Source organism: Mycobacterium sp. IS-1556, from assembly GCF_001499985.1.
GTDB lineage: Bacteria > Actinomycetota > Actinomycetes > Mycobacteriales > Mycobacteriaceae > Mycobacterium.
Map to the genome: position 1 here is coordinate 1 of NZ_LQIM01000012.1, position 115,343 is coordinate 115,343.

Sequence of the window (115,343 nt, forward strand, 5' to 3'; positions counted from 1 at the left end):
CGTTGGCGCGTCGGTGGAACTCCGAGCATCTGGGGCTGCTGGTGCTGGTACCGCTGCTGGTGTTGGCGCCGGTCGTGGCGGCGGGGCGGGCGCCACGTATGGCGGTGAATAGTGAACGGGCGCCACGTATGGCGGTGAATAGTGAACGGGCGCAACGTATTGGGGAACCTGCTGAGGCGGCGGTGCCCACGACGGTGCCAACAGCCGGTCGAGTTCGGCCAGATCGGTCGAAGCGCGCGCCAACTGCGCTGAGATGGCCGCGAAGTCGGCGGACAGCCGGGCTATCACGGCGCGATGCGGTTCGGTCATGGCGTCATCGTCACAGCCGCGACCGCCTCGCGGATGAGTAGGACTACTCGTCTAGGCCGTGTTCTATCGCGTAACGGGCCAATTCGACGCGGTTGGCGACCTGCAGCTTGCGGAATGTGGCCTGAACATGGTTCTCGACGGTGCGGTGGCTGAGCGACAGCCGGGCGGCAATCTGTTTGGCGGTCAAGCCTTTGGCCACGTAGCGCAGAATCTCGGTCTCGCGCTCGGTCAGGCTCGGCGTCTCCGGGCCCGGTGTCTGCGCGATGCGCCGGTACTCCCCCAGCACCAACCCCGCAAGGCCCGGGGTGAAGACGGCCCGGCCCTCGGCGGTGGCCCGTACCGCGGCGCCGAGTTCCTGCTTCGAAGCGCTCTTCACCAGATAGCCGGTAGCACCGGCCTTCACCGCCTCGAGCACGTCGTCTCGCTCGTCGGACGCCGACAGCACCAGGATCCTCGACGACGGCGAAACGGCGAGCACCTCGGCGGTCGCCTGGGCGCCGTCACCGTCGGCGAGCCGCATGTCCATCACCACGACGTCGGGCTGGACCGCAAGGGCGCGGCGGCGTGCCGAGCCCACGCCGTCGGCGGTGGCGACCACGGTGAAGCCGTCCTCGTCGAGGTCGCGGGCCACCGCGTCGCGCCAGATGGGATGGTCGTCGACGACCATCACCGTCGGGGTACCGTCAGTTCCCATTCCGTCCCGCTTTCCGGCCCGGTCGTCAGCTTTGCGCTGCCACCCAGCCAGTTCATCCTTCCCACAATCGATTTCGCCACTCCGATCCGACCCTCGCGCACCGCCTCGTCGAGCCGGCCGTCGGCGATCCCGGTGCCGTTGTCGCGGATGCTCACCGTGACCGTATCGCCGAGGTCCTCGAGCAGCACGTAGGCGTGGGCGTCGGGCCCGGCGTGGGCCGCCACGTTGTCGAGCGCGTTGGCGGCCGCGGCGTACAACTCCGTGGCGACGCCCGCTTCGAGGAGCACCGGTTCGGCGGGCAGGCTCACCGAGACACGGTCCGACGCGCGTTGGCGCAGTAGCGCGCCGACGTCGGTCGTCGCACCGAGCCGCGGTTCGCTCTCCCCGGAGCTGACCAGCCGGCGCAACGCGCGCTCCTGCTCTCCCGCGAGCTCTGCGAGTTCAGCTGTCGCACCGCCGATTTCGCGGCCGCGGCGGGACACCAGCGCGAGCACCTGGATCGCGCCGTCGTGCACCTGGCGGGACAACCGCTCCCGCTCCTGGTGCGCTGCCGCCAGCCGCGCCGCCTGCTCCAGCTCGGCGTGTGCCCGGCGCGCGGTCTGCGCGGCCATCCCGACCGCGAGGCCGACGGCAAGCTCGATGACGATCGTCGCGTTGCGGCCGAGGTCGTAGTTGATGAAGCCCTTGACGACGGTGCTGGCGATCATCACCACCACCCCGGTCAACATCCCGGCGATCGGGCCGGCGACGATCGCCGCCGAGATGGTGGCGTTGGTCGCCCACAGCGTCGTCGGCCAGGACTGGTTGTCGAACGCCCACTGGGGCGACGCGACCACTTCGGTCGACAGGATCAGCCCGACCACGACGGCGATTTCGGCCAGCACCCACAGCGGACGTCGCCCGAATCCCTGCAGATAGGCGACCGCGCAGACGGAGCTCCACGCGAGCAAGGAGGCGAACAGAATCCACGCCACACCCGGCCGGTCCAGATCGCCGTTGACCGACACTTGAAACCCGAGCGCATACAGGCAACTCAACACCCGGAACACCTGCGCCGCACGCCACAGCGGCGCGGCCGGGTCCGGGGCGCTTTCCACCACGACACCGCCTCCGCAACGCTGCGTTCGAATTTCCATTTCACTGACGGCCGGGACTTCCGGATATCTACGATACGTCTTCTGGTAATGCTCAAGAGGATTGATTATGGATGCGCCAACTCGTAGTGCCGCGAAATGTCTCCTAGCCGCTTGCGCCGCCGCCTCGAGCTTTTGCTTTTTCGCCGTTCCCGCTGGAGCCGAGCCAACCGACTTTGCGGTCCCCGGCCCGACCACCGACGAGTCCAACGTCCTTCCCGTGGCGGACGTGCTCGAAGGCATGTGGAAGGAGTACGTACCTCCTAATGCCATGTCACCCGACCCGATCGGGTCGGCTGACCGATTCGTTGAGCAATTCGTGCCCACCACCACGCAGATCCGCGACTTCTTTGTGTTCCTCGAGCAATTCCGGCCACTGGCGACTGCAAGCTGATCGATACCGAAATGCAACGGCGATTCCATTCCGTTGTGCCAAACTGCGGCAATGGATAACACCGCACCGCCCAGCTTGCTGCGGCACCTCTGGAAAACCACCCTGCTCTCCGGCATCCTCGCCGTTGCACTCGGCGTTCTCGTCTGGCTGTGGCCGGGTAAGACCATCGTCATTGCGGCGATTTTCTTCGGGGCGTACCTGCTGGTCGCCGGCATCGCACAGGTGATCTTCGCGTTCAGCCTGCATGTCTCGGCGGGCGGCCGGGTGCTGCTGTTCATCTCGGGTGCCGCGGCCCTGATCCTTGCCGTGCTGTGCTTCCGCAGTTTGCAGGAATCGATCCTGCTGCTGGCGATCTGGATCGGCGTCGGCTTCATCTTCCGCGGTGTGGCGACGGCGGTATCGGCGATCAGCGACCCGACCTTGCCCGGCCGTGTGTGGGAGATCATCGTCGGCGTGATCAGCCTCATCGCGGGCGTGGTGATGCTGGCGGCGCCGTTCGAGTCGCTCGCGATCCTCACCGTGGTGGCCGGGATCTCGCTGATCGTGATCGGCGTCTTCGAGATCGTGTCGGCCTTCGGTATCCGCAAGGCCTCGAAGAACCTCGACACGCCGGGCGGATCCACCGCCTCACCTGCGGCGGAAGCGCCGGTGAGCTAACCCACACTGACGTCTACTACACCCTGTCGTAGGCTGTATTAACAGCCACGAAAGAGGGTGAGATGGACGCGCTCGATGTGTCGCGGTGGCAGTTCGGCATCACCACCGTGTACCACTTCATCTTCGTGCCGCTGACCATCGGACTGGCACCGCTGATCGCGGGCATGCAGACGGCCTGGCTGATCACCGGAAACACCGCGTGGTACCGGCTGACCCGCTTCTTCGGCAAGCTGTTTCTGATCAACTTCGCCCTAGGCGTGGCCACCGGCATCGTGCAGGAATTCCAGTTCGGCATGAACTGGTCGGAGTACTCGCGGTTCGTCGGCGACGTTTTCGGCGCGCCGTTGGCGATGGAAGGGTTGGCCGCCTTCTTCTTCGAGTCGACGTTCCTCGGGCTGTGGATCTTCGGGTGGACCCGCCTCCCCCGGCTCGTCCATCTCGCCTGTATCTGGGTGGTCGCGTTCGCGGTGAACCTGTCGGCCTTCTTCATCATCGCCGCGAACTCGTGGATGCAACATCCCGTCGGAGCCCGCTTCAACCCGGAGACCGGTCGCGCGGAACTGACCAGCATCGTCGCGCTGTTCACCAACAACACCGCGGTTGCGGCGTTCGCGCACGCGGTGTTCGGGGCGTTCCTGACCGCAGGCACATTCGTCGCGGGCGTATGCGTGTGGTGGATGATGCGCGCACGGCGGGAGAACCAGTCCGAGGCGCACACGATGTTCCGTCCCGCCGCGATCATGGGCTGCCTGGTCGTGCTGGTGTCGACGGCCGGCCTCGTTCTCACCGGCGACGTCCAAGGCAAGTTGATGTTCGAACAGCAGCCGATGAAGATGGCCTCCGCGGAATCGTTGTGCCACAGCGCAACCGATCCCGACTTCTCCGTGCTCACCGTCGGCACGCACAACAACTGCGACAGCGTCGTTCATCTCATCGAGGTCCCGTACGTACTGCCGTTCCTGGCAGAAGGTCAATTCGAAGGGGTCCGCCTCGAGGGCGTCAAGGAGCTTCAAGAGCAGTACGTGGAGAAGTTCGGCCCCGGCGACTACCGGCCCAATCTGTTCGTGACGTACTGGTCGTTCCGCGCCATGATCGGCTTGCTCTCCGTCCCGGTGCTGTTCGCACTGACGGTGCTCTGGCTCACGCGCAGCGGGCGAATCCCGCAGGCGCGCTGGATGTCCCGATTCGCGTTGCTGTCGCTGCCTGCCCCCTTCCTGGCCAACAGCGCCGGTTGGGTGTTCACCGAGATGGGCCGTCAACCCTGGGTGGTGGTGCCGAATCCGACCGGAGACCCGATGATCCGGCTCACCGTCGCCGACGGGGTGTCCGGGCATCCGGTCGGCATGGTCGTGTTGTCGTTGGCCGCTTTCACCTTGGTGTACGCGGTCCTCGCCGTGATCTGGTTCTGGTTGATCCGCCGCTACACCGTCGAAGGACCGCAGGAGCACGATTCCGAACCCGCTGCGCCGCTGCCGCCGGCTGACGACGAGGTGGCACCGCTGTCGTTTGCGTATTGAGAGGGTGTGATTGGCAATGGCGGCAATGGCGCTGCAGGACTGGTGGTTCGTGGTGATGGCGGGCCTGTTCCTCGGTTTCTTCGTCCTCGAGGGGTTCGACTTCGGCGTCGGCATGTTGATGGGACTGTTCGGCCGCGCGGCCCGCGACAACCCCGAAAAGCACCGCCGGGCGGCGCTGAACACCATCGGCCCGGTCTGGGACGGCAACGAGGTCTGGCTGATCACCGCCGGCGGTGCGATGTTCGCCGCGTTCCCCGACTGGTACGCGACGATGTTCTCGGGGCTGTACCTGCCCCTGCTCGCGATCCTGGTCTCGATGATCCTGCGGGTGGTGGCCATCGAATGGCGCGGCAAGATCGACGACGCGGACTGGCGCAGATGGGCCGACGTCGGGATCGCCGTCGGATCCTGGGTGCCCGCTGTGCTGTGGGGCGTCGCGTTCGCGGCACTGGTGCACGGGCTTCCGGTGGACGCCGACAAGCGAATGCACGCCGGGATCCTCGATCTGCTCAACGGCTACACGTTGCTCGGCGGCCTTGCCACAGCCGGCCTGTTCCTGTGGCACGGCGCGGTGTTCGTGGCGCTGAAAACCGATGGGGCGGTGAAGAATGACGCGCTGCGGTTCGCGAACGCGCTGGCGTTGCCCGTGACCGCGGTGCTGGCCTCGTTCGGATTGTGGACTCAACTCGCGCACGGCAAGAGCTGGACCTGGATCGTGTTGCTAGTCGCCGGATGCGCGCAGCTGGCCGCCATCGGCCGGGTCTGGCGCCGCGCCGGAGAGGGGTGGGCGTTCGCGTGCACGACGGTCGTCGTCGCGGCGCTGGTGGTGTTGTTCTTCGGCACGCTGTACCCGAACCTGGTGCCGTCGTCAATCGATCCGGCCTTCAGCCTCACAGTCGACAATGCGTCCTCGAGCCCGTACACGTTGACGATCATGAGCTGGGCGGCGCTGGTGTTCGCGCCACTGGTGCTGCTGTATCAGGGGTGGACGTACTGGGTGTTCCGGCAGCGCATCTCCGCCGAGGACATTCCGGCGCCCGTGGGATTGACCCGGCGGATGCCGTGAACCTGTGGCGGGCTTCCGAGGCGATGCGGCGTTACCTGGTCGCGTCGGTGATGTGCGGAGTGACCATCACCGTAGCGACGATCGCCGCGGCCGTGGTGCTGGCCGACATCGTCGCCGGCGTGATCACCGAACCCGCAACACGCGACATCCGGCACTGGGCCGGCCCGCTCGCATTTCTGCTCGGGCTGTGGGGAATCCGCACCTTCGCGCACTGGCTTCAGGGCCGGCTGGCCTCGACTGGCGCGACGCGCGTCATCGCCGATCTGGCGGGCCAGGTGCTTCGCGCGGTCACCGCGCTGCCGCCGCGGCGCCTCGCGGTCGAACGCGACACCGCGGCCGCGCTGGTCACGCGGGGCCTGGACGGTCTGCGGCCGTTCCTCACCGCGTATCTGCCCGCGGTATTCCTGGCGGGAATCCTCACCCCCGCAGCGGTGCTGGTGATCGCGGCCGTCGACTGGCGCTCGGCGCTCATCGTGCTGGTCGCGTTGCCGCTCGTCCCGGTGTTCATGGTGTTGATCGGGCTGCTGACCAAGGACCGCTCCGAGGCGGCGCTCGCGGCGATGACCACACTGCAGTCACGGCTGCTCGACCTGGTGGCCGGCATCCCCACGTTGCGGGCGTTGGGACGGCTCGACGGATCTGTCGACCGCATCACCGAACTCGCTGCCGCACATCGCCGTTCGACGATGGCCACGCTGCGGATCGCGTTTCTGTCCGCGCTCGTGCTCGAACTTCTGGCCACCTTGGGCGTCGCACTGGTCGCCGTCGGTATCGGACTGCGCCTGGTGTTCGGCGAGATGACGTTGACCGCGGGGCTGACCGCGCTGTTGCTCGCGCCCGAGGTGTTCTGGCCGCTGCGTCGGGTGGGCGTGGAGTTCCACGCCGCTCAGGACGGTAAGACCGCCGCCGACGCCGCATTTCGACTTCTCGACGCCCTGCCGGCCCGGTCGGCGGGAACCGCCACCGTCAGGGCGGCCGGCGCCACCATCCACATCGGGGCGCTCGACGCGGATGTGGAACCGGGTCGGGTGACGGTGCTGACCGGCCCCAACGGCGCCGGCAAGTCGACTCTGCTGCACACGATCCTCGGGCTGCATCCGGGACAGGTTTCGGTCGACGGGATCGACGTCGGCGACCTCGACCAGCGGGCATGGTGGGACCAGATCGCCTGGTTGCCACATCGTCCGGTGCTGGTGCCGGGCAGCATACGGGAGAACCTCGAGCTGTTCGGTCGGCTGCCGGACATCGAAGGTGCCTGTCGCGCAGCAGGTTTCGACGCGGTGCTGGCGATTCTCCCCGACGGGCTGGACACGGTGCTGGGTCGCGACGGCTCGGGGCTGTCGCTCGGCCAGCGGCAACGGTTGGGGTTGGCCCGGACGCTGGGCTCGGCCGCGCCGGTGCTGCTGCTCGACGAACCGACCTCACACCTCGATGCGGCGATGGAGGCGCGTGTCCTCGAAGCGATCGTCGCGAGGGCGCGGGCCGGTGCCACCGTGCTGGTCGTCGGCCATCGCGATCCGGTGCGCGCAATCGGCGATCGGGTGCTGACGCTGGGAGACCTTGTCGATGCGTGAGCTATTGCGACCTCGGTTGGGGCGACTGGTGCTCGCCGTGCTGCTCGGTGTGCTGTCACTGGGCAGTGCCCTGGCGCTGGCCGCGATTTCGGCGTGGCTGATCACAAGGGCGTGGCAGATGCCACCGGTGCTGGACCTCACCGTCGCGGTGGTGGCGGTCCGCGCGCTCGGCATCTCCCGCGGGGTGCTGGGCTACTGCCAGCGGCTGGCGGCCCACGACACCGCGCTGCGCTCGGCGGCGGACACCCGCGAAACGCTGTACCGGCGGCTGGCCGAAGCGCCCGCGGACACGGTGTCCCGAATGCCGAGCGGCGAGCTGGTGGCCCGGATCGGCGCGTCCGTCGACGATCTCGCCGACGTGGTGGTTCGCGCGGTGCTGCCGATTGCCGTGGCTGCGGTGCTGGGTCTGGCCGCCGTCGTTGGCATCGGCATCGTGTCGATCGCCGCGGCGGCCGTCCTGGCATGCTGCCTCGTGGTGGCGGGCATCGTCGCGCCGTCGTTGGCAGCCCGTGCCGCCGCGGACACCGAAGCCGTCGCCGCCCAACATCATTCGGGCCGCGACGTGGCGGTGATGCTCGCGCTCGAGTATGCGCCGGAGCTTCGCGTCAGCGGCCGCCTCGACGCGATCCTCGCCGATTCCGATCACCGACAACGCGACTGGGGCCGAGCCACAGACCGCGCGGCCGCCCCCGCCGCGATGGCCGCCACTGCGTCGACCGCGGCGATCGGCGTCAGCGTGCTCGGCGCCGTGATTGCAGCGATCGCGATCGCCGACTCTGTTGCACCGACGACTCTGGCGATCCTGATGCTGTTGCCGCTGTCGGCGTTCGAGGCGACCACCGCACTGCCCGCGGCTGCCGTGCAGCTCACCAGGTCGCGAATCGCGGCTCGTCGCCTCGCCGAATTGACCACAACGACCGATTCAGCACGGACCAGGCCGCCGGCTCCACATGTACCGCTGGCGGCCGGTGATCGTCTCGCGGTCATCGGACCCAGCGGGTCGGGCAAGACCACGCTGCTGCTGTCGATGGCCGAAACCCACTCGAACACAGTATTTTTCGCCGAAGACGCGCATCTGTTCGCCACCACCGTGCGGGACAACATGCTGGTGGCCCGCGGCGATGCGACCGACGATGAGATCCGAATCGCGCTGCGGCGCGTCGGACTTGGCGAGTGGCTCGACGAGTTGCCTGACGGGTTGTCCACAGTCCTCGTCGGCGGGTCGGCCGCCGTATCCGCGGGACAACGCAGGAGACTACTGCTGGCGCGTGCCCTTCTCACCACGGCCGCCACGGTGCTGCTCGACGAACCGACCGAACACCTCGACGCCGCCGATGCCGGCCAGATTCTGACCGAACTGCTCACGCCCGGCGGGCTTTTCCCCGCCGACCGCACGGTGGTCGTCGCGACCCACCATCTGCCCGACCACCTTGACTGTCCTACCCTCATTTTCGCTGACCGCGGAGTAACCTCATCGGCATGAGCGAACCGGACAAGCCCGAGACGCCACCACACAACCCTGAACTCACGTCGCCACAGAATCCTGAGCAAGGGTCGCCACAGAACCCTGAGCAGACGTCGTCACAAAACCCTGAGCACACGTCGTCACAGAATCCGCCGCAAGAGCCCCCTCCGAATTTCCCGCAGGCACCGCCCCCTCCGCCGCAGTACGGGGCTTATCCCGGCACCTATCCCCCTCCGCCGCAGGGCTACCCCGGTTACCCCCCGCCGGCGACCGCCCCGAAGAACGGCCTCGGCATCGCGTCGCTGGTGATCGCGATCGTCGCGCTGTTGTCCGTCTTCGGTGGCATCGTGCTGGGCGTCGTCGCGGTGATTCTCGGTTTCCTCGGCTGGGGCAGGGCCAAACGCGGCGAAGCCACCAACGGTGGTATGGCGGTGGCCGGCATCGTCCTCGGGTTCTTGAGCATCATCGAAGCCATCGTGCTGATCTGGTTGGCCGTCTGGGGATTCAACCAGGTGGGCGGCACCGATTACATCGACTGCATCTCACGCGCCGGCAACGATCAGGAAGCCGTGCAACAGTGCGCCGAGGAGTTCCAGCAACGTGTCGAGGACGAATTCTCGGTCACGTTGACGCCCACGCCGTAGCCCCTCTAGCGCGCCGGGAAGTACTTGACGATGCCCTCCTGCACCACGGTGGCGATCGGCTGACCGGTGCGGTTGAAGTAGTGGCCGGTGCCCAGCCCACGGGAGTCGGCGGCCACCGGTGAGGACGTCGAGTACAGCACCCACTCGTCGAAGCGCACCGGCCGGTGGAACCACACCGAGTGATTGGTGGTGACCGCGAAGATCCGGTCGTAGCCCCACGACAGGCCGTGGGTGGTGATGATCGAATCGAGCACGGTGGTGTCCGACGAGTAGACCAGCGCGGCGGCGTGCAATACGGGGTCGTCGGGCATCTGCCCGAGCGCCTTCATCCACACGCGGTTGTGCGGCAGCTTCTCACCTTTGCGGCGCATCACCCAACTCGGATCGTTGGTATAGCGCCAGTCGATCGGCCGCAACGCGTTGACGAAATGTGGGACGACGTCTTCGTATCCGAGCAGCAGATCATCCACCGGCGGAACCGATTGCGGGTCAGGCAGCTCAGGCGGTGCGATGCCGTGCTCCAGGCTGCGGCCGCCGGACAGGAACGACACCATGGCGGTGGTCAGCAGCTGACCGTCCTGCATCACGTCGACCCGCCGGTTGGCGAACCGACGCTCGTCACGTAGCCGTACGACGCGGAACTCGAGATCCTTGTCCGGGTCGCCACCGGCGATGAAGTGAGCCGAGAGTGCGCTCGGCGGCGTCGGATGCTTCAGGCTACGGCTGGCCGCCACGAACGCCTGGGCGATCATCTGACCACCGAAGGTGCGCACGGGGTTCTTGCTGGGATGCGAGCCGATGTAGATGTCGTCGTCGGATTGCCGGAGGTGGAGTATCGCGAGCAGCTCGTCGAAATCCGCGGAGCCTGACACGCGCTTCCTCCTCAACGTCTAGACGTCGTCCTCCCCGATCCGGTGCACGTGGATCAGATTCGTGGAGCCTACTGTGCCGGGCGGGATGCCCGCGATGACGACCACCAGGTCGCCACGCTTGTACCGGCCGAGCTCCAGCAGCGACTTGTCGACCTGCCGGATCATTCCGTCAGTGGTCTGGATGTGCGGGACGATGAACGTCTCGGTGCCCCAACTCAGTGCCAGCTGGCTGCGGACCTCCGGCAGCGACGTGAACGCCAGCAGCGGCAGCGGCGTGTGCAGCCGCGCGAGCCTGCGCACGGTGTCACCCGACTGGGTGTAGGCGACCAGCGCCTTGGCGTCGAGGCGCTCACCGATATCGCGGGCTGCATAGGAGATGACGCCGCGCTTCGTCCTCGGAACGTGAGTCAGCGGCGGAGCGGCCACCGAGTTCTCCTCGACGGCGTGGATGATGCGCGCCATGGTTCTCACGGTTTCGAGTGGGTACTTGCCGACTGACGTCTCACCGGAGAGCATCACCGCGTCGGTGCCGTCGAGAACCGCATTGGCGACGTCGGACGCCTCGGCCCGGGTAGGCCGGGAGTTCTCGATCATCGACTCCAGCATCTGTGTTGCAACGATGACGGGTTTCGCGTTCTCCCTTGCCATTTGGATCGCACGCTTCTGTACGAGCGGGACCTCTTCGAGCGGCAGCTCGACGCCGAGGTCGCCGCGGGCGACCATGATGGCGTCGAACGCCAGCACGACAGCCTCGAGGTTGTCGATGGCTTCGGGCTTCTCGAGCTTGGCGATGACGGGCACTCGTCGACCGACACGGTCCATCACCTCGTGGACGAGTTCGATGTCGGCCGGCGAGCGGACGAACGACAGCGCGACGAAGTCCACACCGAGGCGTAGCGCGAATTCGAGATCGTCGACGTCCTTCTCCGAAAGCGCAGGGGCGGACACGTTCATGCCGGGCAGCGACATGCCCTTGTTGTTGCTGACCGGACCGCCCTCGGTGACGGTGCAGATGACGTCGTTGTCGTCGATGCGTTCCACGACCAGGCCGACGTTGCCGTCGTCGACGAGGACCCGGTCGCCGGCCGTGGCGTCTTCGACCAGGCGCTTGTAGGTGGTCGACACCCGGTCGGGGGTGCCTTCGATGTCGTCGACGGTGATGCGCACCGTCTCCCCGGTGGCCCAGAACGTCGGCCCGTCCTTGAACCGGCCCAGCCGGATCTTGGGACCCTGCAGATCGGCGAGGATGCCGACGGCGCGTCCGGTTGCGTCGGACGCGGCCCGGACCCGCTTGTAGTTCGCCTCGTGATCGGGATAGTCGCCGTGGCTGAAGTTGAGCCGCGCGACGTCCATTCCGGCCTCGACAAGCGCACGAACAGCGTCCTCGTTGGCTGTGGCCGGACCGAGGGTGCAGACGATCTTCCCGCGCCTATTCACGACTCCCGAGCATAGTCGTTATCGATTCAGTCGAGGGCAGCCCGAAGCGCTTGCGGAGTCACCGGCGAAGCTGGCGGGTCACCCGTCGAGAACGGTCGGAACCAGCGGGAATCCGGGCAGGTTGCGCACCACCGTCCAGGCCACGATCGAGACGATGATCACGACGGTGGCCGGTGTATTCATCAACGGTTTGTCTTGGCGCCATCGGATCAGAAGCCATCCCAACAACAGCGGAAGCCCCACGAGCAGATAGACGTTGTCGGCCACCGCGGCGGCAAGGTCGCCGTGCAGCAGGTCGTGCGCCATCCGCAAGCCACCGCAGCCTGGGCAGTAGAGCCCGGTAAGCGCGTTGAAGGGACACGACGGAAAGGGGAAGCTCGGGCGGTGCGGATCGGCGATGCCGATGTAAGCCAACGCGCCTGTCAGCAGGGCGCCCGTTCCGAGCGCACCGTACAGCCGTTTGCGGCTCGTGGCGGAGCTAGGTGCCATCGCGCAGAGGGCGCCCCTGAGGATCGCGGACCCGGTCGGTCAGCAGCAGGATGGCGTCGATGATGCCCCAGATGACGGCACCGATGCCGCAGGTGAGCAGGCCGACCACCAACTGCGCGATGCCGAGTCCGGTGTAGCCGAGGTAGATACGGCCGATACCCACCACACCGAAAAGGCCGATCAGCTGCAAAAGGCCCGCAATGGTCTTGGATTTGTCGGAGTACGGCTCACCCGTCAGCGGATGGCGGCCATACGGGGCCGTCGGATCGCCATACACGGGCGGATAGCCCCCTGGCGGCGGGCCGTACTGGCCGGGTGGAGGCGGATAATCGGGCTGCTGCGGGGGCGGTGGGGGCGTGCTGCCATGCTCACTGCCACCGAACTGCGGCTCAGTCATGGCCCCCAGCATGCCAGACGAACCAGCGGCCGGTCAGTAGGAAACCTCGCCAATCTCGATAGGAAGTGCCATTGGCGCGGCAGTGACCGCAATGACAGCTACGGGACACTGCGTAGTGGGCACGTGCACGCCTTCAAAGATGCTGCCGCTCTTATATTTTGACGATTTCGTCTGATCGTCGTCGTCACCTAGAAGGGTGGAGGTTCGCAGTCGCGGGCGAGGGCTTCGGCGAGTAGCTGCTGTTGGCGTTGTTCTTCGGCGATCAGTTCGCTGCGTTGGCGGCGTTCGGCGTCGATGCGGTCGCGACGATCCTGCTCGCGAGTTTGCCTGCGCCGCGGCATCATCGCCAACCGGTCGGCGCCGTCGTCAGGCTCACTACGTGGTGGTATCTCGAGTTGCCCCGTCGACTGCCCGAGCGCCGGAAACATGGCCGCCCCATGGGGTTCGGTGCGCCAGAGATGACCCGTCGGCGCGATCAACTCGATCGAGCCGTCGGGCAATTGCCGGTCGGACCACCCGCCTGTCCCGCACAAGAACGTCTTGACCAGATGGTGGGTGCGGCAGTAATGCTTGGTGTTCGACGGATGAGTCGGGCCGTACGGCCAAGGCACCGTATGGTCAACATCACAGCGCTGCACTGGCTTGTCACAACCCGGCCAGCGGCAGGTGAGATCCCGCCACCGCAGGAAATCGGTCAACCCAGCGCTGGGCCGATACCCGTTGTCGGCGACCGCATCAGCGCGCGGCAGCACCACCGGCTTCAACTGCGCGTTCTTGGCGATGCCTCGTACCGATTCGGCCGGCAGCACCCCGAACCCGGGCAGATAGCCCGGCTTGTCGCTGGTCCCATCGAGGGTGCCGTGTTCGGCGAGCAGGTGCACCACCGCCGCGGTAGCCGCTGCGTGTTGCTCAGCCGCCGGGCAATCGTCTAATCCACACTCACAAGCCAGCCTGGACTCCAAGCGCGACAGCGGCCCGCAGGCATCGGCGCGGCGCTGCTCTTTGGTGCGCGGATCCTTGTCGCAGACCGTGGCCGCAAGCGCATCCAACCGCTGATCCAACGCAGCCCCGACTTCGGCGTGCAGTGAACCCGTTACCGCGGCCACTCCGGCGGTGTCGGTCGGGGTTATCTCGACGTAGCGGTGCTCGTCGACCTCCGGCGGCACCCGGACGGCGGCCGGATCATATTCGGCGACAAACGAATCGATGCGATCGCGCAACTTGTTCTTCGACAGTTTCATCCACTTTTCGACCCGCCCGGCCAGTGCTTCGTCCAAGCCGGCGATGATGTCGTCTTCGACGTTCTCGGTGCGCGCAACGACCGTGGCCACCAGCCGGTAGTCGATCACTCCCCGGCAGAACCGTCGAAGAATCTGCGGCAGCCGCTTCCGCAACGTCACCGCGACCCCGACCTGACCGACCGCGCGGGCATGGCTGATGTTCTGCACCGCCGAGATCTCGGCCGCCACTGCGGTCATGGAGTCGACGGCGCACAAGTCGGCCAACTCGAAACCCGGATTCCGCCGCTCAAACAACTCGCCGACCGACGCCAACCGCCGCCCCATCGCCGCGGACTCCTCACGAGTCTCCTCCCCCATGAAGGTGAGCAGCTCCGAATCGGATACGGTTTCGAACATATGTTCGATATTACTCGGAGCGTCTGACAGATGTCTCGGAATTGCCGGGAAAACCCGACCGGATCAGCGGTTGCGGCGACTACGCAGCCAGCGACGCATCCGCCCGCCGGATCTCTCCGTCGGCGCGGCGGTTGACTCCTCAGGCTTGGGCTCAGGCCCCTCGTCAGACTCAACCTCACCGGCCAGTTCTTCGGCCTCAGCCTCACCCTCGACCGCGACGTCGTGCGCCTCGCCGGCGTCGGCCAACGCGTCGCTGGCCTCCTCCCCCTCAACGGCACCGACACCACCAACGTCAGCGCCCTCACTGGCCTCCGCCTCGACAATGTCTTCCGCCGGGGCGTCGGCCACATCCGTAGTCAAGGCGTCAGCCTCAGCGGCGGCCTCCGGCTCCTCGTCAGCCTCAACCTCATCGACCAGTTCTTCGGCCTCAGCCTCAGCCTCCACCGCGACGTCGTGCGCCTCCGAAGCATCTGCCAACGCGTCGCTGGCTTCCTCCCCTTCAACGGCACCGACACCGCCTACGTCAGCGCCCTCACTGGCCTCCGCTTCCGGCCCTTCGGCCACATCTGCGGTCAAGGCGTCAGCCTCAGCGACGGCCTCCGGCTCCTCGTCAGCCTCAACCTCATCGACCAGTTCTTCGGCCTCAGCCTGACCCTCGGCCGCAACGTCGTGCGCCTCCGACGCGTCCGTCAGAGCGTCGCTGGCTTCCTCCCCCTCAACGGCACCGACACCACCAACGTCAGCGCCCTCACTGGCCTCCGCCTCCGGCCCTTCGGCCACATCTGCGGTCAAGGCGTCAGCCTCAACGACCGCCTCCGGCTCCTCGTCAGCCTCAACCTCATCGACGAGTTCTTCAGCATCAGCCTCCACCGCGACGTCGTGGTGCGCCTCGTCGGCGTCGGTCAGAGCGTCGCTGGCTTCCTCCCCTTCAACGGCACCGACACCACCAACGTCGGCGCCCGCACCAGCCTCGGCGCCAGCGTCGGGCTCCTCTGCAGCCTCAACCTCATCGACCAGTTCTTCGGCCTCAGCCTCACCCTCGACCGCAACGTCGTGCGCCTCCGAAGCATCGGCCAACGCGTCGCTGGCTTCCTCCCCTTCAACGGCACCGACACCGCCTACGTCAGCGCCCTCACCGTCCTCCGCCTCCGGCCCTTCGGCCACATCTGCAGTCAAGGCTTCAGTCTCAGCGACGGCTTGCGCGTCCCCGCCCTCGTCCGCTTTGCCAACAAGCGCCTCGTCGGCGCCCGCCTCGGCAACCGGCACTGTCTTCCGCCGTCGCTTCGGCCACATTCTCGGCCAAGGTTTCGGCCTCTTCGCGACAACCGCTTCGTGCGCGCCCTCGTCGGCCTCGGGCTCCCCTTCAGCCTCAACCTCGTCGACCAGTTCTTCGGCCTCAGCCTCGCCCTCGACCGCAGCTCCGTGCGCCTCCGAAGCATCGGCAAGCGCGTCGCTGGCCTCCTCCCCTTCAACGGCACCGACACCACCTACATCAGCGCCCTCGCCGGCCTCGGCGAACTCCTCCGCCTCGAGAATGTCCTCGGCCGGGGCGTCGGCCACATCGGCAGTCAAGGCTTCAGCTTCGAGGACAGCCTCCGCGGTCTCCGAGTCGTCACCTTCAACGGCGAATTCCTCGGCGTCTTCGAGGTCGTCGGCGGGCACACCGGCGACATCCGCGCCGAGTTCCTCTGCCGAGATGTCCTTGATCGAACCCTTCTCGTCGTCGTCTTTATCGGCGGCCGCGGCCTTGGCAGCTGCCACCACACCCGATGTCGCGGCGACGGCGGCCAGATCCTCGGTGACTTCCCCGACCGGCGACCAGCCCTCGCGGGCTTTTCCTTTGAGCGTCGCCGGGTCCTCCCGGCCTTTCGGAGCGGCCATGATGTACACGACGGCACCGATGAACACGAACGTCGCCGTGAACGAGTTGATTCGGACGCCCTCGATCATCGTGGCGTCGTCGACGCGCAGCAACTCGATCCAGAACCGGCCCACGCAGTATCCGGCTACGTACAACGCGAACAGGCGGCCGTGACCGAACTTGAATCGCCGGTCGACGTAGATGAGAACCGCGAAAACCAGCAGGTTCCAGAGCAATTCGTACAGAAACGTGGGATGGACGAGGTGGACCACTTCGCCCGTCGAGACACCGTTGAGGTTGTCCACCATGCCCGCTGAGTCTCTGCGCTCGTAAATCTTCAGCGCCCAGGGCAGGGTCGTCTCGCTGCCCCACAACTCCTGGTTGAAATAGTTGCCGATTCGGCCGATCCCCTGCGCCAGAATGATTCCCGGCGCGATCGCATCGCCGAACGCGGGCAGCGGAATTCCCCGCCGACGGCAGGCGATCCAGGCGCCCACACCGCCGAGGGCGACCGCACCCCAGATTCCGAGACCACCGTCCCAGATTCGAAACACCCCGGCCAGGCCGGCGCCGTTGTCGCCGAAGTAGCGCCACCAGTCGGTGATCACGTGGTAGAGCCGGCCACCGATCAACCCGAACGGCACCGCCCACAAGGCGATGTCGTAGATGACTCCGCGCTCGCCGCCCCGGGCTTCCCACCGCCGGTCACCGATGATCAACGCCGCCACGATGCCGACGATGATGCACAACGCATATGCTCGAATAGGCAGTGGGCCGATCTGCCAGACGCCCTGTGCCGGGCTTGGAATTGCGGCCAGGAATGTCGTCGTCACGCAGGAATCCTCTGCCTGACACCGTCCGCGAGCTCGGCGGTCAGCGTTCCCAACGCGTCGAGACCGTTCTGCAGCGCCGACACCAACGCCGACCCCACGATCACCCCGTCTGCATAGGCGCCGATCTCGGCGGCCTGCGGTCCCGACCGGACCCCCAGGCCGACGCCCACCGGGATATCGGAGACCGCCTTCACCCGGCGCACCAATTCAGGTGCGGCCGTAGAGACTGCATCCCGCGCACCGGTCACCCCCATCGTCGATGCGGCATAGACGAACCCGCGCGACGCGCGAACCGTCATCGCCAGCCGTTCGGGCGTTGACGACGGCGCCACCAAGAAGATCCGGTCCAGGCCGCGTGCCTCCGACGCCTCCAGCCACTCGGCGGCTTCGTCCGGAATCAGGTCCGGGGTGATCATCCCGAGCCCACCGGCCGATGCCAGATCTCTGGCGAAAGCGTCGATCCCCCAGTGCAGGACCGGGTTCCAGTACGTCATCAGCACCGCCCGCCCTCCGGCGTTGCTGATCGCCTCCACCGCCGCCAGTGAGTCACGCACGCGCACCCCGCCGTGCAATGCGGCTTCGGTGGCCGCCGCGATCGTCGGACCATCCATCCCGGGGTCCGAGTATGGGACGCCGACCTCGACGAGGTCGCACCCATTTTCGACCAGCGTCGTCATCGCCGAGATCGAAGTCGGCAGATCCGGAAATCCGGTCGGCAGGTAGCCGATCAGCGCGCTGCGCCCCTCGCTACGGCAGGCGTCGAACAACGAAGCGAGCCGACTCACCGCGCACCGTCCAGCAAGCCGAACCACTTCGCCGCGGTCTCGACGTCCTTGTCGCCGCGCCCGGACAGGTTCACCAACACGATCGAACCGGGACCGAGTTCCCGGCCCAATTGAATTGCGCCAGCGAGCCCGTGCGCGGACTCGATCGCGGGGATGATGCCCTCCATGCGGCAGAGCAACGAGAACGCGTCCATCGCCTCGGTGTCGGTGATCGGCCGATACTCTGCGCGCCCGATGTCCTTGAGGAAAGCGTGCTCAGGTCCGACCCCCGGGTAATCCAAACCCGCTGAGATGGAATGCGATTCGATGGTCTGCCCATCTTCGTCCTGCAGAAGGTATGAGAACGAACCCTGGAACGCACCCGGTGAGCCACCTGTGAAAGTCGCTGCGTGACGGCCGGTTTCGACGCCGTCACCGGCGGCTTCGTAGCCCACCAGCCGCACGTGGGGGTCGTCGATGAACGCATGGAAGATCCCAATCGCATTCGACCCGCCGCCGACACAGGCGGTCACCGCGTCGGGCAGCCGACCCGCCTGCGCCTGGATCTGCGCGCGGGCCTCCAGCCCGATCACCCTCTGGAAGTCGCGCACCATCGTCGGGAACGGGTGAGGTCCGGCAGCCGTGCCGAAGCAGTAGTAGGTGTAGTCGGCGTTGGTGACCCAGTCACGGAACGCCTCGTTGATCGCGTCCTTCAAGGTCTTCGAGCCCGCCTCTACCGACACCACCGTCGCACCGAGCAACCGCATCCGCGCCACGTTCAGCGCCTGGCGAGCGGTGTCGACGGCGCCCATGTAGATGATGCATTCGAGGCCGAGCAGCGCACACGCGGTCGCGGTCGCCACACCGTGCTGGCCCGCGCCCGTCTCGGCGATGACCCGTGTCTTGCCCATCTGCCTGGCCAGCAATGCCTGACCGAGCACGTTGTTGATCTTGTGAGATCCCGTGTGGTTGAGGTCTTCTCGCTTCAGGAAGATACGAGCGCCACCGGCATGCTCCGACAGCCGTTCGGCTTCGTACAACGGTGAGGGACGGCCGCTGTAATGGCGCTGCAGCCGGTCCAATTCGTCGAGAAAGGTCTGATCGCCGCGTGCCTTTTCGTAGGCCGCGGTGACCTCCTCGATCACCGCCATCAGCGCCTCGGCAACGAATCTGCCGCCGTAGACCCCGAAGTGGCCACGCTCATCCGGATCGTGGGCGGTCGGCTCTGCTATGGCCGCGCTGGAACGAGGCAGCTCAGGCCCGGCGAGATCGGCCACTTCTCAACGCGCTGGTTTCGGGCACGACGGGTGGGTGCCTGCGGTGACCAGATCGGCGACGACGCTGCGCGGATCACCGCTGGTGACCAGCCCCTCGCCGACGAGTACAGCGTCAGCGCCCGCACCGGCGTAGGCCAGCAGATCGGCGGTGCCGCGAATCCCCGACTCCGCGATACGGATGACGTCGGTCGGCAGTCCCGGCGCAATGCGCGCGAAGCAATCCCGGTCGACGTTCAGCGTCTTGAGATCGCGGGCGTTCACACCGATCACGGTGGCGCCGGCCGACAGTGCGCGGTCGGCCTCCTCCTCGGTGTGGACCTCGACCAACGCGGTCATCCCCAGCGACTCGGTCCGCTCGAGCAGCGATTCGAGCACCGGTTGCTCCAGCGCCGCGACGATCAGCAGCAGCATGTCGGCACCGTGCGCCCTGGCTTCGTGGATCTGGTACGGCCGGATGATGAAATCCTTGCGCAGCACCGGTATTGACACCGCGGCGCGCACCGCGTCGAGATCCTCGAGCGAGCCGTTGAACCGACGCTGTTCGGTCAGCACGCTGATGATGCGCGCCCCGCCGCTCTCGTAGGCGCCGGCCAGTTCCGCGGGATCCGAGATCGGCGCCAGCGCGCCACGCGACGGGCTGGCCCGCTTCACTTCGGCGATCACCGCGATGCCCGGCGCGCGCAGTGCGGCCATCACGTCCAGCGGCGGTGCTGCATCCTTGGCCTTGGCCTTGATTTCGGCGAGCGGGATGGCGGCTTCACGGGCGGCGACGTCGGCGCGGACTCCCTCGATGATCGAGTCGAGCACGGTTGCCGAACTCATGAGTGCCGCTTCCCTTCCCCCGACAACGCCGAACGATCTTCAACCACGAAGGGTAGCCGCCACCGCACCACCGGTGATCACCGGCCCTTGTTGTCCGGATCGGCGGGGTCGCGGGTCGGATCGGAGCCCTCGTCGAGGGCGTCCCAGATCGCGCGTTCGGACATCTCCTCAGCGGATTCCTCGGGCTGTTCGACGCGTCGCGCGTACCGGGCCGCACCGGAGCGCTCGCTGCTGGCAGACCGCATCAACAGCACCGCGCACGCGAGCGCCAGCACCGCCGCGACCACCGTGACCACCGCCCCGGCGTAGTGGCGCTGCGTGTCGACCAGGTCTGCAACGGGTGCCTCCGCGATGTGCGAGGCCCGCACGGCGACGTCGGCGATCACCCACAGGCTGACCGCGAGGTAGGCGGCTCCGGCGCTGGCCGCCGCGACCAGCACGGCCAGCACCCGCAGCGGCCACCCGCGCACCGCCAATGCGGCGATCGCGGCGGCCAGCAGCAGCACCGCAAGCGGCACCAGCGCCGTCGACCACGTGCCGCCGGACAGCGCGACGGTTCTCGGCTGGCCGAGACCGTCGAACGACGTCACCTCCACCCAGGTCAACCGCGACGCCACCCACAGGCCCGCAGCGGCGAGCACCAGGCCGAGCTGGGCGGCCCTGATCACGGCTCGGTCAGGGTTTCGGCGGCGGCGATCGCGTTGAGCACCGCACGGGCCTTGTTGGCCGCCTCGGTGTACTCGTAGGGGCCGTTGGAGTCCGCGACGACGCCGCCGCCCGCCTGCACGTACGCGGTGCCGTTGCGCATCAGCGCGGTGCGGATGGCGATCGCGAAATCGGCGTTGCCCGCGAAGTCCAGATAGCCGAGCACGCCGCCGTAGAGTCCACGACGGGTCTTCTCGACCTCCTCGATCAGCTGCATCGCTCGCACCTTCGGCGCGCCCGACAACGTGCCCGCGGGGAAACAGGCGGTCACCGCGTCCAGCGCGGTCTTGTCCTCGGCCAGGTCGCCGTGCACCGTCGACACGATGTGCATCACGTGGCTGTACCGCTCGATGTGGCTGTAGTCCTCGACCCGCACCGTCCCGGGCCGGCAAACCCGGCCCAGATCGTTGCGCCCGAGATCGACGAGCATCAGATGCTCGGCCCGCTCTTTCTCGTCGTGCAGCAGCTCCTTCTCCAGCAGCAGGTCTTCCTCATCGGTCTGGCCGCGCCAGCGGGTGCCCGCGATCGGATGCGTCGACGCACGCCCGTCCTTGACCGTCACCAGCGCTTCGGGGCTGGAGCCGACAACCGAGAAGTCCAGTCCCCCAGCCGCATTGGGCACATTGAGCAGATACATGTACGGGCTCGGATTGGACACCCGCAGCATTCGGTACACGTCAAGCGGATCGGCGTCGGTGTCCATCTCGAAACGCTGCGACGGCACCACCTGAAAGGCCTCCCCGGCCTCGATGTCGCGCACCAGCTTGTCGACGATGGCGCCGTACTCCTCCAGCGTGCGCTGGGCGCAATGCAATGGCTCGGGTCTGGTGAACGTCGCCACCGACGACGGGAGGTGCTCGCCGAGCGCCGCGGTCATCACGTCGAGCCGGGCCACGGCGTCGTCGTACGCCCAGTCGACTCGTTCGTCGGTGCCGTTCCAGTTCACGGCGTTGGCGATCAGGGTGATGGTGCCCTCGTGGTGGTCGACGGCGGCGACGTCGGTGGCCAGCAGCAGCAGCATGTCCGGCAGGCCGAGGTCGTCGACGGTCAGCGACGGGAGCTTCTCCAGCCGCCGGACCATGTCGTAGGCGAAGAACCCGACCAGCCCGCTCGACAACGGCGGCAGGCCGGGCAGCGGCTCGGTTCTCAGCAGCTCCAGCGTCGCGCGCAGGGCCTGCAGCGGCTCACCGCCCTGCGGCGCATCCTTCGGCGTGGTGCCCAACCAGACGGCCTCGCCGTCGCGCACCGTCAACGCCGACGGCGCTCCCGCGCCGATGAACGACCAGCGCGACCACGAGCGACCGTTCTCGGCCGACTCCAGCAGAAACGTCCCGGGCCGATTGGCGGCCAGCTTGCGATACGCCGACAGCGGGGTCTCGCTGTCGGCGAGCACCTTGCGGGTCACCGGCACCACGCGGTGCTCGGCGGCCAGTGCCCGGAAGTCCTCGCGCGAAGTCGTCACAGCGAGGCTGGCGGTGGTCTGCACGGGTCAAGTGTCCCAGACGCGCGCCAGTGCGGAGGACGACGCAGGCGTCAGTGGGCTGGTCAGTACCACCGGCGACTGCGCCATGAACCGCGGCTTGGTGCCCCGGTGCTCGTCGGCGGCATGCACGGTGAACGGGTGCAGCACGTACATGTCGCCCGGCTCACCCGTCGCGTGAATCACGGGCCGAGCCGCGCTCGCCGCGTCGACGATGCGGCCCATCTCGGCGAGCTCGACCGGCTCAGGGCCGAGCACATGCGCCACGTCCCGATGCGAGCCCACTCTGATCCGCGTCGGCGCGTCGTCCGGACCCACGTCGGAGAGCAGCGTGAGCACCAGGACAGTGTGCGGGCGTCCTGTGACCGTCCATGTGCCGTCGGGTCGTGGCGTGTTGGCGTCGATGTGCCAACCGCGGTCGTCGGCGGGTGGGGAGACAGGAAACCGGACCGGGATGTTGCCGAGCGATCCGCGCGGCGACCATCCGCCGGCACCGCAGATGCGATCCAGCGCCGCGGCGAGTGTCGGGCTTCGTGCCAACTCGCCGAACGGACCCGCGCCGGTCATGTCGCCGGCCCAGTAGACCGGCTCGGCCCAGTTGTCGGGCTCGTCGGGCGACAGTCCAAGCTGTTGCCACAGCGCGCCCCGCGCCGCGTCGGCGACACCGCGGGGGGCTGCTCGTTCGAGCTTCACAAAGCCGTCGCAGAGAAACGCGCCGAGATCCACCATCGGCCCGAGGCTCTCATGGAAACACGCTCCCGCACCAACGATTTTCATGCGGCGTAGCCTGGCCCCCATGAAAACGGGTGACCGAGTTGCCGAGTTCGAACTGCAGGACCAGACGGGCACGCTGCGAAGCCTCACGGAGTTGCTCGCCGACGGGCCGATCGTGCTGTTCTTCTACCCCGCCGCGATGACGCCGGGTTGCACCAAGGAGGCGTGTCACTTCCGCGATCTCGCGGCGGAATTCGCCGCGGTCGGGGCGAGCCGGGTCGGCATCAGCACCGACGCAGTCGACAAGCAGGCGAAGTTCGCCGACAAGGAGCGGTTCGACTATCCGCTGCTGTCCGACGCCGACGGCGCCGTCGCGACGCAGTTCGGGGTCAAGCGAGGCCTGTTGGGCAGGTTCATGCCGGTGAAGCGGACCACCTTCGTCATCGACACCGACCGCACCGTGCTGGCCGTGATCGCCTCGGAGATCAGCATGGACAGCCACGCCGACAAGGCCCTCGACGTGTTGCGGCAACGACAGTCGGCGTGACCCCGGTTCTGGAGCTTGCCGATGTGACGTTCCGTCGCGAGGGTAAGCAGATCATCGACGGTATCTCGCTGACCGTGAATGCCGGCGAGCACTGGGCGTTGCTGGGTCCCAACGGCGCAGGCAAGAGCACGCTGCTGGGGTTCTGCGCCGCAGTGCAATTCCCGACGACCGGCACCGTGCGGATCCTCGGGCGGCAGATGGGCCGCGTCGACCTCGCGCAACTGCGGCATTCCATCGGCCACGTGAATCCCCGCCACCGGCTGCAGTATTCCCTCACAGTCCGCGAGGTAGTGCTGACCGGTATCACCGCGACGATCGACCTGCCGATGCGGTGGACCCCCACTGACGAGGAGCGCGACCGCGCCGACGCGATGCTGACGGCGGTGGGCCTGTCGCACAAGGCCGACGCCGTATGGCCGACGCTTTCGCAGGGCGAGCGGGGCAGGACTCTGATTGCGCGGGCACTGATTTCGGATCCTCGGCTGCTGTTGCTCGACGAGCCCAGCACCGGACTCGACGTCGCCGCGCGCGAACAACTGCTCGAGACAATGGATTCGCTCGACGACACCCACCCCGAGGTGGCGTCGATCCTGGTGACCCACCACCTCGAGGAACTGCCCACCACGACGACGCATGCGCTGCTCATCGCCGAGGGCCGCACCGTGGCCAGCGGTCCGGCCCGCCAGACGGTGACCACCGACAACGTCACCGAGGCATTCGCGCATCCGGTGACGGTCACCTACCACGACGGCCGGTGGGGCGCCCGCGCCAAGGCCACTCGGATCATCGACGTCTAAGACGTCAGGTGTTCGGCGAACCAGTCGCCGGCAAGGGCGGCCACGCGCTCCAGCGCCCCCGGCTCCTCGAACAGGTGTGTGGCGCCCGGAATCACGACGATGCGGTGCGGGCCGGCCAGTTCGCGACTGGCCTGCTCATTGGCCGCCATGATCCTGGTGTCGCGCTCACCGACGAGCATCAGTGTCGGCGCCGTCACATCGCGCAGCGCGTCGCCGGCCAGATCTGGGCGGCCGCCCCGGGACACGACCGCACGCACCGATTCGTCGCCCGCCGCGGCGATGATCGCGGCCGCGGCACCGGTGCTCGCGCCGAACAGCCCTACCGGCAGGCCCCGCACCGCGTCGTGCGCGCGCATGCGGTCGAGAGCCGACAGCACCCGGTCGGCGAGCAGACCGACGTCGAACCGGAGTTCGCCGGTGCGCAAATCGGTCTGCTCTTCCTCCTCGGTCAGCAGGTCGATCAGCAGCGTGGCGAACCCCTTGTCCCGCAGCACCTGTGCAACCAACCGGTTGCGCGGACTGAACCGCGAACTCCCGGTCCCGTGCGCAAACACGACGAGTCCGGCGGCGTTCGCGGGCACTTCGAGGTCGCCGAGCAACTCGGCCATACCTGGGGATTGACACCCGACGGTGCCCACCAAACATCGCCTACTGTGCAGCCAAGACGGTCGAGCTTTCCTGCGGGCTACCACCGAGTCCGGATTTCTGCGACTTGGCGGTGCTGGCCGAGACACTGGGCTATTCGCGAGTGTGGATCTTCGACTTCGCGCCGTTGTGGGAGGACCCGTTCGTCCACCTGACGCTGGCCGCACGGCGGACGTCACGTGTCGGCCTGGGTACCGCGGTGTTGATTCCGACCGAACGATCCGAGATGGCGACGGCGTCCGCGAGCTGAAGGCGCTCGCTGCTGCCTGCAGCTAAGGCGCTGCGGGCCCGATGAAGTCGACACCTGCGCGAATCGCGGGGCGGTGCCGCAGAATCCGGTAATGCGCCAACCGGCCCAGGCCTTTGGTGGTCATCAATCTCGCGCCCGGCCATGACTCGACGACCCGCTCACTCGTCTCGTAGGGCGTGTCCGGGTCGTCGGGATCATGGATGACCAACAATGGCGGATAACCCGTGCGGGCACCGACGACGGTCATGTTGGTCTCGTACAGCGCCATCTCGATGCGGCGTTCCAGCCGCCGGTGCAGGCCGGCACGGATGCGCGGGCCGAAGCCGTGACGCTTGGCGAAAAAATCCAGATAGAGCGGGAATTCGCCCATCGGCGCGAAATAGACCAGCCGCTCGACTTTCGCGCCGTAAGCGATCGCGAACGTGGTTGCGTTCGCGCCGAGCGAATGGGCGACGACAGCGCGTGCCGCGCCGTGTTCGCGGATCATCGCCTCGACCGCTTTCGCGCACTCGATGGCCGTCGTGCGACCGGGTTTGAGCGCCCCCGCGTCGGACTCGTTGTGGCTGGGCAGGTCGAACGCGATCACCCGATGACCGGAATCGACGAGCGGTTTGATGAACATGCCCAGGTGTGGGCGCCGCCCGCCCCAGCCGTGCACGAGATACACCGGCGGGCCCTCACCCCACGATTCCCCCACGACCCGATGGCCGTCCCAAAACGCTTCCAGTGGCTCGCCCAGCGCGACGCCGGGCGGCATTTTCAGGTTCGACTCCATGACCGGCGGCGTGCACCACAGCTCGACCGCCCACCGTGACCCGATACCGGGGGCGAAGCGCTCCAGCCACCAGAACGCTCGACGCACCCGCGGGTCGACGGGCGGCTCGATTCCCGACCCCTCGATCTCGACGGGGACCGCCCGATCTACTTCGGTCACTCCGCCCCCAGCAGCAGGTCGGCGTCGAAGCAGGAGTGCTCGCCGGTGTGGCAGGCCGCGCCGACCTGGTCCACCTCCAGCAGCACGGTGTCGCCGTCGCAGTCCAGCCGCACCGAGTGCACGTACTGGGTGTGTCCCGACGTTTCGCCTTTCACCCAATGCTGTTGGCGCGACCGCGAATAGTAGGTCGCCCGACGTGTTTCCAGCGTGCGGGCCAACGCGATGTCGTCCATCCACGCCACCATCAGGACCTGTCCGGTGTCCCGCTCCTGCACGACCGCGGTGATCAATCCGTTGGCGTCGCGTTTGAGCCGCGAAGCGATGTCGGCGTCGAGAGTCATGGCCGTCCGTTCCTCGTGCGAGCGCTCATCACCGCACCACGATCCCTTCCGCGGCCATCGCCGCCTTCACCTGGCCGATGGTGAGCTCGCGGAAGTGGAACACGCTGGCGGCCAGCACGGCATCCGCTCCGGCGACGACGGCGGGCGCGAAATGTTCGGGCGCACCGGCGCCTCCGCTGGCGATCACCGGGACGTTGACGGCCCCGCGCACCGCCTCGATCATCGGCAGATCGAAACCCGCCTTGGTGCCGTCGAAGTCCATGGAGTTCAGCAGGATCTCGCCGACACCGAGTTCGGCTCCGCGGGTGGCCCACTCGACGGCGTCGATTCCGGTGCCACGCCGCCCGCCGTGTGTGGTGACCTCCCACCCCGACGGTGTCGGCTCCTGATCCTGCGGCACGGTGCGGGCGTCGACCGACAGCACGATGCACTGGGATCCGAATTGGCGCGCCAACTCGGCGAGCAGTTCGGGTCGGGCGATCGCCGCGGTGTTGACGGCGACTTTGTCCGCACCCGCGCGCAGCAGCACGTCGACATCGGCGACCGAGCGCACCCCGCCGCCGACCGTCAGCGGGATGAACACCTGCTCGGCGGTCCGCTTCACGACCTCCAGCATGGTGGCTCGCCCCGAGGAGGACGCGGTGACATCGAGGAACGTCAGTTCGTCGGCACCCTCAGCGTCGTAGGCCGCCGCCAACTCCACCGGATCGCCTGCGTCGCGGAGGTTTTCGAAGTTGACGCCCTTGACCACCCGGCCGTCGTCGACGTCCAGGCACGGGATGATCCGTACAGCCAGGTCCTTCGCGTCCATCAGAAGTCCCCGGGATCGCCGACCGCGCGCAGCAGATCCAGCAGCTGGCCGTGCACGCCGGGCACGCCGGCGAGCACCGATGGCGAGTTCACGGTCCAGTCGGCGCCGGCGAGGTCGGTCACGACTCCACCGGCTGCGCGGATCAACGCCACACCCGCGGCGTGGTCCCACACGTGGCCACCGAAACTGATTGCCCCGCCGAGAATTCCAGCCGCCGTGTAAGCGAGGTCGATGCCCGTGGCACCGTGCATGCGCATCCGCGAGCATTTGCGGCTCAGGCTCTCGATGACCGCCAGTCGGTAGCGCCCGGGCACCCTGCCGCGGGAGTCGACGTTGAACGTGCTGACCCCGACGACCGAGTCCGACAGGTCCGCGGGTTTCAAGGCGGATTGCTCGACACCGTTGCTGCGCAACGGTCCACCGACGACCCCGGTGAACCGCTCACCGGTGAACGGCACCCACGTCAATCCGGCGACCGGTTCCCCGTCGCGCAACAGGCCGAGCAGTATCGCGGCCATCGGCGAGCCCGCGGCATAATTGAATGTGCCGTCGATCGGGTCGAGCACCCACACCAGCGGCGAATTCAGGTCCGCGCCGCCGAACTCCTCACCGTGTACCTCGATTCCGGTGCGGCTGGTGAGTGCCTCGACCACCTGGCGTTCGATCGCGAGGTCCACCTCGGTGGCGAAGTCGTTGCCCTTCTTCTGCACGGCCGAATCGGCGCGGTGCCCCTCGATGAACGGTTTGGCGGCGTCTTCGAGGATCTGCGCGGCCTCGGCGACCAATGCGTCGAGATCGGCCACGTTCAGCGCCATCTACCGCTCCACCGCGGCCAACGCTTCCGGCAGCGTGAATCGACCGGCGTACAACGCTTTTCCGACGATCGCGCCCTCGACACCGCGGTCGGTCAGCGTGGCGATCGCCCGCAGGTCGTCGAGGCTCGACACCCCGCCGGACGCGATCACCGGTGCGTTCGTACGTTCGCTCACCTTCGAGAGCAGTTCGAGGTTCGGCCCGTTGAGGGTGCCGTCCTTGGTGACGTCGGTGACGACGAAACGCGAACAGCCTTCCCGGTCAAGCCGTTCCAGCACCTCCCACAGGTCGCCTCCGTCTGTCTCCCAGCCGCGGCCGCGGAGTCGGAATCCGCCGCCAGGCATGGAGGGGTCGATCTTCACGTCCAGCCCGACCGCCACCTTCTCGCCGTGCTCGGCGATCGCCCTGGCGCACCACTCGGGGTTCTCCAGCGCCGCGGTGCCGAGGTTCACCCGGGCGCAGCCGGTCGCCAGCGCCGCCGACAGCGAGTCGTCATCGCGGATTCCGCCGGACAACTCGACGGCCACGTCCAATTTGCCGACCACCTCGGCGAGCAGCTCGCGGTTGCTGCCCCGGCCGAACGCGGCGTCGAGGTCGACGAGGTGGATCCACTCCGCGCCGTCGCGCTGCCAGGTCAGCGCCGCCTCCAGCGCCGAGCCGTACTCGGTCTCGCTGCCGGCCCGGCCTTGCACCAGACGCACAGCGCGGCCTTCGACCACGTCGACGGCGGGAAGAAGAATCAATCGCTCCGGCACGTCGGTCAACCTAATGCCTTCACCCAGTTGGCGAGCAACGCGGCACCCGCGTCGCCACTCTTCTCCGGGTGGAACTGCGTCGCCGACAGCGGCCCGTCCTCGACCGCGGCCAGGAACGGCACATGGTGGGTCGCCCACGTCAGCTTCGCCGCCGGGTCGCCCTCCCACTGCTGGGCGGCATACGAATGCACGAAGTAGAACCGCGTGTCCGGGTCCATTCCGGCGAACAGCGTGCTGCCTTGGGGCGTGTCGACGACATTCCAGCCCATGTGCGGGATCACCGGCGCATCGAGTCGCACCACGGCGCCCGGCCACTGACCGCAACCGGTGGTCTCCACACCGAATTCCACGCCGCGGGCGAACAGAATCTGCATGCCGACGCAGACGCCGAGCACGGGACGGCCCGCGGCCACCCGGTCGGCGATCAGCTTCGGCCCGTCGATCTTGCGCAGACCCGCCATGCACGCCTCGAACGCGCCGACCCCGGGGACCACGAGGCCGTCGGCGTTCATCGCGGCATCGGCATCGTCGGTCACGGTGACGTCGGCGCCGACTCGCTCCAGCGCGCGTTGGGCCGACCGCAGGTTCCCCGAGCCGTAGTCCAGGATGACGACTTTCGGCGAAATCCCCGTCACAGCGTGCCTTTCGTCGACGGCACGCCGCTGACCCGCGGGTCGTACTCGACGGCCTGTCGCAGTGCGCGGGCGACGGCCTTGTACTGAGCTTCGGTGATGTGGTGCGGGTCGCGACCGTAGAGGGTGCGCACGTGCAGGGCGATGCGCGCGTTCATCGCCAGCGACTCGAACACGTGCCGGTTGACGACGGTGTGGTACGGCGCCTGTGAGCCGGCGATCGTGAAGCGCAGCATGTGATCCGGTTCGCCGCTGTGCACGCAGTACGGCCGGCCCGACACGTCGACCGCGGCGTGCGCGAGCGTCTCGTCCATCGGGATCCACGCGTCGCCGAACCGGCGGATGCCCTTCTTGTCGCCCAGCGCCTGCCCCAACGCCTGCCCCAGCACGATCGCGGTGTCCTCGATCGTGTGGTGGCCCTCGATCTCGATGTCACCCTTGGCGCGCACCGTCAGGTCGAAGCTCGCGTGACTGCCCAGCGCGGTGAGCATGTGGTCGAAGAACGGCACACCGGTGTCGACGTGCACCCGGCCGGTGCCGTCGAGGTCGAGTTCGACGACGATGTCGGACTCCTTGGTCTTGCGTTCGATTTTCGAGCGACGCTGTGCGGGTTGGGGTTGAGTCACGATGCTCCTACAGGGGTCAGTTCTGTCGCGGCCAGGTGAGCGCTGGCGGCCAGCAGCGCGTCGTTCTCTTCGGCCAAACCGGTGGTGGCGCGCAGATAACCGGGGATACCGACGTCGCGGATCAGGATGCCCGCCTCGAGGTAGCGCCGCCACGTGGCGGGCGCATCGGCGAATTCGCCGAACAGCACGAAGTTGGCGTCGCTGTCGATCACCCGAAACCCCATGTCCGACAACTCCGCTGAGACGCGGTTACGTTCGGCGATGAGGGTGGCGACGCTGCCGAGCGTGTCATCGGCATGGCGCAGCGCGGCACGCGCGGCGGCCTGGGTCACCGACGACAGGTGGTATGGCAACCGGACCAGTAGCATCGCCTCGACCACCGCGGGCGCGGCGATCAGATAACCCAGCCGGCCGCCGGCGAATGCGAACGCCTTGCTCATCGTGCGGGTGACGACGAGCTTGGTCGGGTACTGCTCGATCAGGTGCACCGCGCTTGGCTGCGACGAGAACTCGCCATACGCCTCGTCGACGATGAGGATGCCGCTGCGCATGGCGTCGAGCAGCCGACGTAGCTCGTCGAGCGGAACGCTCTGTCCCGACGGGTTGTTCGGGCTTGCGACGAACACGATGTCGGGGCTGCGCTCGGTGACGGCCGCGACGGCGACGTCGATGTCGATGCCGAAGTCGTCGGCCCGGTTGGCCACCAGCCATGCGGTCTGGGTGCCGTCGGCGATGATCGGGTGCATCGAGTAGGAGGGCACGAACCCGATCGCGCTGCGGCCGGGCCCGCCGAAGGCCTGCAGGAGTTGCTGCAGTATTTCATTGGAACCGTTTGCCGCCCAGACATTTTCGACACCAATACGGGTTCGGGTCTGCGCCGACAGGTAGGTCGCCAGGTCGGTGCGCAGCGCCACCGCGTCGCGGTCCGGGTAGCGGTGCAGGTCGCCGGCGACCGCAGCGACCGACGCCGTCACGTCGTCGATGAGCGCCTGCGTCGGCGGGTGCGGGTTCTCGTTTGTGTTCAGCCGCACCGGGACGTCCAATTGCGGTGCACCGTAAGGCGATTTGCCGCGCAAGTCCGCACGCAACGGAAGATCGTCGAGCGTCACACCGGCACCGGGCAAGTCAGTGGGCGTCACCGTTCGAACCTCCGCCGCACCGCTTCGCCGTGGGCGGGCAGGTTCTCGGCCTCGGCCAGTGTGATCACGTAGCCGGACACGTCTTTGAGCGCGGCCTCGTCGTAGTCGACGACGTGGATACCGCGTAGGAACGTCTGCACCGACAACCCGCTCGAGTGCCGGGCACAGCCGGCGGTCGGCAGCACGTGGTTGGATCCCGCGCAGTAGTCGCCGAGGCTGACCGGCGCGTACGGGCCCACGAAAATCGCGCCCGCCGAGCGGATCTGACCGGCGACTTCGCGCGCATCGACGGTTTGGATCTCGAGATGTTCGGCGGCGTAGGCGTTGACCGTGCGAATGCCCGCCTCGAGGTCGTCGACGAGCACCGTCGCCGACTGTTTTCCGCTCAGCGCCGCGCTCACCCGCTCGCGGTGCACCGTGCTCTGCAGCTGTTTGGCGAGCTCACGGTCGGTCGCGTCGGCCAACTCGACGCTCGGCGTGACCAACACGCTGGCGGCCATCTCGTCGTGTTCGGCCTGGCTGATCAGGTCGGCCGCGACATGGACGGGGTCGGCGGTGTGGTCGGCCAGGATCGCGATCTCGGTCGGGCCCGCCTCGGCGTCGATGCCCACCTGCGACCGGCAGATCCGCTTCGCGGCGGTCACGTAGATGTTGCCCGGCCCGGTGATCATGTCGACAGGCGCGAGCTCGGCGCCGTCGGTGTCGGTGCCGCCGTACGCCAGCAGCGCGACGGACTGCGCCCCGCCGACCGCCCACACCTCGTCGACGCCCAGTAGCGCTGCGGCGGCAAGGATCGTCGGGTGAGGCAGCCCGCCGAAGTCGGCCTGCGGCGGGCTGGCGATCACCAGCGAGTCCACTCCCGCGGTCTGGGCGGGCACCACGTTCATCACCACGCTCGACGGGTAGACCGCGTTACCGCCCGGCACGTACAGCCCGACCCGCTCTACCGGTACCCAGCGCTCGGTGACCGTCGCTCCGGGCGCCAGCGTCGTCGTGCTGTCGCGGCGGCGCTGGTCGGCGTGCACGGCGCGGGCCCGCTCGATCGCGACCTCCAACGCGGCACGGACGTCGGCGCCCAGGGCCGTCAGCGCGGCGGCGAGACGATCGGGGGGCACACGGACCTGCGCAGGGCGCACCCCGTCGAACGTTTCGGTGTATTTCAGCGCCGCGTGCGCGCCGCGCGCGGCGACCGCGTCGACGATCGGGCGCACCCGGGGAACCACCGCGTCCACGTCGACCCCGCCGCGTGGCAGAGCGGCCCGCAACCGCGCGGCGGACAGCGGCGCGCCGCGCAAGTCGATGCGGGCGATCGGCCCCGGCGATAGATTCACGCTGTCCATTCTCCCAGAGCAGACCAAATCGGTTATGGAGGCGCCATGAAAGCTTCTGTGTCAAGGAAAGAGCACCCCAACAACGCGCCCGGGGTGCCCATGCTCTTCCCACCCTGGTTCGAGAACTTCCAGGTCAAGTACTTGAACCGGATGATCAGGCCGTTCTCCCGGTTCACGCCGGGGTTGTCGACGATCAAGCACCGCGGCCGCACGTCCGGAAAGCCGTACGAGACCATCGTCACGGCATACCGCAAGGACAATCTCGTCGCTATCGCGCTGGCACACGGGAAAACGAATTGGGTGAAGAACGTGCTGGCCGCGGGCGAAGCGGAGCTGAGGATGGGGCGCCGCGACCTGCATCTCGTCAATCCCAGGATCATCCCCGCGGGTGGCAGCGCCGAGGGGCTGCCCAGGATGGCTCGGTTGCAGCTCGGCCGGGCGGCGTTCTTCGTCGCGCATGTCGCCTAATTCTTGAGCGACCTTTCTACTATTCTCGTGGGGTGCCTCGCCCGGACCGCAGCCGAACCGCGCTGATCGACGGCGCGGCCCTGCTGTTCCGCAGGCAGGGCTACGCGGCGACCGGGGTCAACCAGATTCTCGAGGTCGCCGACGTCAAGCCGGGGTCGCTGTATCACCACTTTCCGGAGGGCAAGCAGCAGTTGGCGGCTGCGGTGGTCCAGCGGGTCGGCGCCGAGGTCGAAGAACAACTCCGCGCACTGCTCGACGCGGATGTTCCGGTGCCGGATCTCATCGACGGCTGGATCGATCAGATGGCCGCGGGGCTGACCTGCGACCAGCGCGACGGATGTCCCATCGAGCCGATCGCCACCGAATCGGTCAACGCCAGCGCGCGCGTCCGCGAAGCGTCGGCCACGGTGTTCGCCGGCTGGCGCGCGGCCGTCGCGGACCGGCTGCGCGCCGACGGATGGCCACCCCCCGACGCCGAGCGCACCGCGCTGGCCCTGATCGCGCTCATCGAGGGCGCGTTGATTATCGCCCGGGTCGCGGGTGACGCGGCCCCGCTCGACGCCGCCAAAGCCGCGGCCCGAACCTTGCTGAAGCGATAGCTACTTGCAGAGCGCGGTGATGGCTTTGTTCTCGGCGTCGGCGTCGGCCAGCCGCTTCGCTTGCGCCGGATCGTCGTTTGGCACGCCCGCGGTGGCGTGGGCGCCGATGTCCATCAGGTTGTTCGCGAACTGGCGAACCTTCTCGGCGAGCTCCGGCGGGGTGGCGGGGGCGAGCCGCTGCAACAGGTACTGACCGCCGTCGTACAGCGAGATTCGCGCATTGGCGGCGACCGCCTGGGCGCCGGTGACGTCCTGCGACCCACCTTCGGGTCGCAGGTTCGTGTTGAGTGAAACGCCTTTTCGGACGATGTCCGCCGCCCCGCACACCGTGGCCTTGGCGTCGGCGATCTGGGCGGCGTCGTATTCCTCGGAGCGGTTCGTCGTGTACAGCGTCCACCCTGCGACGGCCAAGGCAGCGACGGCGATGACCAGGCTGACGACGGTCAGCAAAACGAGACGGCGCGACGAATCCTCATCCACGCGAACGATGGTAGTGGTCGCTACAGGTCGAGCCCGATATCGAGCACCCGCACCGAGTGGGTGAGCGCTCCGACCGCCAGGTAGTCGACACCGGTGCCCGCGTACTCGGCCGCGCTGTCGAGGGAGAGCCCACCCGACGATTCCAACTTCGTCCCCGGCGACCGGGAGTCGCGGCGCTGCACCGCGATCTGCGTCTGCCACACGGGGAAGTTGTCCAGCAGCACGAGCGACCCGGGCCCCAGGTTTTCGGCCAGTACTTCGTCGAGTTGCTCGAGTGAGTCCACCTCGACTTCGCAGTCGATGTCCGGCGCGGCGGCACGCACCGCGCGCAGCGCCGCCACCACCGAACCGGCGGCCGCGACGTGGTTGTCCTTGATCAGCGCCGCGTCGCCCAGTCCCATCCGGTGGTTGACGCCGCCGCCGACGCGCACCGCGTACTTCTGCAGCGCCCGCAGGCCCGGCAACGTCTTGCGGGTGTCGCGAATCTTCGTCTCTGTCCCGGAAACCGCCTCCACCCACGCCGCGGTCGTTGTCGCGATACCCGAGAGGTGACAGACCAGGTTCAGAGTCGTGCGCTCGGCCGTCAGCAGTCCCTGTGTGGGCGCCTCGACGGTCAGCACGGCACCGCCCGGTTCGAGCCGGGCACCGTCGTCGACGCGATGCTTGATCAGGTAACCGTCGGGGCCGAGCACCTCGTCGAGGGCCAGCAGCGCGATGTCCACGCCGGCGATCACCCCGGCCTCGCGGGCCACCATCGACGCCGTTGTCCGCGCGTCCGGTGGCACCGTGGCGAGCGTGGTGACGTCCGGTCCGTAGCGCAGATCCTCTTCCAGACCGCGCGCGATCACCCTGCGAGCCTCTGCGAGCTCGTCGGCGGTCAGCTCCATCAGCAGCACGCCCCGGCCTCGACGAGGTTGCGCGACAACGCGGGATCGGTGCCGGGGTAGTCGCGCCGGTGGTGGCAGCCGCGGGTTTCGGTGCGGGCAAGCGCGGCAGCGGCGACCGCTCCCGCAGCAGTCGTCAACGCCACGTCCTCGAAGTCGGCGCGTGAGCCGAGCACCCGCGGTGGTGCGGCGTCCAGTTCCGCGGCCAGGGCGAGCAGGCCGTCGCCGTCGCGCACCACGCCGGCGTTCCTGGTCATCGCTCGCTGCAGAACGGCCCGCGGAAGGGCTCGCCGCACGGTCGGCTCCGGTGGCCGTGCCGTCACCGGTCCGGCGGCCAAAGCGTATGCCGCCGCGGCCTTTCCGGCCCGGCCACCGACGACGAGCCCTTCGAGCAGGCTGTTGGACGCCAACCGGTTCGCGCCGTGCACCCCCGTGCACGCCACCTCGCCCGCGGCGAACAGGCCCGCGATGTCGGTACGTCCGTGCACGTCGGTGACGACGCCGCCGCAGCTGTAGTGCGCACCCGGCAGCACCGGAATCGCCTCGACGGAGGGATCGATGCCCGCCGCTGCGCATGCCGCGGTCACCGTCGGGAACCGCTTCGCGAAATCCTCGATCCGGCGGGCGTCGAGGAACACACACGGCGCGCCGGTCTCCTCGATACGGGCGTGGATCGCCGCGGCGACGACATCCCGCGGCGCCAGGTCGCCCATCGGATGGACACCGTCGGTGACCGAACGGCCCTGTGAGTCAACGAGTATCGCGCCCTCACCGCGGACGGCCTCGGTGATCAGCGGCCGCCTGCCGGCGTTGTGACCGTCGAACAACATGGTCGGGTGGAACTGGATGAACTCGATGTCGCTGACCGGCAGTCCGGCCCACATCGCCAGCGCGACACCGTCTCCCGTCGACCCGTCAGGGTTCGTGGTGGCCGAGTAGAGATGGCCCAGTCCCCCGGTCGCGAGAATCACCGACGGCGCGTGCACCACCCCGAGACCGTCCTCGTTGAGCACCTGCACCCCGGTGACGGCTCCGGCCTCGTGCAGTATCTCGACCGCGACGTGATTGTGGCGGATGTCCAATGTGGCGGCCGCGATGTTGAGCGCTCGCTGCACCTCCGCGCCGGTTGCGTCGCCGCCGGCGTGGATGATCCGGCGCCGCGAATGGCCGCCCTCGCGGGTCAGCGCCCAGGACCCCGGCGCCGCCTCGTCGAAGCTCGCCCCGTCGGCCACCAGGTCGAGGACCGCGCGATACCCGTCGGCCACGATCGAGCGCACCGCATCGGGATCACACAGCCCCGCGCCGGCGGCCAGCGTGTCGGCCACGTGCGCCTCGATCGAGTCACCGTCCTCCCGCAGGCTGTCCGGCAGCACCACGGCGATCCCGCCCTGAGCGTAGAAGGTTGCGGTGTCACCGGTCTTGCTGAGGACCATCACTTTTCGACCGCGGCGGTGCGCTGCGAGCGCGGCGACCAGGCCCGCCACACCGGTACCGATCACCACGACATCGGCCCGCTGCTGCCATTGACCGGCCCACCGTCCCGAACCGCAGGCGAGGGGGCGCGTCATTCTCCGCCGCCGGGCTGACCGATCGCGATCATGCGCTGCACGCTGGCGCGGGCCAGGCGTGCGGTCTCGGGGTCGACGTCGACCTCGTCCCTGCCCTCAACCAGACACCGCAGCAGCGCGGCGGGGGTGATCATCTTCATGAACTTGCACGAGGCACGGTCGTTGACCGCCATGAAGTCGACACCCGGTGCGGCGCGGCGTAATTGATGCAGCATGCCGACCTCGGTGGCCACCAGCACCTGTCGCGCCCCGGTCTCGCGCGCGGCGTCGAGCATCCCGCCGGTGGACAGGATCTTGACCCGGTCCTCGGGGAACGCGCCCTCGCCGGCGAGGTACAACGCCGATGTGGCGCAACCGCATTCAGGATGAACGAACAGTTCGGCGTCGGGGTGGGTACGGGCCTGGTCGGCCAGCTCGTCGCCGTTGATACCGGCGTGCACGTGGCATTCGCCCGCCCACACGTGCAGGTTCTTGCGGCCGGTGACGCGCCGGACGTGCGCGCCGAGGAACTGGTCCGGGCAGAACAACACCTCGCGGTCCTCGGGGATGGACGCCACCACCTCGACGGCGTTCGACGAGGTGCAGCAGATGTCGGTCTCGGCCTTCACCGCCGCGGTGGTGTTCACGTAGGAGACCACGACGGCTCCGGGATGCTCGGCCTTCCACGCCCGCAGTTCGTCGGCGGTGATGGAGTCGGCGAGAGAGCAGCCGGCCCGCTGGTCCGGGATCAACACGGTTTTGTCCGGGGACAGGATCTTGGCCGTCTCGGCCATGAAGTGCACGCCGCAGAACACGATGGTGTCCTCGGGCACGTCGGCCGCGATTCGCGACAGCGCCAGCGAGTCACCGACGTGATCGGCGACGTCCTGGATTGCCGGCAACTGGTAGTTGTGCGCCAACAGCGTCGCGCCACGCAGGTCGGCGAGGCGGCGCACCTCGGCGGCCCACTCCTCATCGCCGTCGACGCCGGAAAAGCCGGTCGGACCATCGACGATCCGGCTCGACAGATGGTCTGCGGGCATCCGGTCGAGAACCGTCATGGCCGCCTCCTTCGTCAGAATCGAGTTTTCGACTTACAATCGAAAACATGGATCATATTAGCACCGCGCATGAGGTGCTCGCCGCCGTGTTCCAGGTTCGGGACGCCGCCAACGGCAAACCCGCACTTCACGTGCTGTTGTGGCAGCGGGCACTCGACCCGCAGCGCGGGCGGTGGTCGCTGCCCGGCGGACGACTCGGCGCCGACGAGGATCTGACCAGCTCCGTGCGCCGACAGCTGGCCGAGAAGGTGGACCTTCGTGAGCTTGCTCACCTCGAACAGCTCGCGATCTTCTCCGATCCGAAGCGGGTCCCCGGGGTTCGGACGATCGCGTCGACGTTTCTGGGACTGGTGCCCTCCCCCGCGACCCCGGAGCTGCCGCCGGACACCCGTTGGCATCCGGTGAGCGACCTGCCGCCGATGGCGTTCGACCACGGCACCATGGTCGAGCACGCCCGCACCAGGCTTGTCGCCAAGCTCTCTTACACCAATATCGGATTTGCGTTGGCGCCAACGGAATTCGCGCTGTCGGCATTGAGAGACATCTACAGTGCCGCGCTCGGCCACCACGTCGACGCGACAAACCTGCAACGCGTGCTCGAACGCCGAAACGTCATCACTCGCACGGGCACCACCGCGCGGTCCGGCCGCAGCGGGGGCCGCCCGGCGGCGTTGTACCGGTTCACCGAGGCGCGCTACCGGGTGACCGACGAATTCGCCGCACTGCGTCCGCCCGGGTGAGTCGACTGGATTCTTAACGCTCTCTTAAGCAAGAATGGCCGAATGTCTCTGGGCAATGCCGCGCCGGCATCGGGTGCCGAGTGGATCGGGTACGTACCCCACGAGGACCTGTCCCGCGGCGCGCGCCCGCAGCTGCCCGCCGACGACCCGTTCTACGAACCACCCAGCGGTTTCCAGCACGCCGAACCGGGCACCATCCTGCGCAGCCGTGACGTCGAGCTGGCCTTTCTCGGGCTCGTCCCGCAGAAGTTCACCGCCACGCAGCTGCTCTACCGCACTACCGACATGAACGGAGCCCCGGAAGCCACCGTCACCACGGTGATCGTGCCGACCGAGCGCACCAACCGCGACGTGGTCCCGGTCATCTCCTACCAGTGCGCGATCGACGCGGTGACCTCGCGCTGCTTCCCGTCCTACGCGCTTCGCCGCAAGGCGGTCGCCCCCGGTGCGCTCGCACAGTTCGAGTTCCTCCTGATCGCCGCTGCGCTCGCCGAGGGCTGGGCGGTCTCGGTGCCCGACCACGAGGGGCCGCTCGGTTCGTGGGGCACCCCGTGCGAGCCCGGCTACCGCATCCTCGACGGCCTGCGCGCGGCCGTCAGCTGCGAGCGCCTCGGACTGGACGAATCCGCACCGATCGGGCTCTGGGGGTATTCCGGCGGCGGTCTGGCCTCGGCTTGGGCCGCCGAGATGCACAACCAGTACGCGCCCGAACTCAACATCGTCGGGGCGGTGCTCGGCTCCCCCGTCGCCGACCTCGGCAGTGCCTACCGCCGGCTCAACGGCAGTTTGTACTCGGGGCTGCCCGCCATGGTGGTTGCGGCCTTGACCCACGTCTATCCCGAACTGGACCGCGTGATCCAGGAACACGCGACCGAAGCGGGCAAGGCCATGCTGCTGCGGATCGAGAACATGACGACCGCGCATGCGGTGTTCCGGTTCGCCGGGATGGACATGGGCAAGCTCGTCGACCGGCCGCTCAACGAGATCCTCGATATGCCCGAGGTCAAACACATCTTCGACAGCATCAAGCTGGGCACCGCGGTGCCGACCCCGCCCGTGCTGATGGTGCAAGCCGTCCACGACAAGATCGTCTCCGTCGACGACATCGACGAGCTCAGCGAGATCTACCGCTCCGGCGGCGCGTCGGTCACCTACCACCGCGACCTGTTCAGCGAACACATACTGCTGCATCCGATGTCGGCGCCGATGGCGCTGCGCTGGCTGATCGACCGGTTCGACGGCAAGCCGGTGTCCGAGCATCTGGTCCGCACGACCTGGCCGACGCTGCTGAACCCGATGACCTACGTCGGAATGACGCGGCTGGTCAAGATAGCGGTCAAGGTGATGACGGGCCGGAAGGTGGAGCGCTCTCCGCTGTGACCGGCGGGACGAACGCCGGCACCTCGACCGGCGGCCAGGCGCCCAGATCGTCGCGCGCCGTGGAGACCGCGGTCAACGCGTAGACGAGTGCGGCGGCCGCGGCGGGGAACAGGATCGTCAACGCCGCCTGTATCGGGGTGTGCCCGAAGAACACCGGCGGCGCCTCGACGACGTAGTGCACGCGGTGTTCGGGTGTCACCGGCGCGGCGGCCACGTCGATCGTCCCGTATCGCAGGTGCACCAGCAGCGCGCCCAGGCCGGCGGCCGTTCCCGCGGCCAGCATGCAGCCGGTCGCCAGGGCCGCCAGCGTCACCGGCCCGCGGTGCGCCCGCCACTGCCACACCAGCACCGCGGCGACGACGGCCACGACGCAGAGCATGCCGACGAGCAGGAATGCCGCGACGAAAAAGTGGTCAGCCTCGTTGCCCAGGTAGGCGCGGATGCGATCGCCGCCGCGCGTCAGCGCCACCACGCCGTGGATCGGCGGCGCCAGCCACGACCACAGCGCCCCGATCAGTGCGCCGGCCACCGCCAGCGCCGCCATTACGGTCAGTGCCGCGCGGACGCGCGAAATACGCGGGGCGGCAACATCGTTCATCGTTGTTCCAGATCCTTCGAGTCGGTAAGGCCGTGGCGGGAGCAGTTGGCGGACCAGCCGTCGGGCCGCACCTGGACGATCATCCGCCGACCGCACTCGGCGCAGAACCGGGGCGGTTCCAGGCCCATGCTGGCGGCGGTGGGCACAGCGGTGCCGTCCGGTTCGCCGGTGTAGACGTTGAACGGCATGGGTTTACAGACTGGCTCAGAGAGTGGCGTTGAGCGCCTTGATCGGCATCTGCAGATCGTCGAGCAGTTCGAGGTCCGCCTCGGCCGGTCGCCCGAGCGTGGTCAGGTAGTTGCCGACGATCACCGCGTTGATCCCGCCGAGGATGCCCTTCTTGGCGCCGAGGTCGCCCAGGGTGATCTCCCGCCCGCCCGCGAAGCGCAGCATCGTGCGCGGCAGCGCCAGCCGGAACGCGGCCACGGCCCTGAGCGCATCGGCCGCGGGCAGGACCTCCAGGTCGCCGAACGGGGTGCCGGGCCGCGGATTGAGGAAGTTCAGCGGCACCTCGTGCGGGTCGAGTTCGGCGAGGTTGGCGGCGAACTCCGCGCGTTGCTCCAGCGTCTCGCCCATGCCGAGGATGCCGCCGCAGCACACCTCCATACCGGCCTCGCGGACCATCCGCAGGGTGTCCCAGCGCTCCTCCCACGTGTGGGTGGTGACGACGTTGGTGAAGAACGACCGTGCGGTCTCGAGGTTGTGGTTGTAGCGGTGCACGCCCATGTTCGAGAGTCGCTCGACCTGTTCTTGGGTCAGCATGCCGAGCGAGCAGGCGATCTGGATGTCGACCTCGTTGCGGATCGCCTCGATCCCGGCGGCCACCTGGGACAGCAGTCGCTCGTCGGGTCCGCGTACGGCGGCGACGATGCAGAACTCGGTGGCGCCGGTCTTCGCGGTCTGCTTGGCGGCCTCCACCAGGCTCGGCACGTCCAGCCAGGCGCTGCGCACCGGAGACGTGAAAAGCCCTGACTGTGAACAGAAGTGACAGTCCTCGGGGCAGCCGCCGGTCTTGAGGCTGATGATGCCCTCGACCTCGACGTCGGGTCCACACCACTTCATCCGGACGTCGTGTGCGAGTTCCAGCAGGTCGTCGAGGCGGTCATCCGGCAACTGCAGCACCTGCAGCGTCTGATCCTGGTCGAGACCTTCGCCGCGTTCGAGCACCTGCTCGCGGGCCACCGCCAGAATGTCGCTCACCTAGTCGTCCTCTCGCCTTGAACACGTCGGCGGTGCCGACAATTGAACACGTCGGCGGTGCCGACAATTGAACGGTGTTCAGGTTAGGGTATCGGCGTGCAGCTTCACAAACGCGACGTGGTGGACGCGGCGACCGCTCTGCTGGACAGTTACGGGCTCGCCGATCTGACCATGCGACGGCTGGCGCGCGAGCTCGACGTCTCTCCCGGCGCGCTGTACTGGCATTTCGCCAACAAGCAGGAATTGCTGGGAGCGGTCGCCGACCGCATCTTGGACGGTGTGCCGTCCGCGACGGGAATCGTCGACGTGTGCAATCGGCTCAGGGATGCGCTGTTGTCGCACACCGACGGCGCCGAGTTGGTGTCGGCCAGCTTCGCCGCCGGACAGTCCGCGGCGATGGCGCGCGTCGTGGCACGTCTGACCGAGGCAGCGGTCGACGCCGGCGTCGATCGGGAGCACGCCGAGTTGGCCGCCCGCACCGTCGTCTACTACGTGTTGGGGTTCACCGTCGACGAGCAGTCCCGCCTGCAGTGGGACGCCGCAGGGGCCGAGTTGCCCGACGCGCAGTCGGCGCTGACCGACGACGCGACCGCCCGGTTCGGCTTCGGTGTCGCGTTACTCCTCAACGGCATTCGCGTCGCCGAGGTTGTCCCGAGTGGGACGCTTGCGCGCCTCGATGAGCGTCCGTGAGGAGTGCGCGACAAAGGGACCGTCGTGCTCGATCTGCCGATGGAGTTCGCGGAGCCGGTCGCGGTACCGCTCGACGGTGAAGTCCGGCACCATCCAGATCACCTTGCGCAGGAAGTACACGACCGCCCCGATATCGAAGAACTCCATCCGGAGCCGCTCCGTCCGGAGGTCGACAACCTGCAGACCCGCGGCCGCCGCTTCGGCGGCTTCGACATCGGGATGACGTTTCTTCGCCGCGTCCGGTTGGGGGCCGAGGAAGTACTCGATGAGTTCGAACGCGCTCGCGGGACCGACGTGCTGCGCGAAATAGGTGCCTGCGGGCACCAGCACACGAGCGATCTCCGTCCACCACACGGTGGCTGGATGTCGACTCGTCACCAGATCGAACGAGTCGGAGGCGAACGGCAGCGGCGGCTCGTCGCGCGTCGCCACGACCACCACGCCATGCGGATGAAGCAGCCTGGTCGCTCTGGCGACATTCGGCGGCCATGACTCGGTGGCGGCCATGGTCCGCGGCAGGACGGCCGCCTCGGCGATCAGCTCGCCGCCGCCGGTCTGGATGTCGAGCGCAGCGTTCGACTTGGCCAGCCGACGACTCATCAGGCGCTGATATCCCCACGACGGCCGTTGTTCGGTCGCCCGTCCGTCGAGCCAGGAGAAATCCCAGCCGGACACCGGCGCCGCCGCGGCTTCGGCGACAAGCTCCTCGAACGTCACGCGATCGCATGCTCCTGCTTCGTATCGCCGTCCCAGCGGCGCAACCCGACGATGGAGCCCTTGATCTCGGCGGGCTTTCCCGCGATCCGCACCGCCCGGCCCATCTGCGCCGGCGCCACCCGGCGCGCCAAGGTCATGTGTGGCGTCCAGCCGTCCGGCGCAGCGTTGGCCATCGGTTCGGGATGCATGTGCGGCAGACAGAGTTTGTGCACCTCCGCATGAACCTCCAGCAGCGCAACCGTCGGTACCACGAGGCGCGCGAGCACGGCCTTGGCGCGGCCGAAGAACAGCGGTGCGCCGATCCGGCACGGCATCGGGAACCGATCCGTCACCGATGAAAGCAATCCGTCCACCTCGGCGCCGATCCGCTGCGCAACGGTCAACGTGACGTGCGGGCGACTCGCCGGCGCCTGACTCGGAATACCGTTCTCCCGCAGCTCGTCCCAGATGCGACGGATCGCCGCCTCGGTGTCCGGATCGAAGATCAGCTCCACGGAATGCACCATTGGCTACACCAGGCTTGCGATCCAGTCGGGGTCGAACGCCGACGCGCTCATCGCCGCGAACTCCGCGGCCGTCATAGTCCCCGCACCTGCGGGCAACACGGCGCGCACCGGCGCCAATCCGGCCAACGCGTCGCGGTTGCCTTGCTCGGCCACACCCGGATCCGACGGCCATGAACCGATCACCAGGCCGGCGCACGAAAGCCCCTGCGCGTCAAGCGCTTCCAGCGTCAAGGCGGTGTGGTTGAGCGTGCCCAGGCCCGCATGGACGACGACCAGCACCGGCGCGGCCAGCTCGACGGCTAGGTCGCGCAGCGTCACTTCCTCGCCGATCTCGACGAGCAGCCCGCCGGCACCCTCGACCAACGTCAGCGGCGCGTTCACCGACCGCACCGACGCCACCAGTTCGGCGCGCGCGGGTAACGCGAGTCCCGCGCGATCGGCGGCGGCTCGCGGCGCCAGCGGTTCCGGATAGCGCCACCCACCGCGCAGGTCTGAGACACCCGACAACCGGCCGACGTCGGCGAGATCGTCATCGCGCGGACTTCCCGTTTGCACCGGCTTGCACACCGTGACGTCGATGCCGGCCAGCCGCGCACAGCAGGCCAGCGCAGCGGTGGCGATCGTTTTACCGACGCCGGTGTCGGTGCCGGTGACGACGAGCACGCTCACCGGCGCGCGGTCGTCAGCACGTTGCCGAGAACCTCACTCGCCACGCACATTTCGTCGTCGGTCAGCGATGCCCGAGCGGTCAGCCGCAGCCTCGACGTGCCCGGTGGCACGGTCGGCGGCCGGAAGCACCCGACCCGTACACCACGCTCCAGGCAGGCGACCGCCGCGCCGAACGCCACCTCCGGCTCACCGAGGATCACCGAGACGACGGCCGACTCCGGCCGCTCGGGCACCGAGCAGATCGAGGCCAGCTCGGCGGCATGGTCCAACACGGCCTGTGCGCGCCATGGCTCGGCGATCAGCACGTCCAACGCCGCCCACGCCGCTCCGACCGCGGCGGGCGCCAGGCCGGTGTCGAAGATGAACGGCCGTGCCGCGTCGATCAAATGGTCGCGCACGGCGCCCGGACCCAGCACCACGCCGCCCTGGCTGCCCAGCGCCTTGGACAGGGTCGTGGTCATCACGATGTCGGGCGCGCCGGCCAGACCCAGTTCGTGCAGCAGGCCGCGGCCGCCGGTGCCCCGCACGCCGAGACCGTGCGCCTCGTCGACGAGCAGCAGCGCGCCGTGCCGTCGGCAAACGTCGTGCAGCGCGCGCAGCGGGGCCATGTCGCCGTCGGCGGAGAACACCGAATCCGTCAGCACGACGGCGCGCTCCTCATCCCGGCCGGCCAGCGCCGCCTCCACCGCCGCGACGTCGCGGTGCGGGGTGACCGCGACGCGGCTCCGCGACAGCCGGCACGCGTCGACCAGTGAGGCGTGGGTGAGCGCGTCCGACACCAGCAGCGAGCCGGGGCCCGACAGCGCCACCACCGCGCCCAGGTTCGCGGTGTAGCCCGACGAGAACACCAGCGCCGACTCGGCGCCGACGAAGTCCGCCAACGCCAGCTCGAACCCCTCGTGAAGTTCGGTGTTGCCGGTGACCAGCCGACTTCCCGTCGACCCTGCACCCCAGGTGCGCAGTGCGTCGACACCGCCGGAAATGACTGCGGGGTGTTGCGACAGGCCCAGGTAGTCGTTGGACGCTAGGTCGAGTTCTGCGCCGACGGGTGGGCGGGCACGCAGGAACCGGCGCAGACCCGCCGTACGCCGCTGCTGTTCGACGTCGTCGAGCCACGCCAACGGCGAAAGACCTGCGCGCGTCACACCCGCCCTCCTCTTGACTTGAACGGTGTTCAGGTTAAGGGACCGACGCGTGACGGCACAATTTCGCGGCTCGTCTGTGCGTCATAGACCCGCGAGCGCTCAATCTCGTACGGTTTTCGGCCCAGAATCCGTACCAGAATGAGCCCTCGCGCACGTCCGCCATGCGATCAACCCGTCAAGGCCCGAGCGACCGCGACCATGCCTGAGCTGATCTGGCCGATCTCGTCGGGTGTGCAGATATACGGCGGCATCGCGTAGACGAGATTGCGGAACGGCCGCAGCCAGATGCCGTGCTCGAGCGCCGCGGGCGTGGCCACCGCCAGGTCCACCGGCCGCTCCATCTCGATCACCCCGATCGCGCCGAGCACCCGCACGTCGGCCACACCCGGCAGCGTCGCGGCGGCCGACAGCCCATCATGCAGACCTTGCGAGATGCCCCGCACCGACGACCGCCAGTCCTGCCCGAGCAGCACCTCGACCGAGGCCACACCGACCGCGCACGCCAGCGCGTTGGCCATGAACGTCGGCCCGTGCATCAGCGCGCCGGGCTCGTGGGTGCTGATGGTGTTCGCGATCTCGCGCGAGCACAGGGTCGCGGCCAGCGTGATATAGCCGCCGGTGAGCGCCTTGCCGACACACATGATGTCCGGGCTGACGGCTGCGTGGTCGGCGGCGAAGAGTTCGCCCGTGCGGCCGAAACCGGTCGCGATCTCGTCGAAGATCAGCAGCACCTCGTGGCGGGAGCAGATGTCCCGCAGATCGGCGAGATACCGCGGGTCGTGGAACCGCATCCCGCCCGCGCCCTGCACCACCGGCTCGACGATCACCGCGGCCAGTTCGTCGGCGTGATCGGCCAGCTGGCTCTCGAACACCGAAACGTAGGCGGCGTCGTAGTCGCGCGGCACCGGCGGCGCGAACACCTGGCGGGCCAGCACTGAGTTTTCGCCGGCCCACAGCTCGTGCATCCCGCCGTCCGGGTCGCACACGCTCATCGGGGTGAACGTGTCGCCGTGGTAGCCGCCGCGCCACGTCATCAGCCGGTGCTTGGCGCCCCGGCCCAGGCTGCGCCAGTACTGCAGCGCCATCTTGACGGCCACTTCCACCGAGACCGAGCCCGAATCGCTGAAGAACACGGTGTCCAGCCCCTCGGGGGTGATCTCGACGAGCAACTGCGCGAGCCGCGCGGCCGGTTCGTGCGTCAACCCGCCGAACATGACGTGATTCATGGTTTCGACTTGACTCGTGATCGCCGCGTCGAGCACCGGATGACCGTGCCCGTGTATAGCGGTCCACCACGACGCCATCGCGTCGAGAACCTGCAGCTCGCGACCGTCGTGGTGCAGTGTCAGCCATGCCCCGCGAGCACCCACCGCGACCACCGGAGCCAGCGCTCCGGCGCCGATCGTGCTGTAGGGATGCCAGACGTGGGCGGCGTCGACCGCGCTGATCTCGGCGGGCGTCATGGCTGGCACCTTCGGTAGATTATCCGTCGACCATGATGACCCTCGCCCCTCCCCGGCCGGCGCCCGTCGCTTACCCGGGCCCCTCGTCGCGTGCCGGGAAAACTTCGAGCGGTGCCCGCGCATCGTCGTCATACCGGCACGATCTCGACGGGCTGCGCGGCATCGCGATCGCGCTCGTCGCGGTCTTCCATGTGTGGTTCGGTCGCGTTTCCGGCGGGGTCGATGTGTTCCTTGCGCTGTCGGGCTTCTTCTTCGGGGGGCGACTGCTGCGCACCGCGATGACGCCGGGCGCCTCGCTGTGGCCCGTTCCGGAGGTGACCCGGCTGGTCCGCCGGCTGTTGCCCGCGCTGGTGGTGGTGCTGGCGGCTTCGGCGGTGCTGACCATCCTGATCCAGCCGCAGACCCGCTGGGAGACGTTCGCAGATCAGAGCCTGGCCAGCCTCGGCTACTTCCAGAACTGGGAGCTGGCGAACTCCGCATCGAATTACCTGCGAGCAGGTGAGGCGGTCAGCCCGCTGCAACACATCTGGTCGATGTCGGTGCAGGGCCAGTTCTACATCGCATTCCTCGCGGTGATCTTCTTGTCCGCCTTGCTGTTTCGGCGGGTCTTTCGTCGGCACATGCGGCCGGCATTCCTGACGTTGCTCGGCGTGCTGACCGTGGCGTCGTTCGTCTACGCGATCTTCGCGCACAACGCCGACCAGGCCACCGCGTACTACAACAGCTTCGCCAGAGCCTGGGAGCTACTGCTCGGCGCCCTGGTCGGCGCGCTCGTATCGCACCTGCGCTGGCCGATGTGGCTACGGACGACGGCCGCGGTCATCGCGCTGGCGGCGATCCTGGCGTGCGGCGCATTGATCGACGGCGTCAAGGAGTTCCCCGGCCCGTGGACGCTGGTTCCGGTCGGCGCCACCATGCTGTTCATCCTGTCCGCAGCGAACCGGGTGGCCGACCCGCACACCGCGGGGCGGATGCCGCTGCCCAACCGCCTGCTGGCGACGGCGCCGTTCGTGTCGCTGGGCGCGATGGCGTACTCGCTATACCTCTGGCACTGGCCGCTGCTGATCTTCTGGCTGTCCTACAGCGGACACAGCCGCGCGACCTTCGTCGAGGGCGCGGTGGTGCTGCTGGTTTCCGGAGCGTTGGCGTGGCTCACCACCAAGTACGTCGAGAACCCGCTGCGATACCGGTCCACGGGGGCTTCATCCGCTGTCGCGCAATCGAGGAGTCGGCGCCGCAGGCCGACGGTGGTGCTGGGCTCCGTGGTCGCGTTGTTGGGTGTGGCGCTGACCGTGACGTCGTTCGGCTGGCGCGAGCATGTACTCATCCAGCGCACGAATGGCGAAGAGCTCCTTGGCCTTTCATCGCAGGATTATCCGGGCGCCGCGGCGTTACTGGCGAAGGCGAAGGTGCCGAAACTGCCGATGCGCCCGACGGTGCTCGAGGCCAAGAACGACCTGCCGCAGACTACCGAAGACGGGTGCATCAGCGACTTCGACAACGTCGACGTGATCAACTGCGCATACGGCGATAAGAACGCCAGGCGCACCATCGCACTGGCGGGCGGTTCGCACGCCGAGCACTGGATCACCGCGCTGGACCTCCTGGGCAAGAGACACCACTTCAAGGTGGTCACCTACCTGAAGATGGGGTGCCCGCTGACGACGGAGAAGGTTCCGCTGGTGATGGGCGACAACCGCCCGTACCCGAAGTGCCATGAGTGGAACGAGCGCGTGATGGCCAAGCTGGTCGCCGACCGGCCGGACTACGTCTTCACCACCTCGACACGGCCGTGGAACATCAGAGCCGGCGATGTGATGCCCGGCACGTATATCGGCATCTGGCAGGAGTTGTCCGACAACAACATTCCGATCCTCGCCATGCGCGACACGCCATGGCTGGTTCGCAACGGGGAGCCGTTCTTCGCCGCCGACTGTCTTGCCGACGGCGGCGACGCCATCTCCTGCGGAACGAAACGTTCCGACGTACTGTCGGAATACAATCCCACACTCGATTTCGTCGAACGGTTCCCGTTGCTCAAGCCACTCGACATGAGTAACGCGGTGTGCCGCAAGGACATCTGCCGGGCGGTGGAGGGAAACGTGTTGCTATACCACGACGCTCACCACATCTCGAAGACGTATATGCGCACGATGGCCCCGGAGCTGGGCCGCCAGATCGCCGCCATCACCGGTTGGTGGGCCGGCTGATGACCTCCGGCGAGCCGGCGTCGCGCCGGCGAGGAAGACGAGGGGGCTCGGTGCCTACCGTCTGGCCGGGAACCTCCTATCCCCTCGGCGCCACCTACGACGGCGCGGGCACCAATTTCTCGCTGTTCTCCGAGGTCGCCGACCGGGTGGAGCTGTGCCTCATCGGTAAGGACGGCCGTGAGGAGCGGGTCAACCTCGAGGAGGTCGACGGCTACGTCTGGCACTGCTATCTGCCGACGGTCACGCCGGGCCAGCGCTACGGCTTTCGCGTGCACGGCCCGTGGCACCCGGCGGCCGGACACCGGTGCGATTCGAGCAAGCTGCTGCTCGACCCGTACGGCAAGTCATTCCACGGCGACTTCGATTTCTCCCAGGCGTTGTTCTCCTACGACCTGACCGCCGACGATCTCGCCACGGGCGGCACGCCGCCACGCATCGATTCGCTGGGCCACACCATGACCAGCGTCGTCATCAATCCGTACTTCGACTGGGCGTCCGACCGCCCGCCGCGTACGCCGTACCACGAGACGGTCATCTACGAGGCCCACGTCAAGGGAATGACACAGCGGCACCCGGGCATTCCCGAGGAGCTGCGGGGCACCTACGCGGGGCTCGGTCACCCGGCGATCATCGACCACCTCAAGTCGTTGAACGTGACGGCGATCGAGTTGATGCCCGTGCACCAGTTTCTGCACGATCACCGGCTGGTCGACCTCGGACTGCGAAACTACTGGGGCTACAACACTTTCGGCTTCTTCGCGCCGCACTACGAATACGCGGCCACCAAGAACGCGGGCGGCGCGGTCGCCGAGTTCAAGACCATGGTCAGGTCATTCCACGAGGCCGGCATCGAGGTCATCCTCGACGTGGTCTACAACCACACCGCCGAGGGCAACCACCTCGGCCCGACGCTGAATTTCCGCGGCATCGACAACGCCGCCTACTACCGACTGCTGGACGGCGACCTTCGCCTGTACAAGGACTTCACCGGCACCGGCAACAGCCTCAACGCCCGCCACCCGCACACCCTGCAACTCATCATGGACTCGCTGCGCTACTGGGTGACCGAGATGCACGTCGACGGGTTCCGCTTCGACCTGGCCGCCACGCTGGCCCGCGAGTTCTACGACGTCGACCGCTTGAGCGCGTTCTTCGACCTGGTGCAACAGGATCCGGTCGTCAGCCAGGTGAAGCTGATCGCCGAACCGTGGGACGTCGGCGAAGGCGGTTACCAGGTCGGCAACTTCCCAGGTTTGTGGACGGAGTGGAACGGGAAGTACCGCGACACTGTGCGTGACTACTGGCGGGGAGAGCCCGCAACCCTGGGCGAGTTCGCATCGCGGCTGACCGGTTCCTCCGACCTCTACGAAGCGACGGGTCGCCGGCCATCGGCGAGCATCAACTTCGTCACCTGCCACGACGGCTTCACGTTGAACGACCTGGTGTCCTACAACGAGAAGCACAACGAGGCCAACGGCGAGGACAACCGCGACGGCGAGAGCCACAACCGGTCGTGGAACTGCGGTGTCGAAGGGCCCACCGACGATCCGGACATCCTGGCGCTGCGCGGCAAGCAGATGCGCAACATCATGGGCACCCTGATGGTGTCGCAAGGCACGCCGATGATCTCGCACGGCGACGAGATCGGCCGCACCCAGCGGGGGAACAACAACGTCTACTGCCAGGACTCCGAGATCTCCTGGGTGGACTGGTCGTTGTGTGAGACGAACGCCGACCTGCTCGAGTTCACCCGCAAGGTCACCAAGCTGCGCAGGGAACATCCGGTGTTCCGCAGGCGACGGTTCTTCGAGGGCAAACCGATCCGCAGCGGCGACCAGGTCCGCGACATTGCCTGGCTGACACCGGCCGGCGAGGAGATGACGCTCGAGGACTGGGGCACCGGTCTGGGCAAGTGCGTGGCGGTGTTCTTGAACGGCGACGCCATCTCGGCCCCGAACGAACGCGGTGAACGGGTCGTCGACGACTCGTTCCTGTTGTGCTTCAACGCCCACGACCAGCCGCAGGACTTCGTCACCCCGACGAGCAGCTACGCCAACGAGTGGACCGCGGCGCTGGACACCGCCGACGCCACCGGATTCACCGACTTGGTCGCGAAGGCCGGCGAGAAGATCGCGCTGCCTGCGCGCTCGCTGCTGGTGATGCGTAAGACGGCTTGAGTTTCTCGATCATGCCGGTTACGTCGACATACCGCCTCCAGATGCGCGGTGACGCCTTCACTTTCGCCGACGCCGAGAACTTGCTCGATTACTTTTCGGCGCTGGGAGTGTCGCACCTGTATCTATCGCCGATCCTCACCGCCGCGACCGGCTCCACGCACGGCTACGACGTCACCGACCCCACCACGGTGTCGGCCGAACTCGGGGGCGCCGAGGGGTTTTCGCGGTTGTCGCGAGCGGCTCGCAAACGGAACATTGGCTTGATTGTTGACATCGTGCCCAACCACGTGGGGGTGGAGAAACCGCGACAGAACCCGTGGTGGTGGGACGTGCTCAAGCACGGCCGGGATTCGTCGTTCTCCTCCTTTTTTGATATCGACTGGGATCTCGACGGTGGGCGCGTCGTGCTGCCGGTGCTGGGCTCCGACGACGACGCAAGCGATCTCGTGGTCGACGACAGCGGGGACGAACCGGTGCTGCGCCTCGGTGAACTCGTCTACCCGATCGCCCCGGGCACCGGTGACGGCACCGGCCCGCAGGTGCACGACCGCCAGCACTACCACCTGATCGGCTGGCGCGCCGGTGCGAGCGAAGCGACGGGGAGATTATCCGGGATCTGCGGCTACCGCCGGTTCTTCTCGATCACATCGCTGGCCGGCCTGCGCCAGGAGGACCGTGCCGTCTTCGACGCCACCCACGCCGAGGTGAAGCGCTGGTTCGACGAGGGGCTGGTCGACGGGATCCGCATCGACCACCCCGACGGGCTGTCGAACCCGGCCGGCTATCTCACGTGGCTGCGGGAGCTCACCGGGCCGGAAGCCTGGATCGTCATCGAGAAGATCCTCGCCGCCGACGAGCCGCTGGAACCGACCCTCCCCGTCGACGGCACCACCGGGTATGACGCGATGCGAGAGATCGGCGGGGTGTTTCTCGATTCCACGGGCGAGCAAGCCCTGACCGACCTGTTCGACTCCACCGGCGAGTCCTACGACGACATGCCCGCACTGGCGCGAAAGCTGAAGGCCCACGCGGTGACCGACACCCTACGCAGCGAACTGGCCCGGCTGCGCCGCACGATCGTCGCCGCCACCGGCACCGACCACGACGATCTGCCCGCCGCGATCGCGGCACTGCTCAGCCGCATCGCGGTCTACCGATCCGACTACCGGTCGCTGTCCGGTGTGCTGCCCAGTGCACTCGCCGAAACAGCCTCGGCCGAACCAGATCTGGCACGGCCGCTGTCGGTGATCGCGGCGGCACTGGCGGTGAGCACGGAAACCGAGGTGCGCTTGCAGCAGCTGTGCGGCGCGGCGACCGCGAAATCGATGGAGGACTGCCTGTTCTACCGTGACGCGCGGCTCGTCTCGCTCAACGAAGTCGGTGCCGAACCACACCACTTCGGCGTCAGCGTCGCGGAGTTCCACCAGCGAGCCGCGGTGCGCGACCAAATGTGGCCGACCGCCATGGTCGCGCTGACCACCCACGACACCAAGCGCGGTGAAGACGTGCGCGCGCGCATCGGGCTCCTTTCGCAGGTGCCGTCGCTGTGGGCGGAGCTCATCGGCAAGTGGACGTTGACCGCCCCGCCGCCGGATGCGGGCACCGGACTTTTCCTCTGGCAGAACCTTTTCGGCGTGTGGCCCGTCGACGGCGAGATCACCGACGAACTACGCCGGCGGATACATGCCTACGCCGAGAAGGCGATCCGCGAAGCCGCGGTGCACACCACCTGGAACGACCCGGACGACGACTTCGAGACAGCGGTGCATACATGGCTCGACGCCGTGCTCGACGGTCCCGTCGCCGCCGAGATGACGTCGCTGGTGGACCGGCTGGACCTGCATGCCCGCAGCGACGCGCTCGGCCAGAAGCTGCTGGCACTCACCGTGCCCGGCGTTCCCGACATCTACCAGGGCACCGAACTATGGGAGGACAGCCTCGTCGATCCGGACAACCGCAGGCCCGTCGACTACGCGGCGCGCCGTGATGCGCTGAGCGCGACGCGCCATCCGAAGCTGCGGGTCGTCGCGGCGGCGCTGGCGGTGCGACGGGACCGGCCGACCACCTTCTGCGGTGGCGGCTACACCCCGATGCTGGCCGACGGCGCCGCGGCCGAGCACCTCTTGGCCTTCCGGCGTGGCGACGAGGTGCTGACCGCGGTCACCCGGCATTCGGTTCGACTGTCCGAAACGGGTTGGGGCGACACCTCGTTGGCCTTGCCGCCGGGCGAGTGGACCGACCGGATCAGCGGCCGCCGGCACAGCGGCCGAGTGCAGGCCGCGGAGTTGTTCACTGAGCTGCCGGTCGCACTGCTGGAGCGCGCCGATGGCTGAGACCGGATCGTCGGCTCGGCCGACGGCGTTCAGTGTGTGGGCGCCGCTGCCGCAGCAGGTACGGCTGGACGTCGACGGCACACTGCACGACATGACCCGTTCCGGCGACGGGTGGTGGCGCGCAGCGGTCGAGGCCAGGCCCGACGCGCGCTACGGCTTCGTGCTCGACCAGCTTGATGTCCAGGACCCGACCGTGCTTCCCGATCCGCGCTCGCCGCGCCAGCCCGACGGCGTGCACGCCCGATCACAACTGTGGCAGCCGGCGCCCGACGCGTGGACCGACGAGGAGTGGCCGGGCCGCTCGATCGAGGGCCAGGTGATCTATGAACTGCACGTCGGTACCTTCACGCGCGAGGGGACGTTCGACTCCGCGATCGAAAAGCTGGACTACCTGGTGGATCTCGGCGTCGACTTCGTCGAGTTGATGCCGGTGAACGCGTTCGGCGGCACCCACGGCTGGGGCTATGACGGTGTGCTCTGGTACGCGGTGCACGAACCCTACGGCGGGCCGGACGCCCTGGTACGGCTGGTCAACGCCTGCCATCGGCGCGGGCTTGGCGTGCTGATCGACGCGGTGTTCAACCACCTGGGCCCATCGGGTAACTATCTGCCGCGGTTCGGGCCGTACCTGTCCTCGGGCAGCAATCCGTGGGGCGAGTCGATCAACATCGCCGACGCCGGCGCCGACGAGGTGCGTCGTTACATCATCGACTGCGCGTTACGTTGGATGCGCGACTTCCACGCAGACGGCCTGCGCTTGGATGCGGTGCACGCGCTGGTGGACACGACGGCGATCCACATCCTCGAAGAGCTGTCGGCCGAAACCGATGCTCTCGCAGGAAGGTTGGGTCGGCCACTGTCGCTGATCGCCGAGAGCGACCTCAATGATCCGCGGCTCATCACGCCGCGCGATCGAGGGGGCCTCGGGATGACCGCGCAGTGGGACGACGACATCCACCACGCGATCCATTCCGCGGTGTCGGGTGAACGGCAGGGCTACTACCACGATTTCGGTACGCTGGAGGCGCTGGCCACCACGCTGAAACACGGCTACTACCACGCGGGCACGTACTCCTCGTTCCGCCACCGCAGGCACGGCCGGCCGTTGGACACCGCCACGATTCCGGCCACCCGCCTGCTGGCTTACACCCTCACCCACGACCAGGTGGGCAACCGCGCGACGGGCGACCGCCCGTCACAGAACCTGACGTCCGGCCAATTGGCCGTCAAGGCGGCGTTGGCCGTCGGATCTCCCTATACAGCAATGCTTTTCATGGGTGAGGAGTGGGGCTCGTCGTCGCCGTTCCAGTTCTTCAGCTCGCATCCGGAGCCGGAACTGGCGCGGGCCACCGCCGAAGGACGCAAGCGCGAGTTCGCCGAGCACGGCTGGGATGCCGACGAGATCCCCGACCCCCAAGACCCCGAAACCTTTCTTCGCTCAAAGCTGAACTGGGATGAGATCGACGACGATGATCACGCTCGACTGCTGCGGGTGTACCGCGGGCTGATCGCGTTGCGGCACAGAGAAGTTGATTTCGCCGATCCGTGGTTGGCGAACCTGCGGATCGACTACGACGAAGGCGCACGCTGGATCGTGATGCACCGCGGCGCATATGCCATTGCCTGCAACCTGGGTGGCGATTCCGTCGAGGTGCCGGTCACCGGCGAGGTGGTTTTGGCCTGGGGCGATCCCGCGGTCGAGGCCGAAAGCACACGGCTCGAGGGGCATTCGTTCGCCGTCGTCAAGTCCTCGCCCACTCAGAGCAGGTAGCGGTAGGCCGGCGAGTCCGGCTCCAGCGCCTCGACGTGGATCTCCGAGGCGTGCATCCGCTCGAGCAGACCTTCGAGGTCCGCTGCCGACCCGAGCTCGATACCGACCAGCGCCTCTCCGGTCTCGCGGTTGTTTCGCTTGACGTACTCGAACAACGTGATGTCGTCGTTCGGGCCGAGAACCTGATCCAGGAAGCGGCGCAGCGCCCCGGGCTCCTGCGGGAAGTCCACGAGGAAGTAGTGCTTGAGCCCGAGGTGCACCAGCGCGCGCTCGAGCACCTCGCCGTACCGCGAAACGTCGTTGTTGCCGCCCGAGATCACGCACACCACAGTCGAATCCGGCTCGATGTCGGTCTCCATCAATGCGGCCACCGACAACGCGCCCGCGGGCTCGGCGATGATGCCCTCGTTCTGGTACAGGTCGAGCATTGCGGTGCACACCGCGCCCTCGTCAACCGTGGTCATCGAGACCATGTCGCCCGCCGCCGCCAGCACCGCGTACGGCAACGCTCCGGCGCGGTTCACCGCCGCCCCGTCGACGAACTGGTCGACATGGTCCAAGGTGACCGGTTCGCCGGCGGCCAGCGCCGCGATCATCGCCGCCGCGCCCGCCGGTTCCACGCCGAGCACGGAGGTGCGACTCGTCCGCTCGCCCAGGTACGTGGTGATACCCGAGATGCATCCGCCGCCGCCGACCGGAACGACCACCAGATCCGGTTCCTCGTCGAGTTGGTCGAGGATCTCGGCGGCGATCGTGCCCTGGCCGGCCATCGTGCGCAGGTCGTCGTAGGGCGGCACCAGCGTCGCACCGGTGCGGGCGACATCCGCCAACGCGGCGGCCGCGGCCTCGTCGTACGTCCTGCCGACGACGATCAACTCGATGAACTCGCGGCCGTGGAACCGAATGCGGTCGAGCTTCTGCTTGGGCGTCTTGCGGGGCACGTACACGCGGCCGCGGACCGCCATGGACCGGCAGGCCATCGCGAAGCCCTGCGCGTGGTTGCCTGCCGACGAGCACACCACACCGGCGGCCAGTTCATCGGCGGACAACTGCATCAGCAGGTTGTGCGCGCCGCGCAACTTGTACGACCGCACCGGCTGCAGGTCCTCGCGCTTGAGATACACGGTCGCGCCGGTGGCGTCCGAGAGCCGGTCGCTGGTCTGCAGTGGGCTGCGCAGCACCACGCCCGAAATTCGCTGAGCAGCCTCATCGACGTCGGCCGCGGTCAGCGGCGACATTCTCCGGCTCTGGCTCAGTTCAGCGGACACCGGTCAATGGTGCCACCAACCTGCGGTTTTCAGTTAATCGGGGTCAGCACGAACAACGGGATCTGGCGTTCGGTCTTCTGCTGATACTCGGCGTAGTCGGGCCAGGCGTCGACGGCACGCTTCCACCAGAGGGCCTTCTCGTCACCGGTGACCTCGCGCGCTTCGTATTCCCTGGTCACCGCGCCGTCCTGCAACTCCACCCGAGGATGAGCCTTGATGTTGTGGTACCAGACGGGGTTCTTCGGAGCACCACCCAGCGACGCCACCACCGCGTACTGGCCGTCGTGCTCGACACGCATCAACGGCGTCTTGCGGATCTTGCCCGTTTTAGCCCCGATCGTGGTCAGCAGGATGATGGGTTTGCCCTTCATCTCTACGCCGTCGGTGCTGCCGGACTCCATGATCGTGTCGGCGTGGTCGCGCACCCAATCCCACGGGCTCGGTTCATAATCTCCGGAAAGTGGCATCTCACCAGCTTAGACCGGCCGAAAATCCGGTGACCTGATCCGGTGTTTCGGCTGGCCGAAACATTGATTACGAGCTATCGTGGTTCTATGACAACTGCCGGTGACTTCCGCTCCACGGCCGCCCGCGCCGCGTGCGAGGTGAACGTTGCCGGAGTGCCGTGGCCGGCATACAAGCTCATCGCCCTCGCGCTGGGCGCGGTGGTGGCGCTGGTGGTCGGCGTGGCGACCGCTACCGCGGCCACCGCAGTGCTCGCCGGTGCGGCGGTCGGCACGGTCACCTGGATGGTGTTCAGCGCGCTCTGCTCCACACGCCTCTAGTCTTCGATCAACTTCCTCAGCGTCGCCAGATCGGCGGCTACCGCCGAGACGTCGGCGTCGAATTCCTCGTCGGTCATGCCCGGCCGGCGGCGCACGGTGAACACCACCTCGCAGCGGGATTCGTCAGAGTCCGTCGGGACACCGCCGGGTTGCACACGCATCGGGTTGTAGACCGCTTCCCCGGTCGGCAGGCGAACGACGTGGTCGAGCACGCCGAACTCATTCGGCGGGGCGAACTCCACGGTCACCTCACCCATCGGTGAGTCGGCCACCCAGCCCTCCGCCGTCTGGCGAAGGCCACCCGCTGCGAGTCCCGCAGCCCACCGCGGCCACGTCCGGGGGTCAGCGGCGAACTCGTAGACCGCTTCCGGCGTGCCGTTGATCCAAATGCTTACGTGTCGCGACTCCATATGTTCACGGTCAATTATGCGCCGAGTGTTGGATCAATGCACGCTTTTCTTCTTTAGGCGTGAAATAAGCTCACACTCGACGGCAAAAAAGAATGCGGTCAGCTGCACTTGACCCCGACATGCACAGTGGGCGGGTGCTGTTGAAAGGGGTTGCCGATCTGGGGGTTGCCCCCCATTGTCCTGCCGCGGGGCGCCGGTGGCGCAGGGGTGCGCACCGTCTGGACAGAGGTGACGGAGCAATCTTGCCCGGCGCCAACCTTGTTGACGACGACCCTGTTGCCCTCGGCTTGCAGCCTGGCGATGGTTTCATTCGCCGACGGTCCGGTTGGCGCGGCGACGGCCGGCCCGCTCCCGACGGTCAGTGCCGCTGCCATCGCGGCGGCCGTGACAGCCGACGCAATCGCTACCCGCTTGATGTTCACTTCAGCCCTCCGACTTAATCAAGAATTCACCGATAATTAAAGTCTAGGGGCGGTATGCAAGAATGGCCATGGATTCATTTGTCGCACATATATGAGCGCACATATATGAATTCTCATATATGTGCGCTCATATTATTGGCAGGAAAAGCGGCGGCAGGCCGCTCGGGCTCAGGCGCTTGGCTCGAAAGCCAACGTCTCGACCTCGGTGGCCGAGACCCTCAGTACGGTTGCGGATGCGATGTCATAGAACAGGCCGAAGACCTGCAAGCCGGCTTCGCGGCAAGCCTTCTCGACAATCGGATGCTGGCGCAGCGTCTCGACTTGGACCGCCACGTTGACCATGCTCAGTTGATCGACTGCGGAGAACCCGGCAGCAGCCGCTGACCAAGCAACCGGGTGGTCGCCGCCGCGGAACGCGTTGACGGTGTGTCGACCGTGTCTCAGCCACGAACTCAGTGGATCGTCGCCGCCCTTGTGCACCGATCCGTTCGTGGGTGCCGACAACAACGCCGTCATCGCTCCACAGCTGGAGTGCCCACACACCACGATCGACGAGACGGCGAGGTGCTCGACTGCGAACGTGATCGCCGCCTCTGCCGAGGCGTCGCTGCGATCCGCGGGCACCAGGTTGCCGACGTTTCGGAAGGTGAACAGATCGCCCGGGCCACTCGACGTGATCACGTTCGGTACCACGCGCGAGTCGGCGCAGGTGATGAAGAGTGTCTCGGGTCGCTGAGCGTGGGCCAGCTCTCGTAGGTGCGGCCGAATCACCGGCGCGGTGCGCCGCTGGTATTCGGCCAGCCCGTCGAGAATCAACGGCGGCGCTCCGTCGGTTCCGTGGCCGTTGACGGTGCCTCCCCTGGCCCTGGACCCGTTCGCTGCGTCACCGTTGACGTTCGCAGCGCCGTCTCGCTGCCATGAACTCCACGGCAGCACGCCGGCCAGGTGGTCGGACGGCGACCTGAGTGCACGTTCCGGGGGACCGTGCAGGGCGCTGTTCATGTCCACGGGTCCTAGCTCGTGGATGTGCACGGTGCCTCCCCCGGCCTCGTGTTGGCGCTGCCAGTGGGCAATCGACTCCTGGCACGGATGGTCGAGGAAGTCCACGAACAGCTCGAGAGTCACCGTGGCACTCGAGGGGATGGCCGCCAGCTTCCGCGTCAGTTGCGGCAGGGAAAGGAACGTAAGCGAGCCCGTGACGACGACGCGCCAGTGGTCGTCACCCGTGTGGTCGACGCGGATCCGCGTTCGCACCACCCGCCACAGCACCAGCAAGACAGCCAGGGCGAGCCCGATCAGCACGCCGGCGAGCAGGTTGACGAACACCACAGTCAAGATGGTGACCAGGTAGATCGCCAAGTCGCCGGTGCGGTGGGCCGTCTTGATCTCCGGCCACTTGACGAGTTTGAGGCCGATCACGATCAGCAGGCCAGCCAGTGCCGCGGACGGTATCTGCTGAACGAGGCCGGCGAAGGGCAGCGCGAACAACAGCAACCACACACCGTGCAAGATCGCCGACGCTCGGGTGCGGGCACCGGCGGCGACATTGGTCGAACTACGCACGATCACGCCCGTGACCGGCAGTCCGCCGATCGCGCCCGACGCGATGTTGGCGCTGCCTTGGCCGAGCATTTCCCGGTCGAAGTTCGTTCGCGTCCCGCCATGCAGTCGGTCCACCGACACCGCCGACAGCAGACTCTCCACGCTGGCGATCAGTGCCACGGTGAGCACGCCGACGGCGAAGGCGCCCCAGTTTCCGTCGGGCAGGTCAGGCAATTGCAGCGCGTCCAGGAGCGAGCCGTCGATCGCGATCCGCGGGGCGTCGAGCGGAAGTACCACCGAAGCCAGGGTCACGCTGACTATCGCGACCAGCGGTCCAGGCACCTTGCCGACGGGCCCGGGAACGCGCGGCCACAACACGAGCACGGCGATGACAGCGAGGCCAAGAGCCAGACCCGCACCTTCGACGTTCAACAACTGCGCTGGAAGCTCGGTGATGCTGGTCAGCGCCGAACTCTTCGATTCGCCGCCGAGCAGCACGTGTACCTGCTGCAAGGCGATGGTGACGCCGATCCCGGCCAGCATCGCGTAGACCACAACCGGTGAGATGGCCAGCGCCGCGCGCGCCACGCGGCTCAGCCCGAACAGCACCTGGAGCACGCCGGCGCAGACCGTGATCGCGCATGTCACTGCCCATCCGAATTGCCCGATCAGCCCGGCGACGATAACCGTCAGCCCCGCGGCAGGCCCGCTGACCTGCAGCGGCGATCCGCCGAGGGCCCCGGCCACGATTCCGCCGACGATCGCAGCGATCAACCCGGCGAGCACCGGCGCATCCGAGGCCACCGCGATACCGAGCGACAACGGCAGAGCGACCAGGAACACCACCAGCGACGCCGGCACGTCGTAGCGCAACACGGACCGCCAGCGGTTCGCCTCCGGCGGCGCGGGCGCATCGCCGACCGGTCGGTCCACGACATCCACCTGCTGGCCATTACTCATCGGCAATCCCCGTCCATTTCCAAAGTCGTTTCAGTGAGCGCCCCATCAGCCAGCCGCGGCGAAACGAATCTCCATGGGCCAAAGGCGATATGCGAAGTTCAAATGGGTAGACGCCGTCGTCCACCAAGAGCCACGCTAGAAACGTGCCCGGTGCACGGCAAGCAGATCGTCGTCCTTCATACCGAACGCATATATGTTGGGGGCTAAACCAACTCGGCGTTGCGATGCGATGAATTTCCGTTTATATGCGCGGGATATGAATTTGTTGCCACCCTCGTATGCCGTCTGTATCAAGGGAAGTATCACCATGACATCGCAACCGACCCGGCCGCCTCCACACCGCCAAGCGATCTTGGGGAAACTGCCGCGGATCTATCGCGCCGATGGTTCGGTCATCCGAGTGCTCCTGGTCGACGATGAACTGGCGCTGACGAACCTGGTCAAGATGGCCCTGCATTACGAGGGCTGGCAGGTCGACATCGCCCACAACGGCGAAGATGCCGTTGCCAAGTTCAACGCGTCCGCGCCGGATGTGCTGATCTTGGACATCATGCTGCCCGACCTCGACGGTATGCAGATTCTGCAGCGGGTGCGTGAATCGGAGTCTTACACCCCGATACTGTTTCTCACCGCCCGTGATTCGGTGGCCGATCGGGTCGCGGGGTTGACGGCGGGCGCAGACGACTACATGACCAAGCCGTTCAGCCTCGAGGAGCTTGTGGCGCGCATCCGCGGTCTGCTGCGGCGTGCCCAGTACACCGCCACTGCCCCGCAGGACGAGATCACGGTCGGCGAGCTGACGCTCGACGGCGCCAGCCGCACCGTCACCCGCGACGGAACCGCAATCGATTTGACCGCAACAGAATTCGAACTGCTGCGCTACCTGATGCGCAATCCAGGTCGTGCCATCGGCCGCACGGAGATCCTCGACCAGGTGTGGAACTACGGCTTCGACGGCAGAACCAGCATTGTCGATCTCTACATCTCGTATCTACGCAAGAAGATCGACAGCGGCCGGGAGCCGATGATTCACACCGTGCGCGGCATCGGGTACATGCTCCGACCTCCGTCGTGACACCGACCAGGCGAGCGCGATGGTGGATCCCGCGGACCCTGCGGCGGCGGCTTGTTCTCGGCCTGTCCAGCGTCGTCGGCGTCGTCATGGTGGTCATGGGTGTGCTGCACCTGATCAGTCTGCGCGATTACGCCTACGACCTCACTGACGAGCGTCTGGCCAATTCGCTGGCGGCACTGAGGCATTCGTACACCAAGCTGTCCTACACCGAGACGCATCCGCAATTGTTCGGCGTGGAAGGCCCCCATGCGCTGATCCGCTTCACCGGTCAACCGGTGGGTTCGTTGATTGCGGTCGTTCGAAACGGAAAGGTCGCCGGCTCCGCGATCTTCACCGACGACGAGCCAGAACCTGCACCGCCCGACGCGATCTCTGCCATCGAAAGCATCGACTGGTACCACGACGGCTCGCCGTTCGACGCGCAGCTCGGCGAACTCGGCCGCTACCGGCTGCAGGGCATGGCCATCGACAGCACCGATTGGTTGGTGGCTGCGGTGAGCTTGCGTCCCACCGACCAGGCGGTCGCTCGGGGAATCGTCAGCACTGTCCTCCTGGTCCTCGCCGCGCTGCTGGTCATCGCGGTAGGCACCCTGCTGACCGTCCGCTACGCCCTGGGTCCGTTGCGCCGGGTCGCGGCGACCGCGGCGAGCGTGGCGAAGTTGCCGCTGGCGAGTCCGGAGAACCGCATCGACATCCGGGTCGACGACGCCTACACCGACCCGGACAGCGAAGTCGGCATAGTCGGCCGCGCCCTGAACCGGTTGCTGGCCAATGTCGACTCCGCGCTGGCCAAACGCGCCGAGTCCGACCGGAACATGCGCCGGTTCCTCGCCGACGTCAGCCACGAGTTGCGTACCCCGCTGTCCGCAATCCGCGGTTATGCCGAGCTGACTCGGCAGGACAGCGCCCAGCTGCCCGAGACCACGGAGTATGCGCTCGCGCGAATCGAAGCCGAGTCCAACCGGATGTCCGCGCTGGTCGCCGACCTACTGCTGTTATCCCGCCTCGATGAACGGCAGGATCTACTGACCGAGGACGTCGACCTCAGTGACCTGGCCACCAACGCCGTCAGCGACATCACGGTCTCGTCACCCGATCACAACTGGCATCTGGTGCTGCCCGACGATCCGATCTGGGTTCTCGCCGACCGCGCGAGGCTGCACCAGCTGCTCAGCAACTTATTGACCAATGCGGTCGACCACACCCCGGCCGGCACCACGGTGACGACGACCGTCGCACGTCGTGTCGATGACACCGGCTCGGCCCGGGTGGAGCTGGTGGTGCACGACGACGGTCCCGGCATTCCCAGTGAACTGCTGCCGCACCTGTTCGACCGATTCGTCCGCGCCGACAAGTCCCGCTCCCGCGAGTTCGGCAACCTTGGCCTGGGCCTTGCCATCGTCGCGTCAATCGCCCAGGCGCACAACGGCTCCGTATCGGTACAGTCCGCGCCCGGCTCGACCACATTCACCGTAGTGCTGCCCGGTGTCGTTGCGCCTCGCGCGACCGACCCGGAGCGTGTCGCGACTCCGTAGTTTCATGGCGGCGCACCACAATTGTGTGGTGAACTCGCCACCGGAACAGCACCGCTTGCCTGCGTGGCTGCGGCGCGGCGATCCGGAAAGCACCATGCCCGTGGTGCTCGCCGTGGTGGCCGCCATGGCGCTGCAGGTCGCCATCCCGAAGAGCTATACCCTCGTCCCCCGCTGGCCCTTGCTGACCTTGGAGGCGCTGCTGCTGCTCGCGCTGCTGGCGATCAACCCTCTGCTGATGTCGCGCCGAACGCGGTTCGGCAGGTATGCGACCTGGGCACTGCTGGCGGCGATCACCGTCGACAACACCGTCTCGGCGGTCCTGCTCGACATCAGCATCCTGACCGGAGCCGTCCGAAACGATGCGGCCGTACTGCTCGGCAGCGGCGCGGCGATCTTCATCACGAACGTCATCGTGTTCGGTATCTGGTACTGGGAACTGGACCGGGGCGGGCCGTTCGCGCGGCACGCCGGCGAGTGCCCGTATCCCGACTTCCTCTTTCCGCAGATGACCAATCCCGAAGTGACGAGGCCGGATTGGCGTCCGACGTTCCTGGACTACCTCTACGTCAGCGTGACCAACGTGATGGCGTTCTCCCCGACCGACACAATGCCGCTGGCGCGGTGGGCGAAGATGATGATGACGGTGCAAGCCATGGTGGCGCTGTCGACGGCTGGACTGGTGATCGCCAGGGCGGTGAACGTTTTGGGGTGACTGTCAGCCGCCGAGGCAGCCGGGCCCGAGCAGCGCCTTGAGGTCGCCCATCAACGCCGACGACGGCGTCACGCGCAGCGACACATCCAATTCCAGCGTGGTGATCCGCTCACCGCTGATCAACCGCAGGTGCACCTGGGACGTGCCGGGATGGCGGGCCAGCACCTGTTTGAGCGCGGTGACCTTGTCCACGGTGCACTGCCGCGTCGGCAGGCTGACCGCCAGCGGACGGTTCAGCTGGGCGCTGGAGAAGTCCGGCGCCACAAGGTCGTTGGCGATCAATGAGATCCGGTCGTCGCGGATCGCCACCTTCGCGCCGATCAGCACCACCGCATCGTCGGCGATCTCACCGCCGAACGTCGAGTATGTCTGCGGGAAGAACAACACTTCGATGCCGCCGGTCAGGTCCTCCAATTGCGCTGAGGCCCAAGGCAACCCGTTCTTGTTGACCCGTCGGTTCACCGAGGCCAGGATTCCGCCGACCCGCACCTGCGTGTCGTTGGGAATGTCGCCGTCGAGAATGGCCGGAATCGCGGTGTCGACTTGGGTGGCGAGCAGGTGGGCGATGCCGTTGAGCGGATGGCCGGACACGTAGAGGCCGAGCATCTCGCGTTCGAGCGCGAGTTTGTGCTTGTCCTCCCATTCCTCGTCGGGCACCTTGATGGTGAACACCGCGTCGGTGGCGGTGTCGGCGCCGCCGAACAGGTCGAACTGCCCCATCGCCTCGGCCTTCTTGGTGCCGAGCACGGAATCGACGGCGTCGGTGTGGATCAGGAACAGGCCCTTGCGCGGGTGTCCCAACGAGTCGAACGCGCCCGCCTTGATCAGCGACTCGGTGACCTTCTTGTTGCAGGCACCGATCTCGATCTTGTTCAGGTAGTCGGAGAAGTCGATGTACTTCCCCTTCTCGGTACGTGTGTTGATAAGCGAGGCAACGACATTGGCGCCGACATTGCGAACCGCCCCGAGGCCGTAGCGGATGTCCTCGCCCACCGAGGCGAAGTTCAGCCCCGACTCGTTGACGTCCGGCGGTAGCACCGTGATGCCCAGCTTGCGGCAGTCGGCCAGGTACACCGCGGCCTTGTCCTTGTCGTCACCGACCGAGGTGAGCAACCCGGCCATGTATTCGGCGGGGAAGTTCGCCTTCAGATACGCGGTCCAGTACGACACCAGGCCGTACCCCGCGGCGTGCGACTTGTTGAACGCATAGTCGGCGAACGGCAGCACCGTGTCCCACAGCGCCTTGATGGCACCGGAGGAGAAGCCGTTGGATTTCATTCCGTCGGAGAAACCCTCGAACTCCTTCTCCAGGACTTCACGTTTCTTCTTGCCCATGGCCTTACGCAGAATGTCTGCTCGGGCCAGCGAGTAGCCGGCGACCTTCTGCGCAATCCGCATGATCTGCTCTTGGTAGACGATCAGCCCGTAGGTCTCTGCGAGGATCTCGCGAAGCGGCTCCTCGAGTTCGGGGTGGATCGGCTTGATCGCCTGCCGGTTGTTCTTGCGGTCGGCGTAGTCGTTGTGGGCGTTCATCCCCATCGGGCCGGGGCGGTACAGCGCGATCACCGCGACGACGTCCTCGAACCCGGTCGGCTGCATGCGCCGCAGCAGGTCGCGCATCGGCCCGCCGTCGAGCTGGAACACCCCGAGCGTGTCGCCACGGCCCAGCAGATCGTAGGTGGCCTTGTCGTCCAGCGGAACCGACTCGAGATCGAGCTCGATGCCCCGGTTCGCTTTGATGTTCTCCAGCGCATCGCCGATGATCGTCAGGTTGCGCAGGCCGAGGAAGTCCATCTTCAGCAGGCCGATGGCCTCGCACGACGGATAGTCCCATCCGGTGATCACCGCGCCGTCCTGCGGGCGCCTCCACAGTGGAATCGCGTCGATCAGCGGCTCGGAGCTCATGATCACCGCGCAGGCGTGCACACCCGCGTTGCGCACCAGGCCCTCCAGCCCGCGCGCGGTCTCGTAGATGGTGCGAACGTCGGGGTCCGTATCGATCAGCCCGCGGACCTCGGCGGCTTCCTTGTACCGCTCGTGATCCGGGTCGGTGATGCCCGAGAGCGGGATGTCCTTGGCCATGATCGGCGGCGGCAGCGCCTTGGTGATCCGGTCGGCGATCGCGAAGCCAGGTTGGCCGTAGTGCACGCGAGCCGAATCCTTCAGCGCCGCCTTTGTTTTGATGGTGCCGAACGTGATGACCTGAGCGACCCGGTCGCTACCCCACTTGTTGGCGGCGTAACGCAGCATCTCGCCGCGGCGGCGGTCGTCGAAGTCGATGTCGATGTCGGGCATCGACACCCGCTCGGGGTTGAGGAACCGCTCGAACAGCAGCCCGTACGGGATCGGGTCGATGTTGGTGATGCCGAGCGCGTAGGCGACCAGCGACCCCGCCGCCGACCCGCGCCCCGGCCCGACCCGGATGTCCACCGAGCGCGCGTAGTTGATGAGGTCGGCGACGATGAGGAAGTAGGACGGATACCCCTTGTCGCAGATGACCTTGATCTCGTAGTCGGCGCGGTCGGTGTACTCCTGCGGTACCTGCGATGACGGAAACCGGCCGGCCAACCCGGCGGCGACCTCGTGGCGCAGCCAGGACTCCTGGGTGTGGCCCTCGGGCACCGGGAACACCGGCATCCGGTCACGCGTCGTCCACACGTCCTCGTAGGACGACACCCGCTCGGCGATCAACAGCGTGGAATCGCAGGCGCCGGGCACCTGGTCGTCCCACAGCGCGCGCATCTCCGCGGCCGTTTTGACGAAATAGCCGTCGCCGTCGAACTTGAACCTGTTCGGGTCTGAGAGCGTCTTGCCGGTCTGCACGCACAGCAGCGCCTCGTGATTGCGCGCGGCGTCGCGCGTGACGTAGTGGCAGTCGTTGGTGGCCAGCGGCGGAATGTCGAGCTTGCGCCCGATCTCGAGCAGCCCCTCACGGACCCGGCGCTCGATGTCGAGCCCGTGGTCCATCAGCTCGAGGAAGAAGTTCTGCGGCCCGAATATCTCGCGCCACTTCGCGGCGGCTTCGAGCGCCTCGCGGTCGTGGCCGAGCCGCAGCCGGGTCTGAACCTCCCCGGACGGGCAACCGGTGGTGGCGATGATGCCCGCGGCGTGCTCGGCGATCAGCTCGGCGTCCATGCGCGACCACTTGCCCAGCTGACCCTCGAACGATGCCAGCGACGACAGCTTGAACAGGTTGCGCAGTCCGGTCGCGTTCTCGGCGACCATCGTCATGTGGGTGTAGGCGCCGCTGCCGGAGACGTCGTCGCCCTTCTGGCCCGGGTCACCCCACAGGATGCGCTTGGTATCGAATCGAGAACCGGGCGCGATATAGGCCTCCACGCCGATGATGGGCTTGATCCCCACCTCGGTGGCGGCGTTGTAGAACTCGCTGGCGCCGAACATGTTTCCGTGGTCGGTCATGCCGATCGCGGGCATCTCCAGGCGCTGAGCCTCGGCGAGCAACGGCTTGACCTTCGCGGCACCGTCCAGCATCGAGTACTCGGTGTGGTTATGCAGGTGCACGAACGACCGCGAATCCGAAGGGCTCATAGGGAGGCCAGTCTATGACCGCGCCCCGACAGTCCTCGGCGTGTCGGGATGCGTGTCTTCACCGGTGCTGCGCGGCTACAAGGGCTTCGGCAGGTCGGGTGCCTCGACCACTCTTCGCGTGGCGACCCGCCCACCGAACGGACGGGCGTTTTCGATGCGTGACCGCACGCGCTCCAGGCCTCGCCTGGCTTCCGCAGTCGTCGGCAGCTGCCAGCCAAGTTGGGTGAGGACGCCCGCCGTGACGAGGCCCGCAACCATGACCGCGAACCAAAAGCCATCCATGCCTCGAACGTTATTGCCCGGACGCCCGGGAGGAATCGGGTGTTTCCCTATATCGCGAGGCCGTTCGCCGACACGCCGACCGGCGCCGGCGACTGCTTGAGCAAACCTTGGCTCAACAGCCTGTTCAGTTGCTTGGCAATGCCCGACACGCCGTCGGAACCGCCCAGGAAGCCGCCGAAAAGTTCCACACCCCAGAACAATGCCGACAGCATGTTGGCCACCGCCGGGCCGTCCACGTCCTCACCGATCTCGCCCCGGCGGATGGCATCGTCGACCATCCACACGAAGAACCCCGTCACCGCCTCGGCGACCGTCGCTCCGCTGCGCCGTAGCCCGGGGTGGCGGTGCTGTTCCAACAGCGAGGTGATGAGGAACTGCATCGTCGAGCCGTATGGGCAATCCAGTTCGCGCGCAGCGGCTGTGAAGGCCGCCAGCTGTTTCATCAGCGTTTCCTCGAGCCTCGCGGCCGCGATGGCTCCCGAGACGACCGAGTACGCCTCGCGGTGGAGGCGGTCATAGATCTCTTCCTTGGTCGCGAAGTAGTAGTGCATGGTCGGCCGGCTGATCCCGGCGCGCATCGCGATCGCCTGAAACGTCGCCGCTTCGTAACCACGTTCGTTGATCACCGCGCGGGCCGCCCGCAGGATGGCCGCCCGGGTCACCGCCGAGTCGGCGCCCACCGGGCGTCCCCGACCTCGTCCGCCCCGAGGTGACTGCGTGATGCCTACCACGAGCAAACGTTAAGTCATTGCTAACAGGTGGTCAACCATCGGTTTTGCTTCACTCCGCAAAGGTTCTGTCACAGATGGGACGGCTCGGTCGGCCGCCGATCGGCCCGGGCCCGTCGCGTCGCGTCGACACTGAAGACCAGCAGCGCGAGCCAGATCAGCGCGAACCCGAGCCAGCGGGCGGGGGGCATCGGCTCACGGCCGACGAGCACACCCCAGGTCAGCTGCATGACCGGCGTCAGATAGAACAGCAGGCCCAACGTCACCAACGGCAGCCGCTGCGCGGCGGCGGCGAACAACAGCAGCGGCACCGCCGTCAGCACACCGGACAGGATCATCAAGATGACATGGCCGCCGCCGTGCCCGGTGAACGTGCCGTGTCCGGTGATCTGCAGCACGACGATGTAGGCCGCCGCGAACGGGGTGGCCAACCCGGCTTCCACGCCGACGCTGACCCGCGGATCGGTCGTCGTCACCACCTTCTTGACCGCGCCGTAGAGGCCGAACGAACACGCCAACCCGAGCCCGATGTAGGGCGGCGCGCCGACATCGACCGTCAACACCACCACCCCGAGCACCGCGGTGGCCAGCGCGCAGAACTGCGCGCGGTTCAGCCGCTCCCCGAAGACGACGAGCCCCAACGCGACCGTCACCAGCGGGTTGATGAAATACCCGAGGGCGGCGTCCACCACGTGCCCGTTGTTGACGGCGTAGACGTAGATGCCCCAGTTGATCGAGATCAGCGCCGAAGCAGCGGTCAGCAACACCCACGTGCGGCCGGTGATTTCCTTGAGGTCCCCGATTCTGCGGACGACCGCGACGACGATGACCATCAGCAGGAAGTTCCACACGATCCGGTGTGCCAGCACCTCCACGGCGGACGCGGGCTTCAGCAGCGGGAAGAACGCGGGGAACGTGCCCCAACACACGTAGGCGCCGACACCGAGCAGCAATCCGGGGCTGCGGGCGCCGCTCACAGTTCGTGGTTGCGCAGGGCGTCGAGGGCGTGTTGCAGATCGGCCGGATAGGGGCTGGTGATCTCCACGCGTCGCCCGTCGGCGGGGTGCACGAAGGCCAGTGACCGCGCGTGCAGCCATTGCCGCTCCAGCCCGAGCCGCTTCGCCAGCGTCGGGTCGGCCCCGTAGGTGAGATCACCGACGCAGGGATGGTGCAGGGCGGCGAAATGCACCCGAATCTGATGCGTGCGACCGGTTTCCAGCTCGATATCGAGCAGGCTGGCGGCCCGGTGCGCCTCGAGGGTGTCGTAGTGGGTGATGCTGTGCCTGCCGTTCTCGGTGACCGCGAATTTCCAGTCGTGCCCACGGTGACGTCCGATGGGTGCGTCGATCGTCCCGCTCGACGGATCCGGATGTCCTTGCACCAACGCGTGATAGCGCTTGTCGACGGTGCGCTGCTTGAACGCCCTCTTGAGCACCGTGTACGCGCGCTCGGACAATGCCACCACCATGACACCCGACGTGCCGACGTCGAGGCGGTGCACGATGCCCTGGCGCTCGTGAATACCCGAGGTGCTGATCCGAAAGCCCGCCGCGGCCAGGCCGCCCAACACCGTCGGGCCGTGCCAGCCGACCGTGGCATGCGCGGCGACGCCGGGCGGCTTGTCGACGGCGACGATGTCGTCGTCGGAGTACAGGATCGCCATGCCCTCGATCGCGACCGGCGTATTCTCCACGGGCGCAGGCGCTTCCGGCAACCGCACCTCCAGCCACGCGCCCGCGGTGAGCTTGTCGGACTTGCCCGCAGGCGCCCCGTCGATGTCGACCCCACCCTCTTCGGCCAGCGCGGCGGCCGCGGTGCGCGACAGCCCGAGCAGCCGCGCGATGCCCGCGTCGACCCGCATCCCCGCCAGCCCCTCCGGGACCGCAAGCGACCGATCGGCCATCTACTCGTCCCCGTCGCCCTGCTGGCGCCGTCCGACGGTGTCTGAATCGTCGCCCGGCCGGCGCCGTCCGACGGTGTCGAAGTCGAAGCCGAACAGCGACAGCGCGACCAGCAGGATCGCCCCGCCCACCACACACGGATCGGCCACGTTGAACACCGGCCACCAGCCGATCGACAGGAAGTCGACGACATGGCCCTGCAGCGGACCCGGTGACCGGAAGAACCGGTCGACGAGGTTCCCGAGGGCGCCGCCGAGGATCATGCCGAGCCCGACCGCCCACCACGGCGACACCAGGCGACGGCCCATCCAGAAGATCCCGATCACCACGCCGGTGGCGATCAGCGTGAGCACCCAGGTGTAGCCGGTGGCCATCGAGAACGCGGCACCGGAGTTGCGCACGAGGGTCCAGGTCACCGTGTCGCCGATGATCGACACCGGCTGGCCGGGGGTGAGGAGCTTGACCGCGAGGACCTTGGTGACGATGTCGGTAACCAGCACCACCCCCGCGATGACGAGCAGCAGCCGTAGCCGGCGCCTCGGCGGCACGGTCTGCTCGGTCCTCTGTTCGGCCACTCCCGGGTCGTCAGTCACTTCCCCATCATCCCAAAACGGGAATGCGGGAGAATTCCCGCCATGGGTCGCCTCGTCGTCGTCGCCACCGGCGGCACGATCGCCACGAGCACCGACGACGACGGTGTCAAGCGTCCGGCGCACACCGGCGCCGACCTGACGTCAGGACTGCCGGTCGACGTCGTCGACCTCATGGCCGTCGACAGCTCGCAACTGACCCCCGCCGACTGGGACCGCATCGGCGCAGAGATCTCGCAGACCGCCGCGACGAACGCGCTCGGCATCGTCGTCACGCACGGCACCGACACCATGGAGGAGACGGCGCTCTGGCTGGACCTCACCTACCGCGGCACCACCCCGGTGGTGTTGACCGGAGCCCAGCGCAGCGCCGACGCCCCCGACGCCGACGGCCCGGCGAATCTTCGTGACGCACTGACGGTCGCTGCCAGTCCGGCCGCACGAGACCTCGGGGTGGTGGTCAGCTTCGCCGGGGTGGTCTGGCAGCCGCTGGGCCTGCAGAAGGTCGCGACGGCCGACCTGCGCGGGTTCGACGGAACGGCGATCGGCGCCGTATCGGACGCCGGGTTCGTCGCGCACGCGGCGAAGGACCGGCCGTACTTCGGCGCGCTGTCTGCGATCGAGGCGCCCCGGGTCGACATCGTCGCCGCCTATCCGGGCGCCGACGCCGCGGCGATGGACGCCTGTGTGGCCGCGGGCGCGCGCGGCATCGTGTTGGAGGCGATGGGCGCCGGCAACGCCGGGACGGCGGTGATCGACGGGGTGCAGCGACTCTGCAGCGCAGGGATAACGGTCGCGGTGTCCACCCGGGTGACCGGGGGCCGTGTCAGCCCCGCATACGGGCCCGGCCACGACATGGTCGCCGCCGGCGCGGTGCCGGTGCCGCGGTTGCGGCCAGCCCAGGCCCGTGTGCTGCTGATGGCGACGTTGGCGAGCCGATCATCTGTCGCCGACGTGATGGCCCGCTGGGGTTGACGGGCGTGACAGCGTGGACGTGTGCAGTTCGGGAACGTGATCCGACTCGGCGCCACGACGATCGCGGCGTTCTCGCTGGTCCTCGCCACGGGGGCGGTGGCCCATGCCGAACCGCCGCCCGGCTCGGATGCGATCGACGCCTACCCGATCGCCGTTGGCGAGTACCGACCCGGCCCACCACCCAACTACCACGTGTTCTTCCGCACCCCGGACGGATTGTTCTGTGGCATCGGGCCCAACGGCGGTCCGATCGGTTGTGACGGGGTGCCCCTGGACGCCCCGCCGGGAACCAACCAGACGTTTCTGACCAGCGGCGCACCCGCCGAGTACCGTCATTCCGCGGCACCGTCGTTCACGCGTGAGGGCGTCGACGTCCTGCCCGCCGGCTACCGGCTGGAGAACTGGGGCGCGAGTTGCGGTGTCGGACATCAGGGCACGGTGACCTGCAAGACGTACGGCGGTCACGGATTCACGATCTCCAGCGTCTACGGGGTGCTCTGGTAGCGCGCCAACTCGGCGACGTACTCCGGCCAGTCGAGGGAGTCGACGGGGTTCGCGCGGTCGATGCCGGGCGTGTCATCGGGAAAGGTCCGCGCCTGACCCGGTCCGGTGGCGCGGGTCTCGAACCGGACGGTCATCACCCCGTGCCCGGCCCCCTGAATCCAACCGTGCCCGAAGTCCGGATGGGTGACGTCGTCGCCGATGCGCCAGGCGGGTGCGGTCGCGGTCAGGTCCGTGACGGTCGGCGGCAGCCCGGTGTGCGCGACGTCCTCGGAGGCCATCAGCTCCAGATCCGGGAACAACGACTCCTGGCGGACGTCGGAGAGCCCCGAAAAGCCAACGCCCAGAAGGCGAATCGGCCCCACTTCGACGGGGTCGAGAAGCAGCCGGCGCGCGGTGGCGATCAGGGTGCCCGCGTCGGTGGTGGCGTACGGCAGCGTCGCCGACCGAGTGAGGATGTTCATATCGGACTTCTTCATCTTCACGGTGACGGTGCGGGCGCCGCGGCCGTCTTTCTCGAGACGCCGGTGGGCGTGCTCGCCGATCGGTCCCATCGCTTCACGCAGCTGGTCGAGGGTGGTCAGGTCCTCGGGAAACGTGGACTCCGCGCTGATCTGTTTGGCGGGTGCGTTCTCGGCGACCGGCCGGTCGTCGATGCCGCGAGCCAGCCGGTGCAGTGCCGGGCCGACGCTGCCGCCGAGGATGTCGGCGGCCTCGGCTTCGCTCAGCGCGGCGAAGGCGCCGATGGTCTCGATGCCGAGCCGGTGCAGCTTCTCCCCGGCGACGGGCCCGATACCCCACAGCCGCCGCACTGGCAGGCCGTCGAGCAACGTGCGTTCCTCATCGCGGTCCACGACCCGCATGCCGTCGGGCTTCGCCAGCCCCGAAGCGATCTTGGCGAGCTGTTTCCCCGACCCCGCTCCGATGGACGCGACCAGCCCGGTCTGCTCGAGGACGCGCGACCGCAGTATTCGGCAGAAGTCCTCGACATCGGCAGCCGACGCGCCCGCCAGTTCGGGGGGCTCGCCGAAGGCCTCATCGTAGGAAAGCTGCTCGAGGACCGGGACCATCTGGCGGACGGTTTCGAACACGCGGCGGCTGGCGACGCCGTAGACGACTCCCCGCGGCGGAAGCACCACCGCTGCGGCGCCGACCAACCGGCGGGCCTGGTGCATCGGCATCGCCGACTTGGCGCCGTACACCCGGGACTCGTAGCTGGCGCCCGCGACCACGCCGCGGCCGCCGAGCCCGCCGACCAGCACCGGGCGGCCGCGCAGCGTCGGACGGGTGAGCTGCTCGACCGACGCGAAGAATGCGTCCATGTCGAGGTGCAGCACCCAACGAGCGTTCACAGCTGCCGATGCTAGGACGCTAGCCTGACCTGCATGGCAGACCCGAGCGCCGGACCTCTCGACGTCCCGATCCGGGATGCCTCGATCCGGCTCGGTCAGTTCCTCAAGTTGGCCGGCCTCATCGATTCCGGTGCCGACGCCAAGGCGGTGATCGCCGACGGGTTGGTCACCGTCAACGGCGAGGTCGAACGCCGACGAGGCAGGCAGCTACGCCCCGCCGATGTCGTGGTGTTCGCCGGCCGTGGGGCGCGGGTCGTCACCTGACTCGCCGCAGCGCCGTGTCGAGTGCGGGGCTCGTCACACCTTCGCGATCGCCACCCGCACACCGTCACCGATCTCCGTGCCGTCGACAGGCTCACCGAATTCGAAACTCGTGGCGAGGATCTCGCGGGCGATCAGCTCGCGGTGCGTGCGGGCCCACACCTCCCGCACCCGTGGTACCGAGATCACCACCGAGATCCGATCGGACACGTCGAGACCCGTGGACTTGCGCAGATCCTGAAGCTCTCGAATCAGATCGCGCGCCCAGCCCTCGGCTTCCAGCTCCTCGGTCACCGTGCCGTCGAGCACCACGAGGCCGGCCCCGTCGGGCAGCGCCGCCGTCCACTCGGGATCGGCGGCCACCAGCCGCGAGCTGTACTCCTCGGGTTGCAGAACCGCGGGGCCCGCGGTCAATGTGCCGTCGGCGTTGACGACGGCCTCCCCCGATTTGACGGCCTTGATCGCGGCCTGCACGTCCTTGCCGAGCCGCGGGCCCGCCACCTTGGCGTTGACGGTCAGCTCGAAGCGGCCGTAGGCGGCGATATCGTCGGTAAGCTCGACCGCCCTGACGTTGAGCTCGTCGGCGATCAGGTCGCGGTACGGATCGAGCCGCAGTGGACTGTCCACGGCCACAGTCAGTTTCGGCAGCGGCAGCCGCACCCGCAGCTTCTTGGCCTTGCGCAGCGACGAGCCCGTCGACGCGACCTCGCGCACCAGGTCCATGTCGGCCACTAACTCGGCGTCCTTCGGCAGCAGGTCGGCTTCGGGCCAGTCCGTCAGATGCACCGACCGCTCCCCCGTCACGCCGCGCCAGATCACCTCGGTGATCAACGGCAACAGCGGTGCGGCCAGCCTGCCCGTCACCTCCAGCACCGTGTGCAAGGTGTCGATCGCGTCGGGATCCTCCTCCCAGAACCGCGAACGGGACCGTCGCACATACCAATTGGTCAACGCCTCGGTGAACTGCCGCAGCTGGTCGCATGCGCCGGCGATGTCGCACACGTCGAGCGACGCGGTCAGGTCGTCGCGCAGCGCGGCCAGCTTCGCCAAGATGTAGCGGTCCAGCACATGCGTCGAATCCGTGCGCCAGGTGCCCTTCTTCGGCGCGTAGAGCGCCAGGAAGGTGTAGGCGTTCCAGAGCGGCAGCAGCACCTGCCGCACCCCTTCGCGGATGCCCTGCTCGGTGACGATCAGGTTGCCGCCGCGCAAGATCGGCGAGGCCATCAGAAACCAGCGCATCGCATCCGAGCCGTCGCGGTCGAACACCTCGGTGACGTCCGGATAGTTTCGAAGCGACTTGCTCATCTTCTGACCGTCGTTGCCGAGCACGATTCCATGCGCCACACAGGTTTTGAACGCCGGCTTGTCGAACAGCGCGGTGGCCAGGATGTGCAGCGTGTAGAACCAGCCGCGGGTCTGACCGATGTATTCCACGATGAAGTCGCCGGGGAAGTGCGCCTCTTCGCCGGTCTCGCTTCCACTGCCGCTCACCCCGTCGAACCACTTCTGGTTCTCAAACGGGTAGTGCACCTGCGCGTACGGCATGGAACCGGAGTCGAACCACACGTCGAGCACGTCCTCGATGCGCCGCATCGTCGACTTTCCGGTTGGGTCGTCGGGGTTGGGCCGGGTCAGCTCGTCGATGTAGGGCCGGTGCAGATTCGTCGGCCGAACCCCGAAGTCGCGTTCCAGCTCGTCGAGGCTGCCGTACACGTCGATGCGGGGATACGCCGGGTCGTCGGACTTCCATACCGGAATCGGGGTGCCCCAGTATCGGTTTCGGGAGATCGACCAGTCCCGGGCGCCGGCCAGCCACTTGCCGAACTGGCCGTCCTTCACGTGCTCCGGGTACCAGGTGATCTGCTGGTTGAGCTCGACCATGCGGTCGCGGAACTCGGTCACCTTGATGAACCACGACGACACCGCCCGATAGATCAGCGGATTGCGGCACCGCCAGCAGTGCGGATACGAGTGCTCGTAAGTCTCGTGGCGGAGCAGCACCGCGCCGTTGAGGGCCGCGGGGCCGGCGCCGTTCTTGAGGTCGCGGATGATCTGCGGATTGGCGTCGAAGACGTGATGTCCCGCGTAGTCGGGCACCGTCGCGTCGAACCGGCCCTTCGAGTCGACCGGCGTGACGGCCTCGATGCCCGCGGCCTGAGCGGTGAGCATGTCGTCCTCGCCGTACGCGGGCGACATGTGCACGATGCCGGTGCCGTCCTCGGTGCTGACGAAGTCGGCGGGGAGCACGCGAAATGAGTTGGGAGCGTCCATGAAATACGGGAACGGCGGAAGATACCGCGTCTCGAGCAGGTCGCGTCCCGAGTAGGTGCCGAGCACCTCCGGCTCCTCGCCGAGCTCGCGCGCGTAGGCGGGCACCCGCGCCTCGGCGAGCACATAGCGCCGCCCGTCAGGCGCCCGCACCTGGACATAGGTGACGTCGGGATTGACCGCGACCGCCTGGTTCGACGGCAACGTCCACGGCGTCGTGGTCCAGATGAGCAGGTGCGCGCCGTCGAGCGCACCGCCGGCGACCGTGAAGCCCACGGTGATCGCGGGGTCCTGCCGGCTCTGGTAGACGTCGTCGTCCATCCGCAACTCATGGCTGGACAGCGGCGTCTCGTCGTTCCAGCAGTACGGCAACACCCGGTTGCCCTCGTAGGCCAGCCCCTTGTCCCAGAGCTGCTTGAACGCCCAGATCACCGACTCCATGTAGCCGAGATCCAATGTCTTGTAGTCGTTTTCGAAGTCGACCCAGCGGGCTTGGCGGGTCACATAGGCCTGCCACTCGTTGGTGTACCTGAGCACCGAGGCGCGGCAGGCATCGTTGAACTTCTCGATGCCCATCTCCTCGATCTGCGCCTTGTCGGTGATGCCGAGCTGGCGCTGCACCTCGAGTTCGGCGGGCAGGCCGTGGGTGTCCCAGCCGAACCGGCGCTCCACCTTGTAGCCGCGCATGGTGCGGTACCGCGGCACGATGTCCTTGACGTAGCCGGTGAGCAGATGCCCGTAGTGCGGCAGGCCGTTGGCGAACGGCGGCCCGTCGTAGAACACGTACTCCGGGGCATCGTCGCGGCGCGCGATGCTGGCGTGGAAGGTGTCATCGGCGTCCCAGTACTGCAAGACCTCGAGCTCGAGTGCGGGGAACTTGGGTGCGCCGGCCGCCGGTCTGGGATAAGCGGTCACTGATGGTCTCCCTGTGCCAAATTGAGGCCTCCGGCCTCGGAAGCCAATCCTCACGGCACGGGGACGACGTCGCGCTGCTGCGCGGGCGCCGCGGTACCACCCCGCTTGCGCACGCCATCACGGGGAGGACATGCGCCGCTCTACTTCGGGCGATGACGGGCCCACCCGTTCGGGTCTACTGAGCATCGACGGGTCAGGTCGAGCGGTTCTTCCGAAGGCTCCCCGGTGATTGCCGGATCGGTGCCGTTGAGATCGATCGTACCGAGGGCCGCAAACGAGGGCGCCGACGGCGGGTTGCTTACTGCGGCGGGAGTGCGTCCGAGGTCATCTCGATGAGCGCGAGGCGGAACTGCTCGCTGAGCTCCTCGACCGTGTAGGCCTCGAAGCGGGTCGTGTCGTACCACCAGTCGATGTGCACGTCACCGTCGGCCCGGTACACCCGCACCTCGAGCGCATGGCCGAGAGCGGGCGGGGTTTCTTGAACCGGGGCCTGCTCGGACGCCTGGCCGATGTAGTTGAAGTACACGTCGGACGGCTCGGCGGTGACATGCTCCGAGGCGGCGGCCAGCGTGCGGTGCACGGTTGCGAGCATCTCGTTGGCGCTGGCCTGCTGCGGAGTCGCGCACACCATGGGCACCGCGTCGAGCAGGGCGCCGCGCTCGCTGGCGATGTCGACGGGCACCACGCCATCGCCGAGTGTGCGCGCCACCGTCCTGGTCAGGGCCGCCAGCAGGATCTCGTCGGCCGGCAGGTCGAGCCATTCGCCGGCGCCGTCGAGTTCCGCGGTCAACTCAGCACTGGGCGGAGTCGACAGTTTCGCCATGGTCGCCGATCGGGTCGTATCGGCGAGGTGGTCCGTCACGCGAACCGGTGCATGAGCAAATACGCCGAACGGGTGCAGAACCTCAGATGTCGGCGCAGCCGGATAGGGGGCAACCATGAAACCCAAGATAGCTCAGCTGTCCCAAATTTGGGAGACACATCCCAAAACCGTGACGCCAGTGTCAATAAAGGCACCCCTGGCCGATTTGCGGGTGCCATCGCTCATTTCGGGAACTTACGTTAGAGTAAGTGGATGCCACGGACCGACGAGAACGGCAGGCAGCTGAAAGCACTGCTGGACTATCTCCTCGACGGCGATGTCGAGGCGAAGGACATCTACGACGCTCTCGGCACGTCGAGCAGCACCTACTACCGTCGGATCAAAGAAGCCGACTACCCCGATGCAGAGGAATTGCGCCGGGTGGCCGATCGGTTCGGCCTCAGCTATCCCGACCTCCAGGTCCGGTTCGGGCTGATGACGAGGCAGGAAGTCATGCGCTACGTCGAATCCCTGTCGGCGTCGGGCAGTTCGCCGACCGCGCTGCGGGAGGCGATCCGGACGCGCACCCGCGCACCGAAGCTCTCGGAGCTGCGGCCGCGCAGTGACGCTCCGCCCCTATAGCCGTACAATTTGCCGAGTACCACAGCGGCCCGAAGGCAACCTCCATGGCTTTGGCGACACTCATCGCGATAACGCTTTGCTGTATCGCGTGGAGTCTGTGGATCCGCCGTGTCACCTGGTCATCTCGCTGGGAGGTCGCGGCTACCCTCAACATCGCTTTGCAAGGCATGGCGGTGCTGCTCATGTCTCCCTGGGCGTCGGAGACGCTCGGTGTCGCCCTGCACGCGCTGACGGGGAAATGGAACGTCGAAGACTTCATCGGGCACGACTGCTACATCGTCGCCGCGTCCGCCGTCGTCTACAACGCGCTGGGTCGGCTGCAGGACGACCATTTGTTGCAGCGGTCGTTCCGACAGTACGTCGAGTTGCCAGCCACACTCTGCATCCCGGTGCTGCTGGCGACCTTCTCCCTCGGTAACGGCGCGCGGATCTACAAGCCGGACTTCTTCCAGGTGCCCACCGACTTCTGGCTCAACATGTACTGGTTGGTCCTGTGCGGCATCCTCATCTATCTCCTGGGTTACGGCAGCCGGGCCCTGCTGGTGCTGCGCAGGGACCCGCGGTCGCGCAAGATCGCCAACGTCTATCTGATCTCGTCGGCCGCGGGCATCGCCGCCTGCGTCGTCCGGTTGCTCACCGCCTACATTCCCGCACTGCAGCAACTCGACGGAGGAACGACCCTGGTGTGGGTGTTCGCGTGCATGTGCGGCGCCGGCTTCGCGCTGACCTCGGCGGAGTCCTGGCGCCAGAAGACCAGGTGGTTCAGTAGCGCTCCGCTGACCGACCGCTAACCGGCGACCGAGCGCGACACCCCGCAGAACGGCGCCCCCAGGTCGGGCACCGTCTGGTAGCCGCGCCTGCGCGCCCGTGCCGCATCGCGCCGGATCAACGCCTGCAAGCCGGCGAACGACGCCTGGTCGAGCACCATTCGTGTCAGCAGCCGGTTGTGGACGAAACCGAACGACAACCCGCTCGTGGGATCGGCCCAGCCGACCGACCCGGCCAAGCCGGCATGGCCGAAGCCGGGCATGAATCCCGGCGGGACCGGCAGCGAATGGTAGCCGAGATGAAAACTCAACGGCACGAAGATGTTTCGGTCCGGCCAATAGCTCGGCCTGCCGGTGAGCGCCGCAACGCGCTCTTCGGACAGGAACTGCTTGCCCTCGATCCGGCCGCCATTGGCGATTGCGCCGTACATCTTGGCCAGGCTGCGTGCGGTCGCGACCCCGTTGGCCGCCGGAATCTCGGCATCCAGGAACGGGGTGTCGCCCTGGACGACGGCCTTCATCCCGGGAAAGTACATCGACCCGAACATCCCGGAAACGCCGAGCGCTGCCACCCGCGGGGCGATGAAGTTGAAAACCGGATTGGCCAACGTGCCCTGCGGCGCGAGGATCTGCGCCGCGCGGGTCGGCGCGTCGACGGGTGGGCGGCCGAGGTGCAGTCCGTCGGTGTCGAGCGGTTCGGCGAGTTCCTCGCGGATCAGGTCGCGCATGCCTTTGCCGGTCACCGCGCGGCCGAGGCCGGACATCAGCCAGCCGTAGGTGAGCGCGTGGTAGGCCTGATGGCCGAACAGGAGTTTGTTGACCGGCGCGGACGCCACTCGGTGCTCCATCACGCGGTGGTCGAGCAACTCGGCCTTCGTGCAACCGTTGAGATGAGACAGCCCGGCCCGGTGCTGCATCATGTCTCGCACCGTGATCCGGCTCTTGCCCTTGACGCCGAACTCGGGCCAGTACTCGGCGACCGGGGTGTCGTAGTCGATCAGGCCGCGGTCGGCCAGGCGGTGTATGACGGTCGACGCCAGGCCCTTGGTGACCGAGAAAACCATCGCGCCGGTGTCGGCGTTCCAGTACTGGGTCCCGCGGCGATCCGAGTAGCCGGTCCACACGTCGACGACGGGTTCCCCGTGCAGGTATATCGACAGCGCGCCGCCGCCGTAGCGGCGGCCGGGAAACAGCCGGGCGAAGCCCCGCACGGTGCACCCGAAGTTCGAATCGGCTGCGCCCTGGACACCGTGCGGAAGCGCTGCGCTGAGCTCCCTGCTCTTGACACCCGTCACAATGTATTGAATTTACTCGTAACCCCGGCTAATAAACCTTGTGTTACCTATTCGTTAGGTTCGCCCATGTCAGAGGCGTCGAGCAGGTGTTGTGCAGCAAGCGCGGGGGTCAGTTCGCCGTCGCGGACCTGCCGTTCGATCTCGGCGCGGACCTCCTTGACCTTCGGGTTGGACAGCACCCGGTCGAGGACCGCGTCGCGCACCATCGACCATGTCCACTCGACCTGCTGGGTACGGCGGCGACTTTCGAACTCCCCTGCCTCGGTCAGCACATCGCGATGCTTGAGCACGGTCGCCCACAACTCCTCCAGGCCTGCCCCTTCCAACGCGCTCATCGTGAGAACCGGTGGGCGCCATAGGGTTTCGCGGGGATAGATGAGACGGATGGCGCCGGCGAGCTCGCGGGCGGCCCTCTTGGCCTCCATCGCGTGCTCACCGTCGGCTTTGTTGACCACCACGATGTCGGCGAGTTCGAGCACGCCCTTCTTGATTCCCTGCAACTGGTCGCCGGTGCGCGCCAGCGTGAGGAACACGAAGGTGTCGACCATGTTGGCCACCGTGACCTCGGATTGTCCGACGCCGACGGTTTCGACCAGAACCACGTCGAAACCCGCGGCTTCGAGCAGCACGATCGTCTCCCGGGTGGCCTTGGCGACGCCGCCCAACGTGCCCGAGGTCGGTGACGGTCGGATGTAGGCGTCGGGATGCACCGCCAGTCGGGCCATCCGGGTCTTGTCACCGAGGATCGAGCCGCGGGTGCGGGTCGAGGACGGATCGACCGCCAGCACCGCGACCCGGTGCCCCTGTTCGATCAGGTACATGCCCAGCGCCTCGATCGTCGTCGACTTTCCCACGCCCGGCACCCCGGTGATCCCGACGTGCATCGCCTTGCCCGCATGGGCGGTCAGTTTCAGCAGCAGTTCCTGTGCCTGCTCGCGGTGGTCGACGCGGGTCGACTCGACCAGCGTGATGGCCCTCGCCAGGGCGGCGCGGTCACCGTCCGCCACGGCGGTCGCGAGATCGGCGATCGGCTCAGCCATCTATTCGAGGCGGTAACCGAGTCGCTCGGCCAGCTTGTGCAGCAGGCCGATTGCGGCTTCGGCGATCACCGTGCCGGGCGGGAAGATCGCGGTCGCGCCCGCCGCGTAGAGCTCGTCGAAGTCACCCGGCGGGATGACGCCGCCGACCACGATCATGACGTCGGGTCTGCCGACCTCGGCGAGCGCGTCGCGCAGCGCGGGCACCAGGGTCAGGTGCCCGGCCGCAAGCGACGAGACACCGACGACATGGACGTCGTTGTCGGCCGCCTGCCGCGCGACCTCATCCGGCGTGGAGAACAGCGAGCCGACGTCGACGTCGAAGCCGATATCGGCGAACGCGGTCGCGATCACCTTCTGCCCGCGGTCGTGACCGTCCTGGCCCATCTTCGCGATGAGGATCCGGGGCTGGCGGCCGTCGGCCTCGGCGAACTTCTGCACGAGGTCGGTCGCTTGAGTGATGTTGCTGACCCCTCTGCCCCCCATCTCGTCGCGGTAGACGCCGGCGATCGTACGGATCTCCGCGACGTGGCGCCCGTAAACCCGCTCCAGCGCATCGGAGATCTCGCCGACGGTGGCCTTGGCCCGCGCGGCATTGATGGCCAGCGCCAGCAGGTTGTTGCCGAGCCCGTCCGGACCGGCGGGCTCGCGGGTGCCCGCGGCCCGGCTCAGGTCGGCGAGCGCCGCGTCGACAGCGGCCTGATCGCGGTCGGCGCGCAGCTGTTCGAGTTTGGCGAGCTGTTCGGCGCGCACCCGGCTGTTCTCGACCTTGAGCACCTCGATCTCGTGGTCCTCGTCCACCTGGTACTTGTTGACGCCGATCACCGTCTGTTGCCCCGAGTCGATACGGGCCTGCGTGCGCGCCGCCGCCTCCTCGATGCGCAGCTTCGGGATGCCGTCGGAAATCGCCTGGGCCATACCGCCGTGCTCGACGACCTCGCCGATGTGCATGCGCGCCGCGGTCGCCAGTTGGTGGGTCAGCCATTCGACGTAGTACGAGCCACCCCACGGGTCGATCGGCCGCGTGGTGCCCGACTCCTGCTGCAGCACCAACTGGGTGTTGCGCGCGATCCGCGCCGAGAAGTCGGTCGGCAGCGCCAGCGCCTCGTCGAGCGCGTTGGTGTGCAGTGACTGCGTGTGCCCCTGCGTCGCGGCCATCGCCTCGATGCAGGTGCGCGCGACGTTGTTGAACGGGTCCTGCGCAGTCAGCGACCAACCCGACGTCTGCGAATGGGTGCGCAACGACAGGGATTTGGAGCCCTTCGGATTGAATTCGGCGACCAACTCGCTCCACAGCAGCCGGCCGGCGCGCAACTTGGCGACCTCCATGAAGAAATTCATGCCGATGCCCCAGAAGAACGACAGCCGCGGCGCGAACTTGTCGACGTCGAGCCCGGCGTCCAGGCCTGCCTTGATGTACTCGACACCGTCGGCGAGCGTGTAGGCCAGCTCGAGATCGGCTGTGGCACCGGCTTCCTGGATGTGGTAGCCGGAGATCGAAATGGAGTTGAACTTCGGCATCTTTGCGCTGGTGTAGCCGAAGATGTCGGAGATGACCCGCATCGACGCCTGCGGCGGGTAGATGTAGGTGTTGCGGACCATGAACTCTTTGAGGATGTCGTTCTGGATGGTTCCGGCCAGCTTCTCCGGCGGCACCCCCTGCTCCTCGGCCGCGACCACATACAGTGCCAGGATCGGCAGCACCGCACCGTTCATCGTCATCGAAACCGACACCGTCGACAGGTCTATCCCGTCGAACAGCTGACGCATGTCGAGGATGGAATCGATTGCCACCCCGGCCATTCCGACGTCACCCTGGACCCGCGGGTGGTCGGAGTCGTAGCCGCGGTGGGTGGCCAGGTCGAACGCCACCGAGAGGCCCTTCTGGCCGGCGGCGAGGTTGCGCCGGTAAAAGGCGTTGGACTCGGCGGCGGTGGAGAAGCCCGCGTACTGCCGGATGGTCCACGGTTGGTTGACGTACATCGTCGGGTACGGCCCCCGCACGAACGGCGGTTCGCCCGGGAACGTGTCGAGCGGGTAGCCGGCCGCGACCGCCGCGTCCCGGTCGGCGCCGATGTAGACCGGCTTGACGTCGATGCCCTCCGGCGTCACCCAGTCCACCTGGTCGACGCTGTATCCGTGTGCGGCGGCCGCCGCTTCGACATGAGCGGCGACGGCGGTCTCGGTCGGCGCCCCGACGGTGCGCTCTCCGTTCAACGGGACGTCGGCGAAGCTGCCGATGTCCTTTCCGATCCCCGCGGTGGCGGTCACCTCAGGCCCCCAATCTGGTGAGCAGGTCCGACAATGTTCCGACCGCATCGATTTTTGCGGTCAGATAGCCGTCCGGTTTCGAATCCGCTTGTGCTACAGCCTTTTCCGGCCCGGCAAGCAGAACATGCGAGGCGCCGGCCGCACGGGCGGAGTCGACGGCCGCGGAGGCCTCCGTCGCGTAGCGCGCGTCAGTGCCGCAGATCACCGCGATCGCGGGCATGCCGTTGGTCGTCTCGGTCACCGCCTCGATGCCTCCCGACGCGAGCAGGTTCGTCGCGAACGTGGTGCGGATGTTGTGCTCGGCGAGCGGACCGAGCGGCAGCAGCAGCACCTTCGGCCTCGCGCCCGTCTTTTCGAGGAAGGCGTCCGACCGGTCCCGCAGCGCCTCGAAACCGGCCGCATAGCGCTGCACCCCCGACAGCGAATCACCTTGCGGAAGCGCAGGTTCGGCGATATCGGGGAACTCGTTCACGCCCGTGAGCGAGGTGCGCCGGTGGGCGATGTCGTCGGCTCTGCTGGCCGCGACGTCGGCGATCTGGCCGGCGACGTAGTCGGCGGCGTCACCGAAACCGCCGCGGGACTCGATGTCCTGGAAGTGCTTCCAGGCCTGCGCGGCGAGCTGCTCGGTGAGGTCTTCGACATACCAGGAACCCGCCGCGGGGTCGAGTACGCGGCCCAGATGTGACTCCTCGAGCAGCAGCAGCTGGGTGTTGCGGGCGATCCGACGGGCGAAGCTCGGGGCGGTTCCGGGGAAGCCACCGGCGATCGCGACGTCGAACGGGTGCACCTGGACGGTGTCCGCGCCGCCGATGCCCGCCGAGAAGGCGGCCAGCGTGGTGCGCAGCATGTTCACCCAGGGATCGCGCTTGGTCATCATCGGCAGCGAGGTCACTGCGTGCAGGGTGGCGGCCCCCTGCTCCGGCGCCCCGACCACCTCGGCCACGCGGGCCCACAGCCGGCGCGCGGCGCGCAGCTTCGCGATCGTCATGAACTGGTCGTCATCAGCGGCGACGCGGAAGCTGAGCTGGCGCAGGGCATCCGGAACCGCCATACCGCTTTGGCCCAGCAGCCGCAGGTAGCTCACCCCGGCGGCGACCATGCCCGCCAGCTCCCAGGACGCGTTGGCGCCGAGATTGTGGAATGCGGGACCGTCGACGGTGATGGCGCGAACGTGCCCGCCGTAGGCGTCCAGCTTTGCCGCGGTTGCCACCACGTCGCCGACGTCCGTCGCCTGCCGCCCGCTCAACGGGGCGGTCAGCGGGTCGGCACCGAAGTCGACCGAAAGCCGGGACCGCTGGTCGGCGTCGAGGTCGCTCAGCAAGCCGAGCACCGCATCGGCCGCGGAAACGTAATCCGGCCCGGCGATCTCGAAGAGAACCGGAACGAGATCGAGGTAGACGCCGTCGAACAGCCGGTCCAGTTCGGTCGCCGGCACACCCGCGGGAGCGCCGACGCGGATGACGAGCGCGCTGACGCCTTCGGTCAGACCGAGCAATATGGCGCCGTTGTGTTCGGTCAGGCTGCCGGAACCGTTCGCCGGGAACGCCTCTGCCACCTTCCACCCCGTTTTGACGTCACGCAGCGCGTCACCGCCGCGCACGAACGGCCACTGGCCGGGCAGCGGCGGTTCGGGCAGCGCGTCCAGGCTGGTGTAGAGGGGCCGGATCGCGAAGCCGTCGTAGGTCGGCGAATCCAGTAGGCGTTCGGGTTCGGCGGGCAGATCGGCGGGATCGCGTCGGGTGCTTTTTGCCAGCACCCCGGCAACCGCTGAGCGCCAACGCTCTCGATCGGCCTCGACCGCAGTGGGTTTCTGCACGATCATCAGGCTAAATGATCGCCATCACACCGGCGTTGGCCGGGCAGCCGACTCAGGCGCTCGCCGACAGGTGTCTGTGGCCGTCGTTCCGTAGTCTTAGTAGGCGTGAACACCGTCGTCAGCACCCTGCGCGCGGTCCGCGGCGCGGTGGTCGCGACGCTTTCGGGCGTCTCGCGCGTGCGTCTGGCAGGCTCTCTGGCGGGCATTGTGATTCTCGTCGCAGTTGCGTTGCTGGTTCCGCTGCCGACCGCCGTGGAGCTCCGCGACTGGGCGACGTCGGTCGGGCCGTGGTTCCCGTTGGCGTTCCTGGCCGCCCACATCGTGGTGACGGTGTTCCCGTTCCCGCGCACCGCCTTCACGCTCGCCGCGGGCCTGTTGTTCGGACCGGTGCTCGGCATCCCGCTCGCCGTGACGTCCGCGACGGTCAGCGCGGTGCTGGCCTTGCTGCTGGTGCGCGCCGTCGGCCTGCACCTGAACCGGTTGGTGCGCCACCCGCGGGTCCAGTCGCTGGACGCGCGGCTGCGTGAACGCGGCTGGCCGACCGTGCTTTCGATGCGGCTGATTCCCGCCGTGCCGTTCTCCGTGCTCAACTACGCGGCGGGCGCGTCGTCGGTGCGTGTGCTGCCGTACTCGCTGGCCACCCTCGCGGGGCTGCTGCCCGGCACCGCGGCGGTCGTCATCCTCGGCGACGCGCTCACCGGCAACGTCAGCCCGCTGCTGGTGCTGATTTCGCTGTGCACCGCCAGTCTGGGCGTCGCGGGCCTGGTCTACGAAATCCGCGTGCACCGGCGTCATCACCGCGACCGGATCGCGGAAGCCGATCAGCCCGTGCGGGTGACGAGGTAGCCCGGCGTCGCGACTGCGTTGCCCTCTTGCGTCGACTAAACATTTGTTTACAATAGTAAACATGCATTCACCTCCTTCCGATGATCGGACCGCGCGGGCGCGAATCCGTGACGAGGCGCTGCGGCTGTTCAGCCAGCGCGGTCCAGACGCGGTCACGATGCGTGACATCGCCACGGCGGCGGATGTGTCCCCGGCGCTGTTGGTACGCCACTACGGATCCAAGGACGGCCTGATCGATGCCGTCGACGACCACGTGGTCGGCACCCTCGAGGCGCTGCTCACCGCGGTCACGGCGAGAACCGCCGAAGTGGGCATGGGCCCGGCCGCAGTGCCGACGATGCTCGACGGACTCGCGACCCACCTGCCGCCCGACTCCCCGATCCCCGGGTATCTGAGCCGCCTGCTCCTCGACGGCGGACCGGTTGGGGCTGCGCTCTTCGAGCGACTGCACCAGATCAGCATCGGCGTGCTCGATTCGATGGTGGCCGCTGGCACCGCAAGCCCTGGCGAGGATCCCGCTGTGCGGGCTGCGTTCTTGCTGGCCAACGATCTGGCGGTGCTGACGCTTCGCAACCGGCTCACCGAGGCGCTCGGCGTGGACCCGCTCTCCGACGCCGGCATGAAGCGTTGGGCCGCCGAAGTTTTCACGATCTACCGGGGCGGGCTGGGCGGACAAGCCGAGCGCCTCGGGTGAGGAATCAGGAGAGGAAACGATGTCAGCATCCAACGTGTTCGCCAATGCAGGCGCCAGCATCCTGCGCAACCGTCGCCTCATGCGCGCCCCGATCTGGCTCTACAAGGCCCGCCTCGGGGCGATGTTCGGTCAGCGGATGCTGATGCTCGAACACATCGGCCGCAAATCCGGACAGCGCCGCGACGTCGTGCTCGAGGTCGTCGACCATCCCACGCCCGAAACATTCGTCGTCGCTTCGGGGTTCGGCACGCGGGCCCAGTGGTTCCGCAACATCGAGGCCAACCCTGCCGTGCGCGTGTACGTCGGCAGCCGTCCGCCCGCGCCGGCCACCGCCCGAATCCTCGACCAACGCGAACGCGACCGGGTGATGGCCGCTTACCGCAGCGAGCGACCGAAGGCATGGGCACAGTTCAAGCCGGTTCTGGAACAGACGCTCGGCGAACCGATCACCGACACGAACACCCCGCTGCCATTGGTTGAACTTCGGTTGGACACGGCGCGCGCATGAGCGTGTTCGACCGGGTCGTCGCCCCGGGCGCGACCCGAGACGAGATCGCGCTCAGTGTGGCCGGCGCCGCGGCCGGCGCGATCCTGGCCGCGGCGTTGGCGTGGCATGCCGGATGGTCGCCGCTCGCCGTGGTGGTGGTCATGGTCGTCGCCGCCGACGGCTTCGGTGGCGTCGTCGTCAACGCGACCGCCTCCAACACACGCTGGTTTCACAGGCCGAAACGCACTCGGGCACTCCGGATCTCCTACGTTGCCGCGCACGTGCATCCCTTCGTGCTGGCGTTGTTCGTGCCCGGCTTCAGCTGGACAGCGGCGTTCGTCATCTACGCAGTCGTGCTGACCGCCGCCCTGGCGATCACTGTGTCACCACCGACACAACGCCCACCCGTGGCCTTCCTGTGCGCTGCGCTGTGCCTGGCGACCGCGAGCGTGCTCACGATCCCGACCGCCGTGTCGTGGTTTGCCCCCGTCCTGATAGTCCAGCTGCTGTTGTCCCACCAGCTTTCCTTCGCCGCGCCGAGCCGGTCCACGACATGAGAATCCTCATCAGCGGCGGCGGCATCGCCGGTATGACGTTGGCGTATTGGCTGCACCAGAACGGACACTGTCCGATCGTGGTCGAGCGTGGCTCGTCGGCCCGCTCCGGTGGATACGGCATCGACTTCGGCGGCACGGGATATGACGTCGCGGCCCGGATGGGAATCGCAGCGAGCCTGGCATCACGCCAGCTACCGGTCAGCGCGGCCGAGTTCACCGACGCGGACGGCCATGTGTTCGCCTCGCTGAGCCGGGCCTTGGTGGACCGGATCTCGCGGAGTCCACACCTGGGCGTGATGCACGGGACGCTGGAGGAGGCCCTGGCCGAGGCGATGGCACCCAACGTCGAGATCCGTTATGGCCACTGGATTGTCGCGATAGATCAGCGACCCGCCGGCGTGGACGTCACCTTCGCCGACGGACAGCGCGACACATTCGATCTGGTAGTGGGCGCAGACGGTGTCCATTCCCGTACCCGGGAACTCGTCTTCGGATACGAGCCTGCGTTCCTACGCCATCTGGGCTACCTGGTTGCCATCCACCCGATCGCTGATCGCTTCGGGCTGGGTGACGTTCGCACGCACTACACCGAACCCGGACGACAACTGGTGCTCTACCCCACCGGCGCGCCCGGCGAACTGATCGCGTTGTACCTGTTCCGCTCGGACATCACCACGCGTGTCGATCCCCGACACCGTGCGCAACTGCTGCGCGACGTCTACGGCGGAATGCGTTGGCACACCGCGTCAGTGCTCGATCAGCTACCCGACTCCATCTTCATGGACACGCTCACTCAGATCACCATTCCCCGCTGGTATGACGGCCGCGTGGTCCTGGTCGGCGACGCCTGCGGCGCAACCACGCCGGCCTCGGCACAGGGCGCGTCCATGGCCATGGCCGGCGGGTATCTGCTTGCCGACGCTCTACGGGCGCATCCGAACGACCACGAGGCCGCCTTCGCCGAGTACCAGCGAAGACTGCGGCCCGAGGTCCGTCATCGACAGCGCACCGCCCGACGGTTCGCCCGTGGCCTGGTGCCGGCGACGAAGCCGGGTCTGGCGGCGCAGCGGGTCGTCATGCGCTGTGTCATGCGCGACGCCTTCGCCGGTCTTTTGCGCCGGCAGTTCGGTGCCGACACCATCCTGTCGAGCTGATCGCCCTACAGCGAGTGCGCGCCACCTTCGGTCCGGGCCGATCCCAGCGACTGAGGGGGCGGCGCCGGGTTCAGGCCCGGCCCGGTCACCGGAGTCCGTGCGTCGGCCTCCGCCTTCGCGACCGCCTGGGCGATCGCCGGATCCGTCTCGGTGCTGAACCAGTCGGCGACCTCGTCCTCGTCGTCGGTCTTCGGCGGCGTGTCGTCTACCGGCGACGGTGTATAGCGGAACACCCCGTCCTCGCCGGGCGCGCCGAGCAGCTTGGTGAATCCCTGCAGCGCAGAACCGAAGTCGCTGGGCACCAGCCACACCTTGTTCGCCTCGCCCTTGGCCATCTGCGGCAAGGTCTGCAGGTACTGGTAGGCCAGCATCTCCGGGGTCGGCCTGCCGGCCTTGATCGCCGCGAACGTCTTCTCGATGGCCTTGGCCTGCCCCTGCGCCTGCAGGTAGGCGGCGGCGCGTTCGCCTTGCGCACGCAGCATGCGCGACTGCCGGTCGGCCTCAGCGGCCAGGATCGCCGCCTGCTTGGCGCCCTCGGCGGCCAGGATCTGCGCCTGCTTCTGGCCTTCGGCCTGTTTGATCGCCGCTTCGCGCGAGCCCTCGGCGGTGAGGATCATCGCGCGCTTCTCGCGGTCGGCGCGCATCTGCTTTTCCATCGAGTCCTGGATCGACGGCGGCGGGTCGATGCTGCGCAGTTCAACGCGCGCCACGCGCAGACCCCACCGGCCGGTGGCCTCGTCGAGCACGCCGCGCAGCTGGCCGTTGATCTGGTCGCGTGACGTCAGCGTCTGCTCCAACGTCATACCGCCGACGACGTTGCGCAGCGTGGTCGTGGCCAGCTGTTCGACGCCGACGATGTAGTTGCTGATCTGATAGACAGCCGCTTGCGGATTGGTGACCTGGAAGTAGACGACGGTGTCGATGTTGACGGTCAGGTTGTCCTCGGTGATCACCGGCTGCGGCGGGAACGACACCACCCGCTCCCGCAGGTCGACGCGCGCGCGGATCCTGTCGACGAACGGCAGCAGCAGCGTCAGCTGACCCGACACGGTCTTGCTGTAGCGGCCGAGCCGCTCGATGACCGCCGCCTCTGCCTGGGGTATCAGCGCTATCGACTTCGCGACGATGATGGCGGCGAACACCACCAGCACGCCGACGAGGACCAGACCTGCGACGGCACCTTCCATGACGGGTTCCTTCCCTTCGTCCGGGTTGCCCAGCGAATCCTCTAGACGACTTTCTGCACGACGGCGGTGGCGCCGTCGATGTGGACGACGGTCACGTGGTCGCCGGGTTCGTAGACATCGTTCTCGTTGTAGGGCCGCGCGGTCCAGATCTCGCCGTCGAGCTTGACCTGTCCTTCGTGGCGGGCGACCCGATCGAGCACCAGCGCGCTCTTGCCCTCCAGCGCCTTCGCCGGATCGGGCAGGCCGGTGCCGGCCTGGAAGTGCCTGCGCAGCGCTGGGCGCACCAGCACCAGCAGCAGGACGGACACCACCGCGAAGACGGCGCCGTGGACCCACAGGTCGTCGAAGATCAGGCTCGATCCGGCCGCTGCCAGCGCCCCGCCGCCGAGCATGAGCAGAAACAGGTCGCCGGTCAGGGCTTCGGCCCCGGCGAGCGCCAGCGCGGCAATCAACCAGATCAGCGCAGCAGGCATGACGTCACCCTATCGCGTGAGCGGCCTGATACGGGCCTAACAACTACACTGCGAACATCATGTGGTGTCCCAGTGTTTCGTTGTCGGTGTGGGCCAATGCCTGGCTTGCGGGCGCGGCCGCTCCCGACGATGTCCTCGACGCGCTATCGCTATGGGCGCCAAAGCATTCGGTCACGGCGTACGACTCCGTCGCCGCCGGCGCGACCGGGCTGCCGTGGCCCGATCTGCTCGACGCAGGTGCGATGTCGCTCCTGCAGACGCTGCGCACCGCAGCGGGTCCCGGCGCGACGGCGCCGGCCGTCAGGTTGGCGCTGCCGGTTCCCGGCGACGTGCGCGGCCTGCCTGCGGGGACCCAGTTCCAGCGCGATGCGGTGACGGCTGGTGAGGCAATCCTCGTCTCGGGCGCGGGGTCGATCGGGCTGGTACCGGATTTCGAGTACGACGAACTCGACGTCGACGACGAATTCGACCGCGAGCCGTGTGGACTGTCGTGGACCGTGTACTCGGTACCGGCCGACGCGGCCACGGCGCCGGAGTATTTGGACCTCGGCGAGGCGGAGTACGCCCTGCGTTCGGCGGTTCGGTCGGCGGCCGAGGCGCTGGGGACGTTGCGGGCGGGCGCGGCGGACATCGACGTCGAGGATCCGCGCGGGCTCGTCGAGCAGGTGCTGGAATCCACGCGGGTGCACCGGTTTCCCGACCATGCGCCGAGCCGGGCCCTGCGGGTGCTGGAGAACGCCGCGCACGTCGATGCGATCATCTCGGTCAGCTCCGGGTTGATCCCGATCGGGCTGCACAGCTCCGCCGAGGTGCAGATCGCCAGCGACGCGCTGCGGCCGCTGTCGACGGTGGTGCGCTCCGCGCGGATCGCCGCCGTCGACGCCATCCTGCGCTCGCCCTGGCGAAGCTAGCCGGTGCAGGCCGGCGTGCACACCACCCCGTCCACCGAGTAACCCTGCAGGGGTGGCGGATCGGCGCCCGGCACTCTTGCCGGGGCTCGGCCGTCCCGTAACTCGGCGAGCAGATCGGCGGCCACCACCGCGAGGTCGGCGTTGGGTGTCGCGGCCCGGGCGAACGCGACGCCGGCTTGCTGGGCCTGCAGGCGCAGTTCATGATCGAGGTCCCAGACCACCTCGATGTGGTCTGCGACGAACCCGATCGGGCAGATGACGACGGCCGTGGTCCCGCCCGCGGCGAGCGCCGACAGATGGTCGGCCACATCGGGTTCCAGCCACGGGACCTGCGGCGGACCCGAACGTGACTGCCACACCTGGTCGTATTCCCGGTAGCCGGCCGCAGCGGCGACGCACTTCGACGCGTATGCCACCTGTCGCTCGTAAAGGTCTGTGCCACAACGGGACCGGGCCGCGAGCGGAATCGAGTGGGCGGTGAACACCAGGCGGGCGCCGTCGGGCACCGTCTGCGCGGCCGCGGTGACCGCATCGGCGAACATCTGTACGAACAGCGGATGGTCGAAGTACTGACGCAGTTTGATCAGCTCGGGCGCCGAGTCACCCGCCGCCCGGCGTCCCCTCGCGATGTCCTCGACGTACTGTGTGCAGCTCGAGTAGCCGCCCCACGCCGAGGTGGCGAATACCGCCGCGCGGCGCACCCCGTCGTCGCGCATGGCGATGACGGCGTCCTCGACGTAAGGCGCCCAGTTGCGGTTACCGAAGTACACCGGCACGTCGGTGTAGGCGCGCAACCGCTCGATCACCGCCCGGTTGATGCCGTTGATCGGCGACACGCCGCCGAAGTGCAGGTAGTGCTCGGCCACGGCGGCCAACCGCTCCCGCGGGATCCCCCGCCCGCGGGTGACGTTCTCCAGGAACGGGATCACGTCCTCGGGACGCTCCGGACCGCCGAACGACAGCAGCAGCACGGCATCGAAAGCCGAGTCGCCCGGGCCGGCGGAACGCTCCATTCCCTATAACAGCTGCGTGCTGGCGCCGCCGTCGGCGTAGACGACGGTGCCGGTGGTGGCCGGCAGCCATTCCGAGATCAGCGCCAGCACGGTCTTGGCCACCGGCGTCGGGTCCTTCATGTTCCAGCCCAGCGGTGCGCGCTGATCCCAGCCCTCCTCGAGCAGCTTGATCTGATCGCCGGCGTCGTCGCCGAGCGCCCCGCCCACGATCGCGCTCATCGCGAGTGTCCGAATCGGTCCTGCGGCAACCAGATTCGAGCGCACCCCGTACGGGCCGGCCTCCCTGGCAACGAACCGGTTGACCGACTCCAGCGCGCTCTTGGCGACGGTCATCCAGTTGTAGGCCGGCATCGCCCTGGTCGGGTCGAAGTCCATGCCGACGATCCCGCCGCCGCGATTCATGATCGGCAGCAGCGCCTTGGCCAGCGAAGCGTACGAGTAGGCCGAGATGTGAATGCCCTTCGACACATCCTCGTAGGGCGCGTCGAAGAACGGGTTGATGCCCATCCCCGACTGCGGCATGTAACCGATCGAGTGCACCACGCCGTCGAGCTTGTTGCCCTCGCCGATGACCTCGGTCACCCGGTCGGCCAGCGTGTCGAGGTGCTCGGGGTTCTGCACGTCGAGTTCCAGCAGTGGAGCCGGGTTCGGGAGCCGGTCGGCGATCCGCTGGATCAGCTTCAGCCGGTCGAACCCCGTCAGCACCAGCTCGGCGCCCTCCTCCTGCGCCACCCGCGCGATGTGGAACGCGATCGAGGAGTCGGTGATGATCCCCGTGACGAGGATGCGCTTGCCTTCCAGAAAGCCTGCCATGTCTTTGTCTGTCTCCTCTAGCCGTGTCTTCTAATGGCCCATGCCCATGCCGCCGTCGACCGGGATGACGGCACCGGCGATGTAGTTCGCGTCCTCGGACGCCAGGAAGCTCACCGCCCCGGCGACATCCTCGGCGGTGCCGACCCGCTTCGCGGGGATGAACTCCAACGCCCCCTGCTGAATCCGCTCATCGAGCGCCCGGGTCATCTCGGTGTCGATGTAGCCGGGAGCCACCACGTTGGCGGTGACGTTGGCCTTGGACAGCTCCCGGGAGATCGAGCGGGCCATGCCGATCAAGCCCGCCTTGGCGGCCGCATAGTTGGCCTGGTTGCCGATCCCCCACATACCCGACACGGAGCCGATGAAGATGATCCGGCCGAAGCGCTTGCGCTGCATGCTGCGCGAGGCCCGCTGGGCCACCCGGAACGCTCCGGTGAGGTTGGCGTTGATGACCTCGGTGAACCGCTCCTCGGTCATCCGCATGAGAAACGCATCCTTGGAGATCCCGGCATTGGACACCAGCACCTCGACGGCGCCCTGATGCTCTTCGACCTCTTTGAACGCGCGGTCGACGGCGTCGTTGTCGGTGACGTCGCACACCACCCCGAACAGGCCCTCCGGGGCTCCGGAACCGCGGTGGGTGACGGCGACCTTGTGGCCGTCGGCGGCGAGCCGCTGAGCAATGGCCAGACCGATGCCTCGGTTGCCACCGGTCACCAGCACCGAGCGCGAGACGAAAGGCGGACGGCCACCAGCCGTTTGGCCGGCGGTGTCGGCCGAATCATCGGTCACTGTCATGCCCGCCAACCTATCGTCTGGACGTCATTTCTAAGAAATCGCCTTAGTTCGACGTCTTCAGAGCGGCAACCGACGGTTGATCAGCAGGCTCGCCACCGCCGCGGCCGCAGCGACCAGAGCGCCGAGCCGCAGCCAGCCGCTGGTGGCCTCGCCGCGCACGGTCTCGTAGCCGATCTGGTCCTGGAGGGTTTCGTACACCTTGTTCAGCTCGTCGAGGTTGGAGGCGGTGTAGGCGTCGCCACCGGAAAGCTCGGCGATCTTCTTCATGCCCTCGTCGTCGACCGGCACCGGGACCCGCTCGTTGTTGACCTCGACCGACCCGTTGGGAGTGCCGAAGGAGATCGTGGAGATCGGCACACCCTGGTCCTTGGCGGCCCGCGCCGCGGTGAAGGCGCCCTTCGGATTGTCCGGATTCGACGGGACGGTCTCCTTGCCGTCGGAGAACAGCACGATGCGCGCGGGCGGCGGTTCGTCGCCGCCACCGATCACCGCCCCGACGGTGGAGATCGACGAGAGCGCGGTGAAGATGGCCTCACCGGTGGCGGTGCGGTCGGCCACCTGCAGATTGTCGATGGCGCGCCGGCTCGCGTCGCGGTTGGTGGTCGGCGACACCAACACCGTGGCGGTGCCGGCATAGGCGATCACTCCCAGGTTGATGCCCGGGGTGAGCTCGTCGACGAACTTCTTCGACGCCTCCTGCGCGGCGGCCAGCCGGCTGGGCTCGACGTCGGTGGCGCGCATGGATTGCGACACGTCGATCGCCAGCATCACCACCGCACGGTTGCGCGGCAGCCGTTGGTCGTGGGTGGGCCCGGCCAACGCAATCGTGCACAGCAGCAACGCGATTGCCAGCAGCGCCGCGGGAACGTGCCGCCACGGGCTGGGGCGCTTCGGCGCCACACTGTCCAGCGACTCGGTGTTGGCGAACTGCTGCAGTCGCCGGCGCCGAGCGAATTGGGCCGCGACGTACAACCCGACCAGCGCCAGCAGGATGACCAGGAACAGCAGAAACCACCAGATGTGCTGAAATCCCGTCAGCGATACCGGCCCGAGCAGCGGAAGCGTCATGTCAGCTGGTCATCCCTTGCGAGTCAGTTCGGCAGCCGGCGGTTGATGAACAGCGCCGCCAGCGTCGCCAGCGCGAGCGCCAACGCTCCGAGCCGCAGCCAGCCGACACTCGCGTCGCCCCTGATCGTCTCGTAGCCGATCTGCTGCTGCAGGTTGGCGTAGACCTCCCGCAGCTGTTCGAGGCTGGACGCGGTGTACGCCTCACCGCCGGACAGATCGGCGATCTTCTTGAGCATTTCGTCGTCGACGGGCACCGGCTGCCGTTGGTCGTTGATCTCCACGTAGCCGTAGGGGGTGCCGAACGAGATCGTCGAGATCGGCACGCCCTGATCCTTCGCGGTGCGGGCGGCGGTGTAGGCGCCCTTGGGGTTGTCGGGGTTCGACGGCACGGTCTCCTTGCCGTCGGAGAACAACACGATGCGTGCCGGCGGCGGTTCGTCGCCGCCGCCGATCACCGCACCGACCGTGGCGATCGCCTGCAGCGCAGTGAAAATGCCCTCACCGGTGGCCGTGCGGTCGGCGAACTGCAGTTTGTCGATCGCGGCCTTGGTGGCCTCACGTCCGGTGGTCGGCGACACCAGCACGGTCGCCGTGCCGGCGTACGAGATCAGCCCGAGGTTGATACCCGGGGTGAGCTCGTCGGCGAACTGTTTGGACGCCTCCTGGGCCGCGGCCATGCGGTTCGGTGCGACGTCGGTGGCCCGCATCGACTGCGACACGTCCATGACGAGCATCACCACCGCGCGGTTACGCGGTATGCGCACGTCGTGCGTCGGACCGGCCATCGCCACCGTGAGGAACACCAGAGCGATCACGAGCAGGATCGCGGGCACATGCCGCCAGCGCGTAGCGCGTTTGGGCGCAACGCTTTCCAGCAATGCCATGTTGGCGAACCGCAACATCCGCCGGTGCCGGGCCAGCTGGACGACGATGTAGAGCCCGACGATCCCGAGTACCGCGAGCAGGAACAGGAAGAACCAGGCGTTTTCGAAGCCCGACAGCGTCATCGGTCCGAGCAACGGCAAAGTCATGTGCGCCTAATCATTTCGCGACGATCCGATCTAGACACGGCCTGCCAGGGCGCCACGCCTGCGGTTGGCGACGAACCGGACGACGTCGGCGATCCAGTCACGGTCGGTGCGCAACGTCAACAGCGGGGCGTCGCATCGCCGCAGCGTCCTCGCCACCTCTGCGCGGTGGGCGGCCGCGGCCCGTTCGAAGTCGTCGCGCAACTGTTCGTCGATGGTGAACTCGCGGGTGGCGCCGGTCTCGGCGTCCTGCAGGACGACGTCGCCGACCGGTGGCAGCTCGACGTCGCGCGGATCGAGGATCTCGATGCCGAGCACCTCGTGGCGACCGGCGATCGCCCGCAGCGGCCGCATCCAGTTGATCGGGCCGAGGAAGTCGCTGATGATCACCGCCATGCCGCGACGACGCTCAGGCCGGCGCAGGGCGTCGATCGCGGCGGCCAGGTCGCCGCGAACGCCCGTCGGCGCCTTGGGCATCGTCGCGATCGCGCGCAGCATCTCCTGCTCGTGCATCCGGCCCGACAATGCCGGCACCCGCCGCACGGTGTCGCCGTTGGCGATGATCGCGCCGATCCGGTTGCCTCCGCCGCTGTTGAGGAACGTGATCGCCGCCGCGGCGGCCACCGCGAGGTCACGCTTCTCGCAACCGGTCGTGCCGAAATCGAGGCTGGCCGACATGTCGACCACCAACCATGTTTCGAGCTCGCGGTCGGCGATCATCTGTCGCACATGCGGATGGGTGGTGCGGGCCGTGACCGACCAGTCCATCCTGCGCACGTCGTCACCGGGCTGATAGAGCCGCGACTCCCCCGGCTCCGAACCGGGACCCGGAAGCAGGCCGAGGTGGTCGCCGTGCAGGACGCCGTCGAGCTTGCGCCGCACCGTCAACTCGAGCTTGCGAAGCGCCGCCGTCAGCGCAGGGTCACGGATCTCCCCCCGCTTGAGCGACGGCAGATCGACGTTGCGGCCGGAAGTGGTCACCGATTGCTGGCCGCACCTGCGGCGGCGGGCACGACGGGCGGCACCGAATGACCTTGCTGCGGAATCGCATTCACCTGCGGCAGGGCCACGGTCTGCAGGATCCGGGTGATCACCGTCTCGGCGGAGATCTCGTCGGCCAACGCGTCGTAGGTCAGCACCAGCCGATGCCGCAGCACGTCGGGGATGACCTCGACGACGTCCTGCGGGATCACGTAGTCACGCCCGCGCACCAGCGCCAGCGCCCGGGCCGCCGCGATGATGCCGAGCGATGCGCGCGGTGACGCGCCGTAGGCGATCCAGGCCTTGGCGTCGGGCATTCCGAACTTCTCCGGCTGCCGGGTCGCGGTCACCACCCGGACGACGTAATCGACGAGAGCATGGTGCACGAAGTTGTTGGCCGCCACCTCCTGCAGTCTCAGCAGGTCACCCGGCGCCAGAATCTGCTTGGGCTCCGGCGGCTTGACCCCCATCCGGTAGATGATCTCGCGCTCTTCCTCGGGCGAGGGGTAGTCGATGTTGAGTTTGAACAGGAAGCGGTCGCGCTGAGCTTCGGGCAGTGCGTACACGCCCTCCTGCTCGATCGGGTTCTGGGTGGCCATCACCAGGAACGGCTGGGGCAGCGGGAAGGTCTTGCCGCCGATCGAGATCTTGCGCTCGGCCATGACCTCCAGCAGCGCCGACTGCACCTTCGCCGGGGCGCGGTTGATCTCGTCGGCGAGCAGGAAGTTGACCACCACGGGGCCGAGCTCGATGTCGAACTCCTCCTTGCCCACCCGGTAGATACGGGTACCGATGATGTCGGTGGGTACCAGGTCGGGCGTGAACTGGATGCGCGCGAACGTGCCACCCACCACCTTGGCGAAGGTCTCGACGGCCAGCGTCTTGGCGACGCCGGGCACACCCTCGAGAAGCACATGGCCCTTGGCGAGCAGGCCGACCAGCATGCGCTCGACCAGTTGGTCCTGACCGACGATGATCCGCTTGACCTCGAAGACGGCCCGCTCCAGCGTGTGGACCTCCTGCTGCAGACCGCCGTTATTGGAGGCCGGGTTGGTCGCCGGCGCGGCATGCGAGCCCTGGTATCCCTGCGCCGGTGCCTGGCCGGGATAACCTGCAGCGCCCTGCGGCGGCCCACTCGGTGACGTCATCAACGTTCCTTCCACATAACTCGCTGGTCATAGCGGCGCTGGCCGGTCCGGGCCGCACGCTCGCCGTCAACTATTCCAGGCACCGCGAAATCCGTCGACGTTGCCCGACGATGAGCGCGTGCGCGAAAAGAATTCAACAAGCGCCCTCAGGTTCGGCTAAGGCTCCGCTCAGGTTCGGGCTCAGGACTCGATGATGCGCGCCACGTACGGCTGCAGGCCCGAGTGGCGCACCGGGCTCACCGTGACCTTCCCGGAGTTGCTCGAGGCCTCCAGCATCTGGCCACCGCCGAGGTAGAGGGCGACGTGCTGGCTGCCGCCGGGCCCCCAGAACAGCAGGTCCCCGCGCTTGGCCTGCGACGTCGGCACCTTGCGGCCGGTGTCGTACTGGTCGCCTGAGTACTTGGGGATCAGCACGCCCACACCCGCGAACGAGAACTGGGTGAAGCCCGAGCAGTCGAATCCGACGGTGTTGGCGCCCGAGTCGATACCGCGGCTGGGTCCGTTCGGCTTGCCACCGCCCCACGAGTACGGCACGCCCATCTGCGAGGCGCCCCGGCGGATCACATACTCGATGGCCTGCGGCCCGCGGACCCGTCCCGGCGCGACGCCGGCCGTCGCCGCCTCCGGGGGCGCGAGGCCCAGCGTGGACAGGAACTTGCGGCCCAGGTTCATCGTGACTTCGGTGGCCTGCGCGGTCGCGGCGAGCGATGCATTGGCGATCGCGAGCGGATCGCCCGGCGCGCCGGCGCTGAGCAGCTTGGGCAACGTGGGGTCCCACTGACCGTCGCCGGGCGCCGAGGCGGCGGGCGTGGCCAGTCCGACAGTCAGCGCAACCGCGGCGAGCAGGAGCGCGCAACCGCCGAGGAAGCGAGTCAGCTTGGAGCGCAAGGTATTCCTAATCTCTTTATCTCTTTCAAATCTCTTTCGAATCTCCTTGAGCCGTCACCATTCGATGAGACGAGTCGCGTACGGGGTCATGCCGCTGGTGCGCACCGGTGACACCTTCACCACCGATCCGGTGTAGGGCGCTTCGAGCATCTGTCCGTCGCCGAGATAGAGGGCCACATGCTGGCTGGCGTTGGGGCCCCAGAACAGCATGTCGCCACGCCGCATCTGCGACGACGGGACCTTACGTCCGGCGTTGTACTGCGAACCGGAGTAGTGGTCGAGCTTGATGCCGACACCGGCGAACGCGTAGAGCATCAGGCCCGAGCAGTCGAATCCGACTGTGCCCGCGCCGGAGTCGATGCCCCGGCTCGGGCCGGCGGCGTTGCCGCCGCCCCACGAGTACGGCACGCCGAGCTGCGACATGGCCCGCTTGATCACGTACTCGGTGGCCTGCCTGCCGTAGACCCGGGGAATCGCGCCGGGAGCGTTGGTGTAGCCGGTCGGAGTGGGCAGCAGTCCCAGCGACTGCAGGAACTTGCGGCCCATGTCCTGGGTCACCTGCGCCGACGTCGACGCGATTCCGAGCACCGCGTTGATGATCGCGATCGGATCACCGCTGACGAAGGCGCTGGGAATCGCGGGCAGCGTCGGGTCCCACGGCCCGGCCCAGTTGCCGGTGCCCGGATCCCGGCCCTGCGGTGCGCGGTCCCAGTTGTCGTTCGCCGGGGCCGCGGCCGCCGCCGGTGCCGCGGGGGCGTCCGCCGCCGGCGCGGACGCGGTGCGCGCCTGCGCGAGCTTCGCCTGCGCGGCGGCGCGCTCGGCGGTCAGCTTGTCGAGTTGGGCCTGTTGAGAGCGGAACGTCTCCTGCGCGTCGGTGAGTGCCGACACCGCCGAGCGCTGGCTGGCTTCGGCGTCGGCGACGGCCTTGTCGGCGTTCTGCTTGGCCAGTCGCACCGCGGAGTCGCGGTTGACCTGCTCGGTGCGGGCCCGCTGCAGATCGGCGATGACCTTCTGCGAGCTGAGCGTCAACGTCTGCCCGACCGCGGCGGTCTTGACGATCTCCGCGGGATCACTCGCGGTCAGGTACGAGTCGGAAGGGCCGTTGACGTATGTCGCGGCCGCGAACGAGTCGAACCGCTTCTGCGCCTGCTCGATTGCGATGTTGGCGTCTTGGACACGCTGTCTGCTCGCGTCGACCTCGCGCTGTGCGGCATCGGCGTTCTCCCGGGCGTTCTGCACGTCGAGGATCGCCTTGTTGACGCTCTCCTGCTGTTGCTGAATCGCGGCGCCGAGGTCCTGCAACTTCTGATCCGCTTCGGCGACGGCGGCGACGAGTGCGGCAAGGCTGTCGGGGCTGCTGGGTTGCGCCACGGCCAGGCCGGGGGTGGCTAGCAGCACGACCGCCGCGAGCAGAGCCGCGCAGAACCGTTCACACGGCCAAGTGGCCAATGCGCGAGTGATGGGTCTCATCCGACTCAGTTCTCCTATGGCTCTCAGGCGAACGTGCGGACACATTCGTCGGGTCACTGTGCGCATTAGTCACAAAATGCACATCTACAACACAGTTACCGATTGCACCGTACGTCACATCTGACGCCAAAGAAACTCAAGTCACAAATTACAAGTTTGTAATTGAATGTAGTGTTATCGAGCCGTGACTTCACTACCTACGGGGTCGCCGCGCTCCGGCGCCAAAACCGCTGTTGCGCTGCGTATTCAGGACTGCGCGCGGGTCTCGGTGCGCCTGCTGCGAATTTGCAAAAGTCGCGTACCGATAACGGCCGCAATGACTCCCAGAACCACCACAATGGTCAACGCCGTCCACGGAAAGTCCGGTGTCGTCAACTCGCTGAGAAAATTCTTCGAACCCTGAACCGCGCCACGGCCTTCGGCGACATCCTGACCGGCTTCCAGCGTGACCCGGTCGAAAGTGGTGCTGAACGAACCCGACTCGCTGGGGCTGAGCACCAGCACGGTCGACCCGGGAAACGCCTGTCCCACCTCGGTCGCGATATCGCGCAGTGGCGTGTCGACCGGCGGGTTCTGGTCGACGACGACGATCTTGAGGTCGATGCCCTGCTGCGCAGCCTCGTCGACCACCCCGGGCAGGCCTTCGTTCTCCGGCGTGGGCGAGGCGCTCACGCCGTCGTCGCGGACGTCATCGATGACGAGGTTCATGCACGTGTCGACGGGCGTGGTCGCGGGGTCTCGGCCGACCGGCCCACAGACGTCGGGCGGTATGTATGCCGGCAGAGACGGAAGCACATGCGGTCCGGTCACGAGAGAACCGTACGTGATGGGTACCCAGCGGGGTGACAGCACGCGCAGGCGAGGACAAGACTGAAGACCGACCCTGATTGTTTTGCAGGACAAGCGTACTGTTAGAGTTGGAACGCGGCCGACACAGCCCGTCGGCTGCGAGAACTAGCCGGGAGTTGATGTGAGCAAAGGTAATAACGCCCAATCGTCCTTGAACTCTTTTGATGCCCGCGACACCCTGAAGGTCGGCGACAAGAGCTACGAGATCTACCGCCTCGATGCGGTTAAGGGCACCGAGAAGCTGCCCTACAGCCTGAAAGTTCTGGCCGAGAACCTGCTGCGCACCGAGGACGGCAAGAACATCACGAAAGACCACATCGAGGCGCTCGCCAAGTGGGATCCCGAAGCAGAGCCCAGCGTGGAGATCCAGTTCACCCCGGCCCGGGTGGTGATGCAGGACTTCACCGGTGTGCCGTGCATCGTCGATCTCGCCACCATGCGGGAAGCGATCGGCGACCTGGGCGGAGACCCCGACAAGGTCAATCCGCTCGCCCCCGCCGACCTGGTGATCGACCACTCCGTGATCGCCGACCTGTTCGGCCGCGAAGACGCGTTCGAACGCAACGTCGAGATCGAGTACGAGCGCAACGGCGAGCGCTATCAGTTCCTGCGCTGGGGACAGGGCGCCTTCGACGACTTCAAGGTGGTCCCGCCGGGGACCGGGATCGTGCACCAGGTCAACATCGAGTACCTGGCGCGGGTGGTGTGGTCCCGCGAGGACGCGCACGGGACAGTGACTGCCTACCCCGACACCTGCGTCGGCACCGACAGCCACACCACGATGGTCAACGGCCTGGGCGTGCTGGGGTGGGGCGTCGGCGGCATCGAGGCCGAGGCCGCGATGCTGGGCCAACCGGTGTCGATGCTCATCCCCCGGGTGGTCGGGTTCAAGCTGACCGGTGAGCGCCAACCCGGGGTGACCGCCACCGACGTGGTGCTCACCGTTACCGAGATGCTCCGCAAGCACGGCGTGGTCGGCAAGTTCGTCGAGTTCTACGGCGACGGCGTGGCCGAGGTGCCGCTGGCCAACCGCGCCACCCTGGGGAACATGAGCCCCGAATTCGGTTCGACCGCAGCCATTTTCCCGATCGACGCGGTCACCATCGACTATCTGCGGATGACCGGGCGCAGCGACGAGCAGCTCGCTCTGGTCGAGGCCTATGCCAAGGAACAGGGCATGTGGCACGACCCGAAGCGGGAGCCCAAGTTCTCCGAGTACATCGAGCTCGACCTCTCCGACGTGGTGCCCTCGATCGCGGGGCCGAAGCGCCCGCAGGACCGCATCGCGCTGAACGAGGCGAAGGACGCCTTCCGCAAGGCCATTCACAACTATGTCGAGGATGGCAACTCTCCCGCGCACACCAAACTCGACGAGGCCGTCGAGGAAACGTTCCCGGCCAGTGACCCGGCGTCCAGCCTGGCGTTCGCCGACGACGACGCCGTGGTGCCGTCGGCGGCCGTGGGATCCAACGGCCGACCCACGAACCCCGTGGAGGTCAAGTCCGACGAGCGCGGCGAGTTCATCCTCGACCACGGTGCCGTGGTCATCGCGGCTATCACCTCGTGCACCAACACGTCCAACCCCGAGGTCATGCTCGGCGCGGCGCTGCTCGCCAAGAACGCCGTGGAGAAGGGACTGACCACAAAACCGTGGGTGAAGACGACGATGGCGCCCGGTTCGCAGGTCGTCACCGACTACTACGAGAAGGCCGATCTGTGGCCGTATCTGGAGAAGCTCGGCTTCTATCTGGTGGGCTACGGCTGCACTACCTGCATCGGCAACAGCGGGCCACTGCCCGAGGAAATCTCGCAGGTGGTCAACGACGCCGATCTGTCGGTGGCCGCGGTGTTGTCGGGTAACCGCAACTTCGAAGGCCGCATCAATCCCGACGTGAAGATGAACTACCTGGCGTCGCCGCCGCTGGTCATCGCCTACGCGCTGGCGGGAACGATGGACTTCGACTTCGACAACGAACCGCTGGGCAAGGACTCGGATGACAACGAGGTGTTCCTCAAAGACATCTGGCCCTCGCAGAAGGACATCGACGACACCATCGCCTCGGCCATCAACACCGAGATGTTCACCAAGAACTACGCCGACGTGTTCAAGGGTGACGAGCGCTGGCGTAACCTGCCGACCCCGAGCGGCAACACCTTCGAGTGGGCCGACGACTCGACCTATGTGCGCAAGCCGCCGTACTTCGACGGGATGCCGGCCGAGCCGGAGCCGGTGACCGACATCAAGGGCGCCAAAGTGCTGGCGTTGCTGGGTGATTCGGTCACCACCGACCACATCTCCCCCGCGGGAAGTATCAAGCCCGGCACCCCCGCCGCGCAGTACCTCGAGGAGAACGGCGTCGAGAAGAAGGATTACAACTCTTACGGCTCCCGGCGCGGCAACCACGAGGTGATGATCCGCGGCACGTTCGCCAACATCCGGCTGCGCAACGAGCTGCTAGACGACGTGTCCGGCGGCTATACCCGCGACTTCACCAACGGCGGCGAGCAGGCGTTCATTTACGACGCCGCGCAAAACTATGCGGCGCAGGATATTCCGCTGGTCGTCCTGGGTGGCAAGGAGTACGGCTCGGGCTCGTCGCGGGACTGGGCTGCCAAGGGCACCCGGCTGCTGGGCGTGCGCGCGGTGATCTGTGAGTCGTTCGAGCGGATCCACCGGTCGAACCTGATCGGCATGGGCGTGATTCCGCTGCAGTTCCCCGAGGGCGAGTCGGCGTCGTCGTTGAAGCTCGACGGTACCGAGACCTTCGACATCACCGGCATCGAGGACCTCAACGAGGGTAAGACGCCCAAGACGGTGAAAGTCACTGCCACGAAGGAAGATGGTGACACCGTCGAGTTCGACGCGGTGGTGCGCATCGACACCCCCGGCGAGGCGGACTACTACCGCAACGGCGGCATCCTGCAGTACGTGCTGCGCAACATGCTGAAGTCATAGCGGGGACTCACGCGTGCCCCGGGTCACCGACGACCACCTGGCGGCGCGTCGTCGGCAGATCCTCGACGGCGCCCGCCGGTGCTTCGCGGAGTACGGCTACGACAAGGCGACCGTGCGGCGGCTCGAGCAGACGATCGGGCTGTCGCGCGGCGCCATCTTCCACCACTTCCGGGACAAGGACACGCTGTTCTTCGAACTGGCCCGCGAGGATGCCGAGCGGATGGCCGACGTCGCCGCGAGGGAGGGGCTCGTCCAAGTGATGCGGGACATGCTCGCTGCGCCCGATCAGTTCGACTGGCTGGCCACGCGGCTGGAGATCGCGCGAAAGCTCCGCAACGACCCCGAGTTCCACCGTGGGTGGTCCGAGCGGTCCGCCGAACTCTCGGCGGCCACCCATCAGCGGTTACGTATGCAGAAACAGGCGGGCCGTCTGCGCGACGACGTCCCCAGCGCCGTGCTGCAGACCTATCTCGACCTCGTCCTCGACGGTTTGGTTGCGCGGTTGGCTTCGGGAGACGATCCCGAAAAGCTCAGTGCCGTACTGGACCTCGTCGAGGCATCGGTGCGGCAGCGACCGGACTAGCTGGCGCGCCTGCTGCGGTGGTTGGGACCGCCGCGGCTGCGCATCGTGGTGCCCGACTCGCGCAGCATGCTGTGGATCGAACCGTACGATCGGCCGGTGGACGCCACCAGCGTGCGGATACTCGCGCCACCCTCGTAAGCACTCCGCAACTCGTTGAGCAACTGGTCTCTCGACTTGTCCAGCTTCTTCATCAGCACCTCCCCGCTTGATGCCCCGACGCATACCCAGCGTATGAACCGGTTACACACGGCGGATGAAAATGACGAAACGGTCTCCAGAGCCGGATCAGGCCAACTCGATGAGGTCGCGGTATTCCTCGGACCAGTAATCCTCGGTGCCGTCGGGAAGCAGTACCACGCGCTGCGGGTCCAACGCTTCGGCGGCGCCGGGATCGTGGGTCACCAGCACGACTGCGCCGACGTAGCTGCGCAGTGCGTCGAGCACCTGCTCGCGTGACGCGGGATCGAGGTTGTTCGTCGGCTCGTCGAGCAACAGCACGTTCGCGGTCGACGCGACGAGCCCGGCGAGCGCCAGTCGTGTCTTCTCGCCGCCGGACAGCGTGCCCGCCGGCTGCTCCAGCTGCGGTCCGCTGAACATGAAGGCGCCCAACAGACCCCGAAGGTCCTGCTCGCCGGTGTCGGGCGCCGCGTGCCGGATGTTCTCCCACACCGTCGCGGTGTCGTCGAGGGTGTCGTGTTCCTGGGCGAAATAGCCGAGCTTGAGGCCGTGGCCGGGTTCCAACGCACCGGCATCCGGCGTTTCGGCGCCGGCCAGCAGGCGCAGCAGCGTGGTCTTGCCCGCGCCGTTGAGGCCGAGCACCACCACCCGTGAGCCGCGGTCGATCGCCAGGTCGACACCGGTGAAGACCTCGAGCGACCCGTAGTTCTTCGTCAGGCCCTTGGCGACGAGCGGGGTTCGTCCGCACGGCGCGGGCGTCGGGAACTTGATGCGGGCCACCTTGTCGGCGACGCGTTCCTCGTCGAGGGCGGCCATCATTCGATCGGCACGTCGCAACATGTTCTGCGCGGCAACGGCTTTGGTGGCCTTGGCGCCCATCTTGGCGGCCTGGGAGCGCAACGCGGACGCCTTGCGTTCGGCGTTGGCGCGTTCGCGGCGGCGCCGCTGTTCGTCGGTGGCGCGCGCGTCGAGGTACTTCTGCCAACCCATGTTGTAGACGTCGACCTCGCCGCGCACCGCGTCGAGGAACCACACCCGGTTCACCACATCGGCGAGCAGATCGACGTTGTGGCTGATGACGATCAGACCGCCGGTGTGCTGCTGTAAGAAGTCACGCAGCCAGCCGATGGAATCGGCATCGAGGTGGTTGGTGGGTTCGTCGAGCAGCAGCGTTGTCGAAGATCCAGCACCGCTCTCGGATGCGGAGAACAGGATCCGGGCGAGTTCTACGCGGCGGCGCTGACCGCCGGACAGCGTGCGCAGCGGTTGGGTCAGGACGCGTTCGGGCAGTCCGAGGCTCGCGCAGATCCGGCTCGCCTCGCTCTCGGCGGCATAGCCGCCCAGCGCCGCGAACCGTTCCTCGAGCTGACCGTACCGGCGGACGGCCTTGTCCCGGGCGGCGTCGTCGGCGACCTCGGCCATCAGCACCTGCTGCTTCTCCAGGTCGGCCAGCAAGGTGTCGAGCCCGCGTGCCGACAGGACCCGGTCACGAGCGAGCACGTCGAGGTCGCCTTCTCTGGGATCCTGTGGCAGATAACCGATTTCGCCGTTGCGCGCGATATCTCCCGCGTATGGCTCGCTTTCGCCTGCGAGGATGCGCAGCGTGGTGGTCTTGCCTGCGCCGTTGCGGCCGACCAAGCCGATCCGATCGCCGGGCTGCACCCGAAGCGCGGTTCCGTCGGTGGACAGCAACGTGCGTGCCCCGGCGCGGACCTCGAGGTCCGTTGCGGTGATCACGCTGTGCTGTCCTTACTTTGTCGTCACTTGTCGTCGGTGAAGACCGGGGCCCGTTTCTCGGCGCGCGCTGCCACCGCTTCTTCGAAGTTGGCGGTGAGCAACCGGACGAAGAGTTGTCCGAGGCCCTCGGCTTGCATATGCCCTTCCAGGCTACCGGCGTCCAGTCCACTCCAAAGTGTGCGTTTGGTCAACTCGATTCCCGGCCGGGAGAACGTCGCGATGCGCTCACCGAGTTGATAGCAAACCTCGAGCAGGTCGTCGTCGGGCACCGCGCGGGACACCAGCCCGATGCGTTCGGCCTCGGCGGCGTCGACGTCGCGGCCGGTCAGCATCAGCTCGAAGGCCCGCGAGGTGCCGATGGCGCGCGGTAGCAGATAGGACAATCCCAGTTCACTGGCGGTCAGACCGTTGTTGATACCCGCCGCGCGAAAGTAGGCGCCGTCGGCGGCGACGCGGATGTCGCAGGCCAGCGCCAGGCACAGGCCGCCGCCGATGGCGGCGCCGTTGACCGCGGCGATCACCGGCTGGTGCATCTTGCGCAGGGCCAGGATGACGTCGTCGAGCACCTCCATGGACCGCAGCGCGAACGTCGGCCGGGTCAGCCCGTCGATGTGCGGTACGGAGCCGGCTGACTTGTGGTCGGCGCCGGAGGAAAAGCCGCGTCCGGCGCCGGTCAGCACCACCGCCCGCACGGAGTTGTCGCAGGTCAGCTCCTCGATCACCTTCTTGAGCGGCACCATGACGTCGAAGGCCATGGAGTTCATCCGTTCCGGCCGGTTCAGGGTCACCAGCGCGACGCCGGGCCGCGGCCGGTCGACCAGGACGAAGTTGCTCTGTTCGGTGTCTGCGCGCTCGTTCACGCAGTGCACGCTATCGCGTGCGCGGCTTCACTCCGGCTGGCCGTTGTCCTGCGCTGCGATCGCGGCGTCGATGTCGAACTCCTTGACCCGCTGAACGAGCTCCTCGAGGGCCGCGGGCGGCAAGGCGCCGGCCTGGTTGAACACCAGTTTGCCCTTCTTGAACGCCATCAACGTCGGAATGGACCGGATGTCGGCGGCCGCCGCCAGCGCCTGTTCGGCCTCGGTGTCGACCTTGGCGTACACCACGTCCGGATGCTCCTCGGAGGACGCCGCGAACGTGGGGGCGAATGCCTTGCACGGGCCACACCACGACGCCCAGAAGTCCACCAGCACGATCTCGTTGTCGTTGATGGTGTCGTTGAATTGTTCGGCGGTGATGTCTTGGGTAGCCACGTAGTGTCCTAACGCTGGTGTTCAGCCGGGTGTTCCCCAGCCTACGGACGACGAAACGGTGCAGCGCCCGATCGCCGTCGTCAGACCGTGAAGCCGAGCGCCCGAAGCTGTTCGCGGCCGTCCTCGGTGATCTTGTCCGGTCCCCACGGCGGGTTCCACACCCAGTTGATCCTCAGCTCGTCGACCAGGCCTGCACCCACCAGCGCGGTGCGCGACTGATCCTCGATGACATCGGTCAGCGGGCACGCGGCCGACGTCAGGGTCATGTCGATCAACGCGACGTTGCCCTGCTCCCCCTGCTCGACGTTGATTCCGTAGACCAGGCCTAAGTCGACGACGTTGATCCCGAGTTCCGGGTCGACCACGTCGCGCATCGCCTCCTCGAGATCGAACAACAGTTCCTCGTTAGGCACTGCGGTGTCGCTCATTTGGCGTCTCCTCTGTCCCGAATTCAGCGCCGGCTTGAGCCAGCGCGTCCTTGAAAGCCATCCAACCCAGCAGCGCGCACTTGACCCGCGCCGGATACTTCGCGACACCGGCGAACGCGATGCCGTCTCCGATCACATCTTCGTCGCCGTCGACCGTCCCGCGCGATGAAATCATCTCGCTGAACGCCGCGACCGTTTTCAACGCGTCTCCGACGCTTTGCCCGATCACCTGATCGGTCAGCACGGACGTCGAGGCCTGGCTGATCGAACAGCCCTGGCCGTCATAGGAGATGTCGTTCACCTGCTCGCCGTCGCCGGACAACGTCACCCGCAGCGTCACCTCGTCCCCGCAGGTGGGATTGACGTGGTGCACCTGCGCGTCGAACGGCTCGCGCAGCCCGCGGTTGTGCGGGTGCTTGTAGTGATCGAGGATCACTTCCTGATAGATCTGCTCCAGCCGCACGTCAGTCACTGCCGAAGAATTCCACGGCCCGACGGACACCCGCCACCAGCCGATCGACCTCTTCGACGGTGTTGTACACCGCAAACGATGCCCGCGCGGTGGCCGCGATGCCGAACCGGCGGTGCAGCGGCCACGCGCAGTGGTGGCCGACGCGCACCGCCACGCCCTCGTCGTCGAGCACCTGCCCCACATCGTGGGCGTGCACGCCGTCGACGACGAAGCTGACCGGCGACCCGCGGTTCTCCAACGACATCGGCCCGATGATCTGCACGCCGTCGATCGCGGTCAGCCCTTCGAGCGCCGCGGCAACCAGCTCGGCCTCGTGCGCTTCGACGGCGTCCATCCCGACCTCGCGCAGATACCGCGCGGCAGCGGCCAGCCCGACCACTTGCGACGTCATCGGCGTACCCGCCTCGAAGCGCTGTGGCGCCGGCGCGTACGTCGTCTCCTCCATCGTGACGGTCTCGATCATCGACCCGCCGGTGAGGAACGGGGGCAACGCGTTCAGCAGCTCGCCGCGACCGTACAACACACCGATTCCGGTCGGCCCCAACATCTTGTGCCCGGAGAATGCCGCGAAGTCGACGTCGAGTGCATGGAAGTCGACCGGCTGGTGCGGCACCGACTGGCAGGCGTCGAGCACGGTCAGCGCACCGACCGCCTTGGCGCGCGAAACCAGTTCGGCAACCGGGGCCAGCGCGCCGGTCACGTTCGAATGATGGCTGAACGCAACGACTTTGACGCGCTCGTCGAGTTGGAGTGAGTCGAGATCGATGCGGCCGTCAGGAGTGACCCCGTACCATCTCAGCGTCGCGCCGGTGCGACGCGCCAACTCCTGCCATGGCACCAGATTGGCGTGATGCTCGAGTTCGGTCGTGACGATCACATCACCCGGGCCGACGGCGCCTGCGAAGCGAGGGTCACCCAGCGCATAGGACACCAGGTTGAGCGCCTCGGTCGCGTTCTTGGTGAACACCAACTCATCGGGGTCGGCGCCGACGAACGCCGCGATGTCCGCGCGGCCCTCCTCGTAGGCGTCGGTGGCCTCCTCCATCAACTGGTGAGCGCCGCGGTGCACGGCGCCGTACGAGGTGACCAGGAATTCGCGCTCGGCGTCGAGGACCTGCAGCGGCCGTTGCGACGTCGCACCGGAATCCAGGTACGCCAACACGTTTCCGCCGCGCATCTGCTTCTTCAGAATCGGGAAGTCCGCGCGGATGGCGGCCAGATCCAATGGGCGAACGGAGGCGGTCACGGGTTACGCCTCCGCGGCCGCCGTCTGGGTGAACCGGACGTAGCCGTTCTCCTCGAGTTCGTCGGCGAGTTCCGGGCCACCGGAGGTGACGATGCGGCCGTCGACGAACACGTGCACGAACTGCGGCCGGATGTACCGCAGGATCCGGGTGTAGTGCGTGATCAGCAGCACGCCGCCGTGCTCGGTCTCGGCGTAACGGTTGACGCCCTCGCTGACCACCCGCAGCGCATCGACGTCCAGACCCGAGTCGGTCTCGTCGAGGATCGCGATCTTCGGCTTCAGCAGAGCCAGTTGCAGGATCTCGTGGCGCTTCTTCTCACCGCCCGAGAACCCTTCGTTGACACTGCGTTCGGAGAACGCCGCGTCGATCCCGAGGTCGCTCATCGCGCCCTTGACCTCTTTGACCCAGTGGCGCAGCTTCGGCGCCTCGCCCCGCACGGCGGTCGCGGCGGTGCGCAGGAAGTTCGACATCGAGACCCCCGGCACCTCGACGGGGTACTGCATCGCGAGGAACAGGCCGGCGCGGGCGCGCTCGTCGATGCTCATCTCCAGCACATCCTGGCCGTCCAGCGTGATCGAACCGGATGTCACCGTGTACCTGGGGTGGCCGGCGATGGCGTACGACAGGGTCGATTTGCCGGAACCGTTGGGGCCCATCACCGCATGGGTCTCCCCCGACTTCACGGTCAGGTCGACACCCTTGAGGATCGGTATCTCGGTCTGCTCGGGCGTGAGGACAGAGACGTGCAGGTCTTTGACTTCCAGTGTGGTCATGATTGGGCTGTTCTCGATTCCGTGATCGCTAGTTCTCGTTCAATTGCTTCGGTGAGGCGCTCGCGCACCGCGGGCACGGCGATTTTGGCGATGATCTCGTTGAAGAAGCCGCGCACCACCAAGCGACGTGCCTGATCCTCGGGGATGCCCCGGGCCCGCAGATAGAACAACTGTTCATCGTCGAAACGCCCGGTGGCACTGGCGTGTCCGGCACCGACGATCTCGCCCGTCTCGATCTCGAGGTTGGGCACCGAATCGGCGCGCGCGCCGTCGGTGAGCAGCAGATTGCGGTTCACCTCGAAGGTGTCGGTGCCCGTGGCTTCCGCGCGGATCAACACGTCGCCGACCCACACGGTGTGCGCATCGGGCCGGTTGGATGCCGGATCGCCTTGCAGCGCACCCTTGTACAGCACATCGGACTTGCAGTTCGGATGGGCGTGGTCGACCAGCAGCCGCGACTCGAAGTGCTGACCGTCGTCGGCGAAGTAGGTGCCGAGCAACTTGGCGTCGCCGCCGGTTCCGGTGAAGCGGACCGTCGCCGTGGTCCGGACGACGTCGCCGCCGAGCGTGACGTTGACGTGCCCGAGCACGGCATCCTTACCCAGGCGCGCGTGATGCGCGCTGACGTGCACCATGTCGTCGGCCCAGTCGGCGATCCAGATCACCCCGAGGCCGGCCGAGTCGCCGACGATGATCTCGACGTTGTCGGCGTAGGTTCCGCTACCCCGCAGGTCCACGACGACGATCGCCCGCGACAGTTCCTCGACGCGGATCTGCAGATGCCCGTAAGCCACCGCGCCCTCGCCCGGGCCGCTGATGTCGACCTCGATCGGCTCGGCGACCTCGGTGTCGCGGGCCACGGTGACGATCGTCGCGGTGTCGAACGACGAAAATGCTTGGGCGGCAATCCGGTCGGCAGGCACGCCGCCCTCGCCGAGCCGCTCGTCGCCGCGGTGCACCGTCTCCACGGTGACGCCGGGCAGTTCGGACACCCGAATCTGGGCGCTACCCGTCGCGGTCGCGGAGCCGTCGTGCAGACCGCGGAGACGTTTGAGCGGTGTGAACCGCCAGATCTCGTCGCGGCCACCGGGCACCTCGAAGGCGTTCACGTCGAACGAGGTGAAGATCTCGCCCTTGTTGAGTGCGGATCCGGCCGGCGTCCCCTCGACGGCGGTGGTCAGCTCGGAAACCACTCAGCCCACCGCGCCTTCCATTTGCAGCTCGATCAGCCGGTTGAGCTCCAGCGCGTACTCCATCGGGAGTTCCTTGGCGATCGGCTCGACGAAGCCGCGCACCACCATCGCCATTGCCTCGTCCTCGGTGAGGCCGCGGCTCATCAGGTAGAACAGCTGGTTCTCGCTGACCTTCGACACGGTGGCCTCGTGACCCATGGTCACGTCGTCCTCGCGAATGTCGACGTAGGGATAGGTGTCGCTGCGGCTGACGGTATCGACAAGCAGCGCATCGCATTTCACACTGGAGCGCGATCCGTGTGCGCCCTTGTTGACCTGGACCAGGCCGCGGTAGGACGCGCGGCCGCCGCCGCGGGCCACCGACTTCGACACGATGTTGCTCGACGTGTTCGGCGCCAGGTGCAGCATCTTGGCGCCGGTGTCCTGGTGCTGCCCCTCGCCGGCGAACGCCACCGACAGCACCTCGCCACGGGCGTGCTCACCGGTCATCCACACGGCCGGGTACTTCATGGTGACCTTCGAGCCGATGTTGCCGTCGACCCATTCCATCGTCGCTCCGGCCTCGGCGCGGGCCCGCTTGGTGACCAGGTTGTAGACGTTGTTCGACCAGTTCTGAATCGTCGTGTAGCGGCAGCGGCCGCCCGGCTTGACGATGATCTCCACGACCGCGGAGTGCAGCGAGTCGCTCTTGTAGATCGGCGCGGTGCAGCCCTCGACGTAGTGCACGTAGGCGCCCTCGTCGACGATGATCAGCGTGCGCTCGAACTGGCCCATGTTCTCGGTGTTGATCCGGAAGTAGGCCTGCAGCGGGATGTCGACGTGCACGCCGGGCGGGACATAGATGAACGATCCGCCCGACCACACCGCGGTGTTGAGCGCGGAGAACTTGTTGTCGCCGGCCGGGATCACGGTGCCGAAGTACTGCTTGAAGATGTCCGGATGCTCGCGCAGCGCGGTGTCGGTGTCGAGGAAGACGACGCCCTGGGCCTCGAGGTCCTCGCGGATCTGGTGGTAGACCACCTCTGACTCGTACTGGGCCGCCACGCCGGAGACCAGACGCTGCTTCTCCGCCTCCGGGATGCCGAGCTTGTCGTAGGTGTTGCGGATGTCCTCGGGCAGGTCGTCCCAGGTGGCGGCCTGCTTCTCGGTGGACCGCACGAAGTACTTGATGTTGTCGAAGTCGATGCCCTCGAGGTTGGAACCCCACGTCGGCATCGGCTTCTTGGTGAAGGTGCGCAGCGCCTTCAACCGGGTCTCGAGCATCCACTCGGGCTCGTTCTTCTTCGCCGAGATGTCACGAACCACCGCCTCGGACAATCCGCGCTGCGCGCTGGCGCCCGCGACGTCGGAGTCCACCCAGCCGTAGCCGTACCGGCTCAGCGAGGCGATGGCCTCGTCCTGGCTGAGCGGTTCGCCTATCTTGTGGACCTCGGGTGTCGTCGTCATCTCGACGCTCCTTGCTTGCTAGTTGGGGCTGTGGCTGTGATCTTGTCGACCTTGTCGACCAGCGGTACGTGCGTGGTGCAGGCGCAGTCGCCGTTGACGATCGTGGCGAGCCTCTGCACGTGGGTCCCCAGAACCTCGGCGAAGGCCTCCCGCTCCGTCTCGCACAGTTCCGGGAACTCCTCCGCGACGTGAGACACCGGACAGTGATGCTGACACAACTGGATTCCGTGGATCGGTCCAGGCGCCGGCGTCACCGATGTCACAGTCGTCGCGTAGCCGGCCTCGGTCAGCGCGGCCGCCACCCGGTCGGCCTTTGATTCAACGTCATCAGGGCCCTCGGTTACTCCCGCGAGAATCCCGTCGATACGACGACGCGCGAACGCCCGCACGGCGTCGTCGCCGCCGATCTCGCGCAACTGCCGGATCGCCGCGGCGGCGAGGTCGTCGTAGGCGTGGCTCAGCTTGGCGCGACCCGCCGGGGTGAGCCGGTACCGCTTGGCGGGCCTACCGCGTCCGGTGTGCTGCCAGGCGGCCGCGGCGCTGGCCTGCGCGTCGCCCGCGTCCATCAGCGCGTCGAGGTGGCGACGCACCCCGGCCGCGGAGATTCCGAGCCGCTCACCGATCTCGCCCGCCGTGATCGGTCCGGATTCCAGCAGCAGCTGCACGATCGCACCACGCGTGTGGCGATCGGCTCCTGCGGCGGTGCTGGGTGTCGCCGCCGTAGCGGCGCCAGCGTCCGGACTGAATTTCACAACACTATTGTGACGGAATTCCGAAAGCCGTGTAAAGCAAGGGCACCCTTAGCCCGACCTCGGCCCGTCCGGGGCCGCCCACATCGGCGGTTACGCTGCTGAGGTGGCAGCCCGCCTCCCGTCGTTCAGCTCGTCGATCGCCCGTTGGCACGCCGACGAACCCCCGGTGGGCTCACCCCTCAACGACGCCGAGGTCATCGCGCTGCGCCGGACCCGGCTGTTCGGTGCGGCCGGCACGGTGCTGATGGCGATCGGCGCGCTCGGCGTCGGGGCCAGACCGGTGGTGCAGGATCCGACGTT

The 115,343-nt window shown here is 67.5% G+C and carries 113 protein-coding genes and 1 pseudogene (1 of these 114 running past the window's edge); 37 read left to right on the forward strand and 77 right to left on the reverse strand.

The annotated features are described in order from the left end of the window. The 3 genes and pseudogenes from AU187_RS25780 to macS form a co-directional block, all read right to left on the reverse strand. Positions 1–309: pseudogene (locus tag AU187_RS25780) on the reverse strand (DUF2339 domain-containing protein); the annotation flags it as partial. Positions 310–352: 43 nt separating this feature from the next. Further along, positions 353–1,003: a response regulator gene (locus AU187_RS09270; RefSeq protein ID WP_059100092.1), complete on the reverse strand. Its 651-nt coding sequence runs from the start codon at positions 1,001–1,003 to the stop codon at positions 353–355. Then, positions 976–2,139, reverse strand: a complete 1,164-nt coding sequence (gene macS / locus AU187_RS09275) for a MacS family sensor histidine kinase (protein ID WP_172800204.1) — start codon at positions 2,137–2,139, stop codon at positions 976–978. Before macS ends, AU187_RS09270 begins: the two co-directional genes overlap by 28 nt. 217 nt (positions 2,140–2,356) lie before the next feature. Here macS and AU187_RS25410 point away from each other — a divergent pair, with 217 nt between their 5' ends. The 7 genes from AU187_RS25410 (at position 2,357) to AU187_RS09310 (ending at position 9,453) form a co-directional block, all read left to right on the forward strand. Further along, positions 2,357–2,530: a hypothetical protein gene (locus tag AU187_RS25410; RefSeq protein ID WP_156425378.1), complete on the forward strand. Its 174-nt coding sequence runs from the start codon at positions 2,357–2,359 to the stop codon at positions 2,528–2,530. A gap of 51 nt (positions 2,531–2,581) precedes the next feature. Beyond that, entirely contained in the window at positions 2,582–3,187 is a 606-nt protein-coding gene (locus AU187_RS09285; protein ID WP_059100090.1) for an HdeD family acid-resistance protein, read from the forward strand. Between the two features lie 62 nt (positions 3,188–3,249). Beyond that, complete coding sequence (locus tag AU187_RS09290) at positions 3,250–4,704, forward strand: cytochrome ubiquinol oxidase subunit I (protein ID WP_059100089.1); 1,455 nt, start codon at positions 3,250–3,252, stop codon at positions 4,702–4,704. A gap of 25 nt (positions 4,705–4,729) precedes the next feature. Further along, positions 4,730–5,770 carry a cytochrome d ubiquinol oxidase subunit II gene (gene cydB / locus AU187_RS09295; protein WP_059100190.1) on the forward strand — a complete coding sequence of 347 codons (1,041 nt, stop codon included), beginning with the start codon at positions 4,730–4,732 and terminating at the stop codon, positions 5,768–5,770. Between the two features lie 23 nt (positions 5,771–5,793). Then, a complete protein-coding gene (cydD, locus tag AU187_RS09300) occupies positions 5,794–7,344 on the forward strand; it encodes a thiol reductant ABC exporter subunit CydD (protein WP_059100189.1) in 1,551 nt (516 codons plus the stop codon). Then, a complete protein-coding gene (locus AU187_RS09305) occupies positions 7,337–8,827 on the forward strand; it encodes an ATP-binding cassette domain-containing protein (RefSeq protein ID WP_059166656.1) in 1,491 nt (496 codons plus the stop codon). Before cydD ends, AU187_RS09305 begins: the two co-directional genes overlap by 8 nt. Next, positions 8,824–9,453, forward strand: coding sequence for a DUF4190 domain-containing protein (locus AU187_RS09310; protein WP_059100087.1), 630 nt, complete (start codon positions 8,824–8,826; stop codon positions 9,451–9,453). Before AU187_RS09305 ends, AU187_RS09310 begins: the two co-directional genes overlap by 4 nt. A gap of 5 nt (positions 9,454–9,458) precedes the next feature. On the opposite strand, the gene AU187_RS09315 is transcribed toward AU187_RS09310, so the two are convergent. The 12 genes from AU187_RS09315 to AU187_RS09370 all read right to left on the reverse strand — a co-directional run bounded on the left by AU187_RS09315 (position 9,459) and on the right by AU187_RS09370 (position 22,756). Beyond that, positions 9,459–10,325 (reverse strand): acyl-CoA thioesterase II, encoded by an 867-nt coding sequence (locus AU187_RS09315; protein ID WP_059100086.1) that lies wholly within the window; start codon positions 10,323–10,325, stop codon positions 9,459–9,461. 18 nt (positions 10,326–10,343) lie between these two features. Next, a complete protein-coding gene (gene pyk, locus AU187_RS09320; RefSeq protein WP_059100085.1) occupies positions 10,344–11,762 on the reverse strand; it encodes a pyruvate kinase in 1,419 nt (472 codons plus the stop codon). A gap of 78 nt (positions 11,763–11,840) precedes the next feature. Next, positions 11,841–12,251, reverse strand: coding sequence for a DUF2752 domain-containing protein (locus tag AU187_RS09325; RefSeq protein ID WP_059100084.1), 411 nt, complete (start codon positions 12,249–12,251; stop codon positions 11,841–11,843). Next, positions 12,241–12,648 (reverse strand): TM2 domain-containing protein, encoded by a 408-nt coding sequence (locus tag AU187_RS09330; RefSeq protein WP_059100188.1) that lies wholly within the window; start codon positions 12,646–12,648, stop codon positions 12,241–12,243. The genes AU187_RS09325 and AU187_RS09330 overlap by 11 nt, the downstream gene beginning before the upstream one ends. A gap of 188 nt (positions 12,649–12,836) precedes the next feature. Next, positions 12,837–14,285, reverse strand: a complete 1,449-nt coding sequence (locus AU187_RS09335) for an HNH endonuclease signature motif containing protein (protein WP_059100083.1) — start codon at positions 14,283–14,285, stop codon at positions 12,837–12,839. Positions 14,286–14,348: 63 nt separating this feature from the next. Continuing rightward, the gene (gene lgt / locus AU187_RS09340) at positions 14,349–16,979 is read right to left on the reverse strand and encodes a prolipoprotein diacylglyceryl transferase (protein ID WP_059100082.1); all 2,631 of its coding nucleotides are present in this window, start codon (positions 16,977–16,979) and stop codon (positions 14,349–14,351) included. Further along, positions 16,976–17,764 carry a tryptophan synthase subunit alpha gene (trpA, locus tag AU187_RS09345; RefSeq protein ID WP_059100081.1) on the reverse strand — a complete coding sequence of 263 codons (789 nt, stop codon included), beginning with the start codon at positions 17,762–17,764 and terminating at the stop codon, positions 16,976–16,978. The genes lgt and trpA overlap by 4 nt, the downstream gene beginning before the upstream one ends. Beyond that, a complete protein-coding gene (trpB, locus tag AU187_RS09350) occupies positions 17,761–19,020 on the reverse strand; it encodes a tryptophan synthase subunit beta (protein WP_059100080.1) in 1,260 nt (419 codons plus the stop codon). The genes trpA and trpB overlap by 4 nt, the downstream gene beginning before the upstream one ends. Positions 19,021–19,023: 3 nt before the next feature. Then, entirely contained in the window at positions 19,024–19,842 is an 819-nt protein-coding gene (gene trpC, locus AU187_RS09355; protein ID WP_059100079.1) for an indole-3-glycerol phosphate synthase TrpC, read from the reverse strand. 77 nt (positions 19,843–19,919) lie between these two features. Further along, positions 19,920–20,510, reverse strand: a complete 591-nt coding sequence (locus AU187_RS09360) for a TIGR02234 family membrane protein (RefSeq protein WP_059100078.1) — start codon at positions 20,508–20,510, stop codon at positions 19,920–19,922. Further along, positions 20,507–22,033, reverse strand: a complete 1,527-nt coding sequence (locus AU187_RS09365; RefSeq protein ID WP_059100077.1) for an anthranilate synthase component I — start codon at positions 22,031–22,033, stop codon at positions 20,507–20,509. Before AU187_RS09365 ends, AU187_RS09360 begins: the two co-directional genes overlap by 4 nt. A gap of 3 nt (positions 22,034–22,036) precedes the next feature. Further along, the gene (locus AU187_RS09370) at positions 22,037–22,756 is read right to left on the reverse strand and encodes a phytanoyl-CoA dioxygenase family protein (protein ID WP_059100076.1); all 720 of its coding nucleotides are present in this window, start codon (positions 22,754–22,756) and stop codon (positions 22,037–22,039) included. A gap of 67 nt (positions 22,757–22,823) precedes the next feature. Between AU187_RS09370 and AU187_RS09375 the strand changes: the two genes are divergently transcribed. After that, the gene (locus AU187_RS09375; RefSeq protein WP_059100075.1) at positions 22,824–23,288 is read left to right on the forward strand and encodes a peroxiredoxin; all 465 of its coding nucleotides are present in this window, start codon (positions 22,824–22,826) and stop codon (positions 23,286–23,288) included. Further along, on the forward strand, positions 23,285–24,085 hold the full coding sequence (locus AU187_RS09380; RefSeq protein WP_059100074.1) for an ABC transporter ATP-binding protein: 801 nt from the start codon (positions 23,285–23,287) through the stop codon (positions 24,083–24,085). Before AU187_RS09375 ends, AU187_RS09380 begins: the two co-directional genes overlap by 4 nt. On the opposite strand, the gene AU187_RS09385 is transcribed toward AU187_RS09380, so the two are convergent. After that, complete coding sequence (locus AU187_RS09385) at positions 24,082–24,693, reverse strand: dienelactone hydrolase family protein (protein ID WP_059100073.1); 612 nt, start codon at positions 24,691–24,693, stop codon at positions 24,082–24,084. The two genes, AU187_RS09380 and AU187_RS09385, sit on opposite strands and share 4 nt — an antisense overlap. 104 nt (positions 24,694–24,797) lie before the next feature. Here AU187_RS09385 and AU187_RS09390 point away from each other — a divergent pair, with 104 nt between their 5' ends. Continuing rightward, positions 24,798–24,980: an LLM class flavin-dependent oxidoreductase gene (locus AU187_RS09390; RefSeq protein ID WP_059100072.1), complete on the forward strand. Its 183-nt coding sequence runs from the start codon at positions 24,798–24,800 to the stop codon at positions 24,978–24,980. A gap of 22 nt (positions 24,981–25,002) precedes the next feature. Here the strand turns inward: AU187_RS09390 and AU187_RS09395 are convergent, their stop codons facing one another. The 9 genes from AU187_RS09395 to hisD are packed head-to-tail and all read right to left on the reverse strand — an operon-like array spanning position 25,003 to position 32,371. Next, the gene (locus AU187_RS09395) at positions 25,003–25,914 is read right to left on the reverse strand and encodes an alpha/beta fold hydrolase (protein WP_156425377.1); all 912 of its coding nucleotides are present in this window, start codon (positions 25,912–25,914) and stop codon (positions 25,003–25,005) included. After that, positions 25,911–26,255, reverse strand: a complete 345-nt coding sequence (gene hisI / locus AU187_RS09400) for a phosphoribosyl-AMP cyclohydrolase (RefSeq protein WP_059100071.1) — start codon at positions 26,253–26,255, stop codon at positions 25,911–25,913. Before hisI ends, AU187_RS09395 begins: the two co-directional genes overlap by 4 nt. Positions 26,256–26,283: 28 nt before the next feature. Continuing rightward, positions 26,284–27,066 (reverse strand): imidazole glycerol phosphate synthase subunit HisF, encoded by a 783-nt coding sequence (gene hisF, locus AU187_RS09405; protein ID WP_059100070.1) that lies wholly within the window; start codon positions 27,064–27,066, stop codon positions 26,284–26,286. Further along, on the reverse strand, positions 27,066–27,881 hold the full coding sequence (locus AU187_RS09410; protein WP_059100069.1) for an inositol monophosphatase family protein: 816 nt from the start codon (positions 27,879–27,881) through the stop codon (positions 27,066–27,068). The genes hisF and AU187_RS09410 overlap by 1 nt, the downstream gene beginning before the upstream one ends. After that, the gene (gene priA, locus AU187_RS09415) at positions 27,882–28,634 is read right to left on the reverse strand and encodes a bifunctional 1-(5-phosphoribosyl)-5-((5-phosphoribosylamino)methylideneamino)imidazole-4-carboxamide isomerase/phosphoribosylanthranilate isomerase PriA (RefSeq protein WP_082683717.1); all 753 of its coding nucleotides are present in this window, start codon (positions 28,632–28,634) and stop codon (positions 27,882–27,884) included. Between the two features lie 5 nt (positions 28,635–28,639). Next, positions 28,640–29,260, reverse strand: coding sequence for an imidazole glycerol phosphate synthase subunit HisH (hisH, locus tag AU187_RS09420; RefSeq protein WP_059100185.1), 621 nt, complete (start codon positions 29,258–29,260; stop codon positions 28,640–28,642). A gap of 5 nt (positions 29,261–29,265) precedes the next feature. Continuing rightward, entirely contained in the window at positions 29,266–29,892 is a 627-nt protein-coding gene (gene hisB, locus AU187_RS09425) for an imidazoleglycerol-phosphate dehydratase HisB (protein ID WP_059100068.1), read from the reverse strand. After that, a complete protein-coding gene (locus AU187_RS09430; RefSeq protein ID WP_059100184.1) occupies positions 29,889–31,016 on the reverse strand; it encodes a histidinol-phosphate transaminase in 1,128 nt (375 codons plus the stop codon). Before AU187_RS09430 ends, hisB begins: the two co-directional genes overlap by 4 nt. A gap of 11 nt (positions 31,017–31,027) precedes the next feature. Then, positions 31,028–32,371 (reverse strand): histidinol dehydrogenase, encoded by a 1,344-nt coding sequence (gene hisD / locus AU187_RS09435; RefSeq protein WP_059100067.1) that lies wholly within the window; start codon positions 32,369–32,371, stop codon positions 31,028–31,030. A gap of 48 nt (positions 32,372–32,419) precedes the next feature. Between hisD and AU187_RS09440 the strand changes: the two genes are divergently transcribed. Further along, the gene (locus AU187_RS09440; RefSeq protein WP_059100066.1) at positions 32,420–32,830 is read left to right on the forward strand and encodes a nitroreductase family deazaflavin-dependent oxidoreductase; all 411 of its coding nucleotides are present in this window, start codon (positions 32,420–32,422) and stop codon (positions 32,828–32,830) included. Between the two features lie 32 nt (positions 32,831–32,862). Beyond that, positions 32,863–33,429 (forward strand): TetR/AcrR family transcriptional regulator, encoded by a 567-nt coding sequence (locus AU187_RS09445; protein WP_059100065.1) that lies wholly within the window; start codon positions 32,863–32,865, stop codon positions 33,427–33,429. Here AU187_RS09445 and AU187_RS09450 read toward each other — a convergent pair whose 3' ends face one another. From AU187_RS09450 to nadA, 4 genes are read right to left on the reverse strand one after another with little or no spacing between them, the layout of a single operon-like run. After that, a complete protein-coding gene (locus AU187_RS09450; protein ID WP_059100064.1) occupies positions 33,430–33,909 on the reverse strand; it encodes a hypothetical protein in 480 nt (159 codons plus the stop codon). A 20-nt stretch (positions 33,910–33,929) separates the two neighbouring features. Then, positions 33,930–34,796 (reverse strand): carboxylating nicotinate-nucleotide diphosphorylase, encoded by an 867-nt coding sequence (gene nadC / locus AU187_RS09455; RefSeq protein ID WP_059100183.1) that lies wholly within the window; start codon positions 34,794–34,796, stop codon positions 33,930–33,932. Further along, a complete protein-coding gene (locus AU187_RS09460; protein WP_059100063.1) occupies positions 34,796–36,361 on the reverse strand; it encodes an L-aspartate oxidase in 1,566 nt (521 codons plus the stop codon). Before AU187_RS09460 ends, nadC begins: the two co-directional genes overlap by 1 nt. After that, on the reverse strand, positions 36,358–37,401 hold the full coding sequence (gene nadA / locus AU187_RS09465) for a quinolinate synthase NadA (RefSeq protein ID WP_059100062.1): 1,044 nt from the start codon (positions 37,399–37,401) through the stop codon (positions 36,358–36,360). The genes AU187_RS09460 and nadA overlap by 4 nt, the downstream gene beginning before the upstream one ends. A gap of 47 nt (positions 37,402–37,448) precedes the next feature. On the opposite strand from nadA, the gene AU187_RS09470 reads away from it, so the two are divergent. Continuing rightward, positions 37,449–38,141, forward strand: coding sequence for an NUDIX hydrolase (locus AU187_RS09470; protein WP_059100061.1), 693 nt, complete (start codon positions 37,449–37,451; stop codon positions 38,139–38,141). 42 nt (positions 38,142–38,183) lie between these two features. Then, positions 38,184–39,521 carry a lipase family protein gene (locus tag AU187_RS09475; RefSeq protein ID WP_059100060.1) on the forward strand — a complete coding sequence of 446 codons (1,338 nt, stop codon included), beginning with the start codon at positions 38,184–38,186 and terminating at the stop codon, positions 39,519–39,521. Here AU187_RS09475 and AU187_RS09480 read toward each other — a convergent pair. From AU187_RS09480 to bioB, 3 genes are read right to left on the reverse strand one after another with little or no spacing between them, the layout of a single operon-like run. After that, positions 39,478–40,119: a DUF2567 domain-containing protein gene (locus AU187_RS09480; protein WP_059100059.1), complete on the reverse strand. Its 642-nt coding sequence runs from the start codon at positions 40,117–40,119 to the stop codon at positions 39,478–39,480. The genes AU187_RS09475 and AU187_RS09480 overlap by 44 nt on opposite strands. Further along, positions 40,116–40,307, reverse strand: a complete 192-nt coding sequence (gene bsaP, locus AU187_RS09485) for a biotin synthase auxiliary protein BsaP (RefSeq protein WP_059100058.1) — start codon at positions 40,305–40,307, stop codon at positions 40,116–40,118. Before bsaP ends, AU187_RS09480 begins: the two co-directional genes overlap by 4 nt. Positions 40,308–40,323: 16 nt before the next feature. Next, positions 40,324–41,319 carry a biotin synthase BioB gene (gene bioB / locus AU187_RS09490; RefSeq protein WP_059100057.1) on the reverse strand — a complete coding sequence of 332 codons (996 nt, stop codon included), beginning with the start codon at positions 41,317–41,319 and terminating at the stop codon, positions 40,324–40,326. A gap of 96 nt (positions 41,320–41,415) precedes the next feature. On the opposite strand from bioB, the gene AU187_RS09495 reads away from it, so the two are divergent. Next, entirely contained in the window at positions 41,416–42,009 is a 594-nt protein-coding gene (locus AU187_RS09495) for a TetR family transcriptional regulator (RefSeq protein ID WP_059100056.1), read from the forward strand. On the opposite strand, the gene AU187_RS09500 is transcribed toward AU187_RS09495, so the two are convergent. The 5 genes from AU187_RS09500 to AU187_RS09520 all read right to left on the reverse strand — a co-directional run bounded on the left by AU187_RS09500 (position 41,935) and on the right by AU187_RS09520 (position 46,509). Further along, complete coding sequence (locus AU187_RS09500) at positions 41,935–42,726, reverse strand: methyltransferase domain-containing protein (RefSeq protein ID WP_059166657.1); 792 nt, start codon at positions 42,724–42,726, stop codon at positions 41,935–41,937. The two genes, AU187_RS09495 and AU187_RS09500, sit on opposite strands and share 75 nt — an antisense overlap. Further along, complete coding sequence (locus AU187_RS09505; protein ID WP_059100054.1) at positions 42,723–43,232, reverse strand: 2'-5' RNA ligase family protein; 510 nt, start codon at positions 43,230–43,232, stop codon at positions 42,723–42,725. Before AU187_RS09505 ends, AU187_RS09500 begins: the two co-directional genes overlap by 4 nt. A 3-nt stretch (positions 43,233–43,235) precedes the next feature. Beyond that, on the reverse strand, positions 43,236–43,901 hold the full coding sequence (gene bioD / locus AU187_RS09510) for a dethiobiotin synthase (protein ID WP_059100053.1): 666 nt from the start codon (positions 43,899–43,901) through the stop codon (positions 43,236–43,238). After that, the gene (locus AU187_RS09515) at positions 43,898–45,046 is read right to left on the reverse strand and encodes an 8-amino-7-oxononanoate synthase (protein ID WP_059100052.1); all 1,149 of its coding nucleotides are present in this window, start codon (positions 45,044–45,046) and stop codon (positions 43,898–43,900) included. Before AU187_RS09515 ends, bioD begins: the two co-directional genes overlap by 4 nt. A 167-nt stretch (positions 45,047–45,213) precedes the next feature. Beyond that, a complete protein-coding gene (locus AU187_RS09520) occupies positions 45,214–46,509 on the reverse strand; it encodes an adenosylmethionine--8-amino-7-oxononanoate transaminase (RefSeq protein ID WP_172800205.1) in 1,296 nt (431 codons plus the stop codon). 32 nt (positions 46,510–46,541) lie between these two features. Here AU187_RS09520 and sucT point away from each other — a divergent pair, with 32 nt between their 5' ends. Genes sucT through treZ form a run of 4 tightly spaced genes read left to right on the forward strand, consistent with a single transcriptional unit; the run spans position 46,542 to position 55,000 of the window. Then, complete coding sequence (gene sucT / locus AU187_RS09525; protein WP_059100050.1) at positions 46,542–48,719, forward strand: acetyltransferase SucT; 2,178 nt, start codon at positions 46,542–46,544, stop codon at positions 48,717–48,719. Then, positions 48,719–50,896: a glycogen debranching protein GlgX gene (gene glgX, locus AU187_RS09530; protein ID WP_059166771.1), complete on the forward strand. Its 2,178-nt coding sequence runs from the start codon at positions 48,719–48,721 to the stop codon at positions 50,894–50,896. The genes sucT and glgX overlap by 1 nt, the downstream gene beginning before the upstream one ends. Before the next feature lie 11 nt (positions 50,897–50,907). Continuing rightward, positions 50,908–53,229: a malto-oligosyltrehalose synthase gene (treY, locus tag AU187_RS09535; protein WP_059100049.1), complete on the forward strand. Its 2,322-nt coding sequence runs from the start codon at positions 50,908–50,910 to the stop codon at positions 53,227–53,229. Then, positions 53,222–55,000 carry a malto-oligosyltrehalose trehalohydrolase gene (treZ, locus tag AU187_RS09540; RefSeq protein WP_059100048.1) on the forward strand — a complete coding sequence of 593 codons (1,779 nt, stop codon included), beginning with the start codon at positions 53,222–53,224 and terminating at the stop codon, positions 54,998–55,000. Before treY ends, treZ begins: the two co-directional genes overlap by 8 nt. On the opposite strand, the gene ilvA is transcribed toward treZ, so the two are convergent. Next, a complete protein-coding gene (gene ilvA / locus AU187_RS09545) occupies positions 54,988–56,268 on the reverse strand; it encodes a threonine ammonia-lyase IlvA (protein ID WP_059166658.1) in 1,281 nt (426 codons plus the stop codon). The two genes, treZ and ilvA, sit on opposite strands and share 13 nt — an antisense overlap. A gap of 29 nt (positions 56,269–56,297) precedes the next feature. Then, positions 56,298–56,735 carry a nitroreductase family deazaflavin-dependent oxidoreductase gene (locus tag AU187_RS09550; protein ID WP_059100046.1) on the reverse strand — a complete coding sequence of 146 codons (438 nt, stop codon included), beginning with the start codon at positions 56,733–56,735 and terminating at the stop codon, positions 56,298–56,300. An 87-nt stretch (positions 56,736–56,822) separates the two neighbouring features. On the opposite strand from AU187_RS09550, the gene AU187_RS09555 reads away from it, so the two are divergent. After that, positions 56,823–57,053, forward strand: coding sequence for a hypothetical protein (locus tag AU187_RS09555; RefSeq protein WP_059100045.1), 231 nt, complete (start codon positions 56,823–56,825; stop codon positions 57,051–57,053). On the opposite strand, the gene AU187_RS09560 is transcribed toward AU187_RS09555, so the two are convergent. Next, positions 57,050–57,463 (reverse strand): SRPBCC family protein, encoded by a 414-nt coding sequence (locus tag AU187_RS09560; protein ID WP_059100044.1) that lies wholly within the window; start codon positions 57,461–57,463, stop codon positions 57,050–57,052. The two genes, AU187_RS09555 and AU187_RS09560, sit on opposite strands and share 4 nt — an antisense overlap. 590 nt (positions 57,464–58,053) lie before the next feature. After that, on the reverse strand, positions 58,054–60,387 hold the full coding sequence (locus AU187_RS09570; RefSeq protein ID WP_059100042.1) for a SulP family inorganic anion transporter: 2,334 nt from the start codon (positions 60,385–60,387) through the stop codon (positions 58,054–58,056). Between the two features lie 301 nt (positions 60,388–60,688). On the opposite strand from AU187_RS09570, the gene AU187_RS09575 reads away from it, so the two are divergent. From AU187_RS09575 to AU187_RS09585, 3 genes are read left to right on the forward strand one after another with little or no spacing between them, the layout of a single operon-like run. Continuing rightward, positions 60,689–61,462 (forward strand): response regulator transcription factor, encoded by a 774-nt coding sequence (locus AU187_RS09575; protein WP_502687750.1) that lies wholly within the window; start codon positions 60,689–60,691, stop codon positions 61,460–61,462. Beyond that, the gene (locus AU187_RS09580; protein ID WP_059100040.1) at positions 61,459–62,997 is read left to right on the forward strand and encodes a sensor histidine kinase; all 1,539 of its coding nucleotides are present in this window, start codon (positions 61,459–61,461) and stop codon (positions 62,995–62,997) included. The genes AU187_RS09575 and AU187_RS09580 overlap by 4 nt, the downstream gene beginning before the upstream one ends. A gap of 28 nt (positions 62,998–63,025) precedes the next feature. Further along, positions 63,026–63,709, forward strand: a complete 684-nt coding sequence (locus AU187_RS09585; protein ID WP_231740331.1) for a hypothetical protein — start codon at positions 63,026–63,028, stop codon at positions 63,707–63,709. Positions 63,710–63,712: 3 nt separating this feature from the next. On the opposite strand, the gene dnaE is transcribed toward AU187_RS09585, so the two are convergent. From dnaE to lspA, 6 genes are all read right to left on the reverse strand, one after another. Next, the gene (gene dnaE, locus AU187_RS09590; RefSeq protein WP_059100038.1) at positions 63,713–67,258 is read right to left on the reverse strand and encodes a DNA polymerase III subunit alpha; all 3,546 of its coding nucleotides are present in this window, start codon (positions 67,256–67,258) and stop codon (positions 63,713–63,715) included. A gap of 75 nt (positions 67,259–67,333) precedes the next feature. Beyond that, positions 67,334–67,540 (reverse strand): hypothetical protein, encoded by a 207-nt coding sequence (locus AU187_RS09595; RefSeq protein WP_059100037.1) that lies wholly within the window; start codon positions 67,538–67,540, stop codon positions 67,334–67,336. A gap of 47 nt (positions 67,541–67,587) precedes the next feature. Then, complete coding sequence (locus AU187_RS09600; RefSeq protein ID WP_231740330.1) at positions 67,588–68,220, reverse strand: TetR/AcrR family transcriptional regulator; 633 nt, start codon at positions 68,218–68,220, stop codon at positions 67,588–67,590. 119 nt (positions 68,221–68,339) lie between these two features. After that, positions 68,340–69,245 (reverse strand): EamA family transporter RarD, encoded by a 906-nt coding sequence (gene rarD, locus AU187_RS09605; protein ID WP_059100036.1) that lies wholly within the window; start codon positions 69,243–69,245, stop codon positions 68,340–68,342. Next, complete coding sequence (locus AU187_RS09610) at positions 69,242–70,171, reverse strand: RluA family pseudouridine synthase (protein ID WP_059100035.1); 930 nt, start codon at positions 70,169–70,171, stop codon at positions 69,242–69,244. Before AU187_RS09610 ends, rarD begins: the two co-directional genes overlap by 4 nt. Then, positions 70,172–70,762, reverse strand: coding sequence for a signal peptidase II (gene lspA, locus AU187_RS09615; protein ID WP_059100180.1), 591 nt, complete (start codon positions 70,760–70,762; stop codon positions 70,172–70,174). It lies immediately after the preceding gene. Positions 70,763–70,804: 42 nt separating this feature from the next. Here lspA and AU187_RS09620 point away from each other — a divergent pair, with 42 nt between their 5' ends. Next, the gene (locus AU187_RS09620) at positions 70,805–71,734 is read left to right on the forward strand and encodes an asparaginase (protein WP_059100034.1); all 930 of its coding nucleotides are present in this window, start codon (positions 70,805–70,807) and stop codon (positions 71,732–71,734) included. 21 nt (positions 71,735–71,755) lie between these two features. Further along, positions 71,756–72,238, forward strand: coding sequence for a hypothetical protein (locus AU187_RS09625; RefSeq protein ID WP_502687746.1), 483 nt, complete (start codon positions 71,756–71,758; stop codon positions 72,236–72,238). On the opposite strand, the gene AU187_RS09630 is transcribed toward AU187_RS09625, so the two are convergent. Next, positions 72,220–73,587 (reverse strand): DNA polymerase IV, encoded by a 1,368-nt coding sequence (locus tag AU187_RS09630; RefSeq protein WP_082683716.1) that lies wholly within the window; start codon positions 73,585–73,587, stop codon positions 72,220–72,222. The two genes, AU187_RS09625 and AU187_RS09630, sit on opposite strands and share 19 nt — an antisense overlap. Positions 73,588–73,620: 33 nt before the next feature. On the opposite strand from AU187_RS09630, the gene AU187_RS09635 reads away from it, so the two are divergent. Next, positions 73,621–73,851 (forward strand): RNA-binding S4 domain-containing protein, encoded by a 231-nt coding sequence (locus tag AU187_RS09635; RefSeq protein WP_059100033.1) that lies wholly within the window; start codon positions 73,621–73,623, stop codon positions 73,849–73,851. A 33-nt stretch (positions 73,852–73,884) separates the two neighbouring features. On the opposite strand, the gene ileS is transcribed toward AU187_RS09635, so the two are convergent. Both ileS and AU187_RS09645 read right to left on the reverse strand, forming a co-directional pair. Then, positions 73,885–77,031 carry an isoleucine--tRNA ligase gene (ileS, locus tag AU187_RS09640; protein ID WP_059100032.1) on the reverse strand — a complete coding sequence of 1,049 codons (3,147 nt, stop codon included), beginning with the start codon at positions 77,029–77,031 and terminating at the stop codon, positions 73,885–73,887. Between the two features lie 298 nt (positions 77,032–77,329). Continuing rightward, entirely contained in the window at positions 77,330–77,893 is a 564-nt protein-coding gene (locus AU187_RS09645) for a hypothetical protein (protein ID WP_286131899.1), read from the reverse strand. Positions 77,894–78,106: 213 nt separating this feature from the next. On the opposite strand from AU187_RS09645, the gene AU187_RS09650 reads away from it, so the two are divergent. Both AU187_RS09650 and AU187_RS09655 read left to right on the forward strand, forming a co-directional pair. Further along, entirely contained in the window at positions 78,107–78,475 is a 369-nt protein-coding gene (locus AU187_RS09650) for a hypothetical protein (protein WP_059100030.1), read from the forward strand. A 44-nt stretch (positions 78,476–78,519) separates the two neighbouring features. Further along, positions 78,520–79,266 (forward strand): hypothetical protein, encoded by a 747-nt coding sequence (locus tag AU187_RS09655; RefSeq protein WP_059100029.1) that lies wholly within the window; start codon positions 78,520–78,522, stop codon positions 79,264–79,266. Here AU187_RS09655 and lipL read toward each other — a convergent pair. From lipL to mutA, 4 genes are read right to left on the reverse strand one after another with little or no spacing between them, the layout of a single operon-like run. Then, a complete protein-coding gene (gene lipL, locus AU187_RS09660) occupies positions 79,263–80,537 on the reverse strand; it encodes an esterase/beta-lactamase LipL (protein ID WP_059100028.1) in 1,275 nt (424 codons plus the stop codon). The two genes, AU187_RS09655 and lipL, sit on opposite strands and share 4 nt — an antisense overlap. A 47-nt stretch (positions 80,538–80,584) precedes the next feature. Next, positions 80,585–81,577, reverse strand: coding sequence for a methylmalonyl Co-A mutase-associated GTPase MeaB (gene meaB / locus AU187_RS09665; RefSeq protein ID WP_059100027.1), 993 nt, complete (start codon positions 81,575–81,577; stop codon positions 80,585–80,587). After that, positions 81,578–83,827 (reverse strand): methylmalonyl-CoA mutase, encoded by a 2,250-nt coding sequence (gene scpA, locus AU187_RS09670; protein ID WP_172800226.1) that lies wholly within the window; start codon positions 83,825–83,827, stop codon positions 81,578–81,580. It lies immediately after the preceding gene. A gap of 19 nt (positions 83,828–83,846) precedes the next feature. After that, entirely contained in the window at positions 83,847–85,667 is a 1,821-nt protein-coding gene (mutA, locus tag AU187_RS09675) for a methylmalonyl-CoA mutase small subunit (RefSeq protein ID WP_059100025.1), read from the reverse strand. Positions 85,668–85,766: 99 nt separating this feature from the next. Between mutA and AU187_RS09680 the strand changes: the two genes are divergently transcribed. The 5 genes from AU187_RS09680 (at position 85,767) to AU187_RS09700 (ending at position 89,399) form a co-directional block, all read left to right on the forward strand. Next, entirely contained in the window at positions 85,767–86,507 is a 741-nt protein-coding gene (locus AU187_RS09680; RefSeq protein ID WP_059100024.1) for a TVP38/TMEM64 family protein, read from the forward strand. A gap of 61 nt (positions 86,508–86,568) precedes the next feature. Then, entirely contained in the window at positions 86,569–87,201 is a 633-nt protein-coding gene (locus tag AU187_RS09685) for a TetR/AcrR family transcriptional regulator (protein WP_059100023.1), read from the forward strand. Between the two features lie 19 nt (positions 87,202–87,220). Further along, positions 87,221–87,709, forward strand: a complete 489-nt coding sequence (locus AU187_RS09690) for a nitroreductase family deazaflavin-dependent oxidoreductase (protein WP_059100022.1) — start codon at positions 87,221–87,223, stop codon at positions 87,707–87,709. Continuing rightward, a complete protein-coding gene (locus AU187_RS09695; RefSeq protein WP_059100021.1) occupies positions 87,706–88,245 on the forward strand; it encodes a hypothetical protein in 540 nt (179 codons plus the stop codon). Before AU187_RS09690 ends, AU187_RS09695 begins: the two co-directional genes overlap by 4 nt. Next, positions 88,242–89,399, forward strand: a complete 1,158-nt coding sequence (locus AU187_RS09700) for an FAD-dependent monooxygenase (RefSeq protein WP_059100020.1) — start codon at positions 88,242–88,244, stop codon at positions 89,397–89,399. The genes AU187_RS09695 and AU187_RS09700 overlap by 4 nt, the downstream gene beginning before the upstream one ends. Positions 89,400–89,404: 5 nt before the next feature. Here AU187_RS09700 and AU187_RS09705 read toward each other — a convergent pair whose 3' ends face one another. Both AU187_RS09705 and AU187_RS09710 read right to left on the reverse strand, forming a co-directional pair. Further along, positions 89,405–90,586 carry an SPFH domain-containing protein gene (locus AU187_RS09705; RefSeq protein ID WP_059100019.1) on the reverse strand — a complete coding sequence of 394 codons (1,182 nt, stop codon included), beginning with the start codon at positions 90,584–90,586 and terminating at the stop codon, positions 89,405–89,407. Positions 90,587–90,627: 41 nt separating this feature from the next. Further along, positions 90,628–91,059 carry an NfeD family protein gene (locus tag AU187_RS09710; protein WP_059100018.1) on the reverse strand — a complete coding sequence of 144 codons (432 nt, stop codon included), beginning with the start codon at positions 91,057–91,059 and terminating at the stop codon, positions 90,628–90,630. A gap of 59 nt (positions 91,060–91,118) precedes the next feature. Between AU187_RS09710 and AU187_RS09715 the strand changes: the two genes are divergently transcribed. Beyond that, complete coding sequence (locus tag AU187_RS09715; protein WP_059100017.1) at positions 91,119–91,970, forward strand: Rv1486c family protein; 852 nt, start codon at positions 91,119–91,121, stop codon at positions 91,968–91,970. Here AU187_RS09715 and AU187_RS09720 read toward each other — a convergent pair. The 10 genes from AU187_RS09720 to AU187_RS09765 all read right to left on the reverse strand — a co-directional run bounded on the left by AU187_RS09720 (position 91,967) and on the right by AU187_RS09765 (position 101,987). Next, positions 91,967–92,983: a ferrochelatase gene (locus tag AU187_RS09720; RefSeq protein ID WP_059100016.1), complete on the reverse strand. Its 1,017-nt coding sequence runs from the start codon at positions 92,981–92,983 to the stop codon at positions 91,967–91,969. The two genes, AU187_RS09715 and AU187_RS09720, sit on opposite strands and share 4 nt — an antisense overlap. Positions 92,984–92,986: 3 nt before the next feature. Next, on the reverse strand, positions 92,987–93,796 hold the full coding sequence (gene inhA, locus AU187_RS09725; RefSeq protein ID WP_059100015.1) for an NADH-dependent enoyl-ACP reductase InhA: 810 nt from the start codon (positions 93,794–93,796) through the stop codon (positions 92,987–92,989). 30 nt (positions 93,797–93,826) lie between these two features. Then, the gene (gene fabG1, locus AU187_RS09730) at positions 93,827–94,594 is read right to left on the reverse strand and encodes a 3-oxoacyl-ACP reductase FabG1 (RefSeq protein ID WP_059100014.1); all 768 of its coding nucleotides are present in this window, start codon (positions 94,592–94,594) and stop codon (positions 93,827–93,829) included. A gap of 57 nt (positions 94,595–94,651) precedes the next feature. Then, entirely contained in the window at positions 94,652–95,662 is a 1,011-nt protein-coding gene (locus AU187_RS09735) for a VWA domain-containing protein (RefSeq protein WP_059100013.1), read from the reverse strand. 23 nt (positions 95,663–95,685) lie between these two features. Further along, complete coding sequence (locus AU187_RS09740; RefSeq protein WP_059100012.1) at positions 95,686–96,693, reverse strand: VWA domain-containing protein; 1,008 nt, start codon at positions 96,691–96,693, stop codon at positions 95,686–95,688. Between the two features lie 30 nt (positions 96,694–96,723). Further along, positions 96,724–97,671: a DUF58 domain-containing protein gene (locus AU187_RS09745; RefSeq protein WP_059100011.1), complete on the reverse strand. Its 948-nt coding sequence runs from the start codon at positions 97,669–97,671 to the stop codon at positions 96,724–96,726. Continuing rightward, positions 97,668–98,819 (reverse strand): chaperone MoxR1, encoded by a 1,152-nt coding sequence (gene moxR1 / locus AU187_RS09750; protein WP_059100177.1) that lies wholly within the window; start codon positions 98,817–98,819, stop codon positions 97,668–97,670. Before moxR1 ends, AU187_RS09745 begins: the two co-directional genes overlap by 4 nt. 180 nt (positions 98,820–98,999) lie before the next feature. Continuing rightward, the gene (gene ripB / locus AU187_RS09755) at positions 99,000–99,707 is read right to left on the reverse strand and encodes an NlpC/P60 family peptidoglycan endopeptidase RipB (protein ID WP_082683715.1); all 708 of its coding nucleotides are present in this window, start codon (positions 99,705–99,707) and stop codon (positions 99,000–99,002) included. A gap of 54 nt (positions 99,708–99,761) precedes the next feature. Continuing rightward, positions 99,762–101,177, reverse strand: a complete 1,416-nt coding sequence (ripA, locus tag AU187_RS09760; RefSeq protein WP_059100010.1) for an NlpC/P60 family peptidoglycan endopeptidase RipA — start codon at positions 101,175–101,177, stop codon at positions 99,762–99,764. A 246-nt stretch (positions 101,178–101,423) separates the two neighbouring features. Continuing rightward, positions 101,424–101,987 (reverse strand): Rv1476 family membrane protein, encoded by a 564-nt coding sequence (locus AU187_RS09765; protein WP_059100175.1) that lies wholly within the window; start codon positions 101,985–101,987, stop codon positions 101,424–101,426. A gap of 160 nt (positions 101,988–102,147) precedes the next feature. Here AU187_RS09765 and acnA point away from each other — a divergent pair, with 160 nt between their 5' ends. Both acnA and AU187_RS09775 read left to right on the forward strand, forming a co-directional pair. Beyond that, entirely contained in the window at positions 102,148–104,982 is a 2,835-nt protein-coding gene (gene acnA, locus AU187_RS09770) for an aconitate hydratase AcnA (protein ID WP_172800206.1), read from the forward strand. A gap of 13 nt (positions 104,983–104,995) precedes the next feature. After that, the gene (locus AU187_RS09775; protein WP_059100008.1) at positions 104,996–105,565 is read left to right on the forward strand and encodes a TetR/AcrR family transcriptional regulator; all 570 of its coding nucleotides are present in this window, start codon (positions 104,996–104,998) and stop codon (positions 105,563–105,565) included. Here the strand turns inward: AU187_RS09775 and AU187_RS09780 are convergent. The 11 genes from AU187_RS09780 to AU187_RS09830 form a co-directional block, all read right to left on the reverse strand. After that, the gene (locus AU187_RS09780) at positions 105,562–105,756 is read right to left on the reverse strand and encodes a helix-turn-helix domain-containing protein (protein ID WP_059100174.1); all 195 of its coding nucleotides are present in this window, start codon (positions 105,754–105,756) and stop codon (positions 105,562–105,564) included. The two genes, AU187_RS09775 and AU187_RS09780, sit on opposite strands and share 4 nt — an antisense overlap. A gap of 94 nt (positions 105,757–105,850) precedes the next feature. Further along, the gene (locus tag AU187_RS09785) at positions 105,851–107,479 is read right to left on the reverse strand and encodes an ABC-F family ATP-binding cassette domain-containing protein (RefSeq protein WP_059100007.1); all 1,629 of its coding nucleotides are present in this window, start codon (positions 107,477–107,479) and stop codon (positions 105,851–105,853) included. Between the two features lie 23 nt (positions 107,480–107,502). Further along, entirely contained in the window at positions 107,503–108,339 is an 837-nt protein-coding gene (locus AU187_RS09790; RefSeq protein WP_059100006.1) for an enoyl-CoA hydratase, read from the reverse strand. Positions 108,340–108,366: 27 nt separating this feature from the next. Then, entirely contained in the window at positions 108,367–108,732 is a 366-nt protein-coding gene (gene trxA / locus AU187_RS09795; RefSeq protein WP_059100005.1) for a thioredoxin, read from the reverse strand. An 80-nt stretch (positions 108,733–108,812) separates the two neighbouring features. Then, positions 108,813–109,160: a metal-sulfur cluster assembly factor gene (locus AU187_RS09800; protein ID WP_059100004.1), complete on the reverse strand. Its 348-nt coding sequence runs from the start codon at positions 109,158–109,160 to the stop codon at positions 108,813–108,815. Further along, the gene (sufU, locus tag AU187_RS09805; protein WP_059100003.1) at positions 109,138–109,623 is read right to left on the reverse strand and encodes a Fe-S cluster assembly sulfur transfer protein SufU; all 486 of its coding nucleotides are present in this window, start codon (positions 109,621–109,623) and stop codon (positions 109,138–109,140) included. The genes AU187_RS09800 and sufU overlap by 23 nt, the downstream gene beginning before the upstream one ends. Before the next feature lies 1 nt (position 109,624). After that, positions 109,625–110,878: a cysteine desulfurase gene (locus tag AU187_RS09810; protein WP_059166659.1), complete on the reverse strand. Its 1,254-nt coding sequence runs from the start codon at positions 110,876–110,878 to the stop codon at positions 109,625–109,627. A 3-nt stretch (positions 110,879–110,881) separates the two neighbouring features. Then, the gene (gene sufC / locus AU187_RS09815) at positions 110,882–111,652 is read right to left on the reverse strand and encodes a Fe-S cluster assembly ATPase SufC (RefSeq protein WP_059100001.1); all 771 of its coding nucleotides are present in this window, start codon (positions 111,650–111,652) and stop codon (positions 110,882–110,884) included. After that, on the reverse strand, positions 111,649–112,845 hold the full coding sequence (sufD, locus tag AU187_RS09820; protein ID WP_059100000.1) for a Fe-S cluster assembly protein SufD: 1,197 nt from the start codon (positions 112,843–112,845) through the stop codon (positions 111,649–111,651). The genes sufC and sufD overlap by 4 nt, the downstream gene beginning before the upstream one ends. Next, entirely contained in the window at positions 112,846–114,291 is a 1,446-nt protein-coding gene (gene sufB / locus AU187_RS09825; protein ID WP_059099999.1) for a Fe-S cluster assembly protein SufB, read from the reverse strand. It lies immediately after the preceding gene. Then, positions 114,288–115,043, reverse strand: a complete 756-nt coding sequence (locus AU187_RS09830) for a helix-turn-helix transcriptional regulator (protein WP_059099998.1) — start codon at positions 115,041–115,043, stop codon at positions 114,288–114,290. The genes sufB and AU187_RS09830 overlap by 4 nt, the downstream gene beginning before the upstream one ends. 103 nt (positions 115,044–115,146) lie before the next feature. On the opposite strand from AU187_RS09830, the gene mptB reads away from it, so the two are divergent. Continuing rightward, positions 115,147–115,343: the start of a polyprenol phosphomannose-dependent alpha 1,6 mannosyltransferase MptB gene (mptB, locus tag AU187_RS09835; RefSeq protein ID WP_059099997.1), read on the forward strand. Its footprint extends 1,498 nt past the window's final position; 197 of the gene's 1,695 nt are visible here — the first part of the coding sequence; it begins with the start codon at positions 115,147–115,149; its stop codon lies beyond the right edge, outside the window.

Bases quoted from the DNA above. Each gene is read 5' to 3' on its own strand.
- AU187_RS09270 (WP_059100092.1), bottom strand. From the start codon at position 1,003: ATGGGAACTGACGGTACCCCGACGGTGATGGTCGTCGACGACCATCCC.
- macS (WP_172800204.1), bottom strand. From the start codon at position 2,139: ATGGAAATTCGAACGCAGCGTTGCGGAGGCGGTGTCGTGGTGGAAAGC.
- AU187_RS09285 (WP_059100090.1), top strand. From the start codon at position 2,582: ATGGATAACACCGCACCGCCCAGCTTGCTGCGGCACCTCTGGAAAACC.
- AU187_RS09290 (WP_059100089.1), top strand. From the start codon at position 3,250: ATGGACGCGCTCGATGTGTCGCGGTGGCAGTTCGGCATCACCACCGTG.
- cydB (WP_059100190.1), top strand. From the start codon at position 4,730: ATGGCGCTGCAGGACTGGTGGTTCGTGGTGATGGCGGGCCTGTTCCTC.
- cydD (WP_059100189.1), top strand. From the start codon at position 5,794: ATGCGGCGTTACCTGGTCGCGTCGGTGATGTGCGGAGTGACCATCACC.
- AU187_RS09305 (WP_059166656.1), top strand. From the start codon at position 7,337: ATGCGTGAGCTATTGCGACCTCGGTTGGGGCGACTGGTGCTCGCCGTG.
- AU187_RS09310 (WP_059100087.1), top strand. From the start codon at position 8,824: ATGAGCGAACCGGACAAGCCCGAGACGCCACCACACAACCCTGAACTC.
- AU187_RS09325 (WP_059100084.1), bottom strand. From the start codon at position 12,251: ATGGCACCTAGCTCCGCCACGAGCCGCAAACGGCTGTACGGTGCGCTC.
- AU187_RS09330 (WP_059100188.1), bottom strand. From the start codon at position 12,648: ATGACTGAGCCGCAGTTCGGTGGCAGTGAGCATGGCAGCACGCCCCCA.
- AU187_RS09335 (WP_059100083.1), bottom strand. From the start codon at position 14,285: ATGTTCGAAACCGTATCCGATTCGGAGCTGCTCACCTTCATGGGGGAG.
- trpC (WP_059100079.1), bottom strand. From the start codon at position 19,842: ATGAGTTCGGCAACCGTGCTCGACTCGATCATCGAGGGAGTCCGCGCC.
- AU187_RS09370 (WP_059100076.1), bottom strand. From the start codon at position 22,756: ATGGTGGATCTCGGCGCGTTTCTCTGCGACGGCTTTGTGAAGCTCGAA.
- AU187_RS09375 (WP_059100075.1), top strand. From the start codon at position 22,824: ATGAAAACGGGTGACCGAGTTGCCGAGTTCGAACTGCAGGACCAGACG.
- AU187_RS09385 (WP_059100073.1), bottom strand. From the start codon at position 24,693: ATGGCCGAGTTGCTCGGCGACCTCGAAGTGCCCGCGAACGCCGCCGGA.
- hisI (WP_059100071.1), bottom strand. From the start codon at position 26,255: ATGACTCTCGACGCCGACATCGCTTCGCGGCTCAAACGCGACGCCAAC.
- hisF (WP_059100070.1), bottom strand. From the start codon at position 27,066: ATGGACGCGAAGGACCTGGCTGTACGGATCATCCCGTGCCTGGACGTC.
- AU187_RS09410 (WP_059100069.1), bottom strand. From the start codon at position 27,881: ATGGCGCTGAACGTGGCCGATCTCGACGCATTGGTCGCCGAGGCCGCG.
- hisD (WP_059100067.1), bottom strand. From the start codon at position 32,371: ATGGACAGCGTGAATCTATCGCCGGGGCCGATCGCCCGCATCGACTTG.
- nadC (WP_059100183.1), bottom strand. From the start codon at position 34,796: ATGGAGCTGACCGCCGACGAGCTCGCAGAGGCTCGCAGGGTGATCGCG.
- AU187_RS09460 (WP_059100063.1), bottom strand. From the start codon at position 36,361: ATGACGCGCCCCCTCGCCTGCGGTTCGGGACGGTGGGCCGGTCAATGG.
- nadA (WP_059100062.1), bottom strand. From the start codon at position 37,401: ATGACGGTTCTCGACCGGATGCCCGCAGACCATCTGTCGAGCCGGATC.
- AU187_RS09470 (WP_059100061.1), top strand. From the start codon at position 37,449: ATGGATCATATTAGCACCGCGCATGAGGTGCTCGCCGCCGTGTTCCAG.
- AU187_RS09475 (WP_059100060.1), top strand. From the start codon at position 38,184: ATGTCTCTGGGCAATGCCGCGCCGGCATCGGGTGCCGAGTGGATCGGG.
- AU187_RS09480 (WP_059100059.1), bottom strand. From the start codon at position 40,119: ATGAACGATGTTGCCGCCCCGCGTATTTCGCGCGTCCGCGCGGCACTG.
- bsaP (WP_059100058.1), bottom strand. From the start codon at position 40,307: ATGCCGTTCAACGTCTACACCGGCGAACCGGACGGCACCGCTGTGCCC.
- AU187_RS09505 (WP_059100054.1), bottom strand. From the start codon at position 43,232: ATGGTGCATTCCGTGGAGCTGATCTTCGATCCGGACACCGAGGCGGCG.
- AU187_RS09520 (WP_172800205.1), bottom strand. From the start codon at position 46,509: ATGACGCCCGCCGAGATCAGCGCGGTCGACGCCGCCCACGTCTGGCAT.
- sucT (WP_059100050.1), top strand. From the start codon at position 46,542: ATGATGACCCTCGCCCCTCCCCGGCCGGCGCCCGTCGCTTACCCGGGC.
- glgX (WP_059166771.1), top strand. From the start codon at position 48,719: ATGACCTCCGGCGAGCCGGCGTCGCGCCGGCGAGGAAGACGAGGGGGC.
- treY (WP_059100049.1), top strand. From the start codon at position 50,908: ATGCCGGTTACGTCGACATACCGCCTCCAGATGCGCGGTGACGCCTTC.
- treZ (WP_059100048.1), top strand. From the start codon at position 53,222: ATGGCTGAGACCGGATCGTCGGCTCGGCCGACGGCGTTCAGTGTGTGG.
- AU187_RS09550 (WP_059100046.1), bottom strand. From the start codon at position 56,735: ATGCCACTTTCCGGAGATTATGAACCGAGCCCGTGGGATTGGGTGCGC.
- AU187_RS09555 (WP_059100045.1), top strand. From the start codon at position 56,823: ATGACAACTGCCGGTGACTTCCGCTCCACGGCCGCCCGCGCCGCGTGC.
- AU187_RS09560 (WP_059100044.1), bottom strand. From the start codon at position 57,463: ATGGAGTCGCGACACGTAAGCATTTGGATCAACGGCACGCCGGAAGCG.
- AU187_RS09570 (WP_059100042.1), bottom strand. From the start codon at position 60,387: ATGAGTAATGGCCAGCAGGTGGATGTCGTGGACCGACCGGTCGGCGAT.
- dnaE (WP_059100038.1), bottom strand. From the start codon at position 67,258: ATGAGCCCTTCGGATTCGCGGTCGTTCGTGCACCTGCATAACCACACC.
- AU187_RS09595 (WP_059100037.1), bottom strand. From the start codon at position 67,540: ATGGATGGCTTTTGGTTCGCGGTCATGGTTGCGGGCCTCGTCACGGCG.
- AU187_RS09610 (WP_059100035.1), bottom strand. From the start codon at position 70,171: ATGGCCGATCGGTCGCTTGCGGTCCCGGAGGGGCTGGCGGGGATGCGG.
- AU187_RS09620 (WP_059100034.1), top strand. From the start codon at position 70,805: ATGGGTCGCCTCGTCGTCGTCGCCACCGGCGGCACGATCGCCACGAGC.
- AU187_RS09635 (WP_059100033.1), top strand. From the start codon at position 73,621: ATGGCAGACCCGAGCGCCGGACCTCTCGACGTCCCGATCCGGGATGCC.
- AU187_RS09650 (WP_059100030.1), top strand. From the start codon at position 78,107: ATGCCACGGACCGACGAGAACGGCAGGCAGCTGAAAGCACTGCTGGAC.
- AU187_RS09655 (WP_059100029.1), top strand. From the start codon at position 78,520: ATGGCTTTGGCGACACTCATCGCGATAACGCTTTGCTGTATCGCGTGG.
- meaB (WP_059100027.1), bottom strand. From the start codon at position 81,577: ATGGCTGAGCCGATCGCCGATCTCGCGACCGCCGTGGCGGACGGTGAC.
- mutA (WP_059100025.1), bottom strand. From the start codon at position 85,667: ATGATCGTGCAGAAACCCACTGCGGTCGAGGCCGATCGAGAGCGTTGG.
- AU187_RS09685 (WP_059100023.1), top strand. From the start codon at position 86,569: ATGCATTCACCTCCTTCCGATGATCGGACCGCGCGGGCGCGAATCCGT.
- AU187_RS09690 (WP_059100022.1), top strand. From the start codon at position 87,221: ATGTCAGCATCCAACGTGTTCGCCAATGCAGGCGCCAGCATCCTGCGC.
- AU187_RS09695 (WP_059100021.1), top strand. From the start codon at position 87,706: ATGAGCGTGTTCGACCGGGTCGTCGCCCCGGGCGCGACCCGAGACGAG.
- AU187_RS09700 (WP_059100020.1), top strand. From the start codon at position 88,242: ATGAGAATCCTCATCAGCGGCGGCGGCATCGCCGGTATGACGTTGGCG.
- AU187_RS09705 (WP_059100019.1), bottom strand. From the start codon at position 90,586: ATGGAAGGTGCCGTCGCAGGTCTGGTCCTCGTCGGCGTGCTGGTGGTG.
- AU187_RS09710 (WP_059100018.1), bottom strand. From the start codon at position 91,059: ATGCCTGCTGCGCTGATCTGGTTGATTGCCGCGCTGGCGCTCGCCGGG.
- AU187_RS09715 (WP_059100017.1), top strand. From the start codon at position 91,119: ATGTGGTGTCCCAGTGTTTCGTTGTCGGTGTGGGCCAATGCCTGGCTT.
- AU187_RS09720 (WP_059100016.1), bottom strand. From the start codon at position 92,983: ATGGAGCGTTCCGCCGGCCCGGGCGACTCGGCTTTCGATGCCGTGCTG.
- inhA (WP_059100015.1), bottom strand. From the start codon at position 93,796: ATGGCAGGCTTTCTGGAAGGCAAGCGCATCCTCGTCACGGGGATCATC.
- fabG1 (WP_059100014.1), bottom strand. From the start codon at position 94,594: ATGACAGTGACCGATGATTCGGCCGACACCGCCGGCCAAACGGCTGGT.
- AU187_RS09735 (WP_059100013.1), bottom strand. From the start codon at position 95,662: ATGACGCTTCCGCTGCTCGGGCCGGTATCGCTGACGGGATTTCAGCAC.
- AU187_RS09740 (WP_059100012.1), bottom strand. From the start codon at position 96,693: ATGACTTTGCCGTTGCTCGGACCGATGACGCTGTCGGGCTTCGAAAAC.
- moxR1 (WP_059100177.1), bottom strand. From the start codon at position 98,819: ATGACGTCACCGAGTGGGCCGCCGCAGGGCGCTGCAGGTTATCCCGGC.
- ripA (WP_059100010.1), bottom strand. From the start codon at position 101,177: ATGAGACCCATCACTCGCGCATTGGCCACTTGGCCGTGTGAACGGTTC.
- AU187_RS09780 (WP_059100174.1), bottom strand. From the start codon at position 105,756: ATGAAGAAGCTGGACAAGTCGAGAGACCAGTTGCTCAACGAGTTGCGG.
- AU187_RS09800 (WP_059100004.1), bottom strand. From the start codon at position 109,160: ATGAGCGACACCGCAGTGCCTAACGAGGAACTGTTGTTCGATCTCGAG.
- sufC (WP_059100001.1), bottom strand. From the start codon at position 111,652: ATGACCACACTGGAAGTCAAAGACCTGCACGTCTCTGTCCTCACGCCC.
- sufB (WP_059099999.1), bottom strand. From the start codon at position 114,291: ATGACGACGACACCCGAGGTCCACAAGATAGGCGAACCGCTCAGCCAG.